Here is a 115,343-nt window from a genome sequence, read left to right as displayed (position 1 = left end):
TGATGTCCCAGTCCGCCTTACCGGAATAATACTGCTCCCTGGTGCGTCCATGGACAGCCACTGCAGCGACACCGCAGCTTTCCGCCATCTTTGCAAATTCCACCGCATTGACAGAAAGGTCGTTAAATCCTTTGCGGAATTTCACGGTCACAGGCTTTTTCACCGCTTTCACCATGGCTGTCAGCACTTTCTTCGCCTGCCCGGGGTTCTTCATCAGCGCGGATCCCTCGCCGTTGTTGACGATTTTCGGCACAGGACATCCCATGTTCACGTCAATGTAATCATAGGGTCCTTCCTCCAGCCTGGCCGCAATCTCCGCCATAATATCCGGTTCTGAGCCAAAGAGCTGCACGGCGGCGGGGCGCTCGTCCGGGTCAATCTGCAGCAGCTCCCTGGTGTTTCGGTTGTTGTACAGAACCGCCTTTGCGCTGACCATCTCCGTCACCACGCAGCCCGCTCCCTGTTCCCGGCACAGCACACGGAAGGGCAGGTCCGTGACGCCCGCCATGGGCGCCAGTATTACATTATTCTCAAGAACTGTATTTCCAATCCTAAGTTTCATCTAATCTTCCCCGTCATCCTCTATATCTATGTCCTCTCCCAGGAAAAATGTCCTGTAATACAGTTCCAGCGCTTCCAGCATTTCCTTTTTTTCTTCCTGGTACTGCTTGATTTTAAGGACGCTTCCTATCTCGTCAAAGAGATAATCCGTTTCCTCTGAGGTTACCCTGAATTCCAGGTTTCCTTTTTCGTCAAATTCCATGGTCAGCACGCCGCCCACATCCTCTGTATAGAGCACACACATGATCTGGAGTTCGTCCCTTATGGACTGTGGCAGGGATTTGAAATCCTGGTTAAAATAATATTTTTGTTCATAGGAATTGGCTCCGCAGAGCACTGTCGTATCCTTCATCTCATCTCTCCACAAAAGTCCGCTGCCTGTGACAGGCGGCGGACTTTCCATTCTATCGTCGTTTATGTTCTCATCTACCGGATTAGCGGATCAGTATCTTGGCTATCTCATACTGCTCTTCCGGGATGTCCTTTGTCATATTCAGGGCTTCCTGGATATCGAAATCCACAAACTCACCGTGCTTATAGGCCACCAGACGGTTGCTCTTGCCTACGGCCAGAAGCTCTGCCGCCTTGGCGCCCATGATGGAGGCATATACCCTGTCCTTACAGGTAGGCGTTCCGCCGCGCTGCATGTGGCCCAGGATGGTGGCTCTTGTCTCAATGCCTGTGGCAGCCTCAATGCGCTTTGCCATGGAACCGGAATGGCCGATTCCCTCCGCGTTGATGATAATGTTGTGTTTCTTGCCCCGTCTGCGGTTGTCGATAATCCGGTTAATCAGAGCCTGCTCATTGCCGTCATAGCGCTCCGGGAGAAGGATATCCTCCGCGCCGTTTCCAATGCCGCACCACAGCGCGATGTATCCGGCGTTGCGCCCCATAACCTCCACGATGCTGCACCGCTCATGGGATGTGGATGTATCGCGAATCTTATCAATTGCTTCCATGGCCGTGTTGACAGCCGTGTCAAAACCAATGGTATAATCGGTACAGGCAATATCCAGGTCAATGGTTCCCGGAAGGCCGATTGTATTGATGCCCAGGGCAGACAGCTTTCCCGCGCCCCGGAAGGAACCGTCTCCTCCGATGACCACCATTCCGTCAATGCCATGCTTGCGGCAGATGTCAGCGCCCTTCTGCTGGCCTTCCGCTGTGGTGAACTCCTTACATCTTGCCGTGTAAAGGATGGTGCCGCCGCGGTTGATGATGTCAGACACGCTGGTGGACTCCATGTCCACGATTTCCTCTTCCAGCAGGCCTGCGTATCCACGCATGATACCCTTTACCTTAAGGCCCTTATTGATAGCAGTCCTTACAACCGCGCGAATAGCTGCGTTCATTCCCGGCGCATCGCCTCCGCTGGTAAGTACTCCAATGGTTTTCACTGCCTTTGCCATAGCAATTTACCTCCTTGTATTAAGCACATCCATTACTTCTGTGCTGACGTCGCTCTCAATCATTCATTCTCTCATCTATATCCAACGCTATTCTAATTCATTTTCCCCAGCTTTTCAAGACCTTTTTCTACGACTTTGACATTTTTTTCACCAAGTCCTTTTCCCAGCTCTTCCAAAAGCCCTGGCGTGACCTGTACATTCCAGTTGGCCGGAAGGACTTTCTTGGCCCTCTCCTTCTGGAGATAAATGACCACCCGGTCCTTTCCCTCGCAGGACCGCAGAGATGTCAGAAGGCGCTGCTCCCCGGCTTGATACGTCTCCATATCCGGGAACTGGAGCCACAGCTCCTTGGGTACACTGTCAAAGGGAATCACCTGCTCGCACACCAGCTTTCCCACCGGATCGTCTCCGATGGACACTCTTCCCCTGATGAACAGCTTGGAATCCTCGGTAAAAAGGTCCCGGTTGGCCTCGTAATCCCTTGGGAACACTATGACCTCCACCGGTCCCAGAAGGTCTTCCAGCGTTATGAAGGCCATGAGCTGGTTGGTCCTGGTGGTCTTTACGGTCTTGCCTGCCACCAGTCCGCCGATGACAGCCCTGGAGCCGTCCTCCACCCCTGCCTCGTCCGTCTCCTCGTCCACGATGAACTGGGCGGAGGTGGCTGTTATGTTCCTCCTCCATGTATCCTCATAGTCATCCAGGGGATGGCCGCTGATGTAGACTCCCAGTATTTCCTTCTCAAAGGCAAGAAGCTCATCCTTTGAGTATTCCCCCACATCCGGAAATGTAATCTGGAATTCGTTTCTGTCTTCCTCACCCGCAATGTCGAAAAGGCTTAACTGTCCCTCAAACATGGATTTTTTCTCCCTGGCCTTCTCCTCCAGCATGGTGGGCGCCACTGCCATCTTCTGCCGTCTGGTTCCGGGCAGGGTATCCAGAGCGCCTGACTTGATGAAATTTTCCAGTGTTCTCTTGTTCACTTCCTTCATGCTCATGCGCCCCACGAAATCCTCCATGGAACGGAAGGGACCGTTTCTCTCCCTCTCTGCCAGGATTACCTCTGTCACAGGTTTGCCCACGCTCTTGATGGCGGACAGGCCGTAACGGATAGCGTCCCCTGACACGGAGAAGCCGCTCTCGCCCTCGTTGATATCCGGCGGCAGCACCGGAATGCCCATCATGCGGCGGCAGGTCAGCACATACTCTGAAAATTTACTTACATTGTCCATAACCGATGTCATGAGGGCCGCCATAAACTCCCTGGGGTAATAGTATTTCAGATAGGCTGTCTGGTAAGACACCACCGCGTAAGCCGCTGCGTGGGACTTGTTGAAAGCGTATTTTGCAAAGTCAATCATCTCATCGTAGATGTGGTTTGCCGTCTTCTCGTCAATGCCGTTGTTCACACAGCCCTTAACCCCTTCCGACTGGTTGCCGTAGACAAAGTTCTGGCGTTCCTTCTCCATGACCGACGTTTTCTTCTTGCTCATGGCACGGCGCACCAGGTCGCTTCGTCCCATAGTATATCCGGCCAAATCACGCACAATCTGCATCACCTGCTCCTGGTACACGATACAGCCATAGGTAGGGCTTAATATGGGCTCCAGCTGGGGGCAGTCATAGGTGATGGAAGCCCTGTCGTTCTTTCCCTTCAGATATTTGGGTATAAAATCCATGGGGCCCGGACGGTACAGGGAGATACCTGCTATGATATCCTCCAGGTTCTCCGCCTTAAGCTCCTTCATGAAGCTCTTCATCCCCGCGCTTTCCAGCTGGAACACGCCCTCGGTCCTGCCTGTTCCGATGGATTCAAGCACCTTCTTATCGTCAAAATCAATGTGGTCAATGTCAATGGTTATGCAGTAGTCCTTTTCAGCCAGCCGCACCGCGTTCTGGATAACCGTCAGGGTCCGCAGCCCCAGAAAATCCATTTTGAGAAGTCCCAGCTCCTCGATGGTTGTCATGGTAAACTGGGTGGTGATGGTGCCGTCAGAGGCCCTGGACAGAGGCACAAACTCGTCAATGGACCGGCTGCCAATCACCACTCCGGCCGCATGCATGGAGGTATGCCTGGGCAGTCCCTCCAGACGCCTGGACATGTCGATGAGATAATGGACCTGTTCATCCTCATTGTATGCCTTCTTAAGATCCGGATTCATGGTCAGAGCCTTATCCAGCGTCATCCCCAGATCCCCCGGGATCATCTTGGCAATGGTGTCGCACAGGGAATAGGGCAAATCCAGCACACGCCCCACATCGCGGACAACACCCTTAGCAGCCAGGGTACCGAAGGTGACAATCTGCACCACCTGGTCCTTGCCGTATTTGCGCACCACGTAGTCAATTACCTCCTGGCGCCGCTCATAACAAAAGTCAATATCAATATCAGGCATGGACACGCGCTCCGGGTTCAGGAAACGCTCAAAGAGAAGATTATAACGCACCGGATCAATATTGGTGATTCCCAGTGTGTAGCTTACAATGCTTCCGGCAGCGGAACCCCGCCCAGGCCCCACGATAATGTCCTGGGAACGGGCATAGTTGATAAAATCCCACACTATCAGGAAATAATCCACGTATCCCATGGAGCGGATAACATCCAGCTCATAGTCCAGCCGGCTGCTCAGTGTGCCGTCATCATCCGGGTAACGGGTCTTAAAGCCCTCACGGCACAGATGGTTTAAGTAGCTCCAGGAGTCAAAGCCCTCAGGCACCTCATATTTCGGAAGCTTGGTGACCCCGAACTCAATCTCCACATTGCAGCGTTCCGCTATCATATGGGTATTTTCAATGGCCTCAGGCGCATAGGGGAACAGGGCCCGCATTTCCTCCTCGGACTTACAGTAGTACTGGCCCCCTTCGTAGCGCATCCTGTCCTCATCCGCCACCTTCTTGCCGGTCTGGATGCACAGAAGGATATCATGGGCCTTCTCATCCTCGGCATAGGTGTAATGGATATCGTTGGTGGCCACCAGCTTAAGGCCCGTATCCCTGCTCATGCGCATAAGGCCCTGGTTTACCAGCCTCTGGTCCGGCAGCCCGTGGTCCTGAAGCTCCAGGAAGAAGTTGTCCTTTCCGAATATGTCCACATACCTTTCGGATGCCCTGACCGCCTCCTCATACATTCCTCTGGTCAGGCAGCGCTGCACCTCCCCTGCCAGACAGGCGCTGAGGGCAATGATTCCCTCGCGGTAGGTCCGCAGCACCTCATAGTCCACTCTGGGTTTATAGTAAAATCCGTCCACAAACCCCTTGGACACAATTTTCATCAGGTTTTCATAACCCTTGTTGTTCTCTGCCAGCAGCACCAGGTGATAATACCGGTCCTCGCCGCTTACCGTTTCCCTGTCAAAGCGGGAGCCCGGGGCCACATAGACCTCACATCCCAGTATGGGCTTAATGCCGGCCTCCCTGGCAGCTTTATAAAAATCAATGACTCCATACATCACACCATGGTCCGTGACAGCCATGCTGTCCATGCCAAGCTCCTTTGCCCTGGCTGTCAGCTCCTTGATTTTACAGGAACCATCCAGAAGGCTGTATTCCGTATGGACGTGCAAATGGGTAAATGCCATTCCCTATTCTCTCCTTATCCTTGCGGTATCATTCGAGTAACAGTTTATCATAAATCCGGATAAAAGAAAAGAGAACCAGGCAAGTCCTGCCTGATTCCCATTATCTATCTCTCCAAACAAACGGACCGGTAGTTACTGGTTTTTCAGATACTTCTCAATTTCAGTTACAGCTGCTTCCTCATCCTTTCCGTCGGCTTCCACCAAAATGGATTCGCCTGCGGTCAGACAGAGAGTCATCATTCCCATGATGCTCTTGGCATTCACACGCTTTGCCTCTGCTTCCAGGTAAATCGCGCTTTCGTACTGACTGGCTACCTGCACGAGCATTGCTGCCGGTCTCGCCTCAAGTCCTGATGCCAATTCAACTGTAATCAATTTCTTTACCATAATAATCCTCCTCATTCCTTTGAATGGTGCACAGCCCCTGATACGTTCCAATGGTCATGTTCCAATCTGGCCGCATCCCGGCTGCCATTCAGGTGCCCGTACTGATTCGTACTTGATAAAACTATTGCAAACTTGATGTATTACGGTCTGGATACTGCTGCCGCAGTTCCTCAGCCACAAGGCTTAATTTCCTCAAACGGTGGTTCACGCCCGATTTACCCACAGGCGGTTCCAGGGCCTCCCCCAATTCCTTTAAGGTCGCCTCCGGCCGTTCCAGCCGTATACGGGCCATCTCCTGAAGGCTCTCAGGCAGACCCGAAAGACCGGCAGCAGACTGGATGAAACGGATGTCCTCTATCTGTTTTACCGCAGCTGACACGGTCTTATTGATATTGGCAGTCTCGCAGTTGACCTGGCGGTTTACGCTGCCCCTCATCTCCTTGACAATGCGGATATTCTCCAGCTCCATAAGGGATACCGGAGCCTCCATCACGTTAAGGATGTCCACAATCTGACTGCCCTCCTTGATATAGACCACATAGTACTTTTTCCTCGGCACTATCTTGGCCTCGATATCAAAGGTAGCAATGATGTTTTTAAGCTGTTCCGCCTTCGGCTCGGTGGGACACACGATTTCAAAGTGGTAGAACTTCTCCGGGGCGCTGATGGAACCGGCCGCCAGGAAGGCGCCACGTATGAAAGCCCGTCTGCAGCAGGCATTCTGAAGAACTACATTCCGAATCAGGGAAAGGTTTTCACCAATTTCACCCTGGGAATTAATAAGCTTCACTGCCTGCAGGACCTTGAGGGCTTCCTCATGTTCTCTGACTGCTACGATGTATGTCCTGCTCCGCACGTGATTCATTCCACTGCGAATCGAGACATCCGTTCTTATATTAAATGTTTTTTTCAATAATGTAAAGTACTTTCTTGCAACTGCCACATTTTCCGTATGGATTTCAATCCAAAAACGGTCTGAGGCCGATATCTTTACCCTGCCGCACAGACTCAGGATAGCTGCTGTTTCTGCTATCTGGCAGTGGCGAGCCCCGGGCATCTGCCTGGACAGCTCGTCTTTTACGTTGGAAGAAAATGACATGTCCGCTACTTCCTTTTATTGTCTTTGTCGATGTCCCTGTGTTCTATTTTGATGCCGTATTCGGCCTTGGCGGTCAGGTGGCCGCAAAGGGCCCTGGCAACCGTCACGGAGCGGTGCTTGCCTCCGGTGCATCCCACCGCCACCACCAGCTGGTTCTTTCCTTCATTGATATAATTAGGCAGGAGGAAATCCATCATATCATAGAGCTTGTCCAAAAACTGCGCGCAGGTGCCTCCCTGCATCACATAATCCCGGACAGACTGATCCTCCCCTGTCAGCTGGCGCAGTTCCTCCACATAGTAGGGATTAGGCAGAAAACGCACGTCGAAAACCAGGTCCGCATCCTCCGGAATCCCATACTTAAAGCCAAAGGAGAGGACTGTGACGAACATGTTGCAGTACTCCTGGTGTTTGAGGAATATTTTCTCCAGTTCCTGCCGCAGCTCCCTGGTAAGAAGCTTGCTGGTGTCAATGATGAAATCCGCATCTTTCTTGAGAAAGGCCAGCTTGACCCTCTCCTTTTCAATTCCTTTGTCCAGCCTGCCTGTCCCGGCCAGGGGATGGCTGCGGCGGGTTTCCTTGTACCGCTTAATCAGGACCCCGTCATTGGCATCCAGGAACAGAATCTGGTAATCCATCCCCAGTTCCTTCCATCCCCTGAAAATAGCATCCAGCTGGCTCAGTTCCTCGCCGCTGCGGATGTCTATGCCCAGGGCGGCCTGGCTGATGTCACTGCCGGCCGCTGCCAGCTGGGCAAATTTATCCACCAGAGATATGGGCAGGTTATCCACACAGTAAAAGCCCAAATCCTCCAGCATTTTCAGTGCAATTGTCTTGCCTGCCCCGGACATTCCGGTTACAATCACAAGCTTCATCCATCCTCCTCAGTTACGTAAGATTAGCATTTCAAATCAGAATTCCCCCCAGCGCTTCACTTCCATCTCAAGCTCCACGCCGGATTGTTCCATCACCGTCTTTCTGATATGACCACAAAGGGCCATGACATCGGACGCAGTGGCGTTTCCGCCGTTGATCACAAAACCGCAGTGCTTCTCCGATACCCTGGCACCGCCCATGCCGTATCCCCTGAGACCGGCATCCTCTATGAGCCTGCCAGCAAAATATCCCTGAGGACGTTTAAAGGTGCTGCCTGCGCTGGGATATTCCAAAGGCTGTTTCTCCCTCCGTCTGGCCGCCAGTTCCTTCATCCGGGCCTCAATGGCCGCCCGGTCCCCCGGTTCCAGCTGAAAGGATGCCTCCAGAACCGTATATCCCCTGTCGGGGATACAGCTGGTGCGGTATCCCAGTTTCAGTTCATCCCGGGAAAGCTCCAGCACCTCTCCCTCATTTGTCATGACCCTGGCTGATTTGAGGATATTCTTTATCTCAGATCCATAGGCCCCCGCGTTCATCACCAGGGCACCGCCGACGCTGCCGGGTATGCCTGCGGCAAATTCCATACCGGTCAGACCGTGTTCCAGGGCCACGCGGGCCACACGGGCCAGCAGTTCACCTGCCCCCGCACGTATAAGGTTTCCCTCTGCCCCGGCATAGCACCAGTTTCCTTCCATCGCAATGACCACGCCCTCGATTCCCCTGTCGCTGACCAGGAGATTGCTGCCATTTCCCAGCACTCTCCAGGAAATACCGTGTTCTCTGCACAGGCAGATAACCTTTCCCAGCTCCTCTTCATTGCCGGGGCACACATAGGCTTCAGCCGGCCCCCCGATGCGGAAGGTGGTGTGGCTGCTCATGGGTTCCATGAAACGGCACGCCGCCCCTTCTGATACAAGCACCTCTTTCAACATATGTTCCAGATTCAAAATACATTCCTCGCTTAAGACTTAATTTTCCTGGCCCTTTCCAAGATTGGCCTGTACCCGGTTGTAAAGCTCCTGGGCTGCATTGTAGCCCATCTTCTTCTGGCGGTAGTTGACAGCCGCGGACTCCACGATAATGGCCAGATTACGTCCCGGACGGATGGGGATGGTGTGGCAGACCACCTGGTTGCCCAAAAATTCCGTGTACTGGTCTTCCAGGCCCAATCTGTCGTACTCCTTATCCTTGCTCCAGTCCTCCAGCTTGATGACCATGTCAATGGACTGGGTATCCTTAACGCTCTCCACACCGAACAGGGTCTTTACATCGATGATACCGATGCCGCGCAGTTCGATAAAATGCTTGGTGATGTCAGGAGCGCTTCCAATCAGGGTGTCATCGCTGACCCGGCGTATCTCCACCACGTCATCCGTCACCAGACGGTGTCCCCGCTTAATCAGTTCCAGGGCAGCCTCGCTCTTGCCGATGCCGCTCTCGCCCATAATCAGCACGCCCTCGCCGAATACGTCAATCAGAACGCCGTGGATACTGATACAGGGAGCCAGCTTCACGTTAAGCCAGCGGATGATTTCTGCCATCAGGGCAGAGGTGGTCTTATCAGACACAAGGCAGGGAACGCCATAGTAATTACAGAATTCCAAAAGGTCTTCATCCGGCTCCTGGTCGCGGCTGAACACCAGACAGGGAATCTGGCTGGATGTGAGCTTATCGTACATCCGGCGCTTCTGCTCCTGGTCCATGGTATTAATATATGCCTGCTCTACGTATCCGATGATTTGAACCCGCTCCCTGTCAAAATGGTCAAAGAAACCCGTGAGCTGCAGGGCCGGACGGTTCACGTCCGGATGGGTCAGCACAATCTTGTCCGTGTCAATCTCCGGCGTGGTGTTTTTAAGCTTCATTTTTACGATTAATTCCGATATAGTTACTCCATGCATGATAATACCCCCTTGACCTGGTTTTACTTCTCGTTTAACTTCTATCATACTATCATAATTTGATTCGGTTGTCATGTATTTTTATCATTGTGTTTCCAGATTCTGGGGAGCCATTTCAATCCCGTCATCCGGGTTTGTGGCGGCCCCGGTTTCAGTCCCGTCCGGCCGCGGATGGAAGTAGCGGTACACGGATTCGGCCGACCTGCGGTTCATCTGGGGCGTCTGCTCCAGGTCTTCCACTGAGGCGCTCCTCACCGCCTCTATATCCTTAAAGCGGCGCATGAGGGCCTTTCTCCTGGCCGGCCCGATACCGGGAATATCGTCCAGTATGGATTTTACCTGGCCCTTTCCCCTGAGGCTTCTGTGGTATTCGATGGCAAAACGGTGCGCCTCATCCTGAATCCTGGTGATGAGCCTGAACCCTTCGGAGTGCCGGTCAATGGGCACCTCCACATTGTTATAATAGAGTCCCCTGGTTCTGTGATTATTATCCTTCACCATACCGCACACCGGAATGGAAAGCCCCAGCTTGCCAAGGACTTCCAGGGCTATATTCACCTGGCCCCTGCCGCCGTCCATCATGATAAGGTCAGGAAATCTGGTAAAACTTCCCAGGCTCAAATCGGCTCCCTTTTCCTTCAGTTCCTCCGTTTCCCTCATGCCATGGGAAAACCTGCGTGTCAGCACCTCTTCCATGGACGCGTAGTCGTTGGGGCCCCGGACCGTCTTGATGCGGAATTTTCTGTAATCGCTGCGCTTGGGCCTGCCGTCCTCGTATACCACCATGGAGCCCACAGACTCCACTCCGCTGGTGTTGGAGATATCATATGCCTCCATGCGCCGGATTCCTCCAATGCCAATGAGCTCTCCAATCTGGTTCATTGCCCCGATGGTGCGAAGCTCCTCTTTCTTAATCCGCTCCTTATCCTGGGACAGCACCAGAGCGGCATTCCTGGCCGCCAGCTCCACCAGACGTTCCTTCTCTCCCTTTTTTGGAACCACCAGCCTTACCTTCTGCCCCCGTTTGGCGGACAGCCACTGGCTGATGACCTCCTCATCCCCCAGGGGGTGCTGGAGCCACAGTTCCCTTGGAATAAAAGGAGTGCCCGCATAAAACTGCTTTACAAAGCTGTCCAGAATCTCGCCCTCATTTTCCGCCGTTGCAGCCGATATATGGAAATGGTCCCTGCCGATCAGTTTGCCCTCGCGGATAAAGAACACCTGTACCACCGCGTCCCTCTCATCCCTGGCCATAGCCAAGATATCCCGGTCCTCCATGCCGCTGCTGGTTATCTTCTGCTTCTGCGCCACCTGCTTCACGCTGTTTAACAGCTCCCGGTACTCAATGGCCCGCTCAAACTCCAGGCTGTCGGAGGCCGTCTGCATCTTTTCCTGGAGACTCTTTATGAGAGGGTCGTATCTGCCGTTTAAAAAGTCCAGGGCCTGACTGAAGTTGGACTGGTATTCCTCCCTGGAAATATATCCCTGGCAGGGGGCGTCACACTGCTTGATATGGTAATTGAGACATGGACGCTCCTTTCCCGTATCCTTTGGCAGGTTCCGGCTGCAGGTCCTGATGCGGTATAATTTGTGTATCAAATCCAGCGTATCCTTCACGGCCCCCGCGCTGGTATAGGGGCCAAAGTAACGGCTCCTGCCGTCCTTCTTCATATCCCTGGCAAACAAAAGGCGCGGAAAATCCTCCCCCATGGTTGCCTTGATATAGGGATAGCTTTTGTCATCCTTTAACATGGTGTTGTACCGCGGCCTGTGCTCCTTAATCAGGTTGCACTCCAGCACCAGGGCTTCCAGCTCGGAATCCGTCAGGATATATTCAAACCACGCAATGTGGGACACCATCTGTTCAATTTTAGCCGTCTTATTCCTGCTGCTCTGAAAATACTGCCTGACCCGGTTCTTAAGACTGATGGCCTTGCCCACGTATATGATCTCATCTCTGTCATTGTGCATAAGATAAACCCCCGGACTGGCCGGGAGTTTCTTCAGTTCTTCCTCTAAATCGAACAATGCCTGTCACCATCCTTTTCATATGGCTTTATGTTCCGCCGTTTTACCGGGCGGTGCTTTACCGGGCTATTCGCTCGTCCTCTTTTGCCGCTTCCTCCGGAGTCAGCAGCCCGCCGTAGTGATAGCTGACACCTGCATCCCAGAGAATCCACTGGTCATAGCCGGCATCGTAGACAGCCTGAATCTGCTGCCTCACCTGTTCGTCGCCATATCTAATATAATGTTCCAGATAGGACGCCGTAAAGTCCTGAAGCCACGGCCTTACCACTGCCTGAGGCGTGTCATCCTTCGCGGATGCGGCCAGAAGCTCCCTGGAACCATTCAATGCATTTAATATTGTATCATAAGGCTGGGTATCTGGATACTCTATTCCAAAATTTCCCGGCCCATAGTGGGATGGATAAATCATGGGACATATATAATCCAGATGCTCCGCCATGTCCTCGTATTCCTGGCCTACGGCAGCCGCGTCCTCTTCGCTGCGCATGATGGCGCCGAATACGTCAGCCGACACAAAGAGTCCTTCCTTTGCCAGCTCATCATACGCATAGCTTATGAATTCCGTAATTGCCTGGGTCTTATTACGCCCCTGGGTATCCCCATCGTCAAACACAACGTCATTCATGGTCCTGTCCACGGCAAATCGGATGTAATCGAACTGAATTTCGTCAAATCCCACCTCGCCTGCCTTTTTCCCCACCTCGACCAGATAATCCCAGACTTCCTTCTTATAGGGATTTACCCATGCGAGGCCCTTATTATCCCGGTAAATTTTGTCATCCGCCACATGAAGGCTCCATTCGGGCTTCTGTTCCGCAAGATAGGGGTCCCTGAAGGCCACCACCCTGGCTATGGTATAGATTCCGTGCTCCTTAAGCTTTGCCATAAGAGCCGGCATGTCCCGGATAAAAACATGGCAGGCCCCTATCTCATTTACCGTAGGGGAATCCATGGCATAGGTAATCCTTCCTTGGTCGTCCTTTACATCAATGACCACTGCATTGAGCTCCGTCCTGTCGAGCTCCTCAATGATTTTATCCATCATATCGCCGGTTCCGGCCACATAGGCGGACACATAGATACCCTTAACCTTTACCGGGTTCCTGGGGGGATATGAGGAAATGGTAATGACCTCCGAATCAACCGCCTCCGCCTCCTGGGTCTCCTGCCCGGACTGTGCCTCTGCTTCCTCAGGCCGCGCGGCTTCCTTCTGGGACCTGGTTATCTCCTTTGCCGGTTCATACCGGGAACATCCTGTCAATGCAAGAATTAATATGCCTGCTGCTATCCACCTTTTCATACGTAACCTCTGTCTTTCCCAATTATCTTATGATTCCTGGAAATTCCCATTTCCATTCTTAATCTATATCAAAAAGGCAAATGCCTGTAAGTTCAGTGAATCAGACATAAACATCCGTTCGTTCCCACTATAATACCATATTCTTCCTGTTTTGTATATAAAATATGACTTTTTTGTTACAATTTCATTAATTTCTCCCACTTCTTGTAAATACCAATGTCTGCCTTCAGCTGCACAGAACGCCCGGGCAACGGCTGTATGCCATTGTCCGGGCGTGCGCCGGGCCGGCCTGGGGCCGGAACCCATATTTTTATAAACCCATAATCCTCTAAATCCATGTTTTATAAATCAAATATGATTATGCCTCTGCCAGGTGTTTCTGAAGGGCAGCTCTTACAGCACCCCTGCCTGCTGTCATTTCAGCGAAAATGCTCTCCACATATTCGCCCAGCCCTGCCTCATACAGGTCCACTCCGAATATCTTGGCATCGCTTAAAATAGGCTGAAGCACCTCGTGTACATTACAAGGCTCCCCTACCCTCACACCCTGCAGCTTCTCAGCCAGGCCCTCATACATTGGGTCAGGGCTCACGGTGAAGGTATTGCCCTCATCGTCTACCCCTAACAGGTAACGGCACCAGCCTGCCTGAACCATAGGTATGAACTTAAGGGACTTCACATCCAGCTCAGGCCTTGCCATATACTCCTTGATGGTTTCACCGAAACGGATGGACAGCTTCTGGGAGGTATCGCATGCAATTCTCTGGGGCGTATCAGGCATAAATGGATTGGGAACTCGAATCTGTAATACCTCGTCAATAAATTTCTTAGGAGAAAGTATGCCGGGATCCGTAACCACAGGAAGTCCTTCTTTATAACCGATTATTTCCACCAGCTTCACCAGGTCTGCATCCTTCATCTCCTCGCTGATCTTGGTGTAGCCCAGGAGACAGCCGTATACGGCCAGGGTGGTGTGAAGGGGGTTCAGGCAGGTGCACACCTTCATGCGCTCCACCTTTTCAACGGTATCCCTGGCGGTAAACATGACGCCTGCCTTTTCAAGCAGGGGACGTCCGTTGGGGAATGCGTCCTCAATAACCAGATACTCAGCCTCCTCTGCATTTACAAAAGGAGCCACATATGTGTTCTTGCTGGTGACAATGCTCTCTGTATCTGTGAAGCCGGCCTCCTCCAGCATTTTCTTTACGCTGTCATCCGGACGTGGGGTGATTTTGTCAATCATGCTCCAGGGGAAGGAAACATGAGCCGGATTCTCAATATACGCCAGGAATCCCTTGTCAGCCTTGCCGTTCTCTGTCCATGCCTTTGCATAAGCGTCCACAGCCGCGTACAGCTTATCGCCGTTGTGGGAACAGTTATCCATGCTTACCAGCGCCAGCGGGGCCGCCCCATGGGTATATCTCCAGTAACACAGGGCTGCCAGCTTGCCGATATAACTGTCTGCCTGTTCCGGGCCAGCCTCAAAGTCAGCCTTTACGTCCGGGCGGAAGGAACCGTCTGCCGAAGTGATGCTGTAACCTTTTTCCGTAATCGTGAAGCTGACCATCTGCAGCGTCTTGCTGGCAAAGATATCCTTTAAACGGTTCCAGTCGGCCTCATCATGGCGGTCCACGGTCAGGGATTGTGCAAGGCTTCCAATCACGGTCTTTTCAATGGTACCGTTGGCCTTCAGTGTGACCAGGAGGCTTAAGTCATCCTGAGGCCTGTATGCCTTCTTGATGATTTCATAGTCATAACCTTCCGCCACAATGATGCCGGTCTTTTCAACACCATCGTTCAGCAGCTTCTGCTGACACGCTGCCGGAAATGCGCGGAAGATATTGCCTGCTCCGAAATGCACCCACTGCGGACACTCCCTGGTAGCTGCCTTCATCGCTTCCCTGTCAAATTTTGGAAGTTCTATTCCTGCTGCTTCCCACTCTTCCTTATTCCTCAGTTCACTGTCTAATAAATGCATAACCTTTCCCTCCTGTGCTCGTTGATTTCATGATTTAATATTACCACCCCGCGGGCGAATAATCCATATCCCTTTTTGTTTAATACATTGCAAAACTTGCTGTCAGCATCCCTGTGATTTGTTAAAAACAATGGAGCCTGCTTTTATTGCAATAAAAAAGACCAGCAACCGTGCCGGTCTCTCCTCATAACTGCTGAACTTCAAAAAATACTGCTTCGTCACTGCATCACCGCTGATACTGTATCACCGCTGATACATTGGAATTCTCTGTCCGGTCGAACAATTCATCCCCGTCAGCCGCCATTGCGTTCACCAAAATCAGCATTGCTGCCAGCATGGCCCATGCAAAGCCGCCCAGTACCTTCCTGACTTTCATTCTACTCTGCCTCCTGGATTCATAAGCCTGATAACTGAAGATTACACGCTTAGTTTCACTCCGTTATCCCATTATACAAACTTTTATGAAAAAAGCAAGTCCTTTTCCCCTTACACTGTCTTACATTTTCCTTAAAAGCCCTGTATTTCAACGGACTTTCCTGTTTTAGAATTTTTTTCCATAAGGGGGAAATACTCTGATTCCAGCGTTCTTTAGATAGATTCTAAGGAAAATGCAGGGCAATGGGGCAATGGATTCTGTCCGCCTGACATACGTCCGTTCCCTCTCCCCTTACGGCTAAAATAAAATTTTTCACCTTTTTTGTAGGCAAATTCTGTATATCCGGAAAATGAGCCATTTTTTTGGTAAACTAAAATTACCTTATTTTTCTATTTATATAATATACACGTAAGAAAAGAGGATACACCGTGATTACATATGAACCTTTTTGGAACACGCTCAAGAATTCTGATGAATCCACCTACACCTTAATCTATAATCATAACCTGTCAAGCTCCACCATAGACAGGCTCCGGAAGAACAAGCCCTTAAGCACCACGACGCTCAATGACCTCTGCCGCATCCTGGACTGCGACATCAATGACATCATATCCTATAAACGTTCTGAAAACGACCAGTTTTTATAGAAGTCAGCAACTGTTATCAGGAGGCAGACGGGCGGATCGGCCGCCGTACCAACGGTTATAAGGCCCGGGCCGGGCGCCGGGCTGTCTAAGCTATGAAATTGGCGAGGAGGAATCCGGCGTTGCAGCCTGGATTAAGCGGTGGGAAAGCGAGGAAGGCCTTGAAATAGGGCGGCCGCAATCCCGCTGGCTTTAGCCCACATCATTTTCGGAGGCAAGCCCACGCCTGAAAAAATACCTTATTACACAACAGGGCTGGCCAGCTCCTTGCCCTTCTTGAAATTTATAAATTCCTCAGGGGACAAAAAAACCTCGCTGTATCCCAGTTCATGGCACAATCTGGCGGCTCCGGGCTGCTCCAGATATGCCTGCTCCAGCATATTCTTCTGTCCAAATACAGCCCTGGTATCCCCGTCCAGAAGTACATTCCCCTTTGCAAATACAATAGCCCGCTCAAACGTTTCCGCCACAAAATCCATATCATGGAGAATGGAAATAACAATTTTGTGTTCCCTGTTAAGCGCCTTCATAATGGCCTTAATCCTCTCCTTGCCCATATAATCCTGGGCAATAGTGGGTTCATCAAATATGACCGCATCCGTGTCCATGGCTATAATTGCTGCAATGGATACCATTTTTCTGTCGGAGAGTCCCAGGTCATAGGGATTTACCTTTTCGGTTCCCTCCAGTCCCACCATGGCTAACGCCTTTTGGGCTGATGCTTCCGCGGCCTGTCTGTCCATGCCAATCTGCAGGGGCCCGAACATCACCTCATCCATTACCGTATTCTTAAATATCTGGTCATTGGGATTCTGAAACACCAGTCCAATGTCCTTTGCCAACTGAGCTGCCGTAAAACCCGACAGGTCCTGGCCATTAAACAGAATGTTCCCCTGTGTAGGCCGCAAAAGTCCCTTTAACAGTTTAACAAAGGTAGTCTTTCCAGCCCCATTCTGCCCGATGATGGCAGTAGGGCGCTCGTCAATAACAAGATTGATTCCTTTTAGGATTTCTTCCTTTTCCGTATATGAAAAATGCAGCCCCTTTATGTCAATCTGGTTCATACCGTCCCCTCCTGTCCGTATGTAAGAAGCGCGCCTGCCTCTTCCAGGGTAACCGGATATTGGCCCTTCTCTTTTGTCTTTATTCCAAGTTCCCGGCATATCCTTGTATAGGAAGGCGCGATTACACCATGTTCCTTTAAATCATTCCTGGAAAATATAGCTCCGGGTGCATCAAAATCCACCAGTTTTCCGTCATCCAGCAGCATGACCCGATCGCTGTAGGCTGCAATTTTCTCCATCTTGTGTTCTGCCATAATGATAGTGATTCCCTGCCGGCTCAGTCTCTGAACCGCTCGGAACACCTCCTCGCTTCCCTGCGGGTCCAGCTGCGAGGTTGGTTCATCCAATATGATAACCTCAGGCTCCATGGCAATGATGCTGGCAATGGCCATCCTCTGCATCTGTCCCCCCGAAAGGTCAAAGGGCGCCCTGTCTTTAAACCGGACAATATCCAGTTCCTCAAGGCTTCTGTCAATGCGCCGTATCATCTCATCCCTTGGTATGCCGAAATTCTCCAGACCAAATGCAATTTCCTCATAGACAGTCAGTTTGGAACCCGTCACCTGGTTAAATGGATTCTGGAACACGATTCCCACCTTCCGGCATAAGTCATCCACCTCCACATGCCTGACCTCGATGTCATCCACAAAGACCTTCCCTCCGTATGCACCCCTATAAAAGTTGGGAACCAGTCCTGTGAGGGCCTGGCAAAAAGTACTCTTACCCGAGCCATTCCTTCCTATAATACCTATGAACTCACCCGCATGGATTTCACAATTGATTCCGTCCAGGGCAAGGCGGTCTGTGTGGGGATACCTGTATTTCAGATTTGTTACTTTTATCTCAGCCATGTCATAATCCTCCAACCAATTGCTCCCACAATACCAAGAATCAGAAATCCCTGAATCACCTTGTCCAGTGTGGTCGTATGCTGTTCATTAAGAAATGTCTTCCTGTTTTTTGCATTAAATCCACGCACCTCAAGCGCAATGGCCCGCTCCTTTGTATCTATAAAAGAGCTCATAATAACTGGTGAAATCAGAGGAAGAAATGCCTTCATCCTCACCAGAAGGTTCCCCTCTGTTTCCATTCCCCTGCTTTTCTGGGCATCCGTAATGGTTGCCATTTTTTCCGTCATCTGCGGAATCAATTGGAACAAGGAAATAAACACATATCCAAATCTGGGCGAAAATCCTCTGCGCACAAAGTTCTCAATCATGTCGGACGGTTTGGTGCAAAGTACCAGTACGCAGAAGCAAAGGATGATATTAAACACATTAATGGCGATATCCAGAGCAAACATAAGACCTTCTTTATAGAAGGTAAGCCCCCAGATGCCAAAGAGCGCTGTTTCGTTCCCAGCCCGGAACAATCCCTGAATCAGCAGCACGGTGAGTACCACAAAACCAGACACACCTAAGATAGGTATGGTTTTTCGGATTACACCGGAACCAAACAGCAGCAATGCGCTTAAGAGGATGAATCCCGTGCTGGCCATATGATTCCCCATGAAAATCGGGATGAAAACAGCGGACAGAACATACAGAATCTTGCTTTCAGGCGAAAGCCTGTTTAAAAAAGAGTTCTTTTCCTCATATAAACTTATACTTTTCATTCATCTTCTCCTTAGTCCAGACTTTCTATTTTGCTGTTGCTCTGATACAGGGACAGAATGCTTTTTGGAAATCCTCTATAGAGTCCCGCCACCAGCAAAAGCACCACGATTTTGTCCGGAAGGTCCACCACGATTTCATCCGCCGTGGATGCAATCCAGGCTGGAAGCCCCTGAGACAAGGCTCCTGCATATACAATGTCTCCCCACAGATTACCTGTTGTTCCTCCCCAAAACATCATGTTCAGGGGGGTGGATACGATAACAGCAGCCAGGCCTGCCAGAACACCGGTTAAGATAGTCCCCCTCAGGTTTTTCATCCGACCATAATACGACATCAGTCCCACCACAATTCCAAGGGCCGCCTGTGAAAGGGCATATACTGTAGATATGGGGTCCATGGTAAGGCCATATATCAGATTGTTGGCAGCTCCTGCAATCGCCCCCACAACCGGACCGGCAAGACAGGCTGCAAGGCAGGTTCCAATGGAGTCCAGCCAAAGCGGCAGTTTCAATACGCCGGCAAACAGCTTACCGATATAATTAATCCCCACTGCAGCAGGTATCAGTACCAGCGCGGCCGTATTAAATTTCAGGGACCAGGGGCTGTTATAATTTTTTTCTTTCATCTTCCCGCCTCCTGTTCACGGACTTTTTCTTCCATGCGCACAATCGTTTCCAGGGCCAGAAGGATTTCATTCTTTTCTCCCTCTGCCGCCTGGTAAATGCCCTCCACGTATCCATTGATTTCCTCCTCAAGATTCCCCTCGAACAGGCTGACCGTATTCAGGACGGACGCTGTCTTGACGCCTCTTAACGCGCCTATGGTGAACAGCGCCGCAGTCTCCATATCCGCACCTAATATTCCTTTTTCATGCCAGTAGGCGTCAATCTCATCCTCCCGGTCCGTATAAAAGCTGTCATGGCTTCTGCATTTACCTATACGAAAGGGAAAATGGAATGTTTTCGCTGTCTCAACCATGCACATAAGAAGCTCCGTATCAGGCACCGCCGGATACTGCTCCTCTACATAGGATCTGGAAGCGCCGTCATCCCGGACAGCCCCATGAATCAGAAGCAGGTCTCCCATATGTATATCCTTCTGCAAAGCGCCGCAGCTTCCAATCCGTATCATATTTTTTACGCCTATGTGATGCAGTTCCTCCACCGCGATTCCCGTGGACGCCCCGCCCATTCCCGTGGAAACGGCCATGACCCGGACCCCCTTATAGATACCGCTGACGCTTTTATGCTCCCTGTTAAATGCAATCTCCTTAACATCCTCCAGAAATCCCTTAATCCGTTCTACCCTTGCAGGGTCTCCGGGAAGGATTGCGTAGGCTGCGCCATCCTGCCTGCTGCATCTGATATGCGGCTGTAAACTATCCATACTGTTCCTCCTAATTTCTTTCTCTGTTCAGGGCATCGTAATCCTTTATGGCAATATTCCCCTTATTCAGTTCAATAAGGCCCTGTTCCTTCAGTTGTTTTAAAATGCGATTCACACTTCGCTGGGTCACTGCCATCTTCTGGCTCAGTATTTCAGATGAGACCACGAAGCGCAGTTTACCGTCTGTTCCCGCATTGCCTACCAGGTACTGGCAGATTCTCTGCTTCAGCGTATAAAGGGTGTTCTGCCCCATATTCGCACACATCCGGTAAGAATTGCTGCACAGGGTCCGAATCATATATTCATTGAAGTTATTGTCCATGCGAATCCATTTGACAAAATAGGTCCGGTCCAGCTCCAGCATGGTCACATCACCCCTGGCCTCCACACGGCTTATATAGCCAACCTGGGAAAACAGTTCCAACTCTCCTATGTAATCCCCTTTTGTGTAGGTACACAAAAGATACTTCTTACCGTGTTCAGATTCCACATAGATATCCGCATAGCCAGAGGCTACAATATAAAATGTATTGTATATCTCACCCTGTTTCAGCACGAACCGGCTATCCTTGTATTTCCTTACTTTAAAATTCCGCAGGATCTCATAAGGACACTGCCGCAGAAGCTGGAACAGCACTTTATCTTTTTCCACAAGTTCCAGTAACTTCAATAAATTTTCATCCATTTTTGTATTCCTTTCGGCCGGTCATGGAATTATTATATATGAAAAGCAGGAATAAAGTATAGGATTTATGTCTCCTAACTCCTTCTTCCTGCCAGTCTTTTTATAAATGCAGATGCAATCATTGGACAAATGTCCTTTTGCATTTTCCCTTATTCATATATAAAACCATTCAGTCCATAGACAATCCCATTTCCGGAACAATCTCCTTCCATCCGCATGCCCGGGTGGGAACCATATACCCTTGTGGTAAAGACCTCCCGGCCTTCGTTTACAAATATTTCCAGCGAAGTGGTGTCTGAAAAAATATGCAAATCCGTAAGCCTCTCCAGCGGGACGCTCCGTCTGGTCCTGCCGCTTCCGCAGGTTCCCATATCCAGGGTCAGCAAACCATTTTCATAGGATAACGTCACATCTCCCCTGACAGTCAGGCACATGTCATGACAGGTCACAAAGGATATGCGTCCTTCAAACACAAGCCCTGGCTCCACGCCCTTGTCAAGTTCCTCAAAATCGTAATCCCTTCTGTCCCTGCGAAGCTCCCTCATCTCCTCCAGAGGCTGCTGCAAAAGGCGTCCTTCCCTCATATGGAGCTGCCGCGGCATGGTAAGGGCATGCTGCCATCCGGCGTTCACCGTCGGATTGGTGTAATCCGCATCCGGAATCCCCATCCAGCCTATGAGAATGCGCCGCCCCTTTTCATCCAGAAAGGTCTGAGGCGCATAGAAGTCAAATCCCCTGTCCACCATTCCAGGCAGCTGGGATTTCAGCTTGCAGGTATTTTCCCTGAAATCATAGTCCAGGCAGAAAACCGTACACTGATGCACATTCTGATACTCTGTTCCCATTGGCTTCACGCCCTGAGGGCAGCAGACCAGACAGAGCTGTCCGTCCAGGCAGAACAAATCCGGGCATTCCCACATATAGCCAAAGGTTTTGTCCGTAGTGATTCTATTAAAATACCCCCATTTTTTTAAATCCATTGACCGGTACAGGAGGACCATTCCCTTGCTGTGCACATCCCTTGCCCCCAGTACCATATAATAAAACTCCCCTTCTTTATACACTTTAGGGTCCCTTATGTGGCAGCTCATGTCATCCGGATAATCTCCGTGATTCATCACCAGTTCCTTGGCAGAAAAATGATACCCATCCTGGCTGGTAAAATGAATGGTGTTGCTCACCCGGCCGCCCATGATATAATCGTAATCATCCCGGTCAAACAGCTTCACATTGCCTGTGTAAAAATAGTGGATGGTTTTGTCCTCCACATAAGCTGAACCGGAATATACGCCATGGGCGTCCATGTCCTGATCCGGAAAAAGCACCGGCTCCTCCTGTTTATAATGGATGAAATCCCGGGTGGTATAGTGACCCCAGAGCTTAATCTCCCCTGTAGGCTCAAAGGGTGTATACTGATAATAAATATGGTACAGTCCCTGAAACTGGCAGAGGCCATTGGGGTCGTTCAGCCAGCCGGTTTCAGGCATCAGGTGGTAGGCCAGACGGCTGTCATCCGCCTTGACCATTTCCCTGTACTCCCTGTTTTCCCGGTACCATGCCTCATAGTCCTCCCTTCGGACCTTTTCATATTTTTTCAAGCTGCTTCCTCCTTACCGTCACCATGTGTTTACGCTGTCTTCATAGCCTCTGCCACCGCCATGCTTATTCTGTCTTCACTGCCTTTACCGCCACATTTTTGGCATCTGCCTGTTCACCAGGATATACGGTCACATCCAGATTTCCTCCCTCAGGCAGAATCATCATAGTCTGCGGATTCATTCCCTTTTCCCGAATCAGATCCAGGTCAGCGGCAATAAGCTTATCGCCCTTCTTCACCTTATCACCCTGGGACACAAATGCCTCAAACCCCTGCCCGTCCAGCTGTACCGTATTGATTCCGATATGGATGAGCACCTCCACACCTGTCTCAGATGTGATTCCCACCGCATGCTTTGTGGGAAACAGCAGGCTTATGGTACCGTCGCACGGCGCACATACCATGCCCTCCGCGGGATTGATGGCCACGCCGCTCCCCAGGGCCTTGGATGCAAACACCTCATCTGCGGACTGCCCCACATCCAGGATCTGGCCTTTCATGGGAACGTAAAGCTGGGTGACGATTTCCCGTGGCATTTCCATTTCCGAAGCCTCTTCTATTTCCCCGGCCCTGCTTCCCGTCCTTTTCTCCGTTCCGTCCTGCTGGTCAAGAGCAAACCTTTTCCAGAACACCATGGTAAGGGCAAAGGAAACGCCCATGGACAAAATGATTCCAATGGCAAAATTCATATAGTGGTCAGGCTTCATGGAGATAAAGCCCGGAAGTCCTGCTGCGCCCAATGCCTGCGCCAGTGTCTTGGTGGCCGCCAGATAGGCGCTTCCTGCCGCCGAACCAGCCATGGCTGCGTAAAATGGATACTTCAGTTTCAGTGTCACACCGAACATGGCTGGTTCCGTAATTCCCAACAGGGCAGAAATGCCGGACGCGGAGCAGATGGATTTCATCTTGTCATTCTTTGTCATGAGAAGCACTGCCAGGACCGCGGCGCCCTGGGCCACATTATTCATGCTTGCAGTTGAAAAAATGAAGCTGCCGCCTGTATGGGCGCTGTCAGCCAGCAGCTGTGTCTCAATGGCAATAAAGCTGTGGTGCATGCCGGTCATGGTAATAGGAGCGTATGCAAATCCAAAGAGAGCTCCGCCCACAGGCCCCAATGTATTGTACAGCCATGTGATGCCTGCGGCCAGCAGATTACCGGCTTCCCGCAGCACAGGTCCCACAAAGATAAAGGTCAGGAAAGAGGTCACCAGGATGGATAAAAGGGGTGTTGTCAGGTTATCCAGCCAGGATGGCGTTACCTTACGAAGCCGTTTTTCAATATTGGCAAGAATCCATGAAACAGCCAGAACAGGAAGGACTGTTCCCTGATATCCGATGGCGGCTATCTGAAAACCAAAGATGTCCCAAACAGGAGGCTGTGCCAGTCCAATCTGATATGCGTTCAGCAAATCGGGATGAACCATAATCATGCCCATGGCCGCGCCTAAAAACGCATTTCCTCCAAACTTCCTGGTTGCGCTGAAGCCGATGAGTACCGGCAGAAAGGTAAAGGGCGCGTTTGCAAAGGTATTGATGGCCGAAGCCAGCCCCTGCCACATGGGGTACAGCGCAATAATGGACCGCCCGTTTATAAGCGGTGAAGTCAGCAGGTTGTTAAGGCCCATGAGAAGACCGCCTGCCACAATGGCGGGAATGATTGGCACGAAAATGTCACTGAGCATTTTAATGAAACGCTGGACCACATTTCCCTTTCCCTCTTCTTTTTCCTCCGGCTTTTCCTCCAATGTTCCCAGCTGTTTCTGCACTTCATCGCAGACCATGTTCACAATACCGGAACCAAATATAATCTGGAACTGGGATTGTGTGAGAAACACTCCTTTTACCCCCTCCAGGTCGCTGATTGCCTCTTCGTTCCGCAGCCCGTTGTCCCTGAGCTGAAAACGAAGCCTGGTGGCACAATGGGTAACTGACTTAATGTTGTCTTTTCCGCCTACATACTTGATGACCAGACTTGCCGTCTTTGCATAATCCATCATATTCCCTTCCCCTCTTCTTACTATGTTTTCCTTCAATGTTTTGGCATCGGTTCCACACTTATATAATAGGGCATTCAATCTATAAAGTCAATATTTTATTGGTACCGATTCCATTTTTATACGTAGAATAATCCCCCTGAAATTTGTTCACTTTTCACATATCTCCATCATTTTCACCCTGAACACCAGAAAATCCCTTTATTTCTTAACGCTTCCGCCTTCAATTATCCTGTAATCCACTATCTGTTTCTTTGGCACCGGTTCCCGATGTATCATCTTAAGAATGGTTTCAGCTCCCAGATAGCCCAAACCATAGGAATCAAAACGCAGGGTGGTCAGCTCAGGCTTTAACAGGGTGCTTTCGTCATATCCGCCAAATCCTGCCACGGAAACATCCTCGGGAATCCTCAGCCCTCTCTCCCCCAAAACATGGTACGCGCCAAAAGCCAGGCGGTCCGTGGCACATATGATTGCGTCTACCGGGCCCTGATCCAGAATTTCCTCAGCCATACAAATTCCGCTGGCATAGCTGTAATCGCCGGTGGCCGTGACCACATTCTTAACGCCGCACTCTTTCAGGCCGTCCATCACGCCCTGCTTACGGTTGAGCCCCACCGCCACATCAAGGCCGGACACTCCCATGTATCCAACCCGCGCCGGAGCAGCCCTTCCCACACGGACTCCCATGGCCTTTCCCGCCCCGTAGTCATCGTGGACAATGGATATTCCCCCGTCATATTCCTGGGCCGCCACGACCACGGGCACAGGACTTTCCTGTATCAGGTTTCTGTGCGCCTCTGTTATGGTAATGGCGCTCAGTATGATGCCGTCCACCTTCAGCGTAATCAGTCTTTGGATATTCTTAAGCTCCAGGTCCACGCTGTGGTCCGAGTCCTTAATCAGCGTTTCATACCCCTGCTCCCTCAGGTAGCGCCCGATGCTGGTCACCACCCGGCTGGACACCTTGGAATTAAGGGTGGGAAGGACCACTCCAATCACATTGCTTTCCTTGGCCTTTAACCTGGCAAATGTATTGGGCTCATAATTATACTCCCTTATGATTTCCTGAATTCTTTCCCTGGTGGATTCCTTTACACTGCCTCCATTAAAATATCTGGACACCGTACTCTTGGTAACCCCTGCCATATTTGCAATATCATCCATGGTAATCTTTCTTGATGACATATCCATCCCTTCACTTTCATTCGCTGTGCGTTGGTTTGCTGTATGCTCAATAACCGTGTGGCCGGCTGCGCATCGTATGCCGGCTGTACGTGGGATACAACAGACGCAGACTCCCAGTATGCCCTGTAAAACAGGCATGTTGACAGCTGCGTCCGCCTCCCTGCTATCTCTTATTCATTAGTATATCAAAACCTCGGCATTCTGTCCTCCATTATTGTAAAATTACCGCGGCCTGTTTTCATACCAATCCTTTAGATAATCTGACTTCCGAAGGGCATCAAAGCCAGTTTGGCCAGCTTGAACTGCTGTAACCCAAAAGGTATGCCCACGATAGTAATGCAAAGCAGTACCCCGATGATAGCTGACTCAATGGCCAGGGGCAAACCGGAAACCAGCAGCCAGATAATATTAAGGAGCAGGGAGCCCGCTCCCCCGCCGTAGACCACTTCCTTTCCAAAGGGAAAGAAACTCAGGCCCGCAAATTTAAAGCATTGTAGCCCTACCGGTATACCTATGATAGTTATGCACCACAGGCAGCCTGTCAGCAGCCAGGACAGGCCGCTTATACATCCGCCGAATATAAACCATAATACATTTCCAAGACATCCCATATATCTTACCTCCCTTCCCGCTCTGCTTCCAGTGTCTGCCTCATCTCCTGGAGCCGTTTCCGAATACAGCCTACCTGCCGTCTGGCTTCCCTGACCTGATTCAGGGCATCCCCTATTTTGGACTGCACCATCCAGTCAGCTATGACTCCGTCAAAGAAGTAATCGGCAAAAGTCAGAAAGCTTCCCACATCCATCTTTAAATCCCCGGTCAGATTTACATCCAGCAATTCTTTCTTTAACCTGCGCAGATGTCCCCTTGCCTCATTCATGGCTGCCTGGGCTTCATCCATCCGGTTATGCTTAAACATGGTACTAAAGAATCCTCCGCCCAGCATATCCCAGATTCCCCAGCTGCTTGCCTTCTGCAGCTGTTCTTCCGCCTTTTGCAGGCTCATGGATGCCATATCCGCTGCCATCAATGCCTCATTGATTTCCTGTTGTCTGCTTTTTCTCTCCATCCTGTTCTCCTTTCTGCGATAAACAATACCTTGCTGTTGTGCGAGGCAGGTATTACCGCCAGCTTTGCATCAGAGAAAAAAAGACCTTTATGGTGGCTGGCTCCCTGCCACAATAAAAGTCTTGCACATTTCATTTTATACGGGTGCCCCTGGCACCGAGATGACGATTTAAAATCCACCTTCCGGTGGTTCGCTACTCCCTTTTATTGGAACTGATTATATCATGCTGTATATTGAATGTCAAATACGATAAGTTGAAGAATCTATTACATTTTTCTGGCAAAACAGAATTCTGAACATTTTATGAAACGAATGGTAAAGTAATTTATTATAATGAACCAAAAAACCGAACTCCCATGAAAGAGTCCGGTTTTTGACTGATACAATGGAGCATACGGGATTCGAACCCGTGACCTCCACACTGCCAGTGTGGCGCGCTCCCAGCTGCGCTAATGCCCCAGCACTCGTAGATAATACCATAAATCCAGACGAAAATCAAGTACTATTTTTCCAATTATTCATACTTTTTGAAAATAGAGAGATTCGTAAATAAAAAGTCAACTTTCTCCCTTTTATTCCTTAAGGAATTTTATTCTTAATTTAGCTCCTGCTCAAACTTTTGTCACAATTTCCTTGTATACTCTTTTTCATAACAAGGAATTACTCCTTTTGATATAGATTTCTCTCATACTTAGCCGGCACGATTCCTTCGTGCCGGCTCCTCTCATATTCAGGCGCCCTCTATTTTCCTGCCTGTTTTACCCGAAACACCCAAAAGATACTTTATTCACCTTATTATCCCCTCGTTATTGACATTTTCACACATTCCTACCGACAGCATATTATACGTTAGAAGCCAGACAAGCTTCTATATAAATCAGAAAAGGATGTGTATTTATATGGCTTATCCAAAAGTTCATATCGTCAACTCAACTAATTTCAGCGTAAAGGGAAAAGTGAAGTACGCCTCTGCCTTTTGTTCTGATGACAATTATGAGATAGCTCCATGGGAAAGCTGGACCGCCGGCAGCCGCGGAGTCTGCCTCCTTACAGAAGTATCCGCCACTGTCCACACTCCGGGCCATGATACCAAGGCAACTCCCTATGAATCCTCAGGAACATCCTACAGTCAGTTTGCCGTACTTCAAACAGAACCCGGAAAATTCACGATGACCCGTATCGTGACCTAACCCAAATGCCAGTGCGGCTTATGCCGTGCTGGCATCTGATATTCTGCCGCATCAAGCTTGCCGTACCTGATATCTCCATCCATCGGTATCCTGTCTTCAGCGCCATTCCATCTGCCATCAATAACAGTAGCTGTGATATCTGGTCCTCAGATATTCTCCCTTGCCCTGTCTGCCGCCTGACTGCCAGACCACATTTCCCGGCAGGATGCTTCCATTTTCCAGAAGCCACTTCGCATTGGCCCAATTGCTTGCTGTGGGTTCACGATAGTAATTCCCGTCCCTGGTGCAGGAATACTGCCCCGGTGCAAATACCACGCCTTTGATGGTGTTGGGAAACTGGCCGTGATTCACCCTGTTTAATACCACGGAACCTACCAGCAGCTGCTCATCATCCGGACAGTTCTGTGCCTCACCACAGATTACATGAGCCAGTATATAAAGGTCCTCTTCCGAATAGGAAGGACGCCGTATCTCAATACCGGAGAGACATTTTGTTTCTATATATGCATGTCCGGCCTCTGTTGTTATCATTGACCAATCGCCGTATTCGCCCAAAACCTCAAAGGAGGTATTCAAAAATGCCTGGTCCAAAACCACTGCCTCTGTGCTGGGCTCCTGATAAATATTGATTCCATCCTGGTTAGCAAACTTAATTGTCTTATGGGCCGCGTCCTGAAGAGCGGTTTTGAATCCACTCACCACGCTTTTTGCGGCGAGCACCATATCTGTCCCGTTTTCTTCTGCCTGCACGGTCATTGGCACTGCCAGTGATATGGTCAGGGCCATGGCTCCCAATATAACGATTCGTTTCATATCTACTCCTTAAAATGTTTGAACTGCCTGGGCAGGATACTCGCCACCTGCCCATGGTATTTGTTCTCTATTATATTCTGTCCCAAAATTAGCAATCCAAACATATTTAAGGTAATTAATGGCAAAAAAAAGCCGCCACAAAGTGACGGCCCAAATGCTCATCCGTTCTTAAGAAATCATATTCACGGGTCTGCAACCTTTCTTTTATTTGTCCTAAGGTCATGCAATTCTCCTTTTTCAGTATCATTTATGCCATTATAGCAGGACTGGTGAATGAAAGCAAACCAATTAGGGGCTGTGGACAAAAGATAGGTACAGATAAATGCAGACAGATGTGAAATAATGAAAATGTGATCATGACTAAAAGTGAAACGAGTACCCGCACCTGCACTCAATCTCTCCTGTATTGTAAATCTCGCCTTTCAAGCGCTTTATATGCGCCTTCCTTCCACATAGGGGACATACAAAATCCGCCTCCCCATATCCGTCGGTACCCTGCAATGCCTGCAGGGACGCCCTTATGAAGCAATATAGATTTTCAATGGTCATCTCCTGTTCCAGGTTGACCCCGCAACAATCTTCCATTTGTATACCTCCTGCCTTTTTTTATCATGATGCCGGGTATTGCTTGATTCAAATTCTCCTCTGTGGCAGGTCCCGGTCTGGGGCGGATTACCATATCCGGTGTATGCCTCCAAAAGCCAGTCCTTTGAGATACCCTCTTTGAAAATACCACTATGAAAATGCCTGCCGCAAACCTGACGGCAACAGTATACGCTCCTTTGAAAAATCCAGGAAGGATACGCTGTAAAATCCATCCTCTTCCTCGTCCGCGGCCTGGGCCTTATGCCAGATATCCAGCGCTTTTTGAACCGTTATCTCCACATCATGGTAATAATAGAGGTTAGCGCTGGTATGGGCCACAACGTCCGCAATCAAAAGCCTGGCATCCTGGTTCTCAAATAAAACTTCATTCAGATTGTCCTTTGTGATTTTCATATGGCTGCCTCCTGTATTTTATAGATTCTGTTTAACGGTTGCTGTTTAACGGTTTTCCCATCTTAGGTCCCCGGCAAAGAACATATGTTCTTTTATGTTTTCATAATACCACAAACGTACGTTTGTGTCAAGACAGAAAACAGCTCCCGGCACTTACAGACAGTAACCTGCAGGCAGTCATAAATCATGGCAATACGCGTCCCCTTTTCCTGCTGACATACAGGAATGTCCCGGTTAAACCATGAATCACTCATACATGGCCAACCTTGCACATATATTGTAAAAACATATCATATGAGGCTTTTATGCAAACCATAACCCAGCATATCCTGACAGACCAGATGGATTACCAGAATTCCGTTGTACTCAACTGCCAGATCCGTTACCCGCAATTTAATAATGCTTCCTGCAATCAGGAAGCTCTTCAGACCATAAACCAATATTATGTCACACAGGCAAGCGAAAAAGGACGGTACTGCCGGACTGTATTGTATCCCCAGGCAGCCGAAGAGGCAAATTACAGCCGTGACCGCAGCTTTCCATTTTTTCCGTATGAATTCAATGTAAGCTACGTGGTAACTTATAGCCGGGACTGTATTTTCAGTCTCTTTTCGGAACAGTATACCTTTACAGGCGGAGCTCACGGCTCCACGCTGCGGACATCTGAGACCTGGGATGCCGAATCCGGCAGACAAATGACGCTAAATGACTTTTATTCGGATAATCCTTCTTATATCCATGATATCCAGAATTGGATCCAGCTTGAGATTGCGGAGAGACTGAAAGCCAATCCCGGTACCTATTTTGACAATTATCCCCAGCTCCTGCGCAATTCCTTCCATCCGGAAAATTTTTATATGACGCCAGAGGGAATTGTCATTTATTACCAGCAGTATGATATTGCCCCTTATTCCAGCGGCATACCGGAATTCCTGCTGCCTTTTGACGCAAATGTATCTGAATCCTGAGTATCTGAATCCTGACAGCCAAACGAGCGTTTCCGGCCTTCCGGCAGCCTCCCGGAGGCCATAGCAGGGAAGCCATGGCAGTTCCTTCTGCCCGTTGCCTAACCCGGTCTGTGATGCTATAATTACATGGCAGAGGGACGGACACGTCCCCAAATCACAATACAGGAGGAACTGCCATGAATTTCACATATAATCCAAATCAGATTGCCCTTTACGATGAACAGGACAAACTGCTGGCTGAAGTAACATTTCCAGATACTGCGGATGGCGCCGTAGATATTGACCACACCTTTGTGGATGATTCCCTTCAGGGTCAGGGAATCGCGGGCAAACTGATGGAAGCCCTGGCAGGGCATCTGCGTGCCCAGGGCAAGAAGGCTGTTTTGACCTGTTCCTATGCCGTCAGATGGTTTGAAAAGCATCCGGAGTATCATGATTTAATCAAATAGTCTCTGAGCTATAAAACAGCCACTCATGGATGCGGCACTGTAAAACAGGATCTGTTAATTCCGGGAAACGGCACAGCTTCGGCTCTGCCGTTTTTCTCTGTCCGCCTCAGAAAAGAACATATCAGCGGGCCTGGCAAAGGTTCCAAACTCACCGTACAGCGCCTGACAGATGACCAGAGGTTCTCCTGTCCTGTATCATTATCCTGTGTCCATTTCTATATAAACCATGTGATTCCCAAAGCTTATCTCTCCTTACCGGAGCCTCTTGTCAAATCATAGCTTTCACCTATCATCCTTTTGATATCCTTATCCGGAACGCTTCCATCCAGAACCACCGTATTCCAGTGCTTCTTATTCAGATGGTACCCTGGCCGTACGCCGGAATAGGCATTGCGCCAAAATTCAATCCACTCAGGCGCGCATTTCAGGTTAATGCAGACCTGTTCCTCCCGCCGGTATATCCAGGCAAATACCCGCTTATTGCCCCGGTGACGTATGACAGTCCATTCGTGATCCCGGAAGGGATAGTCTTCATATACATCTTTATAGGTAAGACAATATGTAATCAAATCTTTCTTTGTCTTCATTCGTTCTCACTCCTTTATCAATCAGACTATGGCCGTATTCATTCTCCGCTTTATATATGCATAAACAGACAGCACATTCAGTCTCATATTCCTAGATTATATCAGATTTATTTCTATGAAACAAAACATGGAGCGTGCCGACGGAGTGTAACCTCCATCTTCACGCTTCATACCGCGGCTTTAGCTTAATACCACCTCACCATGGGCAGTTCATTGTTCACGCCCTTGCTCACCAGTATCTGATGAAGGTCAATGACCCCATTGTGGAATGCAGCTGCGCAGGAGCACAAATACAAATCCCACATGCGGACGAATTCCTCGTCGAACATGTCCTTTATCTCCTTTTCATGTTCCTTGAAATTCTTTTCCCAGCACAGCAATGTTTTGTTGTAATGGTTTCTCAGATTCTCCACATCCAAAATATGGAAGTCATGTTCTGCCATCAGGGATATGATTTCCCTGAGGCTGGGAATGACACCGCCCGGAAATATATATTTTTTAATCCAGGGATCTCCTGCGTGTTCCTTCTGGCTGCTGATGAAATGGAGAAGGAATACGCCGCCCGGATTCAACACCTTGTCCATGCAGTCCATGAACCTGCCGTAATTTTCTCTGCCGACGTGCTCCACCATGCCCACGCTGACCACACGGTCAAATTTCATGCCGCCTTTCGGCAAATCCCTGTAATCCATGAGCTGAACGTCCAGAAGGTGTTCCAGTCCTTCCTCCTCTATGCGCTTTTTAAAACCGTCATACTGCTCCGTACTCAGGGTGATGCCGGTTCCTTTGACTCCGTATTCCCTGGCCGCCCTGATTAACAGAAATCCCCAGCCGCAGCCCACATCCAGAAGGCTCATGCCCTCTTTAAGCGCCAGCTTCTTCAGAATATAATCCGTTTTATTCATCTGGGCCTCATAGAGGGTATCCTTTTCCGACTTAAAATATCCGCAGGAATAGTTCATGGTCTCGTCCAGCCACAGCTTATAAAAATCATTGCCGATATCATAGTGGGAGGACACCTCCATCTTCTGGTTTTTCCTGGAATTCGAGGGATAAAGGAGCTTCCTCAGATGCAGGCGGTTGACAGAAAATCGGTCCATCTGCCCCAGGAAATGGTCCAGGGCCTCATACAAATTCCCCTCCACCTCCAGTTTGCCCTTCATATAGGCCTCCCCCAATGCCAGGGAGGTGCTGTCCATCAGCTTCTTCACCGGTATAGTTTCCCTGATGTCAACGGCAAACATGGGATTGCCATGGCCTACCCGGTCTTCGTGGTCCTTCCATTTTACCAGAAAGGGATAATCCGTAAATCGGTTCAGAAATTGAACCATTGCCTTCTCTTCTAACATACTGGTATCACACATCCTTTCTTCCAGTATTATCCCCTTCTGGAAACAGAATATTCAATCGAGTAGGAGGAAGGCGATTATTTCGCCTTCCGACCTCTCACACCACCGTACGTACCGTTCGGTATACGGCGGTTCAATCAACTTAACATGTAACAGCCTTTTCGGCGTAGTAGTCTTCCATGGATACAAGACCAAACTTAGCTAGTCTCTCTTTACTGATACAAATGTGGAGATTCCAGCTTCTGCACACTCTGGCATATCCTTTGGCATATGAAATGCCATGTGCCGCATTTGGCGGCAGACCAAGTTTGATAAGATTCTTTTCCCTGTTCTTTGGCGTTTTCCAGTGTTTCCATATGCACATGCGCAGTCGATACCGAATCTGTCCGTCCATTTTTGCGCACAGCCTTTTCATGCTTCCGATTTTGAAATAATTTATCCACCCTCGGATAAGCCGGTTGAGTTTCCCAATTTTATAACCATTGCCCACTCCCCAGCTCCTGCTTGTATATTTCTTCATCTGCGCCTTGAACTTTGCTGCCGCTTTCGGGTGTGGTCTGGCTTTGTACCCTTTGGCAAATGAGTCATAGTAAAATCCAAACCCCAGATACTTAATGCCCTTTGGTTTATCAACCCTGCTCTTTTCCGCGTTCACTTTCAGTCCAAGCTTTTCCTCTATAAACCGAGCCACGCTCTTCATTACCCGCTCTGCCGCCTGTCTGCTCCCGACCATTATAATAAGGTCATCTGCATACCGGACGAAATCCAGCCTCCTTGCTTCCAGTTCTTTGTCCAGCTCATTTAACATGATATTTGCTAACAGCGGCGAGATATTTCCACCCTGCGGTGTGCCGACTACCGTATCTTCATACTCATCATCAATCATTACGCCGCTGACCAGAATCTTTCTTACCACCGATATGACATCTCCGTCCTTTATTGTCCGTCCGAAAATCGTCATCAGCTTGTCATGGTCTACTGTGTCAAAGAATTTCGCTAGGTCGATATCCACTATCCAGTTGTGTCCGTCATTCATCATTTCCAATGCTTTAAGGACTGCCTGCTGTGCACACCGCTTGGGTCTGAATCCATAGCTGTGGTCGTGAAACTGCTCCTCAAATATCGGGGTAAGCACCTGTGCCACCGCCTGCTGTACAAAGCGGTCTACTGCTGTTGGCACTCCAAGATTTCTTGTACCACCATCGGGTTTGGGTATCTCCACCCTGCGGACTGGCTTCGGCTTATACTTCCTCGTCCGCAACTGTTCCTTAATGTTTTCGCCGTTTTCCGAAAGATATGCGCCAAGTTCTTCAACGGTCATCCCGTCCACGCCTGCCGCTCCTTTATTCCTTACGACTTGCAGATACGCCGCATTTAGATTATCCCTGCTTAATATCTGCTCCATGAGACTGCTTGTGTCCATGCGTTGTTTCCTTTCTGCCCCTTTTGCCTTTGCCGCCTTTGAAGTCATCGACAGGCGTATGCTCCGGCTACGAAGTGGAACGTACTTCAACTGATTGATTGTTCAGCCCTTCGCTCCGTCCCCATTACAGGAACTTCCTCACTACTATGGCTTCTGCTGACTTCTCACAATTCGTTGTTACTACGGCTAATGAGACCGCCTGTGAGACCTCCCCAGTTAAGGTGCGTGTTCTTTTCCTCCATGTACCTGCCGCATTTACTCGTACTTCCGGCAACCTTTTGGACTTCAGTGCCTTTTGCCACCTTATCCGTATTTCCGAGCCTTATATGCGGTTCCTGTCCGTCAGGTCAGAGGTTTGCTTACAGCTTCTTTCAGATTCCGTCTCACGGCGGACACCCTTGCTGTTCGGCTATGTGCTTCGTTGTTGCCTACGCGCACTTGGGACTTTCACCCATTAGAAAACGCCCATGCTGGGCAAACAAAACCCCGGAGAGCCTAAGCCCTCCGGGGTCTGTCATTCATAAAATATTTAAAATCTGACCAAAGATTAGTCGTTGCCGTACAGTGCAACCAGCTTCTCTAAGTAAGCGTAACGCTCCTTAGCCTCTGCCTCGTTACGTGCAAACAGCTCGGCTGCTCTCTCAGGATTCTTCATAGCCAGGGACATGTAACGAACCTCGCCCTTTAAGAAGTCCTGATATGTCTCAAGCTTAGGAGCCTTGGAATCCAGGGTGAACTTCTTCTCAGCTGCCGGGTTGTAGCGGAAGTTGTTCCAGTAGCCGCACTCTACAGCCAGCTTCTCCTCTGTCTGAGCCTTGTCCATGCCCTTCTTGATACCATGGTTGATACATGGAGCGTATGCAATAATCAGAGATGGTCCCGGATAAGCCTCTGCCTCGGCAATTGCCTTAACAGTCTGAGCCATATCAGCGCCCATACAAATCTGTGCAACGTACACATAACCATAGCTCATGGCAATGCTGGCCAGGTCTTTCTTCTTAACGTCCTTACCGCCTGCAGCGAACTGTGCAACAGCACCTGTCTTGGTAGCCTTGGAGGACTGGCCGCCTGTATTGGAGTAAACCTCAGTATCGTATACCATGATGTTGATGTCCTTACCGGATGCCAGTACGTGGTCTACGCCGCCGAAACCGATATCGTAAGCCCATCCGTCACCGCCGAATACCCACTGGGACTTCTTAGCCAGGAAATCTTTATTCTTAACAATGTCTCTGCAGACATCGCAGTCAACGCCGTCCAGAGCTGCAACCAGCTTATCGGCAGCAGTGCCGTTCAGAGCGCCGATGCCAAATGTATCGAGCCATTCCTTGCAGGCTGCCTTCATCTCGTCAGTAGCCTTCTCGTTAGCCATTACGCTCTCAACCTTAGCCTTTAAGCCGTCTCTGATTGCGTTCTGAGCCAGTAACATACCGTAACCAAACTCAGCGTTATCCTCAAACAGGGAGTTGTCCCATGCAGGACCCTGTCCCTTGGCATTTACGGTGTAAGGTGTGGATGGTGAGGAGTTGCCCCAGATAGAAGAGCATCCTGTTGCGTTGGCAATGTACATCCTGTCACCAAACAGCTGGGTGATTAGTTTTGCGTAAGGAGTCTCGCCGCATCCTGCGCAAGCGCCGGAGAATTCAAGCAGAGGCTGTCTGAACTGGCTGCCCTTAACGGTGTTCTCTTTGAACTTAGCCAGAACTTCTTCCTTGATAGGCAGGGACTGGCCAAAGTCAAAGATGGCCTGCTGGCCAAGGTTAGCCTCAAGGCTTTCCATAACCAGAGCCTTGTTGCCCTTCATGCCTGGGCATACATTTGCACAGGAACCGCATCCCGTACAATCCAGTGCGGAGATGGTTATGGCAAACTTGTAGCCGGCCATACCTGTCATATCCTTCATCTTCATGTCCGCAGGTGCCTTAGCAGCCTCGTCAGCGGTCATGGCAACCGGACGGATTACAGCGTGAGGACATACATACGCACAGAAGTTACACTGGATACAGTTGTCCGGATTCCATACAGGAACCTTAACAGCGATGCCGCGCTTCTCATATGCGGAGGTACCGGATGGTGTGGAACCATCTGCGTATTCTGTAAATGCGGATACGGGCAGGGAGTTACCTTCCTGAGCGCTTACCTTTGTCTGAATGTTGTTGACGAAGTCAACTACATCCTTTCTTCCCTGGGTTACAACTGCATAGTCAAGACCTTCGTCTTCACAGTTCTTCCAGCTCTCCGGAACCTCTACCTTGTGCATGCCCTTAGCGCCTGCGTCGATAGCTGCCCAGTTCTTCTGAACAACGTCCTCGCCCTTGCGGCCGTAGGTTGCCTTTGCAGCAGCCTTCATCAGCTCATTTGCCTTCTCAGCAGGAATGATGCCGGTCAGCTCGAAGAACGCGGACTGAAGGATGGTGTTGATACGTGTTGGGCCCATGCCTGTCTCAATACCAATCTTTACACCGTCGATGGTGTAGAAGTTGATGTTGTGGTCAGCGATGAACTTCTTAACCTGTCCTGGAAGATGCTTCTCAAGACCTTCCATATCCCATGGGCAGTTTAACAGGAATGTACCGCCGTCAACCAGCTCCTGAACCATGTTGTACTTGCGTACATATGCGGGATTGTGGCAGGCAACGAAGTTAGCTGTACGGATTAAATAGGTAGACTTGATTGGGCTGTGTCCGAAACGCAGGTGGGACATGGTAACGCCGCCTGACTTCTTGGAGTCATAATCAAAGTATGCCTGTGCATACATGTCTGTATTGTCACCGATGATCTTGATGGAGTTCTTGTTTGCACCAACCGTACCGTCAGCGCCCAGCCCCCAGAACTTACAGTTTGTGGTTCCCTCAGGAGTGGTAACCAAAGGAGCTCCAATCTCTAAGGACAGGTTTGTAACGTCATCCACGATACCTACGGTAAATGGGGACTTGGTTGTATTCCCGTAAACTGCCACGATCTGAGCAGGTGTGGTATCCTTGGAACCTAAGCCGTAACGTCCGGTTAAAACCTTAACCTGGTCAAACTTGCTTCCCTTAAGGGCGGCAACAACATCCAGGTACAGAGGCTCGCCGATGGCGCCCGGCTCTTTTGTTCTGTCTAATACGGAGATAACCTTAACAGTATCAGGAATGGCGTCAATCAGGGCCTGTACGCAGAATGGTCTGTACAGACGAACCTTAACAACACCAACCTTCTGTCCCTGCTTCATCATGTAGTCGATGGTCTCCTCAATGGTGTCATTGACAGAACCCATGGAGATGATGATGTGCTCGGCATCAGCAGCGCCGTAGTAGTTGAACAGCTTATAGTCAGTACCAATCTTGGCATTAACCTTGTCCATATATTCCTGAACGATTGCAGGAAGGGCATCATAGTACGGGTTGCAGGCTTCTCTTGCCTGGAAGAAGATATCCGGGTTCTGAGCGGAGCCTCTCTGGCATGGATGATTTGGATTCAGTGCATGCTTGCGGAAAGCATCTACAGCGTCCATGTCAACCATTTCCTTAAGATCCTCATAATCCCAGGTTTCAATTTTCTGAATCTCATGGGATGTACGGAAACCGTCGAAGAAGTTGATGAATGGAACCTTGCCCTTGATGGATGCCATATGTGCAACAACAGTCAGGTCCATTACTTCCTGTACACTGGACTCGCACAGCATGGCGCATCCGGTCTGACGGCACGCGTAAACGTCGGAATGGTCACCGAAAATAGATAATGCATGGCTAGCAAGAGCACGTGCGGATACGTTGAATACGCCTGGCAGCTGCTCGCCCGCGATTTTATAAAGATTAGGGATCATCAGTAACAGACCCTGTGACGCTGTGTAGGTGGTGGTCAGAGCACCTGCTGCCAGAGAACCATGTACAGCACCTGCTGCACCAGCCTCAGACTGCATCTCTGTAATCTGTACTTCACGACCGAAGATATTGGTTCTTCCGTCTGTTGCCCATTCGTCTGTGGCTTCAGCCATAGGTGAGGATGGGGTAATCGGATAGATAGCCGCTACATCAGTAAATGCATATGACGCATGTGCTGCTGCATGGTTACCATCCATGGTTTTCATTTTTCTTGCCATTTTGATTTCCTCCTACAAATAGTGAATATGTAATGGTATACATGTGAGTCTGCCCTGGATCCGGGCATGTATAAACATGCTTCAACCCTATGCAGACTGACCTGTCTACTATTATAGCAATTATTTAACAAATTGCAAATGCTTAATCGAAATTACGCCAAAAAATACAATGTCAAATTTTAAAAATGTATAAAATGCAGCAAAAAAAAGAGAAACCAATGATTCGGGTTTCTCTTTTTCTGTCTGCTTTTTTATTCCGGTTTCAGCGGTGCAATCACCGGATTATCCCCGCCCGGTCCGGCTGCCCCGTTCTCAGACGGCTGTGGTACCTGGGAGGGATTTGGCGCCGTCCCAGGCGCTGTGGTGGGCGCTGCCGGCTGGGTCACTGTGCCGGGTCCATTCTCCTGTGAACCGTTCCCGGAAGGTATGGAGGTTGCCTCATCACCCGGAATATAGCCGTCCGGCATTCCGTCAATGATTGGCGGTGTTGTCTCTGTGGAAAGGGTAGTCTCCTCAGGCGCCAGCACCACGCCGGTGGTGTTGCGGCGGATAACAGGGGCATGGCCTTTGTATGTGGTCTTATGGTCCTGTTCCCTGGAAATTTCCTTTCCGTCTTTATATACCACCTTGTAGGTAATCCATCTGCTTCCCTTGCTGCCTGCGCTCTTCTGAATCTCCACACCCGGCTCAAGGGTCTGGTCCTCCTCATAAGCAGGCGCCGGCGGATCCAGTTCCTCCACTTTCTCGGATACCAAATCCAGCTTGGTTCCCTCCTCCAGAATGGGAATTCCATAAATGGAAACCGTCATCTTCTGGTCCGCGTAGCTGGCCTTGATGCCGATGGATGTGCTGGAGGTGTTCTTGAAGCGGAAATCCGGCTGTTCCCAGCTCACCGTTGCATCCTGGCCCGGCGTGATATAGTTGGGCTCAAATGTATGGGAGCGTCTGAAGGTAATGCTCTCCTCCCCCAGACCTGACCTGTATACTGCATTGTACAGGGTGGTGGATACCTGGCATACGCCTCCGCCGATTTCCTGTACTACCTCTCCGTTGTTATAGGCGGCTGCTCCCTGGTAGCCCTTTGCTTCTGTCCTCTGTCCCACCACTGCGTTAAAGGAGAATTCCTCTCCCGGATGCACAACCGTACCGTTCAGCGCCTCCGCAGACAGCCTGATGTTGGTGTTTCGGGCCTTATTGGCTGTGGTCTTTGTGGTGAAGGTGCTTATGGTCTTATATTTTTCCTTGGCAGCCGCGGCGCTGATATCCGGCGCCGTCTCACTTCCCGTGGCTGTGATGGAAGCGTCGAACTTCTTATCCTTCAGGGCCTTCAGTATGTCTGCCGCCAGCTTCTCCTGGTCAATGGCAAAACCATGTTCTTCCCCTGCAAACACAAAAGTGCCCTTTTCCTTGTCGTAGCTGTCAATGGAACCGTTTTTGGCCTTTTTATTCCACTTGGCGGCACAGCTTTCCGCCTCCTTGGCAGCCGCCTCCTCCAGTCCGTCCATGCTCAGAGTATAACTCTCGGCCGGCTCCTGGCTGTAGATTTCCTCCAGCAGCGCATCCACCTTTTCCGCCGCTAAATTCGTCACATTATATGTATCTCCGTCATAGGTGACCGTCATGCTCCAGGGATATTCCTTCAGGATCGCATTTCTGGCCTGGTTCTTGGACATGCCGGTGATGGCGATTCCATCCACCTTGACTTCCTTCATCATCTCTGTCCCGGTTGTCTCTTCCGTGCTGTCTACCGGTTCGCTTCCCCCGGCGCCCTTAAACTTCATGGCCAGTGATATGCACGCAATAAGGATAATAAGGATAACTCCGGCTATGGCAATCTTCTTATAATCCGGCCCCTTCTTTCTCCTGTGAGGGCTGTTGCGCCTGGCTGTCTGGGCCGCGTTCATCCTGCCGGCCTGTCCTCCTGAACGGTAGGAATAGGAACTCCTTGAACCGCTGCCCGACGAACTGCTTCTGCCTGTATTTCTGGACGCTGCGCGTCCCGTGCCTTTATCTGACCCCCTGCCGCGGCTTCTGCCTGCTGAGGAGCTTCTTCTGTTCTGATTGTTCTCTAACTGATTCATTCTATTCACCTGTCATCTCTGCCTATAAATTTATTCACAGATTGTAGTATAACATACTTTATGTAAAATGGAACCGTCTTTTTTGTTTTTTTCAGCCCAATTTTACTTATTGTGAATTTCATGTTACTATATATAAAGTAAGTATTATTAAATTATTAAAAATCAATTACAAGCCTTTTCGAGGTTTTTACATCTTATAATTTGGAGGTCGCATCATGTCTTACGTTGATTTACACGTCCACTCAAATGCATCCGATGGCACCCTGTCACCTGAACAGGTGGTGCATCTGGCCCATGAGGCCGGACTTTCAGCCATCGCGCTTACAGACCACGATACCACGGCCGGAGTTGACGTGGCCATGGAGGCCGGAACAAAGCTGGGGCTGGAGGTGGTGCCCGGCATCGAGGTGTCCAGCAGCTTTAAGGACCACGAAATTCATATACTTGGACTTTTCGTGGACACGGATTCCCCCTCTCTGCAGGCCGCGCTGAAGGAATTCCGCCAGCACAGAGACCAGCGCAACCAGGAGATGCTGAAACGCTTTGATGCCCACGGCATCCACCTTACCGCCGAAGAACTGTGCGCCGGGAATCCCGACACGGTCATCACCAGGGCACATGTGGCAAGAGCCCTTCTGGCAAAGGGTCTGGGGCCTGATTTGGACCATATTTTCAAGAAATATCTGAAGTACGGAGGCACATACTGCCCGCCCAAGGAATTTCTGCCCCCGGAGGCAGTCATGGAAGCGCTCTTAGACAGCCATGCCTTTGTGGCCCTGGCCCATCCCCTCCAGTATAAGCTGGGGGACAGGGACACGCAGGAGCTCATCGCCTATCTGGCCGGCCTGGGCATGAAAGGCCTGGAGGTATATCACTCCTCCCACAACCGCCTGGAAAGCGCCAAGCTCCAGGAAATGGCTGCGCGCCACCATCTTCTCCCCACAGGCGGCTCCGATTTTCACGGCAGCAATAAACCAGATATTTCCATAGGGACAGGACGGGGCGGCCTGCGGGTCTCCTCCCTGCTGTTAGATGCGATAAAAAACACCCTTTAATCCCTTTTTTTTTATGAAAGTTCATAATTGCCCTTCCCCTTTCGTTCTGCTATAATCATATATGTTAAAAAATTAACCAGCCTTTTCCATTTCGGGAAAAAGCTTACAAACACAGGAGGATATGCCATGAAGATTCAGAATATCACAGACGTAGAAAAGTTTTTCTCTGTCATTGACCAGTGCAAGGGAACCGTGGAGCTTGTATCTCCGGAAGGCGACCGCATCAATCTGAAATCCAAATTAGCCCAGTATCTGTCTATGGCCACCATCTTCTCCAACGGATATATCAAGGAATTAGACCTGGTTGCTCATGAGAAGGAAGACATCGAGCGTTTAATCAAATATATGTATCAGGGAGAATAAGCCTAAGAGAATAAGCCCCAAACAGGCAGGAATACAGGCAAAGGCAAAGCCCGGAACCATTTGACAGGTTCCGGGCCGTTTTATTATTCCAAGTCTTTATTCCTGATGCTCCTGGTCCCCATTTTCCTCACTGACCGCCACGCATACAGGCTCACAGGCAGACTCTCCCCTGCCCTTTCTTCTTAAACGGGCATTGACTCCATCCCTTAAAAGCGCGTACAGAACGGAACACAGCGGAATGAATATGAGCATTCCCACAATTCCCATCATGCTTCCGCCCACGGTTACGGCCACCAGCACCCATATGGATGGGAGTCCCACGGAATTCCCCACCACATAGGGGTATATCAGGTTTCCTTCAATCTGCTGCAATACAAAGAAGGTAATCGTAAAAACCAGGGCATCCATGGGATTTACCATGAGCATCAGGAACACGCCCACTGCCAGTCCCACAAACGCGCCGAATATGGGTATCAGAGCCGTAAATGCAATCAGCACCCCAATCAGCAGCGCATAGGGCAGACGGATGACGGTCAGCGCCACAAAAAACATGGTTCCCAGGATCACGGCCTCCACGCACTGTCCTGTAAGGAAATTGGAGAAGGTGCGTTCCGTAAGGGCCATGATATCCAGTATCCGCCCTACAGCCGGTTCCGGCAGAAATGCCGCCAGCACCTTCTTCATCTGCCGCCCCAGCGTCTCCTTCTGCAGAAGAATATAAATGGCAAAGATAAATCCTATCAGGAATGAGGACACGCCGCTGACAATGGAAACAGCTGCCGAAAAGGTGGTGTTCAGCATGGTTCCCGCCCCGCTCTTTAAAAACGCGACCATGTTCTGAAACACTTCCTGCCAGTCCACTTCCATCTGGTTCATATATTCCAGTATCTGGGGATTGCTGGCAAAGACGCGTTCCGCCTCATCGCGTACCCCCGCAAAAAACACAGGGATACTGCTTTGAAGATTCAAAAAAGTCTTTACCAGCTGAGGCGCCACCACAAAGATGACCAAAAACAGGCCCCCTGTAACCAGGAGGATGGTCACCACCAGGCTGACAGGCCGTCTCAGCCTGCTGCCCTCTCCAAACACGGGCAAATGCCTCTCGATATTGCGCATGGGTACGTTCAGTATGAAGGCAATGGCCGCCCCCAGAATAAAGGGCCAGACAATGTGCATCAGTCCGGCCGCCACATCCACCAGACGTCTGTAATTGATTCCCGCAACCACAACCACCACGGTAAAGACAATAAGTCCTCTGATTTTTTTTATTGTATCGCTATTTAATTCCATCATACCATCCTTTATCATTCTGTCTCTTCCCGGAAGGCTGCCTCAATGGCTTCCCGTCCCGCCCGGAAGGTCCCCTGGGCCATGAGGCTGCTGCCCCCGCCCCTGCCGCTCAGGCGGCTGTTCAGGGCTTTGCTGAGAGCGCGCATGTCCATCCGGCTGCTGCCCAGGGCATAGTGATATTCGCCGTCCCTGTCATTTCTGGAACACACGGCAGCCACCCCGGCCCTGTTCTCTTCATAGAGAAGGGTGGCATACTGGCGGACCTGAACAGGTGTTAAATCCTCCTCAAATACAATGAGGGGGTCTGTGCTTTCCGGGAACTGTCCTGCCTTCAGGGCCACCAGGCTGCTTCCCAGCTTTCCAATCAGGAAATCCCTGTCCTGGCAATCATTTTTAAGCTTTTCCACTGCGTCCGGCACCTGGATGAGCTTGGCTGACAGCAGGTTGGATATCCTGATTTCATCCTTCAGCCTGTCCCTGTAATCCAACAGGGCCCTGCGGCCGCACAGCATGGACAGGCGGACGCCGCCCTTGTAATGAATCATGCTTCTTATCTTAATAATGCCCACTTCTCCGGTGTTTTCTACATGTGTGCCGCAGCAAGCGCACACATCCCCTCCAGGCACCTCCACAATACGTACCAGACCGGACAGTTCCTTTTTGCTTCTGTACTCCATGGTCCTGAGTTCTTCCTCAGTGGGATAAAGAACCTTCACAGGGACATTGGCATAGACCAGCTGGTTGGCCTCGTCCTCCAGCCGGTCCAGATCCTCCGGCTCAATGACGCCGTTAAAGTCCACCGTCACCTCCTCGGTCCCCATGTGAAAGCCCACATTATCGTAACCAAAGTGTCTGTGCACCAGACCGGACAAAATATGCTCCCCGGTGTGCAGCTGCATGTTGTCATACCGCCTCTGCCAGTCTATGATTCCCTCTGCCAGCGTCCCCTCCTCTATGGGCTGCGCCAGTTCATGGATCACCTTCTCCCCCCTCTCATGGACGGACAGCACGGGAATCCCGTTTAAAGTTCCTGTATCATAGGGCTGTCCTCCTCCTTCCGGATAAAAACCAGTCTGGTTCAGGATCACCAGCCAGGTTCCCTTCCCGCTTTCCTCACAGTGTTCCACCGTGCACATAAACGATTTTACATAGGGTGTCTGGTAATATAATCTGCTTTTGTCCATTCTCAAAGCCTCTTTTCCTTTTCATCTGCCGGACCATGTTTTTCCTATCTTTGTCAGAAAACGGTCCGCGCAGTATCATGCCTGCCGACATTATACTATATATCCCTGCCTTGTACCAACAAAAATTTACTAAATTTTATCAAATTGTGGAAACATGAGCAAGCAGGGCTTCATATGATACAGTGTAATTAAACTTTATATGGAGGAATTAACATGAGTGATGTAGCAGCAACAAACTGCAGTTGTGACTGTGGATGCGGATGTGGAACAGGAGGCAGCGGATGCGGATGCAATATCATCTGGCTTATCCTGATTCTGTGCTGCTGTGGCGGCGGTGGCTTCGGACATAACGACTGCGGTGGCGGTTGTGGCTGTGGGTGCGGCTGTGGAGGAGGATGCGGAGATATTATCTGGCTCATCTTAATCCTGTGCTGCTGTGGCGGCGGTGGCGGTGGCTTCTGCTGCTAATTTCCACCTCTAAGAAATCCTTCACCAAAGAATCGAAGGAACAGGGAGTGCTTCACCACTCCCTGTTTTTTCTTGCGGGGAAGCCGGGCTTACTTGCCGGCCTCACCTGTCTCCCGGGGCGAAAAAGGGCTTTTCGTACCCCGGTTCTTACCCCCATACCCCTTTCTTCCCTGTCTCTGTTTTAAGCATTCCTCATCTATTTCATATACTGCATTTCCATCTATAATCAAACGGCTGTACATGGATTTCACTCTCCTTCCATACTTATAATATATGCAGTGTCCAGGCTTTGGCTCATTGTGCCGGAAAATAAGTGGCATGCAACAGGCTCCTCCTGCATAAATTGGAAGCAAAGAAAGAAAAGGCTGGTGGAAATACATGAATCCATCTGATGACTATAAACTAACCGACCTGGACTATCTCATAGGCGACCACCATCTGCAAATGATCAAGGCCTCCCTCCCCTACCTGGGCGTTCCCGAACAAAAGGCCATCTCCCTGTTTGTCAAAGCTCAGGAACTGAGAAAAACAATGGAGCTTTTTGAGACTGAGGAGGTAGCATCCATGGGCATCTGCTCCCTGGACCGTCCCCAGGGCAAAGGCTCCCTGCGCGACCTGCTGAAGGCCATACGTCCATATGGGAATCCCATGGAGCAGGATATAATTGACATGGCCGAAACCCTGATGGAAGGCCAGACTCCCATGGAGCAGCTGCGCAGGTTCCTGACGCCGGAGCAGCAATCCCGTTTTGAGACCATGGAAATGATATTCACTGCCATGCAGGCCATGGCCTGATACGGCCAATCACTGAACCCCATTACAGAAAGGACTACATAATTATGGATAACAGCTGGAAACAGGACCCCAGGCTCAAGGCCATGAACAAAGATAAACTGGCCATGCTCACTGAATTTGCGGAGCGGATCGAACATTCAGACAAAAACAACCTGATGGAGGTATTCATGACCATTAACATGGAAGCCAGGCAAAAGGGCGTACAGTTTAACGACAGGGAGACAGACCTTCTGGTCAACATCCTCAGTTCCAGGATGCCTCCCTCTGAGAAAAAGAAAATTGATTTATTAAAAATGCTTTCCAAAAAAATGGCAGGGCCGCGCTGATGGCGCCCCTGCCTCTGCCTTATGGAATCATTTTAACGTGAGTCATTTTACCCTGAATCATTTTAACCGTTCCAAATCCGGCGCAATCACAATCTTAGTGCGCTCTGTGGCTGACTGTACCAGCTCCTTTGCCCTTTCCTGGGGCAGGCGGATACAGCCCGCGGAGCCATTATCCCTGGATGCGGTAAAACAGTGAAGAAAGATGGCAGATCCCTTTCCGGGCTCACATGCCTCATTATAATTCAATGCCAGGGCATAATTATAGTATGGGGAGGCAGACGCCATGTTCTCTGCGGAATTCCAGTTCTTTGCAACCTGTGATGTATTGACCAGCTTGTTATAATAGGGACTGGCTGAATCATCCACCCAGTAATCGCCTTTTGCGATCTTATGGTAGGGCAGGATGCTGCCCGGATTTTCCCTGAGCCCAAAGGCCATGGTAAATCCATATGTACCGGAAGGCGTGCTGCCGTCTCCTTCTGCCTTCTGGTCCGTAATGCCGTTTCTGCCTACGATGCCGGCCTCCTTCCAGGCCATCTCCCATGCTTCCCCTGACTTCTTATAATAATATACATCCGCGCCGCAGCCGCCGGTGCCCACTACCACCACCAGCTGGTCCGCATCCTTTGCTCCTTCCAGATTCTGGGGCTGTATGATTCCGTTCTCCACTGCCGCTCCCTTTTCCTCAGGCTCTGCTTCCGAAACAGCCATTACTCCCGGCCCCTGCTCCTTAGGGTCAGGGGCTGTACCCGCGCCTGTGCTGCCGGCAGCCATGGCCGTAAGACTTCCCGCTGCCATCATGACGCCTGTCAGAACCAGCGCCGCCGCTGCCCTGCCTAATACTCTTCTTTCATGTCTCATCGCCGTCACCTCAATATCGTGTTTTGTCCATTTCCTATTATAACCTGCAATAACAGGAAATGTTATTTCTTTTTTCTTACATTTCCCGGAATGGAAACAGCCGGGAACTCCTGCGTAAAAATGCCTGCCCAGCCCATGTGTTACCGGCTGCGCAGGCATTTTGTCATCCCGCGGATATGCGGAATCTGATTTATTTACACACAATATTGATAATCTTTCCCGGCACGTAAATTTCCTTCACCACATTGCCGGTCATCTTCTCCTTCACCGCTTCCCTGCCCGCGGCAATGGCATCTTCCTTGGAACTGTCCGCACTGATGCTGATGACGGCGCGTGTCTTTCCGTTAATCTGGACAGCCACTTCGATCTCATCGTCCTTCATGGCCTCCTCATCGCATTCCGGCCACTGTGCATGGAATACGCTGTCGGTACCGCCTAACTGCTGCCACAGCTCCTCTCCGATATGTGGGGCAAAGGGTGCCAGAAGTATCACGAAGGTCTTAAGGGTCTCCTTATCAATTCCGCCTTCCTTCCTGGCCAGCTCTATCAGTTTATTGTTATACTCCATGAAACCGGAAATCACGGTGTTGAGGCTGAACTGGTTAAAGCGGTATTCAATGTCATATACCAGCTTATGACGCAGCTTTATCATTTCCTTGGACGCCTTCACATCCTTATCCTTGTTGTCCATCACCAGGTTCCAGAAACGGTTCAGGAAGCGGGATACGCCCTCGATGCCCCGGTCATCCCACTCCGCATCCAGCTCCGGCGGTCCCACGAACAGCTCGTAAAGCCTTAAGGAATCGCAGCCGTAATCCCTCACCAAATCGTCGGGAGAAACCACATTTCCCTTGGATTTGCTCATTTTAATGCCGTTCTTGCCGGTAATCATACCCTGGTTAAACAGCTTCTTGAAAGGCTCGTCAAAGTCAATGGCGCCGATATCGCACAGGAACTTGGTGTAGAAACGTGAATACAGCAGATGAAGCACCGCGTGTTCCACGCCGCCGATATACATATCCACCGGAAGATACTTGTCTGCCTTTTCCCTGGATACCAGATCTTCCTTGTTGTGGCTGTCCACATAGCGCAGGAAGTACCAGGAGGAACCAGCCCACTGGGGCATGGTATTTGTCTCTCTCTTGGCGGGAGCGCCGCAGACAGGACAGGTGGTGTTGACCCATTCGTCAATGGCGGCCAGAGGTGACTCGCCGGTTCCTGTGGGCTGGTAGCTATCCACCTCGGGAAGCTTTAACGGCAGCTGGTCCTCAGGCACAGGCACGCAGCCGCACTTGGGGCAATGGATGATGGGGATAGGCTCGCCCCAGTAACGCTGGCGTGAGAATACCCAGTCCCTCAGCTTATAGTTGACCGTCTTATGGCCAAAGCCCTTTTCCTCAATCATGTAAGGCGCTTCCTTTTTAAGGACAGCAGACTCTAAGCCGTTCCAATCCCCGGAATTAATCATGATGCCGTTTGCCTCTGTATATGCCTCAGTCATGTTCTCGATTTCCTTGCCGTCCTTTGCGATTACCTGTACAATAGGCAGGCCGAACTTCCTGGCAAACTCAAAGTCCCTGTCATCGTGGGCAGGCACGCACATGATGGCGCCCGTACCGTAATCAGCCAGCACATAATCAGACAGCCAGATAGGTGTCTTTGCGCCGTTTAGAGGATTGATTGCATAGCTTCCGGTAAACACGCCGGTCTTTTCCTTTGCCTGCATACGGTCTACATTGGAACGCATGGATGAATCGAAAATGTACTTCTCCACTGCTTCCCTTGTCTCATCGGTTGCCAGGCTCTTAGCCAGAGCATGCTCCGGAGCCAGTACCATGAAGGTGGCTCCGTAAAGGGTGTCCGGCCTGGTGGTGTATACGGTAATCTTCTCCTCACGCCCGTCAATGGGGAAATCCACCTCCGCGCCGTATGACTTGCCGATCCAGTCAGTCTGCATCTTCTTGACCTTCTCAGGCCAGTCAAGCTTATCCAGGTCATTTAACAGGCGCTCTGCGTAAGCAGTAATCTTAAGCATCCACTGGCGCAGATTCTTCTTGGTAACCGTGGTGCCGCAGCGCTCGCAGCATCCGTTGACCACTTCCTCGTTTGCCAGTCCGGTCTTACAGGAAGGACACCAGTTAATGGGGAATTCCTTCTCATAGGCCAGCCCCTTTTTGAACATCTGGACAAAAATCCACTGGGTCCATTTATAGAAATCCGGGTCCGTGGTGTTCACTTCCATATCCCAGTCATAAATTGCCGCAATCTGTTTGATCTGGCGCTTGATATTCCTGATGTTTGCCTCCGTGGACTTAGCCGGATGAACGCCCATCTTGATAGCGTAGTTCTCAGCAGGAAGGCCGAAGGCATCCCACCCCATGGGATGAATGACATACTTGCCCTTTAAAAGCTGATACCTGCTCCAGACATCGGAAATCACATATCCTCTCCAGTGTCCTACGTGAAGGCCGCTGCCTGAGGGGTATGGGAACATATCCAGACAGTAATACTTTTCCTTCCTGCCATCATTCACATTGATGGGCTTCTCTTCCCAGTTCTCACGCCACTTTTTCTCAATGGCGCTGTGGTTGTACTGTGTTGCCATAATCTCATTCCTCCATTGGTTATCTAAGGGGATGATTCCCCTTTATCCAGACAGCATACCGCCTCCCCGTGGTTTTTGTGAAATATAAAAGCCCTGCGCCTCTACTGCTAGAGACGCAAGGCTGAAAATCCCCGCGCGGTACCACTCTGGTTCATGCTGTCTGACGCATGCGCTTAATCCTCTTATAACGGTAAGGTCTCCGTCCTGTCCTACTGGCTCCCGGTCCCCGTTTCCGGTGGTCCTTCCTCGTTGGGGCAGGCTACTCCAGGGCCAGTTCAACAACCATCCGTCACCGGCTCTCACCAGCCGCCGGCTCTCTGCATCCATCCGGTTGTCTACTCTTCCCTATCTGCGTATTTGCACTGATTCTTAATTTAACATATTTCCCAAACAGTGTCAACTGTTACCCGACAAAAAATCCCCTGCCCCTGCCGCTGTCTCTGACCAGGCTGCCTTATAAGCTGTCTTGGAGCGCTTTGTCTCCCCGGACCGTCTCACCGGCCTGGCTGCTCTGGCCCATCTTGCCGGCGTCTCATGGCGCGAGGGCTTTGCCGGTCCCAGGGTCCTGGATTCAATGAATTTCTTAACATAATTCTAACGGTCCCTTCTCTTGCCTTTCCGTTTGTCCTTATGTTAAGCTAAATTATATATGTTAACATAAATAACGGACAACAGGAGGTAATTTATTGAATCAGAAGCTAAAAGAAAAAATCACAGAATCCTTATCATCTGTGCTGCCCGTTACCTGCATTGTATTAATCCTCGGGATCACCATCACCCCCATTCCCCTGGACCCGCTGATGCTGTTTCTGGCGGGGGCAGCCTTCCTTATTATAGGGATGGGATTCTTCACCCTGGGAGTGGATATGGCCATGATGCCCATTGGAGAAAAGGTAGGCGCGCAGCTGGCCAGGGCAACGAAGCTTCCGGTCATCGTCATCGCATGTATCATCATAGGCGCCATGGTAACAGTGGCCGAACCGGACCTGCAGGTCCTGGCCAGACAGACACCGGCAGTACCTGACATGGTGCTCATCCTCACGGTAGCCGCAGGAGTCGGTTTTTTCCTGGCACTGGCATTCCTTCGCTCCCTCTTCGGCTGGAGCCTTTCCCACATCCTCCTGGTCTGCTACATCATTCTCTTCATCCTGGCCTTCTATATTCCAGGTGATTTTCTTGCTGTAGCCTTTGATTCCGGCGGTGTGACAACAGGACCTATTACGGTTCCCTTCATCATGGCCCTGGGCGTGGGACTTTCTTCCATCGGTCAGGGAAAAAACGCGGACAGCGACAGCTTTGGGCTGGTATCCCTTTGTTCCATCGGACCCATCCTCTCCGTCATGATACTGGGACTTCTGTTCCAGTCATCTTCCGGCTCCTATGAGCCCATGACCATTCCCAGCATCAGCAATTCCCAGGACCTTTGGCTGGCATTCCAGAGTGAACTCCCCCACTATGCTGCGGAAGTATTCACAGCCCTGTTCCCCATCCTGGCATTTTTCCTGCTCTTTCAGATATTTTTCCTGAATATGCGCAAACGCCAGGTGGTGAAGATTCTGGTTGGAATGCTGTATTCCTACATCGGGCTGACGCTGTTCCTTACAGGTGTAAATGTGGGCTTCATGCCCGCCGGAAGCTATCTGGGAAAACAGATGGCATCCCTTCCCTACCGCTGGATTCTGGTGCCCGTAGCCATGCTCATCGGTTATTACATCGTCAAGGCAGAGCCTGCCGTACAGGTGCTGAACAAGCAGGTGGCGGACGTGACCGGAGGAAGCATATCCGAAAAGACCATGATGACCGGACTTTCCATCGGTATGGCCCTGTCATTGGGCCTTTCCCTGTTCCGGGTCATCACAGGACTGCCTCTCATGGCCTTTCTGCTGCCAGGTTATGCCCTGGCTCTGGGGCTTTCCTTTGTGGTACCCCCGGTCTTTACCTCCATTGCATTTGACTCAGGAGGAGTCGCATCCGGCCCCATGACAGCCACCTTTCTTCTTCCGCTGTGCATGGGCGCCTGCGAGGCCCTGGGCGGCAATATCCTGACTGACGCCTTTGGCATCGTGGCCATGGTAGCCATGACTCCTCTCATCATCATCCAGCTTATCGGACTGTCCTATGAGCTGAAAACCCGCAGGGAGAAAGCTGTTTCCAGACATCCTGTGGTGGATATGAACCAGGAATTCATTAATTTAGAGGAGGAGCCTTATGAGCCATAAAAGCATACAACTGGCAGCCGCCATCGTAAACAGGGGAGCCGGAAACAGGGCGGCTTCCATATTCCATACATACAACCATGAAATACTGCTGGCAGTCAGGGGACACGGCACAGCCAGCTCGGCTGTCATGGACTGTCTGGGACTGGATGAGCCTGAGAAGGACCTGGTTCTGGGCCTTTCAAACAAATCGGACGCGGACCGCCTGCTCCATGCCCTTGGCCGGGAAATGGAATTTTACAAGCCGGGACACGGCATAGCCTTCACTCTGTCCCTTTCAGGCATCAGTCTCGCTGCCATGGACATTTTAAGCCGGCATGAAGACCAGACCGCCCCAAACAGCCACACCGCAGAACACAAGGAGGATATTTCCATGACAAATTCCCATTCCTATGAATTAATTGCTTCCGTCATCCACACCGACCTGTCCGCGCCGGTTATGGAGGCCGCCAGAAAGGCCGGCTGTCAGGGCGGCACTCTGATAAAGGCCAGGGAAATAGGTACCGATGCCGGCAAAAAGCTGTTCGGCATGACCCTTTCCCAGGAAAAAGCCATACTGCTGATCCTGACCCCTGCGGACTTAAGGATCCCCATACTAAAGGCCATATGCGAAACCGTAATGAAGGAAACCGGAGAACATGCAGTGGCAATTTCCCTGCCCGTGGATGCAGTGGAGGGACTGGCCGGCTGATGATGGCAGAAAAAACCGCTTTCTTTTTAGGATGAATCCTTTATAATAAATATTATCAAAGGAAAGCAGGTGCATCGCAATGTACATTGGTGATTTACATATCCACTCCCGCTACTCCAGGGCCACCAGCAAGGAGCTTACGCCGGAGCATCTGGACTTATGGGCGGGAAAAAAGGGAATTAACATTGTAGGTACGGGAGACTTCACCCATCCGGCCTGGAGGGCGGAGCTGGCTGAAAAGCTGGAGCCCGCCGAGCCGGGTCTTTACATGCTTAAAAAGGAATATTCCTTACAGCGCCCGGCCATACTGGGCCAGAGCAGCCCACGTTTTGTTATCAGCGGGGAAATCAGCTCCATATACAAGAAAAACGGCCGTGTGCGCAAGGTACACAGCCTTATCCTTCTGCCCGGCCTGGAAGCGGCCGAAATCCTTTCCAGGCGGCTGGAGGCCATCGGCAACATACATTCGGACGGACGCCCCATCCTGGGATTGGACTGTCACGACCTTTTGGCCATAACACTGGAGGCATGCCCGGATGCCATCTATGTTCCGGCCCACATCTGGACTCCGCATTTTTCACTGTTCGGGGCTTTTTCCGGTTTTGATACCATTGAAGAGTGCTATGAGGAGCTGACTCCCCAGATTCATGCCCTGGAGACAGGACTGTCTTCTGATCCGGCCATGAACCGGAGACTGTCAGCCCTTGATTCCTTTCAGCTCATCTCCAACTCTGACGCCCACTCTCCAGCCAAACTGGGCAGGGAGGCCAGCCTTTTTGACATCCCCATGTCCTATGCAGGGCTCTACGGCGCCATTCAGAGGGGCGAGGGCCTTAGGGGGACCATTGAATTCTTTCCTGAAGAGGGCAAATATCATTTTGACGGCCACCGGAAATGCCATCTCTGCCTCAGTCCCTCCCAGGCCAGAAAATACAACGGCATATGTCCTGTCTGCGGCAGAAAACTGACCACAGGCGTACTTCACCGGATTGAACAGCTGGCCGACCGGGACGAAGATTTCCTGCTGCCCCAGGGACGTCCATTTGAAAATCTGGTGCCCCTGGGCGAGGTCATTGCCTCCTCCGTGGGGTCCTCCCCCTCCAGCGTAAAGGTTTCCAGGCAGTATGAGCACCTGCTGGAGGAACTGGGCAATGAATTTTATATTCTGCGCCAGGCCCCGCTGGAGGACATCAGCCATGTGGCCGGAGCCCTGACAGCCGAAGGCATACGCCATCTCAGGGACGGCAAGGTCCAGTGGAGGCCCGGCTACGACGGCGAGTACGGGACCATGTGTCTGTTCCAGTCAGCAGAGCTTAACAATGTGGAGGGGCAGCTGTGCATGACGTTTGATACAGAGGAAGAGGACCTATCGGCCTATACAGCGTTATCCGGCAAAGCTGCCGGTTCCGGCAGCACATCTGGCCCATCGGCCCCCCACGGCACACCCGCCTCCCGCGAAACAGCCGTCTCAAATATCCCGACTGTTTCCATGCCTTCCTCTGCCCTGAACCAGGACCAGCAGCAGGCCGTGGAGTCCGTGTTTCCGGTAACAGCCGTCATAGCCGGTCCGGGTACAGGAAAAACAAAGACACTGGTTTCGCGTATTGAATACCTTATTGGGAATCGGGGCGTAAAACCTTCTGAGATTACAGCCGTCACCTTTACAAACAAGGCCGCGAAAGAGCTGACCCAGAGAATCCGCCAGGCGCTGCCCGGCAAGCGCAGCCTGAACCAGATGCAGGTCGGGACCTTCCACTCCCTCTGCTACCGGCTGTTAGCCCAGTCCGGAATAGAGCTGTCCCTGGCAGACCAGGGCCAGGCGGAAGAATGCGCCGGGGAAACCATAGCAGCCCTGGAACTTGCCTGCACGGTCAGGCAGTTTCTCACTGCCGTCTCTCTGCACAAGGCAGGGCTGTCCGCCCTTAAAGGCATCGAAGCCCAAATGGCCGATGGCTCCGCCGGGGAAACCGGCTTTACCCTGACACCGGAATCGGCAGCCCGGTACCAGCAGGCGCTGGACAGCAGGAAGCTTATGGACTTCGACGACCTTCTTCTCAACATGCTGCGCCTTCTCCGGCAGGAGCAGAGAGCAGAATACAGAAAGCAGCATTTTTCCTATCTGCTGGTAGATGAATTCCAGGACATCAACCCGGTCCAGTACCAGCTCATCAAGGCATGGAATAAAGGCGGACGGGAACTCTTTGTCATCGGTGACCCGGATCAGTCCATCTACGGCTTCCGGGGCTCTGACAGCCGGTGCTTCGACCGGTTGGAACAGGATTTTCCGGGAACCAGCGTCATACGGCTTACCGCCGGCTACCGCTCCACCCCGGAGATACTCTCCGCCTCCCTTTTTCTCATCTCCCGCAATCCGGGCGGTGAGCGCAGGCTTGCGGCCGTCCGTCCACATGGCGATCCGGTGCGTCTGGTGACGGCGGAAACCAGTCTGTCTGAGTCCATCTTTATTGCCAAGGAAATCAACCGCATAATCGGCGGCATCGACATGCTGGATGCCCACAGCCAGGCTCCCGGCCTGCGGGATACTGCCAGGAGCTTTTCCGACATTGCCGTCCTCTACCGCACCAATCATCAGGCCCGCCTGCTGGAGCAATGCCTGCAAAAGGAGGGAATCCCTTACGTGGTAGCAGGAAGGGAGGATTATCTGGATCATCCGGCTGTCCAGGGTACCATCTCCTTTTTCGGAGCCCTGCTTAGACAGTCCGGGATAGATGGGGACACGCTGGAGCTCTGCAGAAAGCGCATTTCCCCTTCCGCTGATTACAGAGGCCTGGAGGAACGGTTCCTGCCAAGACTAAAAAAAGACAAGCCCTGGAAGCTTTTGGAGAACTGGATTTCATGCCTGGGACTGGGTGCAGACAAGTCCATGGACACCTTTGTCTGCATGTCCTATTTTCACAAGACCATGGAGGATATGCTGAACACACTGGCCTTTGGACAGGCCCACGACCTGAAGCGAAGCGGCCAGGACTCCCGCCCCTCCGATGCAGTGACGCTCATGACCTTTCATGCCTCAAAGGGCCTGGAATTCCCGGTTGTCTTTCTCTATGGCTTAAAGCAGGGAATCCTTCCCCTTAAAACAGGAAAGGGACCTATGGATCCGTATGAGGAACGCCGTCTTATGTATGTGGGCATGACAAGGGCCAGAGACGAATTAATTCTCACCACCTCAGAGGAACCCTCCCCGTTCTTAGAGGAGCTTCCCAAAGATGCCTGCCGCGATGAAAAGGCCCAGGCACCCGGCAGCGGGATGAAGCAGCTGAGCCTCTTTGACTTCATGTAAGCTTTTGAGTACCGGGACGCCGGCTTTTCACTTCAATGCCAAAAGACCTGACGCATGCCACACAGATGGCTGCATCAGGTCTTTTCACATATTCACATATATCAGGAAACCGGAATGGCAATACCGGGCATCCTATCTCTCTGGCATAGGCACATAATCCATATTGTCGCCTACATACTTGGTTGCCGGACGCATAATGCGGCCGTCATACAACTTATTCTCAATATTATGGGCCACCCAGCCCACAACGCGGCTGCACACAAACAGAGGTGTATATAAATCCCTTGGAATCCGCAGCATACCATATGCAAACCCGCTGTAGAAATCCACATTGGTTGGAAGGGCCTTACCCTTGATTTCCTCCATTACCTCCTTGGCAATGCGCTCGAAACGGATGTAGAAGTCCAGCTCCCTGGTATGCTTCTGCTCCTTGGCCACCTCCATACAGCAGGCCTTCAAGACCTCCGCACGGGGATCGGACACCGTGTAAACAGCATGGCCGAAGCCGTATACAAGGCCGGAACGGTCATAGAGCTCTCCTGCCATCAGCTTCTCTACGGACTGGCGGATTTTCTTATCGTCCGCATCATAGCCGCCTGTTTCAGCCAGCACGGCGTCCATCATCTCCGCCACCTTGATATTGGCGCCGCCGTGGCGCGGTCCTTTAAGAGAACCGATGCCGCCGCATACCGTGGAATAGATGTCAGTGCCGGTGGAGGCAATCACCACATTGGTAAAGGTGGAGTTGTTGCCGCCGCCGTGGTCCGCATGAAGCATGAGTATGGTATCCAGCAGATTTGCTTCCTTGGACGTGAATTTCTGGTCCTTTCTCAAAAGGCTTAAGAAATTCTCGGCAATGGAATATTCCGGATTTGCATAATGAATGAACAGGCTTTCCCTGTCATAATAATGCACCTTGCTCTGATACGCGTAGCAGGCAATGGAGGGAAGCTTTGCCAAAAGATTGACGCCCTTGACCAGTGTCTGGTATACGTCCGTATTATCCGGGTCATCATCGTAATTATACAGGGTAAGGACCGCGTCCTGAAGCTTATTCATCAGATTCTTACCAGGAAAGCGCAGCAGGTTCATTTCCACGAAATCATCCGGAATGGTGTAGCAGTGCCTCACCACATTGCAGAACTTCTCCAGTTCGGCTTTCTTCGGCAGATATCCAAACAGCAATAGGAAACAGGTTTCCTCATATCCGAAATGGCTCTCCTTCTTTCCCTTTACCAGGTCCAGTACATCCACACCGCGGTAGAGCAGCCGTCCGGGAATAGCCTTGATTCCTCCGTCTGCCTCCTCATATCCCACAACGTCGGCCACCCTGGTAAGGCCTATCCGCACTCCGGTTCCGTCCTCATTCCTGAGGCCCTTCTTTACATTGTACTCTTTATACCATTTGTTAGGAATATCCGTATAATTCTGCGACTTCCCATAGAACTGTGCAAGAAAACTTTCCTTAACCATGCGCCCATACTCCTTTCCCAAATATCCCCATCAGTGTCTGCCCCTGTTATAGTTAATCAGACAGCCGGCCTTTACAATATCCCGCTCCTCTGCCGTCATATCCGCAATATATAAATCCAGGGTTCTTATGCTGCTCCCCTCTTTTCCCAGCACATAAGCCTTAATATCCTTTAAATTCCCGTCCAGGGCTTTCCTTACGCCCGGAACATAAATATAATCTCCTACCTCAAAGCAGGGAGCCTCCTCCATCTGGAAAGGAACCATGCCCCAGTTCATCACATTGGAACGGTAACGCTTGGTGGCGTACTCTTTACAGATATTGGCCAGGCCGCCGATCACTCTCTGGCAGCTGGCTGCCTGCTCCCTGGCAGATCCGTCGCCGGGTTTTACAGCATAAATCATGCTGCCCACTTCCGTGTCCTGAACCGTTACATTCTCATTGCCTTCAATGCCGCGTATGGCGTCAAAGAGCTTCTCCAAAGCAGGCTCCAGCTCCAGTTCTTTTGCCGCGCCATCCCTAATCCTGGCCTTTTCCAGCTTATCCACTTCCTTGGCTCTTCCCACGTACTCAGGATCTCTTCTGGATAAGGTGAATTCTGCCAGGCCCAGCGGATTGGACCGATAGGATGAGGTTTCGCCGGAGGGAATCAGCTCATCGGTGGTGGTCACAGGGTCCATGATTTTAGAACATACCTTCAGGAGAATGTTGTCAGCCAGAGGGCTCATCTCCGGCCAGTCCTTGATATTCGGTCCATAGACCAGCTCCCTTTCCCCGTCGCCTTTGTTGTATCCCATGTATACCCGGTTTTTATAGGAAATGCCGTCAAATTCATACTCAGGCACATTGCCCCAGCCCTCCATCTCCCACGCGGAGGTAAGCTTTCCTCCGTTGGCTGCCGTAGCTGCAATGGAACGCGCATCCATCAGGGCAACCGCTGCCATCTGGCCGCTGCCCGGTTTGGAACCTTCCCTGTTGGGGAAATTTCTGGTGGTATGGCGGATGCTCAGACCGTTGTTGCAGGGAGTATCGCCCGCGCCGAAACAGGGGCCGCAGAACGCAGTCCGTATGATGGCGCCTGCGTCCATCAGGTCGGACACAGCCCCCTTCTTTACCAGGTCCGCAAAGACAGGCTGTGAAGACGGATAAACCGCCAGGGAGAACTCGTCGCAGCCGCAGTTCTTTCCCTTTAATACACGGGCAGCTTCCATCACGTTGGAATAGGTGCCGCCCGCACAGCCTGCAATGACTGCCTGCTGTACCATAAGCTGTCCTCCCTGAATCTTATCCCTCAAGGTGAAGGATGCCTTGCCGCCCGATACCTTGGCTGCTTCTGCCTCCACCATGCCCAGTATGTCGTTCAGGCTGGCCTTCAGCTCGTCAATCTCATATGTATTGCTGGGGTGGAAGGGAAGGGCAATCATGGGCTTTACCGTGGACAGGTCCACGTATACGCAGCCGTCATAGTACGCCATATCCGCAGGAGCCAGTTCCTTATAATCCTCCTCCCTGTGATGCCTGGCCAGATATGCCTTCGTATCATCGTCCGTCTTCCATATAGATGAAAGGCAGGTGGTCTCCGTGGTCATGACATCCACGCCATTGCGGTAATCTGTCGTCATGGAAGCCACGCCCGGTCCCACGAACTCCATTACTTTATTCTTTACATATCCGCTTTTAAACACGGCTCCGATGATAGCCAGGGCTATATCCTGGGGGCCGGTTCCCGGCTGCGGCGCGCCGTCCAGATAAACGGCTATGACGCCCGGATACGCCACATCATATGTATCCTTAAGCAGCTGCTTTACCAGCTCACCGCCGCCTTCACCTATGGCCATGGTTCCCAATGCCCCGTAACGTGTGTGGCTGTCGGAACCAAGTATCATTCTGCCGCATCCGGCCATCATCTCCCTCATGTACTGATGAATGACCGCAATATGTGGAGGAACATAGATGCCCCCGTATTTCTTCGCCGCGGACAGACCGAACATGTGGTCATCCTCATTGATGGTCCCGCCTACCGCGCAAAGGGTATTGTGGCAATTTGTCAATACATAAGGAATCGGGAACTTTTCCATGCCGGAAGCCTTGGCTGTCTGTACAATACCCACGAAGGTGATGTCATGGGATGCCATGCTGTCAAACCGCAGCTTGAGATGTTCCATGTCACCGGATGTGTTGTGGGCCTCCAGAATGGAGTAGGCAATGGTCCCTTTCCTGGCAGATGCCTGGTCCGCGTCCTTGCCGGTCAGTTTCTTTACCTTTCCGCTCTCTGATTCCGGTACGATTTCAGTGCCGTTAACCAGATAAATACCGCTGTCATACAATGATACCATTTCATTACCTCCTGGTGTCTGATTTTATGAAAAAGGGCTCGGCTTGGATTTCCGCCTGCCCCCTTACATTCGTTGGTTATTACTATAAAACAAAATATTCGATTTGTCCAGTATTTTTATTGTGGTCACCACAACTTTTGCATTGTAAATCATATTGACTCTGACATGTCCATTGCTGTCACATGCTAATACTTTATCATACGAAAGCGCCGGTGTAAATCACCAATTTAATATAAACAAGCCGCAGCATATGACAAAATAGACAATCATCCCCACATTCAGAAATGCCGTCTTGAATGCTCTTCCCTTTCTCAGAGGCCATTGTCCCGGCCGGAAGGTAATCTGGCGCCGGTACATGATGATAAGGATAATGGCCGCAATGAGGCAGGCCAGCATGAAAAAGAAATATGCCAGTATCATGACAGAGGAAAACGCGGTCACCAGCCATCCCATGTCAATTCCCAGAATAGATTCAATCTGCCGTATAATCCACGGCCCCTCTGCCAGCCCCTGGGCGCCCTTTGACAGTTCCACGGTGATGACGCCGCCCAACAGGTTAAACAGCATATGGAACCCAATGGTGTATCCCACCTTCCCTGTCTTTGCGTACACGTAGGCCCAAAGAATTCCAATGCCAAAGGCATAAAAAAACTGGGAAAAATTGCCGTGGGCCATGCCGAACATAATGCCCGACATGATGATGGCTGCTTTCTGTCCATATCCCAGCAGCCGGTCCATGACCAGCTTTCTGAAAAAAAGCTCCTCCACCACAGGAGCCATGATGACCGTCGTCAGCAGATTGACCCACAGGCTGGAATTTCTGATAAGCTGGTCCAATAAAACGGAGTCAGGTCCCGATGGCTGTAAAATCCCTGCCAGCCTGCCCAGAATATTTCCTGCCAGCCCGATTCCCACTGCAATGACAAAAAAGGACGCAAATTTCCAGAATCCCCACTGCTCCTTCTGGGGCGAACCGCACTTCGGCACAAGCTGGAGCAGTCCTGCCGCCGCCGGAAAGGCCACCAGGTACATGGGCAGGGACGACATAAGCATACGCCCCGTAAATCCGTAAAAATCAATGAAATCGCCCAGCAGGGAATTAAGCAGCCCCACCAGGACCATGACCGTCATCTGGGCAGCCAGGGTAATCAGCATAAAGGCCGCTGCCGCCAGCCCCACATGTGAGAACTGCTTCCTCTGGCGCCGCTCCATGGCAGCTGCCTGCTCCGGGTCCGGCTCCCAGGCCGTTCCCCTGTTTTCATATTCATATATCATAGGCCATATCCAGTCTCCTTCATCAGATCTTATACAGTGCGGCTCCTGTTCTATGTGTCACACCGCACTGTATGGTAACTGCCAAAAGACAGTTCTTTTTAGTGTTGCAATTGCAACAAAAAAGTATTATGATAATAAATATCATACCATAAAAGATAGCAGGGTAAAAGAAACATGACAGAATATTTTCAGAAAAACCTATTTAAAGACATTTCCATTGACGAGTATAAAAAACTGCTCTCCTGCCTGGACGGAAGGACAAAACAGTTTAAGGCAGGCGAGACCATATGCGATTACGATGAGGGCTTTCATGAAATCGGCATTATAGGCAAAGGCACTGCCTCCGTTGTCCGCTATGAATACAACGGAGCCAGAACCATCCTGGAGCGCCTGGGCCCCCAGGACATCTTCGGCCATCTGCTGTCCTACAAGGGCAGCGAACATGCCGGTATCAGCGTTGTCTGCGACAGCCCCTGTGACATTCTCTTCATCCACTATGCCACCATCGGCTCTCCCTGCACCAAGTCCTGCGCCCACCACCACCAGCTGACCCAGAATCTGCTGGACCTGATTTCGGAGCGGGCCTTAAACTTAAGCCGCAGGGTGGAGGTCCTGTCTCAGCGCACCATCCGCGAGAAGCTCATATGCTACTTCATGCAGCTGGCCGCCCAGGCCAAAGCCTCCTCCTTCAGTCTCCCCTTTACCATGGTGGACCTGGCCGATTACCTTTCCATTGACCGCAGCGCCATGACAAGGGAACTGAAACGCATGAAGGAGGAGGGACTGATTGAGATGGACAAGCGCTGTGTCCGCTTATTCCTTTAGCCTGTCCTCAAACTGCCGGGCGCTCATAGGGCGCCCAAAATAATATCCTTGTATATATTCCATTCCCAGTTCCCTTACAGCCTCATATTCCTCTTTTGTCTCCACTCCCTCCAGGCATACCTTCCTGCCCACATCATGGCACAGGTCGGTGATGGATCGGATAAAGGTGGCATTAAAGGGCTCTGAGGTAATCCCCTTCACAAATCTTCTGTCTATCTTCACCACATCCACGGGGATGCTTTTCAATGAAAACAGAGACGAATATCCCACTCCGAAATCATCCATGGCAATTTTTACCCCAAGCTCCTTCATCTGTGCGATCAGGCGGAGGGTGTCCTCCTCTGCCTTTGCCAGATATGTCTCGGTCAGTTCCATGATGAGCCTGGATGGATCCAGGCTGTTTTCCTCCAGAGCCGTCCTGAGGAAGGAGATAAAGTCCCCCTGGGAAAGCTGGATATAGGACAGATTCACACTAATCTGGAAATCCGGCCTTGACCGGCGCCACTCCAGGCATTGGGCCATGCCATGGCTCAGTATCCACTGTCCAAAAGGTACGATTAAACCGCTCTGCTCCATCAAAGGTATGAACTCTCCGGGAGAGACATCCCCATACTTGCCGCAGTGCCATCTGGCCAGGGCCTCCGCTCCGCAGAGCCTGCCCGACAAAGTGTCTGCCTGGGGCTGGTAATGGATGGAGAACCCCGCAAATCCGCGCTCCACGCTCTCACGCAAAAGCTCCATCAGCTCCAGCCGCCGCTCCCTGTCGGCCAGAATATTCCTGGAAAACACGGTCATCCGGTTCTTTCCCATGATTTTGGAGTATTCCAGGGAGTAGTTGGCCCTCTTAAAGAGCTCCAGATAATTGCCCCCGTCCTCCGGATAAGCAGCATATCCCGCCGACAGGGTACAGAAGTATTTCTTTCCTCCGTATTCCTGCTGTTTGCAGAAGTTCTGCTGCAGCTTGTCAAATAGATGGGCCGCCTCTTTTGCGTCTCCGCCCAGGAGGAGGATGCCGAATTCATCCCCATCCAGCCGGTAGAGCATGGCATTGGGCGGAAGCATGGATGCCACCTTCTGGGCCGTAATCCGCAGGACCTCGTCCCCGAAAGACCGGTCATACAGAGCATTGATATTTTTAAAGGAATCCATGTCCAGCACCATAAGGCCGATGGTGTCCATGCATTTGCGGTCTGCCAGGTATTTCTTTATATTTTCCTCAAATTCATATTTGTTGTAAAGGCCGGTCATATGGTCAATCTGGTTCTTTTTGCCCAGATTGCTGATCATGCCGGCAAACAGCTTAGGCTGCCCGTCCTTATCCCTGAGCATCTTTCCCCTGCACCGCAGCCATGTCCACTCCCCTCTCACGTTCCTGGCCCGGTACTCTATGTTGTGATACTCTTCTCTTCCGTCTGCTATACTCTGATTGCTCTCCAGAAAATAGGCCTCATCATGGGGATGAATCAGCTGCCCCCAAAATGCGGCTGCCTCCCTGACCACCTGGCCCGGCAGGCCGAATTCCTCCACCATGGCCTGGGGATAACAAAATACCCCGGTCTTCATATTTCCCACAAAGATATAGTCGTCCGTGCTGGCAGACAGCGCTTCATAGAGGCTTCCGCCGTCATAATAAAAGGGGGCATCCCCGTCCTCATGTTTCTCCCCAAGCCTGCGCTTGGCACGCTCTATGTGATATCCTCTCTTCTGTATATACATCTGCTCGTCTGCCCGGGATATGATGTCCTCCACCGAGCCCATATCCCCAGGACAGACCTCTGCGATTCCATAGCTGAAGGAGACGTCATATTCCTGGAGCTGGCGTTTCCGTTCCTGTCCTGCCCTGGTCAAGAGACGCTTCATGCTTTCGTCTGCCGCTTTCATGTCCCGCCCATAAAATACCATGACGAACTCATCACCGCTGAGACGGTACATGAAGTCCAGCCTTCCAAGGCACTCCTTGGCTATGGCTGCCACGTACTGAAGAAGCCTGTCCCCCTCGCTGTGTCCATACCGGTCATTGACCGATTTCAGCTCGTTGATATCATACAGTACCACGGTCACCACCTGGTTCTCACGGCTCCCCTGCTCCAGGGCCCGCATAAGGCGTTCACTGCCTCCCCGGCGGTTTAGCATGCGTGTCAGCTCATCGGTGCGGGCCGTCTCCGAAATCTTGTCATATTCCGTCATGTCCACGGAATTCTGAATGTGGTATATCTTCCCCCTCCACTGAATCAGGCTGTCATAATTCCTGTATTTTTTGCCGGTCACAGAATTGGTCTCGCGCCAGACACAGATTTTATTGCCCTCCATCTGTTCCATCTGCCTGATTTTACAGTAAGGGCACCGTTCCTTCATATCCTTTTGCAGCACCTGCCAACAGACACAGCCTTCCGGCCTTGTAAGCCCGAAGGTTTCCTTCATGGTTTTATTCATATAAAGGATTTCATCCGTTTCTACATCCGTTATATAGAAATTGGTGTCCATTTGGTCCAAAACAGCTGCCAGGAATGTATCCTTAAATGAGTTTTGCTGTTCTTCCATCTCAAAAAATCCTCTTTACTATATTTGAAAGCTCTCTCTTTATTGTAAACTCTTTCCAGATTATGTACAAGGGGAAAATCAAATAAAAAGGCGCCTATTCCCGGGTTTTATCCGGGAAGAGGCGCCAGCGCACATCTTATTCTTCAACAACAGAGAACATATCTTTTCCGACTCCGCAGATAGGACATACCCAATCATCCGGAATATCCTCAAATGCGGTTCCCGGCTCGATTCCGCCGTCCGGATCGCCTGCCTCAGGGTCATATATCCATCCACATGGATCACATACATATTTTTTCATTATCATTTCCTCCTTAATTATCATATCATTTATCTTTGTTTTGAATCATTTCCTTTGATGTCATTACTATATCATAAGTATTCCTGTTTTTCTGTGATATTTGCAACATTAAAATGACTTTTTGATATAATATTTAATTTGCCACATATTCCGGAAAACATGCATGGAAAAACAGCTGCCCAAACTTACTCCGGGCAGCTGTGGCATTTACTTTTATTCGCCGTCCTTGGCTGCAGCCCTTGCTTCTATCTCACGTTTCTGTACATCGCCGGGAGCCTGCTCATAGCGGCTGAATTCATAGGAATAATCGCCCAGGCCGCCTGTCATGGAGCGTAGGTCCGTATTATATCCAAAGAGCTCAGACATAGGAATATCCGCCTCAATGACCTGCTTTCCGTTGTGATTGGAATTCATGCCCAGCACGCGTCCTCTTCTGCGGTTTAAATCGCCCATGACGTCGCCTGTAAACTTATCCGGAACAGTAACCTTAAGGGAGGCAATGGGTTCAAGGAGTACTGGATTTGCTTCCATGAAGCCCTGCTTAAATGCAAGAATGGTGGCCATCTTAAATGCCATCTCCGAGGAATCCACCGGGTGATAGGAGCCATCCAGAAGAGTGGCCTTTAAGCCCACAACCGGATAACCCGCCAGCGGTCCCTTTAATACGCATTCCTGCAGTCCCTTCTCAACAGCCGGGAAGTAGTTCCTGGGTACGGAACCGCCGAATATCTTTTCCTCAAATACGTACGGTGTCTCCAAATCGCCGGATGGCTCAAACTCCATAATGACATCGCCATACTGTCCGTGTCCGCCGGATTGTTTCTTATGCTTGCCCTGAACCTTTACTTTCTTGCGCAGGGTCTCGCGGAATGCAAACTTAGGCGGGCTTAAGGTCACGTCAACCTTATAGCGGCTCTGCAGCTTGCTGATTACCACATCCAACTGCTGATCGCCTATGCCGTATAACAGGGCCTGACGGTTCTCAGCGTCGTTGACAACCTTAAGGGTTAAGTCTTCCTCCATCATCTTAGCCAGAGCCGTGGATACCTTGTCATCCTCACCCTTGTTCGCAGCCTTATATGCCATGTATGTGTATGGTGTGGAGGTCTGCGGCTTATGGTATACAATGGGTGCCGTGCGCACAGCCATGGTATCGCCGGTCTGGGTCACGGTCAGCTTTGCAACGGCTCCGATGTCGCCTGCCCTCAGCTCCTGCACCTCAATCTGGTCCTTGCCCCGCAGGATATAGAGCTTGCCAATCTTTTCCTCCGTATCCTTATTTACATTATACACAATCGTATCGCCTTTAAGGGTACCTGTACAAATCTTCATCAGTGAATACTTGCCGATGAATGGGTCCACGATGGTCTTGAACACTCTGGCGGACAGGGACACATCGTCGTTGTATTTGGCGGTAAAGCGCTCGCCTGTGGAAACATCCACGCCGATACACTCAAAATGATCAGGTGACGGGAAGTATTTGTCAATGGCCTGCAGCAGAACCTTAAAGCCCTGGCAGTTAATGCCGGAACCCATCATGACAGGAACGATGTCCCCTTCAATAACATGGGTCCTCAGAGCGGTGGAAATCTCTTCCTGGGTAAACTCTTCTCCAAGGAAATAACGCTCCATATATTCTTCACTGGTCTCGGCAACGGCTTCAATGAGGGCATCCCTGGCAATGGTCAGGTTTTTCTGGACATAATCCGGAATCTCACACTCTTCATAATCACTTAAATTAGTGAAACGGCGTCCGCCCATCTTTACCACATTGACGAAACCTACGAACTTTTCATTCTCACGGATTGGCAGCTGGAACGGAGCAATCTTACGTCCGAACTTTGTCTCCAGCTTAACCACAAGCTCACGATAGCTGGCATGGTCATCGTCCATATTAGTGACGAAAATCAGCCTGGGCAGGTTGTACTTCTCGCACATCTCCCATGCCCTCTCTGTACCAGGCTCAATACCTGCCTTACAGTTGACAACGATAATGGCCGCATCGGCAACACTGATTGCCTCCTCAACCTCTCCTACAAAATCAAAAAATCCCGGCGTATCCAGAAGGTTAATCTTAATTGGCCCGTCCTCTCCCTCATATTCCAGCGGAATCAGGGTGGTGGAGATAGAAAACTGTCTCTTGATTTCTTCCTTGTCATAATCGCTGATGGTGTTTCCGTCCGGCACCTTGCCCATACGTTTTGTAACACCAGTCAGCAGCGCCAATGCTTCCGCAACTGTTGTCTTACCAGCGCCTCCATGTCCAAGTAATACAACGTTGCGGATTTGTTCAGTTCCATATACGTTCATAAACTTCCCTCCTGTTCATTAAATTTAAGCCTATGCGTATATTTTACTAAATTTTTCAGAATTTTTCAAGCATTTTATATGATTTGCACAACATTCTTTTGAGGTTGCATGTCCAGCCGCGGGCAACAACGTAAAATCAAGGCAAAATGGTCGCATAGCGTTTCATCTTATCCATACCTTTGCCTGTTGTCATTCTCTTTAAATATGCTGTTATCTTTCCAGGCTTCTGGATTAATTTCTACCTTTAAATCGCGCTTCAAGAAATCTCCATTGCTCCTGTCTTTCTTCATGTTCATATAGGAATTGCTCAATAGGACAAATTATATTATCATCCTTGGATGATTTTATTAGAGGAATTATTTCTTCGTAGGCAGATTTAACTCCTTCTTCCTTTAATAACCTCAATCCACCTTCAGACACTTTTACCGCATGGCATTCTCTGATTGGTATCTGTCCTGCCATAATTCCCATCGCAATACCTGCTTGACTGGCATATAGAATCATATCCTTTGACTCAGAAAATTTGTTCTTAAAGTATGCGCGATACATCCCTGAGACCGGACTTTTGTCTGTCTCCCAAATGATATTGTCCGAGTCATCAGTCAGAATAGCTAATGCTGTTTTGGCCAGCACTTTCTGGAATAAATCATCTCTCATTATGACACCTGCTCTCAATTTTACAGCCTGTCAGCCGCTTCCTTGATTCTCTTTAACCCCTCCATGACTACTGCTCTGGGCGCTGCAAAGTTGAATCGCATAAATCCAGTTCCTTCCTTTTCTCCAAAGGTAGTCCCATCGTTTAATAATACTCTGGCATCTTTAAACATAAAGTCCTTTAGTTCTTTCTGTGTCTTGAAACCAAGTCCGCGACAATCCATCCAAATCATAAAGGTTGCCTCTGGATTAATTGCTTGAATTTTAGGGATATTCTCATTTATGTATGTAACTGCCTGGTTCTTTGTCTCATTTAGGTAAGCGACGCACTGGTCTGCATAGTCATCACCGTGATTGTAACATGCCATCAATGCTACATTTCCAAATATATTTCGTCCCATACCTTTTTTATAAGTCTGTTGGTTCATCATTCTGCGGTAAATCTCTTTGTTATGTGTAAACCACGCAGCTGTGCGGAAACCAGCCACGTTAAATGTTTTAGCAGGATTGATAAAAGTTACAGAATGATTGGCGAACTCCTCAGAGATACCGCAAAACGGAACGAATTTATGCCCGTCAAAAATAATGTCAGCATGGATCTCATCAACTCCAATCATTACATTGTTTCGTATACATAATTCTCCCATCCTTACCAGTTCTTCCTTAGTAAAGCATCTACCAGTTGGGTTCTGGGGATTACAGATAAAAAGAATTTTCACTTTAGGGTCTGCTAATTTTCTTTCCAAATCCCCAAAGTTGATTTCATACCGTCCCTCTACCAGGTCCATCTCATTATAAATCAGTTGACGTCCGTTATTTTTCACCAAATCGTGGAAAGGCGGATAAACCGGCGTCTGTAAAAGTATTTTATCACCAATACTTGAGAATTCTTCTGTAAACCATATCATAGCCGGTATTACACAAGGGGAAAAATCAATATATTCTGGATTCAGTACTGTATTATGTCTTACTTTGTACCACCTGGCAATACTTTTTTCAAAATCAGAATCAATATATGGATAGCCGTAATGATTCATCTTTACACGCTCCATCAGTGCCTCTGTCACCTCTACCGGGCTTGGGAAATCTGTATCTGCTATCCAGAATGGAAGTACATCTTCTGGGCAAAGTGAAGGATCGTATTTCTTTGCATCAGTTCCTCTTCTCTCTACGCCTTTATCAAAATCATATATTGTTTTACTCATAGTGGACTCTCCTTTTCTTCTTTGAATAATAACATATTTTCATGTATTTTAGACAACTGAGTATGATACAACCAGATTACATATATACATTACAACTGCGGGAATAGAACATCTTTTTACAATATCCATAATATCCAGTTCAGCCATACCTGATATGGCAATTACAACACCTGCAACGGGTGACATACAGCGTCCGATACCAGATGATAACTGCATCGGAAGAGCGATTGTAGCAGTGGATACTCCCATCTGAGCTGTCACATCCGGTACTAGCGGACCAAAAGCATACCATGAAGCATTACCTGAACCAAGAAGCATGCCTGCAAAGAATGTTATCATTGACATTAATGCCATGGTAATAATGGGAGCACTCTTAACAGCCGCTAAAGTGTTGCTTATGATTGTAATGCCACCTAACATTTTGATGGCTTCAGCAAATACAGCCGCACCAATCAGGATACTCACAACATTTGCAAATGAATTTCCCATTGCTTTCATCACAACACTAAAATCACTCGTTACTTCTTTTCTATCTCTTCGTCTTACTAATTCCAGAATAAATACGAAAAACAGTCCAAGCAAGTTTGCTGTAACCACATCAAGATTAATGGATGGTATAAAACTGAATACTGTAATCAAAACCAGGGGTACAATGGGAAGTATTGCATAGTACGCAGGACAGCTGACGTCATGAGGCATATCCGCCTTTGAAACGGAAATCCCATCTGATACATCCTTCTTATCCATATGTCTCAGATATATAGGTAGAAAGACCGCACAGATTATAATAAGTATAGATGCGGTTTTCCCTTGATAAGTAAGGAAATAATCCATCATAGGCATACCAACTACATTCTCTGCCGCAAATATTGCGCTTGAATCATTTGGTCCCCAGTCAACAAAGCCACACATTATCATTACAGTAGCGGCACTTAGTTTACTTATTCCCAAGGATGTAAGTATAGGGAAGGCAATGGCCATCAAAAGCATAGCCAGGCCAGCATGACTTGTAATGACCATTTTCAGTAATGTACCAATAACAAAAAGCATGCTTAAAACAATATATGGATTTTTGATTTTTGATAATGGTTTAGTTGCAAGATATGCTAGTTTTGTGGATGCCCCTATGTGTGACATGTAAACAGCATATCCAGTTACCATCATCAAAGTCAGTCCAACACCGGATGCATTAGATTTAAATGCGTTGGCTGCATAAGCGAACACATCTATGACAGCATTACCAGTCGTTTTATCATCCATTATTGAATTGCCGCCAATGATTGCGAATATTAGCAGGATTACCATGCCTGATACCAGGAATACAAATACTGAATTATACTTTTTAATCACCAATGTTGCAACTATGACTATGTACAGCAGCGTTATCATCACAGCTATAGCATTATTCATTTTATCTCTCCTGTCTTTTAGTTTCCCAAACCACCGCGGTACCGGGTTGTTTAAATCAGATATACAAAACCAAACTATTTTGTTTATATTCTTAACCTATAGTTTAGTATGTATACCTTATGTTTAGATTCTAAACTAATTATAATTTGTTGTCAATACCATTTATACACTTTGTCTATATGCACGAATATTGCATTTATTTTTTGTACAATATATCCAAAACTATTCAGTATCATCTAATTAGACTATTTCTGATACAGCAAAGGAGCCACAACATTTGTTGTGACTCCTCAATCGTCTTAACGAATATATATTATATGGATATTTTACTATTTACTTATCTCTTTTTTGCCTTTTTTCTTGCGTTTCTGTTATCTTGAACCTTGCGTCTTATATCCAACCATGCTTCAAGTACGCTGAAAGTGGTATTTATCTCATCCTCAGAAAAATGTTCCCTAACAATATCCATAGACTCTCCAAATCCTATCTCATCATATTTGCGGTGGGCTTCATTCAGTTCCTTTCCCTTTTCAGTTAAGAACAGGTGAAATCGATTGTCATTTTCAGAGTCCACTTCCCTGTATATTAAGCCTTTACTTTCCACTTTTTTCAGGATTTGAGAAACTGCCCCCTTGGTCTTTCCATAATCTCTTGCCAGTTCAGTTACTGTAATTCCATGATGATCAGCAATATGCTTTAACGTGTGTACCTCTACTGAAGTATAGGCTTCGCCTGTTCCATAATCATGAGGCACTTTTGTAGAGATATAAAAATTCGAAACCTGATGTAGTATATCTACTGCTTCTACGTCATTATATGATTTCTTCATCTTCTTATCCATAATATACTCCTAGTTTTGATATACACCGTATTCGTCATTAACAATTTGTTAAAGTATACTATATTTAGATATCAAAGACAAGTTTTTATTCCATTTGTTTCGGATTTTACGCCGCTATGGCCTCCTCAGCAACCATAACAAGAGTAAGCTTATAGAGATGCTGTCAAGGAGGATTGTGAGATTTGGACTTTAACTTTTCATCTTTACTTCTATTATTACAAGGTCTGCCCGGCCAGGATGCTGGTGGGGACGATAATCCGCTTGTATTCAACTGGCTTGCGCTCCATCTGCCGGAGGAGCAGATCACAGGCGTTGCGGGCAATCTCTCCGATATTCTGCTGGATGGAGGTAATATTCAAAATCGTCCGGCTTGCCACGGATACTCCGTCATAACCGATAATTCGGACCTCCTCAGGCACCCGGATGCCCAGTTCGGCCAAGGCCAGATATGCCCCCAAGGCTCTCCAGTCGCTGATAGCGAAGACCCCGTCAAACTCATAGTCAGTGCTGATCAGGTAGCGGATGGCTTGCTTGCTTTCGTCTAAAACCTCCCGGACCCTGGGCGTGCGGATGATTCGGTCCTCTCCCAACTCGATCCCGTGCCTGCGGTACTCCCCCCGGAAGCTCTCAAACCGCTCCCGCATCCGGTGGGAGATCAGGTTGCTCCCCAGCAGGATGGGCTTACGGCTTCCTTTCCGATAGAGCTCCTGGGCGGCCAGGACGCCGGACACGCGCTGGTCGCTCTGGACCTGGCAGATACCGGCGGTCTGCTCGGGGGGATCGGTGCAGTCGATCCACACATGGGGCAGACGGGGGTCCAGGATATTCCGGACGGCGAGATAACCGCAGGTGACGAGGATCACGCCGCAGACATTGCAGTCGTAGATGGTCCGCAGGATATCCGGCAGGGCCTCCTTCCGGTAGCCCAGGCTGGCGCTGATGGTCTGGATGCCAAGCTCCGCCAGGGTGTCGTGGAGCTGAATCAGCAGAGCCCGGTAATAGTCGTTGATTTGGGTGTCGACCACGACGCCCACTTTTTTTATCCCGGCGGCGGAGGGAGACGGCGGACGGTATCCGCTCTCCTCCAGCGCCGACAGCACCATCTGCCGGGTGGTCTCCGCCACTTTGGGGTCGCTGTTCAGCACCCGTGACACCGTGGCCGTGGAAACACCGCACCACTGGGCGATCATCTGGATGGACACGTCTTTTCTCTGGGCCATAAACTCGCCTCCTTGTCTTCTCTATCATACCACAGCAGGGCCGGAATGTAAATTTACAATGCGTAGCAAAAATATACAATTTGCCTCTGTCAAAATTGTATACCTCTCCAAAGTTCTGAGAATCCTAAAAAAACGCTTGCAATTTCCGTGATGTTAATTTACAATCTATATTGTAAAATTTCATTTATAAAAAGTAAATTTACATTCTGGAGAGGAGATATTCACATGGCAAAAAACTACGCAAATATTGCGAAGGAAGTCCTCCGGCTGGTGGGCGGGGACAAAAATGTATCCCACTTTGAACACTGCTCCACCCGCCTGCGGTTTTCCATCGTGGACCCCGGCAAAGTGGATCAGGCTGGACTGAAAAAGGTCCCCGGGGTCATGGGGGTCGTGGGCAGCGGCAATCAGTGTCAGGTGGTCATCGGCAACGATGTCATCGAGGTCTACGACGAGGTCCTTAAGCTGGGCACCTTTACCGGCGGGACTCCGGCCCCTGTCGCCCAGGGAAAGCGGGATATCGGCGCCACTGTTCTGGACCTCATGGTGGGTATCTTCCAGCCGTTGGTTCCCGCCATCGCGGGCGGCGGTATCCTGAAGGCGTTCCTGTCCCTGTTTGCCCTGGTCGGGATCATGGACAGCAAAGGCGTCCTGTATCAGGTTCTGATCAACGTGGCGGACGCGCCCCTGTACTTCCTGCCTGTGCTGGTGGCCGTCACCATGTCCAGCAAGATTAACTGCAACCGGCTGATCGCGGTGGCCACCGTGGGCGCTCTGGTGCTTCCCAAAACCGCGGCTCTGCTGGCTTCCGATCCTGCGCCCACCCTGTTTGGCCTCACCCTCCAGAACGTGAACTACGCCTATCAAGTGTTCCCGGCCATTCTGGCGGTGACCGCGCTGTACTTTGTGGAAAAGTACGTCACCAAGATCACGCCCAAGCCCATTCGGGTGTTCTTTGTCCCCATGGTGTGCTTCATCATCGTGTTCCCCCTGACCCTGCTGGTCCTGGGCCCCATCGGCCTAACCATCGGCAAGGGGCTGACCACGGTCATGCTCACCCTGTATAAGTATGTCGGCTGGCTGGCTGTGGGCCTGGTGGCCGCCGTCCTGCCCCTGCTGATCTCCATCGGCGCACACAAGGCGTTTATCCCCTATGTGGTCGCCTCCCTGGGCGACCCGAGCCTGGGCTACGAAATTCTTTACAACGGCGCTTCGCTGGCGCATAATATCTCCGAGAGCGGCGCTTCCCTGGCCGTCGCCCTCAAGACAAAAGACCCGGAGCTGCGCTCCACCGCCTTTTCCTGCGGCGTGTCCGCCCTTTTCGGCGTCACCGAGCCGGCAATTTACTCCATCACCATACAGCGCAAAAAGGTCCTCTACGGCGTGATGGTGGGCAGCTTCATCAGCGGTTCCTTCATCGGCCTGATGGCGGTCAAGGCGTTTGTGGCCATGGGCCCCGGTCTGGCCGGTATGGCCATGTTCGTGGACCCTGAAAATACGATGAACATCGTCTGGGCCTTCGCCGGTTTTGGGATCGCGCTGGTATCCTCCTTTATCGCGACGCTTTTCCTGTACAAGGACGAGGCAAAGGCGGAGGCTGCCCCAGCCGGGCAGCTCTCCGGCGAGCTCTCCGCACAGTCCTCCGAGCCGGAGGACGACACGGTGAAGCCCGGCTCTCTGGTAAGCCCTCTCCAGGGCACCGTGGTGCGGCTGGAGGACGTGAAAGATGAGGTGTTCTCCACCGGCGTCCTGGGTCAGGGCGCGGCCGTGCGGCCCGCGAAGGGCGAACTCTATGCCCCGGTGAACGGCACCGTCACCATGATCCCCGACAGCAAGCACTCGATCTCGCTTGTGGACGCCTGCGGCGCCGAGATTCTGATGCACATCGGCATGGATACCGTGCAGCTGGGCGGCAAGCACTTTGAGCCCCAGGTCAAGGTGGGCGACAGGGTCCGCAAAGGCCAGCTCCTGATCAAATTTGACATGGACGCCATCCGCGCCGCCGGTTATGATCTGACCACACCCGTGGTGGTTACCAACTCGGATGAGCTGGAGGTCACGACCCTGGCCCAGGGCGATATCGAGGCCGGAACCGAACTTTTGAAATGGGAGTGATATAAAATGAGTTTTCCGAAGGGTTTTCTCTGGGGCGGCGCCGTTGCCGCCAATCAGATCGAGGGCGCGTGGAATGAGGACGGCAAGGGCTGGAGCGTGGAGGATGTGGTCACCTTCAAGCCCAAAGTGGACGTAAAGGACTACAAGGCCAACGTCCACACCTCCCTGGAGGGCGTCAAGGCAGCTATGGCGGACCCCGACCCCACCTATTACGCCAAGCGCCGGGGCATCGACTTTTACCACCACTACAAGGAGGACCTGGCCCTCTTTGCCGAGATGGGCTTCAAGGTGTTCCGCCTGTCCATCGCCTGGTCCCGCCTCTTCCCCACCGGGGAGGAGACGGAGCCTAACGAGAAGGGGATCGCCTTCTACGAGGACGTCCTCCGGGAGATGAACCGCCTGGGCATCGAGCCGCTGGTGACCCTGTCCCACTATGAGATGCCCCTGGAGCTGGCGCTGAAGTACAACGGCTGGGCGGACCGGCGGGTGATCGGGCTGTTTGTGCGGTTCTGCGAGGTCTGCTTCCGGCGGTTCGGCAAATACGTCAAATACTGGCTGAACTTCAACGAGATCGACAGCCTGATCCGCCACAGCTTCACCACCGCCGGGATCATCCCGGAGCTGTGCGGGGAGCGGGGAGAGCTGGCCTGCTGCTACCAGGCCGCGCACAACCAGTTCGTGGCCGGAGCCATGGTAACCAAGCTGCTGCGGGAGCTGGTCCCCGGCGCGCAGATGGGCCTGATGCTCACCAAGCTCACCACCTACCCCCACACCTGCGCCCCAGAGGATGTGGCCGCCACCCAGAAGAAAAATCTGGAGAATTTCTTCTACGCCGATGTACAGGTGTTCGGAGAGTACCCCCGGTTGATCCTCCGTGACCTGGAAAAGCGGGGGCTCACGCCGGAGATGGAGCCGGGCGACCTGGAGCTGATCCGGGCGCACACGGTGGACTTTGTCTCCTTCAGCTACTACAACTCCTCCACCGAGTCGGTGGACCCCAACGTGGAGCGCGTACCGGGCAATACCATCCTGGGCGTGAAAAACCCCTACCTTCCCTCCTCTGAGTGGGGCTGGCAGATCGACCCGGTGGGCCTGCGGATCTCCCTGATTGAGCTGTATGACCGCTACCGCAAGCCCCTCTTCGTGGTGGAGAACGGTCTGGGGATGCGGGACACGGTGGAGCCGGACGGCTCCATCCACGACCCCTACCGGGTGGACTATTTCCGCGCCCACTTCCGGGAGATGGAAAAGGCCATCGACGCCGGTGTGGAGCTGATGGGCTACACCAGTTGGGCGCCCATCGACCTGGTCAGCGCCAACACCAACCAGATGAGCAAGCGGTACGGCTTCATCTACGTGGACCAGGACGACCTGGGCCAAGGCACGCTGGAGCGCAGGCGCAAAGACAGCTTCTATTGGTATCAGAAGGTCATTGCCACCAACGGCGAGAACATGGATTGATTTCCATTCATTTTATCAACCAGAAAGGAAGTATTCTTATGAAACAGTTCACCTACACCATCACTGACCCCGTAGGCATCCACGCCCGCCCCGCCGGGGTGCTTGCCAAGCAGGCCAAAGCCTTGGACAGCACCGTCACCATCGCCAAGGCCGATGGCAAGTCCGCCGCCGCGACCAAGCTCATGGCTTTGATGGGCCTGGGCATCAAGCAGGGCGATACCGTTACCGTAACCGTTGAGGGCGGCAATGAGGAAACCAACGCCGCTGCTATGGAGAAGTTCTTCAAGGATAACCTGTAAGCGCCGCACAAAAGGGGCGTCTGCCTTGCGGCAGACGCCCCTAATCATGTTTCTCTGTTATTTGCACGGAGAATACCAAAAAATATTGTAGGAGGAAATCACCATGATTTTGATTCAGGGAAAAGGCGTTTCCAAAGGTGTCGTCCAGGGACCTATCTACTTCTTCCAGCGCGCGTCGGCGGCGGTGTCCAACGCTGTGGCCGGCGATTTGGAGGAGGAGAAGCGGCGTCTGGAGGAAGCGAAAGAAAAGTCCATGGAGCAGCTTAACGCCCTCGCGGACAAGGCCCGGGAGGAGGCCGGTGAGGATGCCGCCATGCTTTTCGAGACCCACGCCATGTTTGTGGAAGACGAGGACTTCTGCGACTGCATGAACGCCGCGCTGGAGGAGCAAAACTGCTCCGCCGAGCGGGCGGTGGAGATCGCCGGGGAGCAGTTTGCCGCGATGCTCGCCGCCATGGACGACGCCTATATGCAGGCCCGGGCCGCCGACATCAAGGACGTGTCCCGGCGTATTTTGAACAACCTGATGGGTGTGACTGAGGGTGGTATCGACTCCGACGAGCCGGTAATTTTGGCCGCAGACGATCTGGCCCCCTCCGAGACGCTGCAATTGGACAAGAGCAAAATTCTCGGCTTCATTACCCAGGGCGGCTCCGGCAACAGCCACACCGCGATCCTGGCCCGCACCATGGGCATCCCCGCCATCTGCGGCCTGGGTGACTCCTTGAAACAGGATATGGCCGGGCGTGTGGCGTACATCGACGGTGAGACGGGCAAAGTCGCCATCGACCCCGACGAGATCACCCTCTCTGCGTTCCAGGCTAAGATGGAAAAGCAGCGGGAAATGAAAGAGCTGATGGAAACCATGAAGGGCCAGGAGGATGTGACACTGGACGGGCGTCACATGATGGTCTACTGCAACATCGGCTCCCCGGAGGACGTAGCGGCGGTCAAGTCCAACGACGGTCAGGGCATCGGCCTGTTCCGCTCCGAGTTCCTGTATCTCGCCACCTCCGACTACCCCACCGAGGAGGAGCAGTTCAAGGCGTACAAGGACGTGGCCGCCGCCATGGACGGCAAGCGGGTGGTCATCCGCACGTTGGACATCGGCGCGGATAAGCAGGTGGACTACTTCGAGATGCAGAAGGAAGAAAACCCCGCCCTGGGCGTGCGGGCCATCCGCATTTGCCTCAACCGTCCTGAGGTGTTCCGCACCCAGCTGCGCGCCCTTTACCGCGCCTCCGCCTACGGCAAGGTCGCTATCATGTTCCCCATGATCACCTCCGTGTGGGAGGTCCGGGAGTGCAAGCGGGCCTGCCAGAAGGTCATGGCCGAGCTGGACGCCGAGGGCATCCCCTACCGCAAGGACACCGAGATCGGCATCATGATCGAGACCCCGGCCTCCGTGTTCGTGGCCGAGGAGCTAGCCCGCGAGGTGGACTTCTTCTCCGTGGGCACCAACGACCTGACCCAGTACACCCTGGCCTGTGACCGTCAGGCCAACGACCTGGGCAAGTTCTTCGACCCCCACCACCCCGCCGTGCTGCGGGCGCTGAAGATGGCCACCGACGCCGCCCACAAGGCGGGCATCTGGATCGGTATCTGCGGTGAGCTGGGTGCCGATCTCTCCCTGCTGGAGACCTTCCTGGCCATCGGTATCGACGAGCTGTCCGTGTCACCCTCCTCTGTGCTGCCCCTGCGGGCTGAGATACGCAAGTCCATTGCCAAGACCTGTACCTTGGAGAAGCTGGAATGCTAAACAGAAAAGATACCACGAAATCAGCGGAAGAGGCGGGGTAAAAGGTAACGGGCAAGCAATGGGGCTGTGAAGAAATAGAGTAGATGGACTCTATTTCCCACAGCCCTCCCACTTTTTGATCCAGAAGTCTGTTACTTTCCTAAAAAAGCATATACCTCCCCCTTACCCCCACAGAAAGCGGGCCCTTCTTTTTTATGCCGCAACAGCAGCCCTTTTCTTTTTATTCCTGAATTTATAGAGATTATGGCCTATTGATACCAAATATATTTCCAGACTCACTCGGTTTAGCTTTCTTCTTACCACACGTTTGTACCATCGGTCATACTTTATGATTCCAAACGTCCCTTCCGCTTGTATCGAACGGTTCATCCGCAGCAGCGCTCCCTGGATACTTTCCAGGTTTTCGACTACTTCCTGGTGCATACAGCTCAGCTCCCGGTTCATACACACCATACGGTTCTTATCTGTCTTTTTACATTGTTCCTTATAAGGACATCCTCCACAGTCCTCACATGTATAGTACTCTTCCTGGCGTCCATATCGGTTCCCTTTTACTGCTTTCCTGTATGCAAAATGGAACTTCTTTCCCCATGGGCACATCAGGGTCCCATCCGGGCCCGGCTTAAAGTTCACCGCACGAAACGGGTTCTCATGATATTCTTTATCTTTTGTCTCTTTTTTGTACATCGGAAATTTCATGTACTTTTCCATCCCGTGTTCCTGACAATAAATATAATTGTTGTACGAGCCGTATCCCGCATCTGCTACCGGATATTTCGGGTAAAACCCATACAGTTCCCTAAATTTCTCCATCAACGGCACAAAGCAGTCCATATCCGAGCGGTACTGCTTCACGTCGATGACCGCTATATATTCATCCGCCACCCCGATCTGAATGTTATATGCCGGGAGCAGCTGGTCGTTTCCCATGTAGTCCTTTTTCATCCTCATAAACGTGGCATCATGGTCCGTTTTGGAATAGCTGTTGCGTTCTGGACCGCAGATCCGGATCTTTTTCACATATTCTTTCAGCTTTTGTGTGTATTCTTTCAGCTTCTCGTAATATCTCTGCTCCCTGGTCTTTCGGTGTCCCCTGCCGTGGACAAACGCTTTTTCGTCGATCCGGCACTGAAAAGCGTATCGTCCAAGAATCATCTCCAGACCTTGCGGAGTATATTCCGTGTTCGTCTCAACCTTCAGCCCGGTATAGGCCAGATCCTCATTGATCTGACCCAACAGCTGTGTGATCTTTGCAAACAGCCGGTATCTGGATTTTTCCGTTGCTTTTTTCCATACCCAGCTGTATTTATTCGCATTTGCCTCAAATTTTGAGCCGTCTATATAGAGATGTTCCAGATCCACGGCGTCTTTTTTTCGGATATACTCCATAACGGCACGGAAAATATCTTCAGCCTTTCCGTTGATTTCATCATTTATAAAGTGTCCGAAGGAGCGGTAACCGGGTGTTTCGTAATCCATCAGGTACATGTAACGGATATTGGTTCTGCACCGGTCCTCCAATTCCCTTAAACTTGCGTATCCCGTGTCCATAAAGCCGAATAAGATTGTTTTAAGCATGTTGACCCGATTATATCTCGGCCTGCCATAGCGGTATAATGGTTCAGGCCTGAGATACTGTTCTATTCCGATCTCCTCCATGATCTGGTCAAATACCAATACCGGATCGCAGATATCCAGACTATCTGCAAGAAATACTGGAAATCTTCCCTGCTTTGGACTATAATAAGACATGGTATTGTTTTTCATGACAGATAAATTATATCTTGTTGGTGGCTGACGCCCCCAAGCCCCCGTAAGGACCGGCGTAAATGCGCCGGTCCTTTTAAGCCGCCTTCGGCGTCTGCCGTTACCTGCCGGAAGCGGGGAAATCATTATCTTGCCCCCTGCTGGCGGTCACGATTTTTCTCCGTTTCTGTCACACCTAAAATTCGCTCCACATTGTTTTTGGCAGTGAGCAGTTCTAACATTTTTTCTCGTGCCTGCTTGTACTCTGGATACCGCTTTTTGTTCTCCACCTTCAACATGGCATACTCCTGTTTTAGCGATTGCATGGGCGGCAGTTTCTTCAAACCGAGGGAATCAAAGTATTGTTTGGCCGCTTGACAGGCCGTGATTTCACTGCTATGCTGTTCGTAAAATTTCTCCCTTTTCCTGCCCGTCAATTTCCGATACTGTGCGTAAATCTCCCATGTCTTACCGTAAGCGCCGATGTGCTTTTGCAGTTCGGAGATGTCCTTCATTCTTGCGCTGGCGGCTTTCGTCCGGTCAGCTAAATCGTTGAAATTCTGAACCGCCGCATCACAGGCTTTCTCCAATTCTCCAAGGTCGGTCAGATTGTTTTCTTGCAAGTACATGACCGTTTTTGCCATCTCTTTGAGATTGAAAATTTTCGCCCACCGCTCGAATCCGGGAGAGTTGGCCTGCTGCATTTTCGATTGAATATCAATCAGCAAATTAGGCTTGGACTTCACCGCCGCCTTTGCCCTTGGAGTGACAATCCGTTTGCCGGAAATGCGCTCCATAATCGCCGTTTCAGAGTAATCCACGCCGAGGGAATCACAGCGGAGAAACCTCTTGCCATTGGAAATTTTGAACGCAAGGTGTTTGCCCTGTTTTACCTCCACGCCCGCCGCTTTCATGGCGGCGAGGAAGCTGTCAAAATCCTTGCAGCCTTGACCGAGGGCGGTGTCAATCAGGACCTCCAACTGTCCCCTAATGGTAGGCGCTTTATCCTCACCTAACCATGTGCCGTAGCTGCCCCGGCTGGGCTTCGGCTCCGAGATCACCGACAGACCATTTTCCAGGCACAGCATATCGGAGATTTTACGAATTGCAAATGAGGACCGCCAGAAGTTTCGGAATTTTCGAGTGCAGTCTATGGCAGTCGAGTTGAACACGATATGAGAATGAATGTGGTGTTTGTCAACGTGGGTGCAGACGATGAAAGCGTGTTTCCCCTTGGTCAGCGACATAGCGAGATCATAGCCGATCTTGTTTGCCAGTTCCGGTGTGATCTCCCCCGGCTTGAAGGACTGCCGCATGTGGTAGGCGATCACATCATTGTCCTTCCGTTCCCTGCCGGTAATGGCAGCATACTGCCGTTTGGAAAATAAAAACTCCTGGTCAGCAATAGACGGGTTACACTGGTAGGCCGTGACCAAATCGCCGCCGTTGGTTTTCTCTGGATTCTCTACATAGGCCGTCACCCGGCCCAGGGCCTCGGCCACGGTTCGGCCCATGCCGCTGTGCAGCGGCATCAATCGTGTTGTTGCCATTTTCTAAACCTCCCGCAAAAAGAAAAAGGTGGTGAACGAAAAATCTTCGCCCACCACCAAACCGCTATTTGATTTTCGATAACTGCTCCAATATGCTGCCGAACAGGCCGCTGACCTCTGTCAGCTTGCCGCAGATTTCGTCCACCTCGTCAGGATAGACACCGCCGCCGGAGTTGACCCGGCGGGCGATCTGGTTCACATTGTTGGACGTGTACCGCAGGAGCTTTGTGCACTCGTCCAGCTCTTTGATTTGCAGTTGGACAATGTAGCCGTCAATACACAGCTTCCGAATATAGGCGCTCATATTGTGAACGCCCATCAACGCCATCCTCTGTTCGATTAAGCTCCGTTCCTCGTCTGTAACTTTGAAATAGATACCGCTGGTCTTCTCTTTTGCCATAATCCCCCTTATCTCCGCTTCTGCCATACGAGGTCATAGCCGAGAGCGTCAGCCAGCTCGACCGCTTCCTTATAGCGCAAGGATTCACGGCGCAGCTTGTCGGAGAGGTTCGGGACGCTGGGACTCCATCCGTATTGCTCCGTTAGCTTTTCCACTAACTCGCTCATGGTGAAGCCCTCCCGGACAATATAGGCTTTGATTTCGTTCCTGATATTCATAAAAACTCTCATTCCTTTCGCTTCGCTTAGGCACAAAACAGTTATGAAATAGCAAGTTTGTGCTTCCACTATTTTATTTTTGATGTTAAACTCTCCTCAGACAGATACACTACAGAGCACGGAGGAGGAAGTAGAATCGGTTCCTCCATTTGGGATCAAGTCCGCATAAAAACATGTGTCGGCTGTCTTCTCAAGCACAAACCAGTGACGCCTTGAGCTCGTAACCTAATCATTGTCAAAGCAATTCCTTAGGTCTTTCTTTGCTGGACAGCCAGTCAATGTCTGTCTATTTTACTTAGGAGGGCTGTTTTATGTTATCTATCAAACACTTTGTCTGCTGTGGCATGGACGTTCACAAGAAATTTGTTGTCGCTACCATTGCTCTGACAGACTACAGGGGCGTTACTTCTTATGTTAAAAAGCGGTTCGCCACCTTCAATTCCGATCTTAATTCTTTGAAAAAATGGCTTCTTTCTTTCAATTGCACTGAGATCTGCCTCGAATCCACTGGTAAATACTGGATTCCAATTTTTAATATCCTGGAGGATTCCTGTCACGTTGTCGTTGCTAACCCCAAGTATGTCAGGGCTATCAAAGGACAGAAAACCGATGACAAAGACTCCGCCTGGATTGCGGATCTGTTTAAATTTGATATTGTTCCTTCCAGTTATATCCCCTGTAAGGAAATTCGCATGCTTCGGGAATTGTTCCGATACCGGCAGAAACTGATTGGCCACCGCAGCAGTGAGAAAAACCGGTTACAGAATGCTCTTACGGTTTCCAACATTGCCCTTGCATCCGTCCTCTCAGATACCTTTGGAAAATCAGCGACCGCCATCGTTGACTATATCCTGACCTGTGAGGTATTTGACCCCGAATACTGTAAATCCCTGCTTCTTAAAAAAGCAAAGGACAAGGCAGATGATGTTGTAACCTCCATAATCGGTTATGAACTGCGCCGTGACCAATCCGTTAAGATTAAGGTCTGCAGAAAGCATTTCGATGAAATCAATGAGTGCGTCTCCACTCTCGAAGAAACGATTTCCGACCTGGCTAAACCTTACCATAAATTTATCGAATTGGCTACTACAATTCCTGGAATTACAGAGCAGTCTGCCACCTTTATCATTGCTGAAATCGGGGTGGATATGGCGGTATTCAAATCCTCAAAACGTTTGTGCTCCTGGGCTGGGCTGGCTCCTGAAAATAACGAAAGTGCCGGTAAAAAGAAGAGCGTCCATGTTTCAAGAGCCGGGGTGTACTTAAAGCCTCTGCTGGTTCAGTGTGCAAATGCTGCCATCAAGAGTAAAAACCCTTACTTCAGATACAAATATGACCGTATAAAAAAACGTCGTGGTCATAAACGGGCAATCATTGCCATTGCACGCATGGTGTTGACTTGCATTTACCACATGTTCCAAAAGCAGGAGGTATTTAATCCTGCCGATACGGATTATTCCGCTATTCCTGAAGAAATGTACCGGAAATTTCAGGAACAGTATGACAGAAATGCCATCAAACGTTTAGAGAAACGAGGCTATATGATTACTCCTCCTGCTATGGCCTGATACCCTTTATTCCATAGGATCCTTTGGGGCGGCAGTTTACTGGTGCTCTTGTTAAGTTACGATTTTTTTTGATTTTTTCTTTCAACCTATTGTACTCCTTTCTAAATTGTGTTCGCCCTCCGGCGTAGGAATAGAAAACGCTCCCAGCAAACCGGGCAGGTCGTTCACCATGCCCAGGTCACAGGAGCGCACATCGAATTTCAGCGTTTAGCGTAAAGTCATGCGAAATGGTGAATACCAGCAGGGGAAGACGTATTGCGTTCGCCGCTTGGCGTTGCGTGTTTCCACGAAAAAGCGTTATGCTGATACTGTTTTGTTCGCTGATTTCACATAGATTGAAATTTAGGGCGAAAAAAGGGGTGGTCCGCAGACCGCCCCTTTTTGCAGCATATTCAACCCTGGGCCTCTGCCGCCCGCTTTTTCTTCTCACGGGAACGCCTGGAATATTCCCGCTGTTTCTCCCGAATCTTCCGTCGCCGCTCCTGTTCCTCCAATTCCTCCGGCGTAGGTTCCGGGAGCGGCACATCGAATTTTCCGATAAACTTCAGGTAAATATCAACTTCCTGCATCCGTTCGCCATTGAACCTGTCCGGCGCGTGGACAACGATCTTGTCCACGAACTCCAAAATCATCGGCGTGGTCAGCACAGAGAAGTCAGCGTACCGCTTGACCAAATCCAAAAACTGACCGGCCCGGTCTGTATCGGCGGCGAACGCATCAAGCGCAGCCTGTTCCCGTTCAATTGCCGCATCCAATTCTTCCTGCTCACGCTCATACCCATCCGACAGCAGCTTGAATCGCTTCTCTGTCAGACTGCCCGTGGCGAAGGATTCATAGAGCTTTTGAATCAGCCCATCCAGCTCAGAGGAACGCTTGCGGTCCCGGTTCAGCTTGCGTTTCAGTTCCTTTGCGGCGTTTTCCTGCCGAAGCTGGGAGGCGGCGCGAATCTTTTCCATAAACCCTTTTTCATCAGAGATAGCGTAGGTACTGACTGTCCTGATAGTGTCAAGCAGCAACGCCCGAACTGCTTTCGTAGAGATATAGTGACTGCAACACTTTTGTTCTGACTGTTTTGCGGTCAGCATATAGGTGGCGCAATTATAATTATCGCCAGCATAAAGACCGCTTTCCGGGTCAGGCTTCCAGCCCTCCCTTAATGCCCTGCCGCCCCGCTTATGATTATACATCCTGGCTCCACAGTCGGCGCAGAACATCAGCCCAGTCAGGGGATTGGCCTCGCCCGTGGTGTCCGTCCGGCGTACCGTCTGCCGTACTCGTTGGGCCAGCTTCCACGTCTCCGGGTCAACAATGGCCTCGTGGGTATTCTCAAAAATCAGCCATTCCTCCGGCGGACGCTTAATCATCTTCTTGTCTTTGTAAGAGGGCTTATAGGCTCGGAAGTTAACCGTGTGGCCCATATATTCCGGCTTGGCAAGCATATCCCGAATCGTGGCATCCGTCCAGTCATAGGGGCGGGACATATCCGTTTTGCTCTGGCACGTTCCCCGCCCCCGTTGGGCAAGATAGTAAGAGGGACGCTCCACCTTATCTTCCATCAGGATTCTGGCAATCGCAAGAGGGCCTTTTCCCTCCGCACTCAAATGGAAAATGCGGCGCACAACGTCCGCTGCTTCATCGTCCACCAGCCAGTGGTGCTTTTCATCCGGGTCCTTCTTGAACCCATAGGGAATCGTGTTGGTGACAGGCTTGCCGGACTTACCCCGTATCTGATACTGTGCTTTTTGCTTGCGGCTGCAATCGCGCACGTACCACTCGCTCATAATGTTGATGAACGGGGCAAACTCCCCCGTACTCTGGTCCTCGCTGTCCACACCATTAGAGATAGCAATGAACCGAACGCCATGCTGTCTGAAAAGAACCTCGGTATAGAAGCCCGTTTGCAGATAGTCACGCCCGACACGGCTCATATCCTTGGCGATCACACAGCCGATTTTCCCGGCCTCAATGTCCGCAACAAGCTGTTTCCAACTGGGCCGCTCAAAGTTAGCCCCGCTCCATCCGTCATCCGTGTAATGGGAAATATTAGTAAATCCTCGCTGGGCGGCATAGCTTTCAAGCATGGCCTTTTGATTCACGATTGAGTTACTATCCCCAATTTGCTCATCGTCACGGCTAAGGCGCTCGTATAATGCCGTAATCTTCTCCGTCTCCAACCGCTTCTCGTTCATGTTGAACTCCCTTCAAGCGGCTGGCTCGTTTGTGGTATCCCTATTGTACCACAGTCAGCAACCTTTGTCACGGCTCCGCGCCGAAATGAACTACCCCGCAGCAAGCTGCGGGGTATCGAAGGTTGCAACCTCTACATATAATCCCATATGCTATACTGCTTTGTTTTCTCTACGTTTTTATAGATTGTTTTATAATTTTTTTCCTGTCCCTGTTCTTTCACATATCTACTTATGATTTGCTCATTCCCATGTTCACTCACCGTTGCTACGTAATAGCCATCTGTCCAGAATTCTCCTCCCCACAATTTTTTCTTCACTTGTGGACATTTCGCGAACACCTCCCGGGCTATGATGCTCTTCACTATTTGGATGATTTTTTTTGGACTATATGCAGGCACTGACTGGATAAGAAAATGTATATGGTCTTTATCTGTACCTACTTCCAAAAATCTTATTTCATACCTTTCCTGAATTCCCTCACACGTTTCTTTGATTACCCTATCTACATCTTCATCTATTACTACTCTTCTATATTTTGCTGGACATACGAAATGATACATGAGTACTGATACATTGTGTGACTTGCGTATTGTTTCACTCATCACACAATTTCTCCTTTCCTTTTTCCTCTAGTATAGGCGTTTGCGAAACGCCAGAACCCATATAAATACGGGATTCTTTTTCTTACAAAATAAAACAACTCCTCACTGGTTTATGGTAAAATAGAATTGTCCAGAAACTATCTACCAATCCACCAAGAAAGGAGTTGTACCTATATGATAACATACAAACAGCTTTCTTTGGCAGATATTTTTACCGATTGCCAAAATAAATTTGATAACGATAAATATGAGTTCCTTTCTTTGCTTGATGAAACCATCAACCTCGATGAAATTGTCCCGACGTCTTTTGTTTCCCATTTCCACGCCGCCACCGGCAGACCTAGAAAGCACCTTCTTTATCCAATGCTCAAGGCTCTGTTATTACAGCTTATTTTCTCGATTCCTACTACTTCCCTCCTGATTGTATTTTTGAAATACTCTCAGGAATTACGGGATTTCTGTGGCTTTGATGTTGTTCCTGACGCGTCTAAATTCACACGCTTCAAACAGGATTTCTTATTGGACTTACAATCGATGTTTGACAGGCTGGTTGACCTGACCGAACCGATATGCCAACGGATTGATAAGGAAAAAGCATCTATGCTTCTCTTTGATACCTCCGGTATTGAAGCATGGGTAACAGAAAATAATCCCAAATACGCCAACCGTATCATCAAACAGCTAAAATCTTTAAAAAAAGCGAACGGGCTGGATGATTCCTTTGACCCTTATAAAGCCGCCTATGGTTCCATGCCGCCTCATGCTGCCGCTAATCCTGCGATTCAGCAGATGTACATTAACGGGCATTTCTGTTATGCCTTTAAATTCGGCATCGTTACAAACGGGCTGGGTATCGTCAGACATATTTCCTTTTACAACAAAGATTTTCTCGTATCCCATCCTGAGATCATCGTGGAAAAGAAATCTGACTCTCCGGATGAGGACAAAAGCCTTGCAGATTCCAAAGCGCTAATCCCGACTCTGAAGGATTTCTTCCGGAAACATCCGCTTATCAACCCCAAAACGTTTCTGGGGGATGCCGCTTTCGATTCCATCGAGATTTATAAATACCTACTGCAGGAAACATCCTTTGAAAAAGCGTATATTCCCCTGAAAAACAAACTCAAAATCGAAGGAGTCGATTACACCGTAAATGCTGATGGCATTCCCTGTTGCCCGCATGATGCTTCACTCCCAATGAAACGGGAAGGAAGTAAATCTCATTTGCGCTGTGGTCTTCCAACCATGAAATTTGTCTGTCCCAAAATGAAATGGGAACGAGACAACATTACAAAGAAAACCAAACGCGTATGCCATTGTGACAACCCGTGTACAGCATCTTCCTGCGGAAGAATGATCTACATCTATCCGGAACAGAACCTCCGTGCTTATCCAGGGACTATCCGCGGCACATCAGAATGGGACTCCACATATAAAATCCGGGTGAATGTAGAAAAATCCATTAACCACTTTAAGGACAGCTTTTGTGTTGCCGGGCGTAAAACACAGAATGAGAAAACACTCCATGCGGATTTGCTCCTTGCCGGAATTGCCCAGCTGATTACCGTAATGGTTGCGGATAAAATCCATAAACATCAATATATCCGCAGCTTGAAACCTTTGATCGCATAAGTATCCGTGGTTCATATTCCTTTACTGTCAGATACCCGTATCTGTTTTATTTTCGCACCCGAAAATCCTGTTTTTTACACACACCTCCCGAAAATCCGGCTATGCCAGATTTTTGTCTTGTTGGAATCAAGATTTCCTACTTGTTTCGCAATTACCTATTCCTCTAGTATATCACTTCCTCCATGTCTTGAAAAAGTTTGTTACGCAGCAAGCTGCGGGGAATTAAACCCTCTTTTTGATTAAATGCAGAATTTTGTCGTTCATGGTTTCCTGGGCGGTATCGCTGAAATGGACACGCACCTTGTAGGTGGTAGACCCGATACGCCGGTAGAGAATGGCGGTGTTCTCCGCTGCTGGTTGAATTGTAGCTATATTTTGCCTTCCTTTCTTGCGGTAGGCCGCAACCCGTGATATGATGTTGGTGGACTTGTCCAGGCAGCAGAAAACCAGCCTCCGGCTGCATAATGTCGTTTGCAGTCGAAAACTGGCTTGATTGTGCCTATGTACTTTTGTCGTGAAAGGACGATGGTTTTCACAGCACCCAAAGCATCCCCTCACTAATAGGAGAAAAACCGGGGGCAAAGCGGAACCATTTTCAAAAAGAATTTGAAAATTTCTTGGAGCGGCCCAGTTTGTTCGCCCATCTCTATTATACGGTCAAGTTGGCCATGACCGCAAAAATATGGCGATAATGCAAGATTTGACCGTCACCCTCGAAAAAATTGCAAAAATGCAAGATTGGATAGTTACCAACGTGACCGACATTTTGTCGGCCACGTTGTTGACAAATTGTCCGTTTGCGTCTTTGGCCTGCGTCATTGTGCCGCTGACCAGAACCAGGACGAAAAATTTTCGTTCTGATTGGTGGCGGTCAAAATGTTCGGCACCAGCAGAAGGAGGTAGCGGCACATTTCGCCGCCACCTCCCAGGAAGATCAAGATTGCAAAATGCAAACTTGGTCCCTGGTACAACGTGGCGGACATTTTTTCCACGATGTTGCCAAAATCAGAAGTGCATTTTGCATTTCTGATTTTCAAAGGCGCATTTTGCGCCTTTGAACCGCCGCAGTAACGTGAAGTGCAAAATGCACCTCACGTCAAGCGGGTTCGAGCGTCAGGCTGACGCTCGAAGCTGTGTGTTATTGCTATCACCCCTCCCATAGCGCTCTCATTCACCACAAACGAGCAAGCCGCTATGTTGTATTAGGTGAAATCTCATATTCACCCTTTACAACATACATCTTTATACCAATTTGCGGAACCTGATTGCTGAATAACAGGGCACAAAGGATTCTCATATTTCAAATGTGATGATAATACGTTGTCGTATTTTTCATCTTCGCTTAAAAGTGTAAAAGTTTAAAGTAATAAAGTATTGACATTTCAGACAGAGTCGCTTACACTATTACTGCATATGAATCATTCTGAAGAATACATACTATGGTCCATACAATCTGTATATTTATAAATTTGCATAAGGAGTACTGAATTATGATTATCATTATGAAACCCAATGCTTCTGATGAAGCGGTGAAAAAGGTAACAAACCTGATTGAATCCAAGGGGCTCACAGCCCATCTGTCCAAGGGTTCCCAGGTTACTATTGTAGGTGTGGTAGGCGACAAGACCAAGCTTTTGGACACCAACATCGAAATCAGCGAAGGCGTTGACAAGGTAGTGGCTGTCACGGAATCTTATAAACTGGTCAATAAAAAATTCCATCCTGAGGATTCCGTGATTCCGGTTGGCAACACCCACATCGGTCCCGGCACCATGACGGTGATGGCCGGTCCCTGCGCCATTGAATCCCTGGACCAGCTTTTGGAGACCGCTTACGCGGTGAAAAAGGCGGGAGCCACCTTCCTGCGCGGCGGTGCCTACAAACCCCGCACATCCCCCTACTCCTTCCAGGGGCTAGAGGAGGAGGGGCTTAAATACATGAAGGCTGCCAGAGAAGCCACGGGCCTCAATGTAATCTGCGAAGTCACCAGCGCCCATGCCATTGAGTCCGCTGTGAAGTATGTTGACATGCTGCAGATTGGCGCCAGAAACATGCAGAACTTTGAACTGTTAAAGGAGGCTGGCAAATCCGGCACTCCCGTATTGTTAAAACGCGGCTTGTGTGCTACCATTGACGAATGGCTCAATGCTGCCGAGTACATCATTTCCGAGGGCAACCCCAATATTGTGCTGTGTGAGCGCGGCATCCGCACATACGAAACTTCCACCAGGAACACCCTGGATATCAGCGCTGTTCCGGTCATCCGCCAGAAGAGCCACCTTCCCATCATCGTGGATCCCAGCCACGCCACAGGTGTCAGAGCCTATGTGGAACCCCTGGCAAAGGCAGCCATTGCAGTCGGAGCGGACGGCCTTATGATTGAAGTCCACCCCTGTCCTGCCAAGGCACTGTCCGATGGTCCCCAGTCTCTGACCTTTGATGCCTTTGAGCAGCTGATGAAGGACCTGGCTCCTTACGCAGAGCTGTCAGGCCGGACCTTTAAGGCACAGTAACAGAACTTTACGGCACTCTCACTTCAGGGAGTGCTTTTACATATGCCCGATGCGCGTCCCCGGCCGTTACGGCATCCGCTTTTAATATCTTAAATACGGCGCATCCGGTTCCCGCATTTACAGGAGGAGATACCAATATGGAAAAAATAACCATGACCGATTCCACCATCGCATTCATCGGACTGGGGCTTATAGGCGGCTCCATTGCCCGGGCTATCAGAAAAACACGGCCGGATATCCGCATCATGGCTTACATGCGTTCCCGCTCCCGTCTGGAGCAGGCCCGGCAGGAAGGAATCGTGGATGTGATTCTGGATGGAATTGATGAGAACCTGCGTGAATGCGACCTTATATTCCTCTGCACCCCGGTGGAATACAACGCGGGCTATCTCTCCGCCATACGGCCCTACCTGAAGCAGGGCGCCCTGATTACAGACGTGGGAAGCACAAAATGCGGCATCCATGAGGAAATCAGACGCCAGGGCCTGGAATACTGCTTTGTGGGCGGCCATCCCATGGCTGGCTCGGAAAAGACCGGCTATGAGAACTCTACGGACCATCTCCTGGAAAATGCCTACTACATCGTCACTCCTCCTGAGGGAAAGAACAGTTCCCACCCGCAGGCTTTAAGCCCCAATGCAGAACGCATCATGGCGGTGGCAAAAGCCATCGGCGCCATTCCCCTTGTTCTGGATTACAGGGAACACGACAAGGTGGTGGCTGCCATCAGCCATCTCCCCCATCTGGTGGCTTCCAGCCTTGTGAATCTGATTAAGGACCACGACACAGCAGACGGCACCATGAAGCAGGTGGCAGCAGGCGGTTTTAAGGATATCACCCGAATTGCCTCTTCCTCCCCTGAGATGTGGGAACAGATATGCATGACCAATGTGGAGCCAATATCGGACATACTGGAAGCATACATCGCATCTTTAAACAAGGTGCTGGAGGAAATCAGAGAACATAAGGGACAGGATATCTACAGGCTGTTTGAGACCTCCCGTGATTACCGCAATTCCATTACAGACAAGGCCAAGGGATCCGTGGAACCGTCCTATGAGTTCACCGTGGATGTAAACGATGAGGTGGGCGCCATTTCCACCATATCCGTCATCCTGGCCGCCAAAGGCATCAGCATTAAGAATATCGGTATCAACAACAACCGCGAACGTGGTGAGGGGGCACTGAAAATCGCCTTCTATGACGAGGCTTCCATGGAAGCCGCATGGCAGAGGCTGGACAAATACAAATACGAGATGTTTAGCATGTAATCCGGAGAGAAAGGTCAGGTAACAGATTATGGAATTGAAAAGAGCATCCCATTTAAAGGGAGAAATCAGGGTCCCCGGAGATAAATCCATCTCCCACCGGGCCGTCATGTTCGGCTCCATTGCAGAAGGGCTTACGGAGATACACAATTTCCTCCAGGGAGCGGACTGCCTGTCTACCATTGCATGTTTTGAGAAGATGGGCATTGATATAGAAAATAAGGGCGGACAGGTGCTGGTCCACGGCCGCGGACTGCACGGACTGAAAGCACCCCGGGAAATCCTGGACTGCGGAAACAGCGGCACTACCACACGTCTCATATCCGGAATCCTCTGCGCCCAGGAATTTGACGTAACTCTCACAGGTGACGAATCCATCTGTAAGCGGCCCATGAAGCGTATTATGGACCCCCTTACCATGATGGGCGCCCATATTACCAGCATAAAAGGCAATGGCTGTGCTCCCCTGTTCATCAAGGGAGGCCCGGTCCACGGCATCCACTATGACTCCAGGGTAGCTTCCGCCCAGGTGAAATCCGCCATTATGCTGGCTGGTTTATATGCAGACAGCCCCACCAGCATAACCGAACCGTATGTGTCCAGAAATCATTCTGAGCTGATGCTGCGGCTCTTTGGCGCCCAGGTATCCACCGAAGGAACCACGGCAGTCATAAAGCCTGCCAGTGAACTCCATGGCAATCAGGTCATGGTTCCGGGAGATATTTCTTCTGCCGCCTATTTCATCGCCGGAGGCCTTATGGTGCCCGGCTCGGAAGTTCTGATACGCAATGTGGGCATCAACCCTACCAGGGACGGTATCCTGCGTGTATGCCGTGATATGGGAGCGCACATTGAACTGCTGAATGTAAGCGGAGGAACAGGAGAGCAAACAGCCGATATCCTTGTACGCCACGGCAGCCTTCATGGAACCGTCATAGGCGGCGCCGTCATACCTACCCTGATTGACGAGCTTCCTGTCATCGCATCCATGGCCTGTCTAGCAGAGGGTGAGACCATAATCCGGGATGCCGGAGAGTTAAAGGTAAAAGAGTCCAACCGGATTGCGGTCATGGTCCAGGGACTGACTGCCATGGGCGCTGACGTGACCGAGACAGAGGATGGAATGATTATCCGGGGCGGCGCTCCTCTCCACGGAGCTGTCATCGACAGCCGCAAAGACCACCGTATTGCCATGACATTTGCTGTCACTGCGCTGTGTGCGGATGGCATCACAGAGATAAAGGACGCTGACTGTGTCAATATATCCTATCCCGGCTTTTACAGCGATTTAAAGAGGCTGGCGCAGGGTTAAGCTGAAACCGCATCCGCTCCGGCTCATTCTGGGGATGGATGCGGTTTTGTTTTGATGATACGGTACTGCGCGCTGTCCGCTGACTCCTGTCATTTTGCCAATTCACAGAGCTTTGCGCTGTGGTCCGCCACCACGATTTTAAGGAGCTTGATATCGTTCTCCATGGCAGTTTGCTTCTGCTCTGACTCCTGATACCGCCTGGCGGCAGGTACATAGTTCTCAGCCAGAAGCTGGATATTGGGTATCAGCTGGTTTTCAATGATTTTGGATGTCCGTTCCTGCTGCTTCCTGATATCTTCGATGTCCGCCTCTACACGGCCCATCCTGTCTGTCAGCGAGAGGACCTGTTCCTTCAGGATGGTGATGTCAGCACGGATTGGAGCCAGTTTTTCATCCAGCTTCCGCTCCAGTTTTTCATCCAGCTTTTGTTCCAGTTTTTCGTCCAGCTTCTGTTCCAGTTTTTCATCCAGTTTCTGTTCCAGCTTCTGTTCCAGCTTTTCCTCCAGTTTCTGTTCCAGCTTCTGCTCCAGCTTTTCCTCCAGTTTCTGTTCCAGCTTTTCCTCCAGCTTTTCATCCAGTTTCCTATCCAGCTTTTCCTCCAGCTTTTCATCCAGTTTCCTATCCAGCTTTTCCTCCAGCTTTTCCTCCAGCTTTTCCTCCAGCTTTTCCTCCAGCTTTTCCTCCAGCTTTTCCTCCAGCTTTTCCTCCAGCTTTTCCTCCAGCTTTTCATCCAGTTTCCTATCCAGCTTTTGTTCCAGCTTTTCCTCTAACTTTTCTTCCAGCGTTTGCTCCATCGCCAGTTTTAGCTTTATCTCCAGCCTCTGCTCTGACTGTATCAGTTTCTGTTCCAGTTTTTTCTCCAGCTTATCATCCATCATACCGGATATAGCCAACAATAAATCTTGATTATTCAACAATTCCACTCCTCCCTCTTTCTTTTTATTATAATCATTTTTCGAGGCCGATTCAATATGTATCTCTGTTTCCGGCCTCACTGGTTTCGCTGCCGGATCGTCGCCATTGGCTTGTTCTTATGGGCATCACCTGTCCTTCCTGTGTATTCCCTGTGTCTTTTCTGTGTGATTCCAAATATGAGTTTGATGTGATTTCAGCAGCCGAAAGGGCCGGACGGAATAAGATTCCTAAACTGTATCTTAGGATGCAGCAGATTGCCGGAATACCTGAATTATCCAGCAGAAGTAAATTCACTTTAGCAAAAAAGGAAACCCGTGTCAAGACCCAATGTCATTAAGTTAAGATGGCAAGAACCAGGCTCTCTATATTAGAAATGGTAGATAAAAAGAATAGAATTCTTGAAGGCAGATGCAAATCTGCCTTTTCTGTGTTACCTGCAAATAGAAAAAAGGCAAAAGAAATAAATCTTTAACCTTTTTTCAAAACCTACCCCAGCGCTACATCCAGTATCATCATCACCACAAACCCAACGGCAAATCCAATGGTTGCCACATTGGAATGCTCTCCTTCGCCTGACTCCGGAATCAGTTCCTCCACTACCACGTAAATCATGGCGCCTGCCGCAAAGGACAGGAAGTATGGAAGAACCGGGCCTAAAAACTCAGCCAGCACCAGCATAAGGACAGCGCCTATGGGCTCCACCACGCCTGAAAGCGTGCCGTAAATAAACGCCTTCCCCTTCCCGGCCGCTTCCTTAAGAGGCAGGGATATGATGGCTCCCTCCGGGAAATTCTGTATGGCAATACCCACGGACAGGGCCAGCGCGCCCGCCAGGGTGATCGTCCCGTTCTGTGACAGAAGCCCTGCAAACGCAACGCCCACTGCCATTCCCTCCGGTATGTTGTGAAGGGTCACCGCCAGCACCAGCATGGTACTCTTTTTCCAGCTGCTCTTCGGTCCTTCCGGCTGCTCTGTATCAATGTGCAGATGAGGTATTATCTCATCCAACAGAAGCAGGAAACCAATTCCCAAAATAAAACCCACGGAAGCAGGGATGAATGCCAGCTTGCCCATGTGCCCGCTCATGTCCATGGACGGAATCAAAAGGGACCAGACAGAAGCCGCTACCATTACACCTGACGCAAATCCCAGAAATGCCTTCTGGACGCTGGGCTTCAATGCGTCTTTCAGAAAGAACACACAGGCTGCCCCTGCCGTGGTCCCGATAAAGGGAATCATGATTCCCGCAAATATACCGCTCATCTCAATACACCTCTGTCATCTCCTGAGCCCCGGCCCTCTCTTCTACAGGAATCCTTTGAGCTTCAGATAGTCTTTTATCAGTTGAATCATCTGGTCATAATCAATCCGGCTGGCATTGATGGGAAGATCATAATTTTCCATATCCATCCACTCCCTGCCGGTAAAGTAGCGGTGATACTCCGTCCTCTCCTTATCAATCCGTCTCATCCTGCGGAGAGCTTCCGCCTCATCCACCTTATCCACGTCCATGACCCTGCGGATTCTGGTGACCGTATCCGCATACACAAAGACGCGCACCAGATTATCCATCTGGTCCTGAAGCACATAGTTGCCGCAGCGGCCTACGATAATACATGTCTCAGAGGCTGCCAGCCCGCGGATGACCGATGACTGGAAACGGAACAGGTTCTCCGGCGAAGTAATGTTTGGGCCGTCCTTATCCGGTTCTGTCAGCTCCGGCTTCATGCTGGTCACTATACGGTACAGCAGATTGTTTCCTGCCCTTTCATCAGCCAGCCTGAAGTACTGCTCCCCTATGGCGCTGGTCTCAGAGGTCATCTTAAGTATCTCTTCATCGTAGAAATGAATGCCCAGCTCCTCGGCCAGGCGTTTGCCTGTCAGGCGGCCGCCGCTTCCGTACTGGCGTTCAATGGTAATTACAAAATGCTTGTCATTCATATTGAGTATCCCCCTTATTCCTAATCCACAGCCGTGCCCATGACAGGGCCGTGGTCGCTTTCACGTCTATACAATGTCTATGTGGCACATCCCCATGGCGCTGAGGGCATTGTGATGGCTTTGAGGCGTTACCCCCGCGCAGCAGGCCCCATCCACCTGTATGGATGTATCAGGAACCGCTGCCTTGAGCAGCATGGCGTTGGATATAACGCAGATATCCGTGCACAGGCCCACCAGCTCCACAAAATCATACTGTCCCCCGGCTGCGTAATCCGCCAGTTCCCTGCTTCCAAAGGTATGCTTCTCAAAACGGGTCCCTGAAATTCCCCTGAGCTCCGGTATCAGTTCCCAGCCCGGCGTTCCCTTGACGCAATGGACCACCGGAAGCTTTCTCCCTTCCATGGTATCCATATAATCGTCAAAATGGGTGTCCAGGGTAAATACCACCTCGTCTCCTGCATCCTGGTACGCCTTTATCTTATCCAGCACATGAGGGACAATGGCCTGGGCCTCAGGACTGCCCAAAGCTCCATCCACAAAATCCTTCTGCATATCCACCACCACAAGTAACCGGCTCATAGAACTTTCCTCCTTGTTGCGAACACGTTTTATTGTAAACACCTTTGTTTGGAACCCAAAATGTTCCTTTCCACACCTACAGTCTACCACATTTCATCAACCAATAAAAGTTCTTTTACACTTTTGTGCGACATTACATGACTTTATATGAATTTTCAAAACACTCTTGACAAATTCATTTTATTGTATTAAGATACGGATTAATAAAATAAACCGTAGAGAAAGAGGAGTAAGCTATCAAAGCTTTAACACAGAGAGCCGCAGGCGGTGGGATTGCGGTATAGGGCTGGCAGCTGAATGGACTTTTGAGGGCGGTCTTGAAGGATTGTATCATCTGTAGGGACCGACGGATTCCGCAACCGTTATACATGCGGCGCATATGTTGGTATGTGTAAAGTGGACTTTTTAGTCAATTTGAGTGGCACCGCGGATTTCATTCGTCTCAATCGTAGCATAAGCTATGATTGGGACTTTTTTATTCCGGCTTTATTCAAACAGCACCCCGTCAGAAAGTCCCTTATCCAACGACATTTTTTATCATCCAAATATAGTTTAAAAACAGGAGGAAACAAGATTATGAAAAAAACAATTGCAATGCTATTAACCGCGGCTTTAAGCGCATCCCTCTTATCAGGCTGCGTCTCCACTGCCCAGAACACCACCGCAGCCCAGTCCGCTGAAGCCTCGTCCGCTGATACATCCTCAGCCGACGGTTCATCCGCTGACAAGACCGGTGAGTCCACGGCAGAATCTTCTGCTGACAGCGCTTCCTACACCATCGGAGTGGGACAGTTTGCAGAGCATGGTTCTCTGGACAACTGCCGCGAAGGCTTCATGGCCGGCCTGGCAGAGGAAGGCATCGAGGAGGGCGTGAACCTGACCGTGCTTTATGATAATTCCCAGGCTGACGGCGGTACGGCCAGCCAGATTGCAACCAATTTCATCGGAAAGGGCGTGGACCTGATGTGCGGCATCGCAACTCCCATGGCGCAGGCAGAGTACGGCGTGGCTAAGAAGTCAGACATTCCTGTTATTTTCACTGCTGTAACCGACCCCGTAGCCGCAGAGCTGGCCAATGCGGACGGCACTCCGGTAGGCGAGGTTACGGGCACCAGCGATAAACTTCCCGTGGAGGCTCAGCTCAAGATGATCCGTGAGGTTCTTCCGGAAGCAAAAAATATCGGCATCATGTACACCACCAGCGAAGTGAATTCTGAATCCGCCATTGCCGAGTACAAGGAGCTGGCTCCCCAGTATGGTTTTGAAATCGTGGACACAGGCATCTCCTCTTCCGCTGATATCGCCCTGGCTGCCGACACCCTTATAAACAAGGTGGACTGCATCACCAACCTGACCGACAATACGGTAGTTGCCTCCCTTCCCGTTATCCTGGATAAGGCTGCCGCCAAGAATATCCCTGTATTCGGCAGTGAGATTGAGCAGGTGAAGATTGGATGCCTGGCTGCCATGGGGCTGGACTATATCGAACTGGGCAGGCAGACAGGAAAGATGGCCGCACAGGTACTGCGCGGCAAGAAAAAAGCCAGTGAAATGAATTACGAAACCATAAAGGAAGCCGCCTTCTACGGCAATACACGGGTGGCCGGGAATCTGGGCATCACACTGCCGGAAGATTTGACCAAAAATGCAACTGAGCTGTTCACTGAGATTGCCCAGTAAAGCTCTATCATTATTATCTGGAGGAACATCATGACAACGATTATTTTAGGTATCTTTGAAGAAGGCCTGGTGTACGCCATCATGGCCCTGGGCGTATACATCACATACCGTATTCTGGATTTTCCGGATCTGTCCGTGGACGGGACCTTCCCTCTGGGAGCCGCCTTTACCGCTACCGGCATAGCCGGAGGTTTCATCCATCCGACTGCGGCCCTCCCCCTCTCCTTTCTTTTGGGAGCCGTGGCGGGCTGTGTCACCGGACTTATCCATGTCAAGCTGAAGGTACGGGACCTGCTGTCGGGAATCATTGTCATGACCGCCCTCTACTCCATTAACTTAAGGGTTGCGGGCAAGTCCAACCTGCCCATTTTCAGCAAAGATACGATTTTCAGCAATCCATGGCTGGAGCGCACCATCCCCCAGGCCCTTAAGCCCTATACAGTGACCATCATCCTTCTGGCAATCGTCCTTATCTGCAAGCTGCTCCTGGACGCTTACCTGAAAACCCGGTCCGGCTATCTTCTCAGGGCTGTGGGCGACAATGATCTGCTGGTCACCTCCCTGGCCAAGGATAAGGGCATGGTGAAAATTATCGGCCTGGCCATTGCCAATGGATTTGCAGCCCTGGCCGGCAGCGTGTACTGCCAGCAGAAGGGATTCTTTGAGATTTCCACCGGCACAGGCACGATTGTCATCGGCCTGGCCAATGTCATCATAGGCACTCAGCTGTTCAAACGGTTCGGCTTCGTGAAGTCCACCACGGCTGTTATCATAGGTTCCATCATCTACAAGGCATGCGTATCCCTGGCCCTGCTCTTAGGCGACTTAAGGCTTACCTTTGGAAGCATTACTGTCTCCTTCCCTGTGACGGCCTCGGACTTAAAGCTGATTACATCCATTTTATTCCTCATCATCCTGGTGGTAAGCTCCTCCAGGGGAAAGAAGGTAAAGAGCCATGCTTGAGCTGAAGCACATCAATAAATACTACAATGCCGGTACAGTCAATGAAATGTGCCTGTTTGAGGACTTCAACCTGACCATAAGGGACCATCAGTTTGTGTCCGTGGTTGGAAGCAACGGCTCCGGCAAAACCTCACTTTTAAACATTATCTGCGGCAGTATTCCCCTGGATGAGGGACGGATCATAATCGGCGGAAAGGACATCACCCGGATTCCTGAATACAAGCGCCAGCGCCGCATCGGACGGGTTTATCAGAATCCGGCCATGGGCACCTGCCCTACCATGACCATACTGGAAAACATGTCTCTGGCAGACAACAAGGGAAAGGCCTTTAACCTCAGGCCGGGAACCAACCGGCAGAGACTGGAATATTACCGTGAATCCCTCCGTTCCCTTGGACTGGGACTGGAGGATAAGATGGATGTGAAGGTGGGAGTCCTTTCCGGCGGCCAGCGCCAGGCCATGGCCCTTCTCATGTCCACCATGACTCCCATTGAGTTTCTTATTTTAGATGAGCACACAGCTGCCCTGGACCCCAAGACTGCCGAGACCATCATGGAGCTGACCGGAAAGATTGTAAAAGAAAAAAAACTGACCACCATCATGGTCACCCACAACCTGCGCTACGCAGTGGAATACGGGGACCGTCTCCTGATGATGCACCAGGGCCGCGCCGTGGTAGACAAAGAAGACGAGGAAAAGCAGGCGATCTGCATTGACGACATTCTGGAAAAGTTCAATGAAATCAGTATCGAGTGCGGCAATTAAACTTAAAAATCAGACGGAAAGAGGACCCGGAAACCGCTGTCCCGCAGCCGTGTATTTATGTCTGAACTGCATATCATATCCGGGGACGGCCAGCTGCGGTGGATTCATATATGCGGCGAACTCCTTAAAGCGGAGCAGGAACTTCCCTGCCTCCGCTGTATTTTCCACAATGTAACAGATGTCAGGGACAGGCAGGAAGACGGATAAGGCATCGGCGCCGGACAACGCGGTCAGCTTCAGCATCGGAGTCAGCTTTTATCCTGACCATGGAAGGAATTTTTCCTTTCTCTTTGAAAAGGCTGACGAAGTCATGTACCATGCCAAACGAAGAGGCAAAAACCAATATCACATATATAAGGAAGATGCACCAGAGACATAAGATTCCCGGCTGGGACGGGAATGGAGATTATAACGGCGCAATATAAAAGGGCTGATGTCCGGCTAAGAACTTATGCCGGGCATCAGCCCTTCTCCTGTCCTGTAAAATTCCCTGACGGGATTTTAATTATTCTGCAAATAACATAATCTTGGAGGCCGTGTTCTCATCATCTGACCAGACCACACATTTCTTTCCCTGCGTCAGGTCATCCAGAGTCACGATGTTCCTGGTGAGATACGGGAAGATATTGCAGTCCTCCGCCAGTGTGAACTCGGCTCCGTCCGCGGCTGTCAGCACGGATTTGGATGTGGCCGCATCTGTAACCATGGACTTGACTTCCACATAGTCAGGCGCCTTGGCGTCTGCCGGAAGGTTTGTGAAAATCATGACGGCATTGGTCATAGGCGGAAGGCTCATAGTCATGGCCGGCCCTATGTAGGCGTAAATGGTATCTCCGTCCTTCACATCCTCCAGAGCTACCGGGAGACCTGTCATGGCGTCCAGGATATAGGTCATATCGTCAGCCACATTCAATATGATCTCGCCGCTGGTACTCATGCCGGACTGATTGTCAATGGAAAGCCTTCCGTCCTCCATCTTTGTCACAGGTCCGTAAATCCGGATGGACTGGGGAATCTCAGGCTGGCTCTCTTCCATACTCTCAATGGCTCCGGTAACTGATTCCACTACCGTGGTGTCATTCATGGTGGTCTCTTCCTTATTCGCTTCTGCTGTCACGGAGCTATCGGCCGTTGTCTCGGCGTTGACACCTGCCGAGCATCCGGCTGCTCCCAGGGCTATGGCTGCACAAATTCCCACTGCATATAAATGATATTTTCTCAACATTATCTTCTCCTTTTCATCTGCCTGCCGGAAGCCATGGGCCTGCCGGAAGGCACCTGTTATGTCTGTATGAGAAGTATATATCATTTACTGTCCATATCCAATAAAGTATTTCTTAAGAATTCTGAATTTAGAATGAACCTTATGACAAATGTTACAAAATGTTTTACACAAATACGGTTTATCTTTACCGGGCCATCTCGCTCTGAGGTCCCGCCTGGTTATGGGCGCGGATAATAGTCTGGATTTCCTCCAGGTTGGAAGATGGCAGATCTCCGGGGATGGTGTTCTTTACAGCAGCCGTAGCATTGCCGAAAGCAACTGCCTTGGCACAGTCGCCGCCTGTACTGAGCAGCCCGTAAAGAGCTCCGGATATATAGGCGTCGCCGCTGCCAATCCGGTCCACCACCTCAATATCCCGATACGGCTCTTCCTCATAGTACTCATCCTTTGCAGCATCGTATATCACAGAGCCAAAGGTGTGGCGTTTGGGGCTGTGGACGATTCTCTGGGTGGAGGCTACGATGGAGATGGGGAATTCCTCGGTAAAGCTCTTCATCATCTCCCTGGCCGTCCCCGTCTTTAAGAAGGTAAGCCTGGCGGTGTCCTCGGAACAGAAAAAAATGTCCACATAGGGAAGGATTCTCAGGATACATTCCCTGGCCTGGTCCCCTGTCCACAGATTCCCCCTGAAGTTAACATCAAAGGATACCAGGGTGCCTGCTGCCTTAAACCGCTTAATCATCTCTATGGTGGTCTCGCGTATATCCCCGTTTAAGGCCAGGGTAATGCCTGTGGTGTGGAAACACTTGGAAGCCGTGTACACCTCCTCCGGTATCTCGTCAATATCCAGGGAGAAAAAAGAACTGTGGTTGCGGTCATAAATCACTTTGGGCTTTCTGGGATAAGCGCCGTTTTCATAATAGTAAATGCCAACCCTGGCTGCGGAGGACTGGTCATACATAAAGAAGTCGTCGCTGACCCCGAAGGAACGAATCTTTCCTTTCATAAAGCTTCCTATATCATGGGCCGGAAGCTTGGATATAACGCCTGTGTGAAGTCCCAGAAGGGCCGCTCCCACTGCCACGTTTAACTCTGCCCCGCCCACCTGCTTGACAAAGGTGTCGCCTCTGGACAGACGCTCGTTATCTGGGGGTGACAGCCTGAGAAGCACCTGTCCCAAGGTAAGAAGGTCAAAATTCCTGCCGTTTGTCTCTACCATATCATATCTCCTTGTCATATAAGAAACGGCTAATACCTCTGAAAAGGATTAGCCGTCTCTGATTTCTGATTGTCAATATCCTGATTTATCTCTGAACACGGCCTGAACCGTCGCCGCCGGCCAGATTCTCAACATCTGCCCTGGTTACCAGGTTGAAGTCGCCGGGAATGGTGTGCTTTAATGCTGAAGCAGCTACTGCATACTCCAGGGCTGCCTTCATATCCTTGCCATCCACCAGACCGCAGATTAAACCTGCCGCGAAGGAGTCGCCGCCGCCTACACGGTCAACGATAGGTGTGATGTGGTACTTTCTGGAATGGTAGAACTCGCGTGTCTTTCCATCCATGATGCAGGCAGACCAGCCGTTGTCGGAAGCGCTGTGGCTCTCCCGCAGGGAGCTGATGATATACTTAAAGCCGAACTTATCAGCCATCTGGTTGAAAATGTCAACGTATCCTGCCAGCTCCAGCTCGCCGGAGGTAACATCGGTGTTGCCCGGCTTGAAGCCCAGAACCTTCTCTGCATCTTCTTCATTGCCGATGCAGACATCAACGTACTGCATCAGGTTGGTCATGACCTTCTGAGCCTTCTCAGAGGACCACAGTTTCTTGCGGAAGTTTAAGTCAACGGACACGGTTACATTGTGTGCCTTGGCTGCCTTTAATGCTGCCTCGGTGAGCTCAATGGCCGCATCGCTGACAGCCGGTGTGATTCCGGTAAAGTGGAACCAGTCAGCATCTGCAAAAATCTCATCAAAGTTGAACTGATCCGCTGTCGCTGTGGAGATGGAGCTGTGAGCACGGTCATAGACCACGTTGGAAGCTCTCATGGCAGAGCCTGTCTCCAGGAAGTAGATGCCCAGTCTCTCGCCGCTTCTGGCAATGTGCTTTGTACCTACATTGTACTTTCTCAGTGCGGCCACTGCGCACTCGCCAATGGGGTTAGCCGGAACCGCGGTAATGAATTCAGCCTCATGACCGTAGTTTGCAAGTGAAACTGCCACGTTTGCCTCGCCGCCGCCGTAATTGATGTCGAACTCGTCTGCCTGGATGAACTTCTCATTGTTTGGGGTGGATAATCTTAACATGATTTCGCCCATGGTAACAATCTTTGCCATTGTATAATTCTCCTTTAATCTCTTCTTAATGATATTTGGAATAATTCTTATATACGGTAAAATCTATGCCCTTGCCGCTGCAACAGCTGCCACGAACTCCTGTGCCTTAGCTGTAACGGCTGCAAAGTCGCCTGTCTTGGCACCCTTTGTCAGGCTGCTTCCTGTTCCCACTGCGTAAGCGCCGGCCTTGATCCACTTGTCAACATTATCCACGTCTACGCCGCCGGACGGCATGAACTCGCCCTGTGGAAGGGGTCCCTTAAAGGAGCTGATAGCTGCAGGTCCCACGATGTTGCCCGGGAAAATCTTGATAATGTCACAGCCGGCTTCCATAGCGGTGATGGCCTCGGTTGGAGTCATAACGCCTGGCAGCATGGGCACTCTGTAACGGTTGCACAGACGGATGGTGTCCACGTTAAGGCCCGGGCTTACGATGTAGTTGGCTCCGGCCAGGATGCAGGCCCTTGCAGTCTCAGGATCCAGTACGGTGCCGGCGCCGATTACAATCTTGTCATTGCCTTTATACTTTTCAGCCATCAGTTTGATGAAGCCAACCGGATCTCCGTCATCCATGGTCATGGTAAGCTCGATGAAGTTGATGCCGCCTGCGATGATGGCGTCAACTACCTTCTCGCCCTGCTCATAGTTCTTTGCGCGAACAACAGCAACCAGACAGTCTTCTTTCATTCTTGCTAAAACTTGTTCTTTCTTCATCTTCATTCTCCTTCTCTTTAAATTCGCATATGCGAATCAATTTCATAATTACGATTTGTATATTTAAATTCTAATCGCTGTCACATGATTTGTCAACAGCAAAACAGGTAAAAATGTAAGTTTATTTTCCTATACATGTCTGATGTATCCCAGCAGACGTGACAGCTGGGCTCCCTTATCGCTTACCAGGCGTCCCAGGGCATCATAATCCTCTGTGGGTTTATACAGGCTGGAGACACTGATGGCTCCCATCACATTACCATCCTGCCCAAATACGGGAGCTCCTACACATTCCATGTGTTCTTCCAGTTCCCTGGCGTCAAAGGCGTATCCCTTTTCCCGCACAGACTCAAGCTCCCTCTCAAATTCTTCCCTGGTGCATATGGTTCTATCCGTGTGCTTCTTAAAACTGATGCGGGACAATACGCCGTCCCGGTCCTCATCCTCCGTGTAGGCCATAATCGCCTTGCCAAGTGATGTGCAGTAAATGGGGTTCTTCGTTCCAACAGTCGCCGTGGTGATGATGGGATTCTCCGGCTCAAACTTGCAAATATACACAATGGAATCATCCGAACGTATCCCGAAGAACACGGTCTTCCCCACCTCTTTGGAAAATGCCTTGAGCACCGGGTCAATGGTACTGATAAAGTCCAGGTTATTTGTATAGTTAATTCCAATCCGGTAGGCTGTCAGGCCGATGGTATATCTCTGCTTCTGCTCCCTTGCCACATGAATCATGCCGGTCTGTACCAGAGTGGTCACGATATCGTAGGCGCTGGTCTTAGGCATGTCCAGCTTTGCGCATATCTCATCCAGGGTAATGCCGTCCGGCTTTTTCGACACCAATTTCAGTATCTCTACGGTGCGCAGCGTGGTTCTGTTTAGTTTCATGGACACCTCCTGCTTAATCATTCGCATATACAAATTTTATCCGTATATACGATATCCAATATCCAGTATACCTCAGACAGGCAGGAGATGCAAGAAGAAATTACAAGAATTGCCGCCATAAAAACCGTTTTTTCCCTACAGCGTCACTCCCTGTTTAAAAATGGCCATGTCATGAAATCCGGCTTCCTCTGATTTGACCTTCCTTCCGGATGCAACAGCCAGGACGTAATCCAGCAGCTCCTTTGCCAGTTCCTCCTTTGTCATGTCCTCCACCATACGGCCCGCGTTAAAGTCTATCCAGTTGTCCTTATGGCCTGCCAGCCTGGAGTTGCTGGATATTTTAACCGTAGGCACCGGGGATGCAAAGGGGGTTCCCCTTCCCGTGGTAAAGAGCACCATATGGGCGCCGGACACAGCCAGGGCCGTGGAGGCCACCAGGTCATTGCCGGGGGCGCTTAACAGGTTCAGGCCCTTCACCTTCACCGGCTCGCCGTACTCCAGCACACCTCTTACAAGGGCGCTTCCCGACTTCTGGGTACACCCCAAGGATTTGTCCTCCAGGGTGGAGATGCCTCCCTTTTTATTGCCCGGGGACGGGTTCTCGTAGATGGTCTGGTTGTGGCTGGTAAAATAGTTCTTGAAATGATTGATCAGGTCCACGGTCTTGTCAAACAGCTCCGGGGTGGCACAGCGGTTCATGAGAAGTGTCTCCGCCCCGAACATCTCAGGCACCTCCGTAAGGATAGTGGTTCCGCCCTTGCTCACCAGCAAATCGGAAAACGCGCCCACCACCGGGTTGGCCGTGATACCGGACAGTCCGTCGGATCCGCCGCACTTCATGCCGATGACCAGCTCACTGGCATCTATCTTCTCCCTGGAAAATGCGCCCGCATAGGCAGCCAGCTCCTTAAGAAGCCCCATGGCGGTCTCCATCTCATCCTCCACATCCTGGCACTGAAGGAACTTCACGCGGTCCTCGTCGTACGCTCCGATGTAGTCCATGAGTACGGGAATGTTACTGTTCTCACACCCCAATCCCAGCACCAGCACGCCTCCCGCGTTGGGGTGATGAATCATGTCCGCCAGTACCTTTCTGGTATTCTCCTGGTCATCCCCCATCTGGGAACATCCGTAAGGGTGGGGAAATGCAATCACGTCCTCCACATTTCCAACCGCCAGTGACTTTGCCTGGTTCTCAAGGGCCTTGGCAATGGAATTCACACAGCCTACCGTGGGGATGATCCATATCTCGTTGCGGATTCCCGCCTTGCCGTCCGGCCTGCGGTATCCCTCAAAATACACGTGCTCTGTGGGAGCCACATCATTTTCCTGGGGAACATAATCATAGGTAAGCACATCGCCCAGTGCAGTCCTCACATTGTGCACATGGACCCATGCCCCTGCATCGATATCCTCCTTTGCGTATCCAATCCTGAAGCCGTACTTCACCACTTCCTCTCCGGCCTTTATGGGCCTTAAGGCAAACTTGTGTCCCTGGGGTATGTCCTCTAAAAGGCTGACCTTTGCTCCTGCCACATCCAGAGCCCCGCCCATTGCCAGGGGACGCAGCGCAACCGCCACATTGTCATTTTCATGAATTTTTACAATATCCTGCATGGCCATTCATTCTCCTATCATCTTTGTTTTCTTTGATTTTGTGTGCCTGTCTCTTGTGTGCTGTTTCGTGACTTATTCTTGTAAGTGCTTACAATTATTCTACTCATTTTCAGGCCAGAAGTCAATAAAAAAATAGAAAAGTATTGCATTATCCATAGGGAATATGTATAATATACTTAGCTTGTAAGCGCTTTCAGAATGTGAGGTTAGTTTATGAATATATATGATGTTTCCGAGCATGCAGGGGTGTCCATCGCCACTGTGTCCAGGGTACTTAACGGCAATCCCAATGTCAGTGAAAAGACAAGAGAAAAGGTCTTGAAAGTTATGGACGAGTTGGGTTATACTCCTAATGTGTTCGCCAGGGGCCTGGGGTTAAATACCATGCGGACCATCGGAATCATGTGTTCCGATTCGTCCGATCCGTATCTGGCAGGCGCCATATACTACCTGGAACGCGGACTGCGTTCCCACGGCTATGACGCCATTCTCTGCTGCACTGGCTATGACCTGGATGCCAAACAGAAGTATTTTGATTTGCTGCGTTCCAAGCGGGTGGATGCCATCATACTGGCCGGTTCCAAATTCGTGGAGATGCGGGCCAAGGATAATGCCTATATCATCGAGGCTGCTTCCGACCTTCCCATTATGCTGGTCAACGGCTTCCTGGAAGGTGAGAATATATACAGCACTGTCTGCGACGATCACGCAGCGGTGTACAGTGCTGTCAGCCAGCTGCTCTCCTCCGGACGCAGGCGTATCCTGTATGTATACACCAGCTACTCCTACAGCGGGGTCAATAAGCTGGCGGGATACAAAGACGCCCTCAAGGCAAAGGGCATCACGCCTTCCGATGAACTCATCCGCCAGTGTCCCAAGGACATAGAGGCTGCCAGGGAGCTGCTGCTGTCCCTTCACAGGGAAGGATTGGAATTCGACGCGGTCATCACCTCCGACGATTCACTGGCCGTGGGCGCTGTAAAGTATGCCCATATAGCAGGTATCTCCATTCCCCACGGGCTGAGCATTATCGGCTATAACAATTCTCTGCTGGCCCGGTGTACGGATCCGGAGATTACATCCATTGACAGTAAGGTGGAAGCGCTCTGCACCACCACTATCAACACTCTAATGGGGGTTTTCAGCGGCGTGAATGTGCCCAGCAGGACCACAATCGCTTCTGATTTAATAAAAAGGAAAACCACAAATTTTTAATTCTTAAGGAGGAATATCACACATGAAACAATTTATGGACAAGGATTTCTTATTATCAACTGATATGGCAAAGACGCTGTATCATGATTTTGCAGAGAATATGCCGATACTTGACTATCACTGCCACATCAATCCTCAGGAAATCTATGAGGACCGCAAGTTTGACACCATCACACAGGTATGGCTGGGCGGCGACCATTACAAATGGCGCCAGATGCGTTCCAACGGCGTGGACGAGAAGTATGTAACCGGCGACAGCACGGACAGGGAGAAGTTCCAGGCCTGGGCAGAGACCATGCCAAAGCTCATCGGCAACCCCCTTTACCACTGGAGCCATCTGGAGCTGAGGAAGTACTTCGGATACCAGGGCTATTTAAACGGCGATACTGCTGAGGAGGTATGGAACCTGTGCAACTCCAAGCTCCAGGAGGACTCCATGACGGTCCGCAACCTGATCAGACAGTCAGGCGTGACTCTTATCTGCACCACTGACGACCCGGTAGATTCCCTGGAATGGCATAAGAAGATTGCGGAGGACGACACCTTTGATGTACAGGTACTTCCGGCATGGAGACCGGACAAGGCCATGAACGTTGAGAAGCCGGCCTTTGGCGCTTACATGGCACAGCTTTCCCAGGTCAGCGGCGTTCAGATTACTGATTTTGCATCCTTAAAAGAGGCGCTCAGGAAGCGTATGGCATTCTTTGCGTCCATGGGATGCTGTGTATCCGACCATGCTCTGGAGTATGTGATGTATGTACCTGCCGCTGACTCTGAGGTGGATGCCATCCTTGCCAAAGGCTTAAAGGGCGAGGCAGTAACAAAGGAAGAAGAGCTGAAGTTCAAGACAGCCTTCATGCTGTTTGTGGCCCGGGAATACAATGCCATGGAATGGATTATGCAGATTCACTACGGCTGCAAGAGGGACAACAACGGCTACATGTTCGAGAAGCTGGGCGCTGATACCGGATTTGACTGTATTAACAACTACGCCCCCAGCGCGCAGATGGCTGATTTCTTAAATGCCCTGAGCACCAATAATGAGATTCCAAAGACCATCCTGTACTCCCTGAATCCAAATGATAATGCTTCCATCGGAACCATCATCGGCTGCTTCCAGGAGAAATTCCCGGGCAAAATTCAGCAGGGATCCGCATGGTGGTTCAATGACCACAAGACCGGCATGACCGAGCAGATGACATCCCTGGCCAACTTAGGATGCCTGGGCAACTTTATCGGCATGCTTACAGACTCCAGAAGCTTCCTGTCCTACACCAGACACGAGTACTTCCGCCGCATACTCTGCAGCCTTGTTGGCGGCTGGGTCGATAACGGCGAGTATCCGGCAGACATGAAGGCCCTGGAGGAAATCGTAAAGGGAATCTGCTACAACAACGCTGTGAAGTATTTTGGATTTAAGCTGGATGAAGTGAAGTAAACTGAAACGGCATAAGGGGACTGCCCGATTCCATGGGCAATCCCCTGTTTTGATCGATTGCGCTCACGTTCACACCGGTGAGGCAGATTTTCCCCTTCTCGCAAACTGCAGGAAGGCGGTTACCAGCCCGCTTATGCACAGCATTGCGTAAAAGCTGATTCCCCTGCTTAAGAGCATCACGGAAAAGCTCTGGCCTGTCCCCAGAAGGGTGCGGTACAGCGCAAGAAAACTCCCCTCTGAAGCCCCCACGGAACCGGGAAGGGGTACCGCGGTGACCGCCAGGCTCAAAATAGCCTGAAGGGCCAGGACATCTTTTATTTGGACGGACAGGCCCAGAGCCCGGCAGGCCCAGTAAGGAACCAGATACAGGGCAGTCAGCTGAACGGCACTATGGATGAACATTCTGACCGCCGCCAGGGGATACTGTCTCAGATAGGATCCTCCCCTGCTGTACTCATCAATCAGGCCCTCCACCCTCTGCACTGCGCGTTTCCTGTTCTTAATGATTCCGGCCCTGCTCAGTGCGCCTGCAATCCACAGCATTGTTTTTTCCGCCAAAAGACCATTGAGGATGATTAACAGGATAAGGCCGGAACAGAATCCATTTACCAATATTCCAAAAACCAGGAGCAGCCGTATGACTCTGCCCTGGCCCATGACAAAGGGCAGATTAGCCCCAACCATAACACACCCGTAAACCAGCACCGTCATCTGATACACCGCGGCCGTGGCCAGCAGGGAAAATGAACTGTGGGCTGCCCCAAAGCCGTCCCTGACCATATAGTAAAGCTGCATGGGCTGCCCTCCCGTGGCTGAGGGGGTGATGGCACTGAAGTAAAAATCCGTGAACGCATAGGAAAGAGAGCGCCAGTAAGGTACTTTTTTCCCGAAGGTCCGCATCAAAAGCCGGATATTAGCCGCCTCACAGTTGACGAACAGAAACATGCAGGCAAACCCCATGGATACGAACCTGATATCCGCCCTCACGAAGGTACTGCCCAGGGTCTGGGCGGAATTACCGCTCAACAGCACATAGAATGTGAACCAGGCCAGCAAAGCCACCAGACAGAGCCCAATGGACATCTCCTTCCAGTTCATCTTTTTCTGTTTCATCCCAGTTTCCCCCTTTCCTGTCTGTTTCTTATCAGTTTCCTGTTTAATTCCTGTTTTAGCTGTGTCTATTATACCGTCCAATTCTTAAAAACTTATGATTAATTTCTGAATGTTTTTGTATTTTTTATCATGTCCCTATGGGTAAAAATCGAGTAGGAGGCGGTGATTAACCGCCGTCCTCTCACAGCACCGTACGTACGGTTCTCGTATACGGCGCTTTCAATAGTTGGTGTGCAGAGACTGATAGGCTGCGGCTAAGTCATAAAAGCCCCAGTTTATCAGTCTTTCTTTACTTAATGCCCAGTTGACCGCCTTGTTTCCGGCATTGAACCAGTATCCCTTGCGGTCGTAGGCTATTGTTGCCGCATAATGGCTGTCTACTCCCAGTCCTATGAGTTTCCTCATTCTGGTTTTGGGCAGTTTCCACTGTTTCCAGATACACATCCGTATCCGGCGGTACAACCATCCATTCAGGCTTTCGATGTTTTTCTTCATGTCCGCTATCCCATAGTAGTTCAGCCATCCTCTCATGTAGACTTTTATCTTTTCCTTGGTTCGGATGATACTCCCGCACCTGCTCCGGGAAGTAAGCCTGCGCAGTTTCTCCTTGGCTTTCTTCCATGACGTTCCATGGACACGGATATAGGTCCCTGTTCCGTTCTTCCCAAAACAAAAACCAAGGAACTTAAAATTTTGGATTGCGAACACACTGACCGTTCGGCTCTTTTCCCGATTCACTCTCAGTTTCAGCCTTGCCTCCAGATATTTCGTGCTGGATTCCAGCAGTCGTTCTGCCGCCCGTTCGCTCTTTGCCAGCAGTACGATGTCGTCTGCATAGCGGATACACGGTACGCCCCGTCTGTGGAACTCCCAGTCGAACTCATTCAGATACGCGTTTGCTAAGAGTGGGGATAGATTTCCTCCCTGCGGGGAGCCTTCCTTCGTTTCTGTCACAACACCGTTTTCCATCACTCCACTTTTCAGGTACCGCTTCACCATCTGCACCACTCTTTCGTCTTTTACTTGTTTCCTCAACAGGTTCAGCAGTATCGTATGGTTCAGCGTATCAAAGTATTTCGATAAGTCGAGAACTACTGCCCTCGTGTATCCCTGTTCGATATACTCCTTTATCCTGAGAATGGCGTCTTTTGCTCCTCGTCCCGGACGATAGCCGAAGCTGTCTTTCGAGAACAATGGTTCGTAGATTGGCATGAGCTGTTGAAGCATTGCCTGCTGGATGATACGGTCTATTACGGTGGGGATACCAAGCTTTCGTATCCCTCCCTCCGGCTTCGGAATCTCCACACGCCTGACTGGAGATGGGGTATACTTCCCCTTCCTGATTCTCTCTACCAGTTCATAGTTATTCTCCCTCAGCCATGGTAACGCCGCTTCAATGGTCATTCCATCCACTCCCGGCGCTCCCTTGTTTGCCTTCACTCTTTTGTAAGCCCTGTTCAGATTTTCCTTGTTCAGTATCTTACTTAAGATGTCTGGCTCTGCACTGTCTCTTTCCTTCCATATCCGGTTGAATGAGCGGTGCGCTCTCACATACCCTTTGCGTTCCGCGCTATCTCTTTGCGAGCAGCTTTCTCTGTTTTCTGTACCCATCTGCCCATTCCTCCTTTCCCTGTCGTACTAAAGACTCCTATTGATTCGGTCCTTCACTGAAAACAGCTACTATGACCTCTGCTGACTTCTGTACGCTCAGCATTACCTCTCGGCAATGGTTACTCCTTTCAGAGCATTCCGTACAGACCTCCCTGGGTACCACACGTTTCTTTCCCTCCATCTATCTGCCGCATTTACTGTACACGATTCCGTGTAGCTATCGGGCTTCATCTTGTGTTGCAGACTTACCCTCATGTACAGCCTTCTATACGGTTTCTGTCCGTCAGACCAGAGGTTTGCCCATGGGTTCGTTCCCCACATCCGGCTTCCTTCAGATTTGCAGTCACCTGCAACACCCTTGCCTTCGGCTATATCCTTCCCGCTACCAGGTGGATTCAGGACTTTCACCCGTTAGAAACGTGCGCCGCCAGGCGCACGACAAAAAAAGCCCGCCGCACAATCGGAATTCATCTCCTTTTGTGCAGCGGTCCTCCCGATGTTGTCCAGCCTGTCCATCCTCTATTTGAGGCGCACCACATCTTCTCCCCATGTCGATGCTTGCCCTGGCTTCCTCAAATTTGATGTCGGTAAAACGATAATACCCATTACCGATGATATGGGCCAGCGTACCGTTATCCAGTAACAGTAAAGGATCCGCACCCTTAAAACGAAAAAAGATTACATGATTCTATCCCATAATCTTCTCTTTTCTTAATATTAAAAAATGTATGCGAGCAGGACGATAAGCCGGGTTATGTCGTTGGATGGCCATCTATCTAGGACTGCCGTCGCCGGCAGCCTCAAGCAACCTACCCGGAAGCTGACGGGCAGCCATATGCTTCCTGTTCGGTCTTGCTTCGAGTGGGGTTTACATGTGCCCCGCCTGTTACCAGACGGGCGGTAGTCTCTTACACTGCCCTTCCACCCTTACCTCCCAGGCCGCAGCCTAAAAGGCGGTACATTTCTGTTGCACTGTCCCTGGAGTCGCCTCCGCCAGACGTTATCTGGCACCCTGCCCTGTGAAGCCCGGACTTTCCTCTCCCGCGGCCTTGCGGTATCGCGGCAGCGGCCACCTGTCCTACTCACAACGTGTATTAGTCTATCACAGAATCGCGGGTTTGTCCAGAGAAACCCTGGCGCTTTTCCCTGTATTCCGACGGCGGACAGCCTGTATATTTCTTAAAAGCAGTGCTGAAATAGGGAATGTTGCTGTAACCGGTCATCATGGCAATCTCATAAATCTTGCGGTTGGGATCGCGCATCAGCTCCTTGGCCTTTTCCATGCGCAGCTTTAAAAGGTAATCTGTAAAGGTCACCCCGGTCTCACTCTTAAAGGATGTGCTGAACCTGGCGCTGCTGAGTCCCGCGGCAGCGGCCGTGTCCTCCAGGGACAGGGCAGGACTGCTGTAGTTTTCTTCCATATAGGCAAGAGCCTTCACCACCGGCCTGGAATATGCGCCGGATTTCTGGCTGCCGGCATACTCGCAGATACGCTTCAGGTTTTCCCCCAGCACGCCGATGGCCTTTCCAATGGTCTCGCACCCAATCAGCTTCTTATATTCCTCCACCGGATTCTCAAACACCAGTTCCGCGCATATTCCCGCGTCTCCAAGCTCCTTAAGGACCGTGCTGTAAAGGCTGCTGACCATAAACTGCATATAGATATAGGAATCCATCCCGGCCTGCTTAAGCAGCGCCTCCAGCTCTCCCATGCGCTTTTCCAGAAGCTTGACATTGCCGCTTTTCACCGGGGTGATAAGGTCAATGTCCAGTATGGGCGACGGGTCGCTTTCCTTTCCCTCCCCCTTGATATCCTGAAAACGCAGATTCTGGTTGTCGCCTTTTATATATTTTAATTTAAGGGCTTCATGGGCCTCCTGGTAACACTGGTCCAGCAGCCGGATGCCCCACAGCACATTGCTCTGCGCGCAGGTCAGGCTCTGCCCCTGTTCTGAGAACAGCTGCCTGGTATGGCTTACAAAGAGGCTTGCCCGCATTTCCACCGTCATCCTGGTGGGAGAAATGACCGCAATCTCACAGCGATTCTCCCTCTGCATCAGCACATAGGCCCCCTGTTCCCTCATATGGCCGGCGGCCGCTGCCATGAGGCGGCCGCTGTCCGGGGATTCAAAGATAAGGACCATACAGTGGTCATGCTCCATCTCCTTTAACGGGCCGCTGTCGCTCACCTCGTACATCAGAAGCTTGCGCAGCAAATCCTCTCTGTCCTCAAAGGAGTCTTTTCTGGCCTCGTCGAACCGCTTGACGCAGTCCGAAGCCAAATGGGTCAGCTCATCCATGTTAATGGGTTTGGTCAGATAGTCCTGAACTCCCAGTTTAAGGGCCCTTCTGGCATATTCAAAATCATCATAACCGCTGAACACAATGGCCATGAGTTCCGGATTCTGCTTTTTCCCCTCCTCTATGAGCTGCAGTCCGTCTACATGAGGCATACGTATGTCTGTCATGAGAAGTTCCGGTCTCTGTTCCTTTAAGAGCGCCAGACCTTCCTTTCCGTTTCCGGCTGTTCCCACCAGTTCTATCCCCAGGGACGCCCAGTCGATAACGCTGCGCAGCCCCCGTAAAATAATTTCATCGTCATCACAGATAATCGCTCTCATCGGATGTCTCCCCCTTTTTTCCAATCCGCAGGGTCACCACGGTTCCCTCTCCCATAGCGGACTCTATGGTCACCCCATACCTCCTGCCATATACAATTTTAATCTTGTCGTTCACATTGCGCACCCCATAACCAGTGCCCTGCTGATCCGAGGATATGGTATCCAGTTCCCGGTTCAGGCGGCTGCATGCGTCCTTATCCATCCCCATACCTGTATCCTGTACCTGCAGAAGGACATCCCCTCCCTGCGGAAAGATATGGATATAAATATACCCCTTCTCCTCCATGGGCTTGATTCCGTGATAGATGGCATTCTCCACCGCTGGCTGTAATATGAGTTTTGGGGTCCTGCATGACAAAATGGCCGGATCCACATTGATGTCATAGTCAAATTTCTCCTGATAACGCCGGTGCTGGATGCTCAGATAGCTTTTTATGTGCTTTACCTCTTCCTCTATGGTAATGATATCCCGTCCCTTGCTGAGACTTATCTTGAAAAAGTCTGTCAGAGCGGTCAGCATCTCAATGCTCTCCTCCACCTGCCGCATCCTCAGAGACCAGATGATGGAGTCCAGGGTATTGTACAGGAAATGGGGATTAATCTGGGCCTGCAGGGCTTTTAACTCCTCTCTGCGAAGCTTCTCCTGTTCCCGGTAAATGGTGTCAATGAGGTTCCTCATCTCTCCTGTCATATGATTAAAGGAATCATACAGCACCCCTATTTCATCCCTGCGCTCCGTTTTAACCGATGTTTCCAGATTGCCGGCACACACCTGTTCCATTGACTTTACCAGGGTGAACAAGGGCCTGGTAACGGACTCAGCCACTATTTCGGACAGTATCATGGATATGACCACTGCCAGC

The 115,343-nt window shown here is 50.5% G+C and carries 100 protein-coding genes, 1 tRNA gene, 1 other RNA gene, 1 pseudogene and 2 other annotated features (2 of these 105 running past the window's edge); of the genes and pseudogenes, 29 read left to right on the top strand and 74 right to left on the bottom strand.

The features are described 5' to 3' along the window. The 14 genes from dusB to LA360_RS01460 form a co-directional block, all read right to left on the bottom strand. A protein-coding gene (gene dusB / locus LA360_RS01525; protein WP_022202830.1) for a tRNA dihydrouridine synthase DusB crosses the window boundary here: on the bottom strand, positions 1-562 show its 5' portion. Its footprint begins 404 nt before the window's first position; the window shows 562 of its 966 coding nt (coding positions 1-562); it begins with the start codon at positions 560-562; the stop codon falls past the left edge of the window. Then, a complete protein-coding gene (locus tag LA360_RS01520; RefSeq protein WP_002587783.1) occupies positions 563-913 on the bottom strand; it encodes a DUF6145 family protein in 351 nt (116 codons plus the stop codon). It abuts the gene before it with no gap. An 82-nt stretch (positions 914-995) separates the two neighbouring features. Continuing rightward, positions 996-1,970 carry a 6-phosphofructokinase gene (pfkA, locus tag LA360_RS01515; RefSeq protein WP_112483136.1) on the bottom strand — a complete coding sequence of 325 codons (975 nt, stop codon included), beginning with the start codon at positions 1,968-1,970 and terminating at the stop codon, positions 996-998. A gap of 92 nt (positions 1,971-2,062) precedes the next feature. Continuing rightward, entirely contained in the window at positions 2,063-5,548 is a 3,486-nt protein-coding gene (locus LA360_RS01510) for a DNA polymerase III subunit alpha (protein WP_057572540.1), read from the bottom strand. Between the two features lie 132 nt (positions 5,549-5,680). Beyond that, on the bottom strand, positions 5,681-5,935 hold the full coding sequence (locus LA360_RS01505) for an HPr family phosphocarrier protein (protein ID WP_002564619.1): 255 nt from the start codon (positions 5,933-5,935) through the stop codon (positions 5,681-5,683). A gap of 121 nt (positions 5,936-6,056) precedes the next feature. Beyond that, positions 6,057-7,034 carry a DNA-binding protein WhiA gene (whiA, locus tag LA360_RS01500; protein ID WP_022200393.1) on the bottom strand — a complete coding sequence of 326 codons (978 nt, stop codon included), beginning with the start codon at positions 7,032-7,034 and terminating at the stop codon, positions 6,057-6,059. Between the two features lie 5 nt (positions 7,035-7,039). Beyond that, the gene (gene rapZ, locus LA360_RS01495; RefSeq protein WP_022200394.1) at positions 7,040-7,909 is read right to left on the bottom strand and encodes an RNase adapter RapZ; all 870 of its coding nucleotides are present in this window, start codon (positions 7,907-7,909) and stop codon (positions 7,040-7,042) included. Positions 7,910-7,945: 36 nt separating this feature from the next. Then, a complete protein-coding gene (gene murB / locus LA360_RS01490; RefSeq protein WP_057572541.1) occupies positions 7,946-8,857 on the bottom strand; it encodes a UDP-N-acetylmuramate dehydrogenase in 912 nt (303 codons plus the stop codon). A 21-nt stretch (positions 8,858-8,878) separates the two neighbouring features. Then, positions 8,879-9,811 carry an HPr(Ser) kinase/phosphatase gene (hprK, locus tag LA360_RS01485; protein ID WP_022200396.1) on the bottom strand — a complete coding sequence of 311 codons (933 nt, stop codon included), beginning with the start codon at positions 9,809-9,811 and terminating at the stop codon, positions 8,879-8,881. A gap of 84 nt (positions 9,812-9,895) precedes the next feature. Next, entirely contained in the window at positions 9,896-11,839 is a 1,944-nt protein-coding gene (gene uvrC, locus LA360_RS01480) for an excinuclease ABC subunit UvrC (protein WP_022200397.1), read from the bottom strand. 58 nt (positions 11,840-11,897) lie between these two features. Further along, positions 11,898-13,139, bottom strand: coding sequence for a putative glycoside hydrolase (locus LA360_RS01475; RefSeq protein ID WP_022200398.1), 1,242 nt, complete (start codon positions 13,137-13,139; stop codon positions 11,898-11,900). A 176-nt stretch (positions 13,140-13,315) separates the two neighbouring features. After that, on the bottom strand, positions 13,316-13,477 hold the full coding sequence (locus LA360_RS01470; protein WP_160116374.1) for a hypothetical protein: 162 nt from the start codon (positions 13,475-13,477) through the stop codon (positions 13,316-13,318). A 20-nt stretch (positions 13,478-13,497) separates the two neighbouring features. Continuing rightward, positions 13,498-15,117 (bottom strand): mannitol dehydrogenase family protein, encoded by a 1,620-nt coding sequence (locus LA360_RS01465; RefSeq protein ID WP_022200399.1) that lies wholly within the window; start codon positions 15,115-15,117, stop codon positions 13,498-13,500. 226 nt (positions 15,118-15,343) lie between these two features. After that, positions 15,344-15,493, bottom strand: coding sequence for a hypothetical protein (locus LA360_RS01460; RefSeq protein WP_022200400.1), 150 nt, complete (start codon positions 15,491-15,493; stop codon positions 15,344-15,346). Between the two features lie 428 nt (positions 15,494-15,921). Between LA360_RS01460 and LA360_RS01455 the strand changes: the two genes are divergently transcribed. Then, a complete protein-coding gene (locus tag LA360_RS01455; protein WP_002587772.1) occupies positions 15,922-16,140 on the top strand; it encodes a helix-turn-helix domain-containing protein in 219 nt (72 codons plus the stop codon). A 239-nt stretch (positions 16,141-16,379) separates the two neighbouring features. Here the strand turns inward: LA360_RS01455 and LA360_RS01450 are convergent, their stop codons facing one another. The 12 genes from LA360_RS01450 to LA360_RS01395 form a co-directional block, all read right to left on the bottom strand. Then, a complete protein-coding gene (locus tag LA360_RS01450) occupies positions 16,380-17,201 on the bottom strand; it encodes an energy-coupling factor ABC transporter ATP-binding protein (RefSeq protein ID WP_022200401.1) in 822 nt (273 codons plus the stop codon). Continuing rightward, positions 17,198-18,052 (bottom strand): energy-coupling factor ABC transporter ATP-binding protein, encoded by an 855-nt coding sequence (locus tag LA360_RS01445; RefSeq protein ID WP_002587770.1) that lies wholly within the window; start codon positions 18,050-18,052, stop codon positions 17,198-17,200. Before LA360_RS01445 ends, LA360_RS01450 begins: the two co-directional genes overlap by 4 nt. Beyond that, a complete protein-coding gene (locus LA360_RS01440) occupies positions 18,040-18,816 on the bottom strand; it encodes an energy-coupling factor transporter transmembrane component T family protein (protein WP_022200403.1) in 777 nt (258 codons plus the stop codon). Before LA360_RS01440 ends, LA360_RS01445 begins: the two co-directional genes overlap by 13 nt. A gap of 11 nt (positions 18,817-18,827) precedes the next feature. Continuing rightward, the gene (locus tag LA360_RS01435; protein ID WP_002594650.1) at positions 18,828-19,442 is read right to left on the bottom strand and encodes an ECF transporter S component; all 615 of its coding nucleotides are present in this window, start codon (positions 19,440-19,442) and stop codon (positions 18,828-18,830) included. After that, positions 19,439-20,203 carry a nucleoside phosphorylase gene (locus LA360_RS01430; RefSeq protein WP_057572543.1) on the bottom strand — a complete coding sequence of 255 codons (765 nt, stop codon included), beginning with the start codon at positions 20,201-20,203 and terminating at the stop codon, positions 19,439-19,441. Before LA360_RS01430 ends, LA360_RS01435 begins: the two co-directional genes overlap by 4 nt. 10 nt (positions 20,204-20,213) lie before the next feature. Then, entirely contained in the window at positions 20,214-20,873 is a 660-nt protein-coding gene (locus LA360_RS01425; protein WP_225537260.1) for a Crp/Fnr family transcriptional regulator, read from the bottom strand. Between the two features lie 164 nt (positions 20,874-21,037). Next, a complete protein-coding gene (locus LA360_RS01420; protein WP_057572544.1) occupies positions 21,038-22,486 on the bottom strand; it encodes a glycoside hydrolase family 32 protein in 1,449 nt (482 codons plus the stop codon). A gap of 64 nt (positions 22,487-22,550) precedes the next feature. Continuing rightward, positions 22,551-24,482, bottom strand: a complete 1,932-nt coding sequence (locus tag LA360_RS01415) for a sucrose-specific PTS transporter subunit IIBC (RefSeq protein ID WP_081031231.1) — start codon at positions 24,480-24,482, stop codon at positions 22,551-22,553. A 198-nt stretch (positions 24,483-24,680) separates the two neighbouring features. Further along, positions 24,681-25,667 (bottom strand): LacI family DNA-binding transcriptional regulator, encoded by a 987-nt coding sequence (locus tag LA360_RS01410; protein WP_057572546.1) that lies wholly within the window; start codon positions 25,665-25,667, stop codon positions 24,681-24,683. A 251-nt stretch (positions 25,668-25,918) separates the two neighbouring features. Then, a complete protein-coding gene (locus LA360_RS01405) occupies positions 25,919-26,278 on the bottom strand; it encodes a YccF domain-containing protein (RefSeq protein WP_022200409.1) in 360 nt (119 codons plus the stop codon). A 5-nt stretch (positions 26,279-26,283) separates the two neighbouring features. Further along, entirely contained in the window at positions 26,284-26,736 is a 453-nt protein-coding gene (locus tag LA360_RS01400) for a hypothetical protein (protein ID WP_002587761.1), read from the bottom strand. A gap of 386 nt (positions 26,737-27,122) precedes the next feature. After that, positions 27,123-27,195, bottom strand: a tRNA-Ala gene (locus LA360_RS01395). Positions 27,196-27,635: 440 nt separating this feature from the next. Here LA360_RS01395 and LA360_RS01390 point away from each other — a divergent pair. Further along, positions 27,636-27,926, top strand: a complete 291-nt coding sequence (locus LA360_RS01390) for a hypothetical protein (RefSeq protein ID WP_022200411.1) — start codon at positions 27,636-27,638, stop codon at positions 27,924-27,926. Between the two features lie 117 nt (positions 27,927-28,043). On the opposite strand, the gene LA360_RS01385 is transcribed toward LA360_RS01390, so the two are convergent. From LA360_RS01385 to LA360_RS01375, 3 genes are all read right to left on the bottom strand, one after another. Then, positions 28,044-28,739 (bottom strand): cell wall hydrolase, encoded by a 696-nt coding sequence (locus LA360_RS01385; protein WP_022200412.1) that lies wholly within the window; start codon positions 28,737-28,739, stop codon positions 28,044-28,046. A 360-nt stretch (positions 28,740-29,099) separates the two neighbouring features. After that, positions 29,100-29,324 (bottom strand): hypothetical protein, encoded by a 225-nt coding sequence (locus tag LA360_RS01380; protein WP_002587743.1) that lies wholly within the window; start codon positions 29,322-29,324, stop codon positions 29,100-29,102. Positions 29,325-29,474: 150 nt separating this feature from the next. Then, positions 29,475-29,738 carry a hypothetical protein gene (locus tag LA360_RS01375; RefSeq protein WP_002587742.1) on the bottom strand — a complete coding sequence of 88 codons (264 nt, stop codon included), beginning with the start codon at positions 29,736-29,738 and terminating at the stop codon, positions 29,475-29,477. A 305-nt stretch (positions 29,739-30,043) separates the two neighbouring features. Here LA360_RS01375 and LA360_RS01370 point away from each other — a divergent pair, with 305 nt between their 5' ends. Continuing rightward, positions 30,044-30,706, top strand: coding sequence for a DUF3298 and DUF4163 domain-containing protein (locus tag LA360_RS01370; RefSeq protein ID WP_022200350.1), 663 nt, complete (start codon positions 30,044-30,046; stop codon positions 30,704-30,706). A 176-nt stretch (positions 30,707-30,882) separates the two neighbouring features. Continuing rightward, positions 30,883-31,155 carry a GNAT family N-acetyltransferase gene (locus LA360_RS01365; RefSeq protein ID WP_022200351.1) on the top strand — a complete coding sequence of 91 codons (273 nt, stop codon included), beginning with the start codon at positions 30,883-30,885 and terminating at the stop codon, positions 31,153-31,155. A gap of 54 nt (positions 31,156-31,209) precedes the next feature. On the opposite strand, the gene LA360_RS31010 is transcribed toward LA360_RS01365, so the two are convergent. The 6 genes from LA360_RS31010 to LA360_RS01335 all read right to left on the bottom strand — a co-directional run bounded on the left by LA360_RS31010 (position 31,210) and on the right by LA360_RS01335 (position 40,679). After that, a complete protein-coding gene (locus LA360_RS31010) occupies positions 31,210-31,332 on the bottom strand; it encodes a DUF1653 domain-containing protein (protein WP_081031285.1) in 123 nt (40 codons plus the stop codon). 65 nt (positions 31,333-31,397) lie between these two features. Further along, positions 31,398-31,742: an MmcQ/YjbR family DNA-binding protein gene (locus tag LA360_RS01355; RefSeq protein WP_022200352.1), complete on the bottom strand. Its 345-nt coding sequence runs from the start codon at positions 31,740-31,742 to the stop codon at positions 31,398-31,400. A gap of 185 nt (positions 31,743-31,927) precedes the next feature. Then, positions 31,928-33,091 carry a cyclopropane-fatty-acyl-phospholipid synthase family protein gene (locus LA360_RS01350; RefSeq protein ID WP_330378607.1) on the bottom strand — a complete coding sequence of 388 codons (1,164 nt, stop codon included), beginning with the start codon at positions 33,089-33,091 and terminating at the stop codon, positions 31,928-31,930. Between the two features lie 142 nt (positions 33,092-33,233). Continuing rightward, positions 33,234-34,514, bottom strand: a complete 1,281-nt coding sequence (gene ltrA / locus LA360_RS01345; protein ID WP_002578445.1) for a group II intron reverse transcriptase/maturase — start codon at positions 34,512-34,514, stop codon at positions 33,234-33,236. A gap of 547 nt (positions 34,515-35,061) precedes the next feature. Next, complete coding sequence (nifJ, locus tag LA360_RS01340) at positions 35,062-38,598, bottom strand: pyruvate:ferredoxin (flavodoxin) oxidoreductase (protein ID WP_022200354.1); 3,537 nt, start codon at positions 38,596-38,598, stop codon at positions 35,062-35,064. A gap of 251 nt (positions 38,599-38,849) precedes the next feature. Continuing rightward, positions 38,850-40,679 (bottom strand): VanW family protein, encoded by a 1,830-nt coding sequence (locus LA360_RS01335; protein WP_022200355.1) that lies wholly within the window; start codon positions 40,677-40,679, stop codon positions 38,850-38,852. A 215-nt stretch (positions 40,680-40,894) separates the two neighbouring features. Between LA360_RS01335 and LA360_RS01330 the strand changes: the two genes are divergently transcribed. Then, the gene (locus tag LA360_RS01330; RefSeq protein ID WP_022200356.1) at positions 40,895-41,734 is read left to right on the top strand and encodes a PHP domain-containing protein; all 840 of its coding nucleotides are present in this window, start codon (positions 40,895-40,897) and stop codon (positions 41,732-41,734) included. 126 nt (positions 41,735-41,860) lie between these two features. Then, positions 41,861-42,097, top strand: coding sequence for a hypothetical protein (locus LA360_RS01325; protein ID WP_002587734.1), 237 nt, complete (start codon positions 41,861-41,863; stop codon positions 42,095-42,097). Positions 42,098-42,193: 96 nt separating this feature from the next. Here the strand turns inward: LA360_RS01325 and LA360_RS01320 are convergent, their stop codons facing one another. Beyond that, positions 42,194-43,387 (bottom strand): AI-2E family transporter, encoded by a 1,194-nt coding sequence (locus tag LA360_RS01320; protein ID WP_022200357.1) that lies wholly within the window; start codon positions 43,385-43,387, stop codon positions 42,194-42,196. A 14-nt stretch (positions 43,388-43,401) separates the two neighbouring features. Continuing rightward, positions 43,402-44,571, bottom strand: coding sequence for an alanyl-tRNA editing protein (locus tag LA360_RS01315; RefSeq protein ID WP_057572601.1), 1,170 nt, complete (start codon positions 44,569-44,571; stop codon positions 43,402-43,404). Between the two features lie 213 nt (positions 44,572-44,784). Between LA360_RS01315 and LA360_RS01310 the strand changes: the two genes are divergently transcribed. After that, a complete protein-coding gene (locus tag LA360_RS01310; protein ID WP_002589210.1) occupies positions 44,785-45,039 on the top strand; it encodes a hypothetical protein in 255 nt (84 codons plus the stop codon). Between the two features lie 89 nt (positions 45,040-45,128). On the opposite strand, the gene LA360_RS01305 is transcribed toward LA360_RS01310, so the two are convergent. Continuing rightward, positions 45,129-45,281, bottom strand: coding sequence for a hypothetical protein (locus LA360_RS01305; protein WP_170321120.1), 153 nt, complete (start codon positions 45,279-45,281; stop codon positions 45,129-45,131). A gap of 136 nt (positions 45,282-45,417) precedes the next feature. Here LA360_RS01305 and LA360_RS01300 point away from each other — a divergent pair, with 136 nt between their 5' ends. Together LA360_RS01300 and LA360_RS01295 are read left to right on the top strand one after the other, a co-directional pair. Beyond that, complete coding sequence (locus LA360_RS01300; RefSeq protein WP_002587730.1) at positions 45,418-45,834, top strand: hypothetical protein; 417 nt, start codon at positions 45,418-45,420, stop codon at positions 45,832-45,834. 44 nt (positions 45,835-45,878) lie between these two features. After that, positions 45,879-46,160: a hypothetical protein gene (locus tag LA360_RS01295; protein ID WP_022200360.1), complete on the top strand. Its 282-nt coding sequence runs from the start codon at positions 45,879-45,881 to the stop codon at positions 46,158-46,160. A 57-nt stretch (positions 46,161-46,217) separates the two neighbouring features. Here LA360_RS01295 and LA360_RS01290 read toward each other — a convergent pair whose 3' ends face one another. Further along, positions 46,218-47,021 carry a L,D-transpeptidase family protein gene (locus LA360_RS01290; protein ID WP_057572603.1) on the bottom strand — a complete coding sequence of 268 codons (804 nt, stop codon included), beginning with the start codon at positions 47,019-47,021 and terminating at the stop codon, positions 46,218-46,220. Between the two features lie 190 nt (positions 47,022-47,211). Continuing rightward, entirely contained in the window at positions 47,212-49,626 is a 2,415-nt protein-coding gene (leuS, locus tag LA360_RS01285) for a leucine--tRNA ligase (RefSeq protein WP_057572600.1), read from the bottom strand. 106 nt (positions 49,627-49,732) lie between these two features. Beyond that, positions 49,733-49,987: a binding site (T-box leader), on the bottom strand. A 325-nt stretch (positions 49,988-50,312) separates the two neighbouring features. Here leuS and LA360_RS01280 point away from each other — a divergent pair. The 3 genes from LA360_RS01280 to LA360_RS01270 all read left to right on the top strand — a co-directional run bounded on the left by LA360_RS01280 (position 50,313) and on the right by LA360_RS01270 (position 55,834). After that, positions 50,313-51,845, top strand: coding sequence for a DUF1538 domain-containing protein (locus LA360_RS01280; RefSeq protein WP_057572598.1), 1,533 nt, complete (start codon positions 50,313-50,315; stop codon positions 51,843-51,845). Further along, the gene (locus LA360_RS01275; protein WP_022200364.1) at positions 51,835-52,533 is read left to right on the top strand and encodes a hypothetical protein; all 699 of its coding nucleotides are present in this window, start codon (positions 51,835-51,837) and stop codon (positions 52,531-52,533) included. Before LA360_RS01280 ends, LA360_RS01275 begins: the two co-directional genes overlap by 11 nt. A gap of 79 nt (positions 52,534-52,612) precedes the next feature. Beyond that, positions 52,613-55,834, top strand: coding sequence for a UvrD-helicase domain-containing protein (locus LA360_RS01270; RefSeq protein WP_022200365.1), 3,222 nt, complete (start codon positions 52,613-52,615; stop codon positions 55,832-55,834). 132 nt (positions 55,835-55,966) lie between these two features. Here the strand turns inward: LA360_RS01270 and LA360_RS01265 are convergent, their stop codons facing one another. From LA360_RS01265 to LA360_RS01255, 3 genes are all read right to left on the bottom strand, one after another. Then, positions 55,967-57,307: a citrate synthase gene (locus tag LA360_RS01265; protein ID WP_022200366.1), complete on the bottom strand. Its 1,341-nt coding sequence runs from the start codon at positions 57,305-57,307 to the stop codon at positions 55,967-55,969. Between the two features lie 30 nt (positions 57,308-57,337). Further along, positions 57,338-59,641 (bottom strand): hydratase, encoded by a 2,304-nt coding sequence (locus LA360_RS01260; RefSeq protein WP_057572597.1) that lies wholly within the window; start codon positions 59,639-59,641, stop codon positions 57,338-57,340. 219 nt (positions 59,642-59,860) lie between these two features. Continuing rightward, positions 59,861-60,916: a CPBP family intramembrane glutamic endopeptidase gene (locus tag LA360_RS01255; protein WP_022200368.1), complete on the bottom strand. Its 1,056-nt coding sequence runs from the start codon at positions 60,914-60,916 to the stop codon at positions 59,861-59,863. 174 nt (positions 60,917-61,090) lie between these two features. Between LA360_RS01255 and LA360_RS01250 the strand changes: the two genes are divergently transcribed. Next, positions 61,091-61,741, top strand: a complete 651-nt coding sequence (locus tag LA360_RS01250) for a Crp/Fnr family transcriptional regulator (RefSeq protein ID WP_022200369.1) — start codon at positions 61,091-61,093, stop codon at positions 61,739-61,741. On the opposite strand, the gene LA360_RS01245 is transcribed toward LA360_RS01250, so the two are convergent. The 8 genes from LA360_RS01245 to LA360_RS01210 all read right to left on the bottom strand — a co-directional run bounded on the left by LA360_RS01245 (position 61,730) and on the right by LA360_RS01210 (position 72,193). Continuing rightward, on the bottom strand, positions 61,730-64,282 hold the full coding sequence (locus tag LA360_RS01245) for a bifunctional diguanylate cyclase/phosphodiesterase (RefSeq protein ID WP_022200370.1): 2,553 nt from the start codon (positions 64,280-64,282) through the stop codon (positions 61,730-61,732). The genes LA360_RS01250 and LA360_RS01245 overlap by 12 nt on opposite strands. A 136-nt stretch (positions 64,283-64,418) precedes the next feature. Next, entirely contained in the window at positions 64,419-64,583 is a 165-nt protein-coding gene (rd, locus tag LA360_RS01240) for a rubredoxin (protein ID WP_002574973.1), read from the bottom strand. Between the two features lie 213 nt (positions 64,584-64,796). Continuing rightward, the gene (locus LA360_RS01235; RefSeq protein WP_022200371.1) at positions 64,797-66,893 is read right to left on the bottom strand and encodes an elongation factor G; all 2,097 of its coding nucleotides are present in this window, start codon (positions 66,891-66,893) and stop codon (positions 64,797-64,799) included. A 231-nt stretch (positions 66,894-67,124) separates the two neighbouring features. Then, positions 67,125-67,550, bottom strand: a complete 426-nt coding sequence (locus LA360_RS01230) for a DUF1893 domain-containing protein (protein WP_022200372.1) — start codon at positions 67,548-67,550, stop codon at positions 67,125-67,127. A gap of 20 nt (positions 67,551-67,570) precedes the next feature. Continuing rightward, positions 67,571-68,752 (bottom strand): MalY/PatB family protein, encoded by a 1,182-nt coding sequence (locus tag LA360_RS01225; RefSeq protein WP_022200373.1) that lies wholly within the window; start codon positions 68,750-68,752, stop codon positions 67,571-67,573. A 48-nt stretch (positions 68,753-68,800) separates the two neighbouring features. Then, positions 68,801-70,162 (bottom strand): C4-dicarboxylate transporter DcuC, encoded by a 1,362-nt coding sequence (gene dcuC, locus LA360_RS01220; protein ID WP_022200374.1) that lies wholly within the window; start codon positions 70,160-70,162, stop codon positions 68,801-68,803. Positions 70,163-70,499: 337 nt separating this feature from the next. Next, entirely contained in the window at positions 70,500-71,003 is a 504-nt protein-coding gene (locus LA360_RS01215; RefSeq protein WP_022200375.1) for a MarR family winged helix-turn-helix transcriptional regulator, read from the bottom strand. A 215-nt stretch (positions 71,004-71,218) separates the two neighbouring features. Beyond that, a complete protein-coding gene (locus tag LA360_RS01210; RefSeq protein WP_225537720.1) occupies positions 71,219-72,193 on the bottom strand; it encodes a LacI family DNA-binding transcriptional regulator in 975 nt (324 codons plus the stop codon). A gap of 255 nt (positions 72,194-72,448) precedes the next feature. Between LA360_RS01210 and LA360_RS01205 the strand changes: the two genes are divergently transcribed. The 4 genes from LA360_RS01205 (at position 72,449) to ptsP (ending at position 77,857) form a co-directional block, all read left to right on the top strand. Then, positions 72,449-74,338 (top strand): beta-glucoside-specific PTS transporter subunit IIABC, encoded by a 1,890-nt coding sequence (locus LA360_RS01205; protein WP_057573114.1) that lies wholly within the window; start codon positions 72,449-72,451, stop codon positions 74,336-74,338. 6 nt (positions 74,339-74,344) lie between these two features. Beyond that, entirely contained in the window at positions 74,345-75,799 is a 1,455-nt protein-coding gene (locus tag LA360_RS01200) for a glycoside hydrolase family 1 protein (protein WP_022200379.1), read from the top strand. 38 nt (positions 75,800-75,837) lie between these two features. Beyond that, on the top strand, positions 75,838-76,098 hold the full coding sequence (locus LA360_RS01195; RefSeq protein ID WP_022200380.1) for an HPr family phosphocarrier protein: 261 nt from the start codon (positions 75,838-75,840) through the stop codon (positions 76,096-76,098). Between the two features lie 103 nt (positions 76,099-76,201). After that, positions 76,202-77,857, top strand: coding sequence for a phosphoenolpyruvate--protein phosphotransferase (ptsP, locus tag LA360_RS01190; protein WP_022200381.1), 1,656 nt, complete (start codon positions 76,202-76,204; stop codon positions 77,855-77,857). Between the two features lie 192 nt (positions 77,858-78,049). On the opposite strand, the gene LA360_RS01185 is transcribed toward ptsP, so the two are convergent. The 4 genes from LA360_RS01185 to LA360_RS01170 all read right to left on the bottom strand — a co-directional run bounded on the left by LA360_RS01185 (position 78,050) and on the right by LA360_RS01170 (position 81,771). Beyond that, positions 78,050-79,624, bottom strand: coding sequence for an IS1182 family transposase (locus LA360_RS01185; RefSeq protein ID WP_112483217.1), 1,575 nt, complete (start codon positions 79,622-79,624; stop codon positions 78,050-78,052). Between the two features lie 125 nt (positions 79,625-79,749). Further along, positions 79,750-81,153 (bottom strand): relaxase/mobilization nuclease domain-containing protein, encoded by a 1,404-nt coding sequence (locus LA360_RS01180; RefSeq protein ID WP_057573160.1) that lies wholly within the window; start codon positions 81,151-81,153, stop codon positions 79,750-79,752. A gap of 64 nt (positions 81,154-81,217) precedes the next feature. Further along, on the bottom strand, positions 81,218-81,553 hold the full coding sequence (locus LA360_RS01175) for a plasmid mobilization protein (protein WP_057573161.1): 336 nt from the start codon (positions 81,551-81,553) through the stop codon (positions 81,218-81,220). 8 nt (positions 81,554-81,561) lie between these two features. Further along, positions 81,562-81,771 (bottom strand): hypothetical protein, encoded by a 210-nt coding sequence (locus LA360_RS01170; protein WP_057573162.1) that lies wholly within the window; start codon positions 81,769-81,771, stop codon positions 81,562-81,564. A 311-nt stretch (positions 81,772-82,082) separates the two neighbouring features. On the opposite strand from LA360_RS01170, the gene LA360_RS01165 reads away from it, so the two are divergent. Next, positions 82,083-83,339, top strand: a complete 1,257-nt coding sequence (locus tag LA360_RS01165) for an IS110 family RNA-guided transposase (RefSeq protein ID WP_057572861.1) — start codon at positions 82,083-82,085, stop codon at positions 83,337-83,339. A gap of 392 nt (positions 83,340-83,731) precedes the next feature. Here LA360_RS01165 and LA360_RS01160 read toward each other — a convergent pair whose 3' ends face one another. Both LA360_RS01160 and tnpA read right to left on the bottom strand, forming a co-directional pair. Next, positions 83,732-85,528, bottom strand: coding sequence for a recombinase family protein (locus tag LA360_RS01160; RefSeq protein ID WP_057573163.1), 1,797 nt, complete (start codon positions 85,526-85,528; stop codon positions 83,732-83,734). 131 nt (positions 85,529-85,659) lie between these two features. After that, positions 85,660-86,130 carry an IS200/IS605 family transposase gene (tnpA, locus tag LA360_RS01155; RefSeq protein WP_057571327.1) on the bottom strand — a complete coding sequence of 157 codons (471 nt, stop codon included), beginning with the start codon at positions 86,128-86,130 and terminating at the stop codon, positions 85,660-85,662. A 174-nt stretch (positions 86,131-86,304) separates the two neighbouring features. Between tnpA and LA360_RS01150 the strand changes: the two are divergent. Beyond that, positions 86,305-87,691 (top strand): annotated as a pseudogene (locus LA360_RS01150) (transposase). 293 nt (positions 87,692-87,984) lie between these two features. Here LA360_RS01150 and LA360_RS31770 read toward each other — a convergent pair. Next, on the bottom strand, positions 87,985-88,320 hold the full coding sequence (locus LA360_RS31770) for a transposon-encoded TnpW family protein (protein ID WP_412221855.1): 336 nt from the start codon (positions 88,318-88,320) through the stop codon (positions 87,985-87,987). A gap of 257 nt (positions 88,321-88,577) precedes the next feature. After that, positions 88,578-88,799: a hypothetical protein gene (locus tag LA360_RS01140; protein ID WP_138262788.1), complete on the bottom strand. Its 222-nt coding sequence runs from the start codon at positions 88,797-88,799 to the stop codon at positions 88,578-88,580. A gap of 453 nt (positions 88,800-89,252) precedes the next feature. Between LA360_RS01140 and aroF the strand changes: the two genes are divergently transcribed. The 3 genes from aroF (at position 89,253) to aroA (ending at position 92,855) form a co-directional block, all read left to right on the top strand. After that, complete coding sequence (gene aroF, locus LA360_RS01135; RefSeq protein WP_022201710.1) at positions 89,253-90,275, top strand: 3-deoxy-7-phosphoheptulonate synthase; 1,023 nt, start codon at positions 89,253-89,255, stop codon at positions 90,273-90,275. 137 nt (positions 90,276-90,412) lie between these two features. Next, a complete protein-coding gene (locus tag LA360_RS01130) occupies positions 90,413-91,546 on the top strand; it encodes a prephenate dehydrogenase (RefSeq protein WP_022201711.1) in 1,134 nt (377 codons plus the stop codon). 28 nt (positions 91,547-91,574) lie between these two features. After that, entirely contained in the window at positions 91,575-92,855 is a 1,281-nt protein-coding gene (gene aroA, locus LA360_RS01125; protein ID WP_022201712.1) for a 3-phosphoshikimate 1-carboxyvinyltransferase, read from the top strand. An 89-nt stretch (positions 92,856-92,944) separates the two neighbouring features. Here aroA and LA360_RS01120 read toward each other — a convergent pair whose 3' ends face one another. The 4 genes from LA360_RS01120 to LA360_RS01105 form a co-directional block, all read right to left on the bottom strand. Beyond that, positions 92,945-93,778 carry a hypothetical protein gene (locus tag LA360_RS01120; RefSeq protein WP_225537258.1) on the bottom strand — a complete coding sequence of 278 codons (834 nt, stop codon included), beginning with the start codon at positions 93,776-93,778 and terminating at the stop codon, positions 92,945-92,947. Between the two features lie 478 nt (positions 93,779-94,256). Beyond that, complete coding sequence (locus LA360_RS01115; protein WP_022201714.1) at positions 94,257-95,033, bottom strand: ZIP family metal transporter; 777 nt, start codon at positions 95,031-95,033, stop codon at positions 94,257-94,259. A gap of 42 nt (positions 95,034-95,075) precedes the next feature. After that, the gene (locus tag LA360_RS01110) at positions 95,076-95,711 is read right to left on the bottom strand and encodes a cytidylate kinase-like family protein (RefSeq protein ID WP_022201715.1); all 636 of its coding nucleotides are present in this window, start codon (positions 95,709-95,711) and stop codon (positions 95,076-95,078) included. 66 nt (positions 95,712-95,777) lie between these two features. Then, positions 95,778-96,290 carry a cysteine hydrolase family protein gene (locus LA360_RS01105; protein ID WP_002587707.1) on the bottom strand — a complete coding sequence of 171 codons (513 nt, stop codon included), beginning with the start codon at positions 96,288-96,290 and terminating at the stop codon, positions 95,778-95,780. Positions 96,291-96,497: 207 nt separating this feature from the next. Beyond that, positions 96,498-96,738: a binding site (T-box leader), on the top strand. Positions 96,739-96,866: 128 nt separating this feature from the next. On the opposite strand from LA360_RS01105, the gene LA360_RS01100 reads away from it, so the two are divergent. From LA360_RS01100 to LA360_RS01080, 5 genes are read left to right on the top strand one after another with little or no spacing between them, the layout of a single operon-like run. Continuing rightward, positions 96,867-97,970: an ABC transporter substrate-binding protein gene (locus LA360_RS01100; RefSeq protein WP_112481864.1), complete on the top strand. Its 1,104-nt coding sequence runs from the start codon at positions 96,867-96,869 to the stop codon at positions 97,968-97,970. Positions 97,971-98,000: 30 nt separating this feature from the next. Then, complete coding sequence (locus LA360_RS01095) at positions 98,001-98,933, top strand: ABC transporter permease (protein ID WP_022201717.1); 933 nt, start codon at positions 98,001-98,003, stop codon at positions 98,931-98,933. Next, a complete protein-coding gene (locus tag LA360_RS01090; protein WP_002589207.1) occupies positions 98,926-99,699 on the top strand; it encodes an ABC transporter ATP-binding protein in 774 nt (257 codons plus the stop codon). Before LA360_RS01095 ends, LA360_RS01090 begins: the two co-directional genes overlap by 8 nt. A gap of 57 nt (positions 99,700-99,756) precedes the next feature. Then, the gene (locus LA360_RS01085) at positions 99,757-99,906 is read left to right on the top strand and encodes a hypothetical protein (protein WP_155521194.1); all 150 of its coding nucleotides are present in this window, start codon (positions 99,757-99,759) and stop codon (positions 99,904-99,906) included. Then, positions 99,878-100,078: a GGDEF domain-containing protein gene (locus LA360_RS01080; RefSeq protein WP_081031177.1), complete on the top strand. Its 201-nt coding sequence runs from the start codon at positions 99,878-99,880 to the stop codon at positions 100,076-100,078. The genes LA360_RS01085 and LA360_RS01080 overlap by 29 nt, the downstream gene beginning before the upstream one ends. Positions 100,079-100,204: 126 nt before the next feature. Here the strand turns inward: LA360_RS01080 and LA360_RS01075 are convergent, their stop codons facing one another. From LA360_RS01075 to LA360_RS01050, 6 genes are all read right to left on the bottom strand, one after another. Then, positions 100,205-100,924 carry a hypothetical protein gene (locus tag LA360_RS01075; RefSeq protein ID WP_022201719.1) on the bottom strand — a complete coding sequence of 240 codons (720 nt, stop codon included), beginning with the start codon at positions 100,922-100,924 and terminating at the stop codon, positions 100,205-100,207. Positions 100,925-101,108: 184 nt separating this feature from the next. Continuing rightward, on the bottom strand, positions 101,109-102,143 hold the full coding sequence (locus LA360_RS01070; protein ID WP_002587702.1) for a sugar kinase: 1,035 nt from the start codon (positions 102,141-102,143) through the stop codon (positions 101,109-101,111). Positions 102,144-102,228: 85 nt separating this feature from the next. Further along, positions 102,229-103,260, bottom strand: coding sequence for a sugar kinase (locus LA360_RS01065; RefSeq protein ID WP_002564686.1), 1,032 nt, complete (start codon positions 103,258-103,260; stop codon positions 102,229-102,231). Between the two features lie 63 nt (positions 103,261-103,323). Beyond that, entirely contained in the window at positions 103,324-103,974 is a 651-nt protein-coding gene (locus LA360_RS01060; RefSeq protein WP_002593416.1) for a bifunctional 2-keto-4-hydroxyglutarate aldolase/2-keto-3-deoxy-6-phosphogluconate aldolase, read from the bottom strand. 129 nt (positions 103,975-104,103) lie between these two features. Further along, positions 104,104-104,865, bottom strand: coding sequence for an IclR family transcriptional regulator (locus LA360_RS01055; protein ID WP_002587700.1), 762 nt, complete (start codon positions 104,863-104,865; stop codon positions 104,104-104,106). Positions 104,866-105,000: 135 nt separating this feature from the next. Continuing rightward, positions 105,001-106,488, bottom strand: a complete 1,488-nt coding sequence (locus LA360_RS01050; RefSeq protein ID WP_174517527.1) for a UxaA family hydrolase — start codon at positions 106,486-106,488, stop codon at positions 105,001-105,003. Positions 106,489-106,695: 207 nt separating this feature from the next. On the opposite strand from LA360_RS01050, the gene LA360_RS01045 reads away from it, so the two are divergent. After that, positions 106,696-107,697: a LacI family DNA-binding transcriptional regulator gene (locus LA360_RS01045; protein WP_022201720.1), complete on the top strand. Its 1,002-nt coding sequence runs from the start codon at positions 106,696-106,698 to the stop codon at positions 107,695-107,697. Between the two features lie 22 nt (positions 107,698-107,719). After that, positions 107,720-109,135: a glucuronate isomerase gene (uxaC, locus tag LA360_RS01040; RefSeq protein ID WP_022201721.1), complete on the top strand. Its 1,416-nt coding sequence runs from the start codon at positions 107,720-107,722 to the stop codon at positions 109,133-109,135. Positions 109,136-109,204: 69 nt separating this feature from the next. Here uxaC and LA360_RS01035 read toward each other — a convergent pair whose 3' ends face one another. The 5 genes from LA360_RS01035 to LA360_RS01015 all read right to left on the bottom strand — a co-directional run. Beyond that, positions 109,205-110,248 carry a lysylphosphatidylglycerol synthase transmembrane domain-containing protein gene (locus LA360_RS01035; RefSeq protein ID WP_022201722.1) on the bottom strand — a complete coding sequence of 348 codons (1,044 nt, stop codon included), beginning with the start codon at positions 110,246-110,248 and terminating at the stop codon, positions 109,205-109,207. A gap of 219 nt (positions 110,249-110,467) precedes the next feature. After that, positions 110,468-111,859 carry a group II intron reverse transcriptase/maturase gene (gene ltrA / locus LA360_RS01030; protein WP_089776622.1) on the bottom strand — a complete coding sequence of 464 codons (1,392 nt, stop codon included), beginning with the start codon at positions 111,857-111,859 and terminating at the stop codon, positions 110,468-110,470. Positions 111,860-112,586: 727 nt separating this feature from the next. Continuing rightward, positions 112,587-112,944, bottom strand: an RNA gene (gene rnpB, locus LA360_RS01025) — RNase P RNA component class A. 9 nt (positions 112,945-112,953) lie between these two features. Then, the gene (locus tag LA360_RS01020) at positions 112,954-114,480 is read right to left on the bottom strand and encodes a response regulator transcription factor (RefSeq protein WP_112481862.1); all 1,527 of its coding nucleotides are present in this window, start codon (positions 114,478-114,480) and stop codon (positions 112,954-112,956) included. Beyond that, positions 114,461-115,343: the 3' end of a cache domain-containing sensor histidine kinase gene (locus LA360_RS01015; protein WP_112481860.1), read on the bottom strand. Its footprint extends 980 nt past the window's final position; 883 of the gene's 1,863 nt are visible here — the last part of the coding sequence; its start codon lies off the right edge, out of view; its stop codon occupies positions 114,461-114,463. The genes LA360_RS01020 and LA360_RS01015 overlap by 20 nt, the downstream gene beginning before the upstream one ends.

Source organism: Enterocloster clostridioformis, from assembly GCF_020297485.1.
GTDB classification, from domain to species: domain Bacteria; phylum Bacillota; class Clostridia; order Lachnospirales; family Lachnospiraceae; genus Enterocloster; species Enterocloster clostridioformis.
This window is presented reverse-complemented; position numbering and strand designations above follow the sequence as displayed.

What these genes read in the sequence shown, in the direction of transcription:
- LA360_RS01520 (WP_002587783.1), bottom strand. Translation starts at nt 913, where the DNA reads ATGAAGGATACGACAGTGCTCTGCGGAGCCAATTCCTATGAACAAAAA.
- pfkA (WP_112483136.1), bottom strand. Translation starts at nt 1,970, where the DNA reads ATGGCAAAGGCAGTGAAAACCATTGGAGTACTTACCAGCGGAGGCGAT.
- LA360_RS01510 (WP_057572540.1), bottom strand. Translation starts at nt 5,548, where the DNA reads ATGGCATTTACCCATTTGCACGTCCATACGGAATACAGCCTTCTGGAT.
- LA360_RS01505 (WP_002564619.1), bottom strand. Translation starts at nt 5,935, where the DNA reads ATGGTAAAGAAATTGATTACAGTTGAATTGGCATCAGGACTTGAGGCG.
- whiA (WP_022200393.1), bottom strand. Translation starts at nt 7,034, where the DNA reads ATGTCATTTTCTTCCAACGTAAAAGACGAGCTGTCCAGGCAGATGCCC.
- rapZ (WP_022200394.1), bottom strand. Translation starts at nt 7,909, where the DNA reads ATGAAGCTTGTGATTGTAACCGGAATGTCCGGGGCAGGCAAGACAATT.
- hprK (WP_022200396.1), bottom strand. Translation starts at nt 9,811, where the DNA reads ATGCATGGAGTAACTATATCGGAATTAATCGTAAAAATGAAGCTTAAA.
- LA360_RS01475 (WP_022200398.1), bottom strand. Translation starts at nt 13,139, where the DNA reads ATGAAAAGGTGGATAGCAGCAGGCATATTAATTCTTGCATTGACAGGA.
- LA360_RS01470 (WP_160116374.1), bottom strand. Translation starts at nt 13,477, where the DNA reads ATGGATTTAGAGGATTATGGGTTTATAAAAATATGGGTTCCGGCCCCA.
- LA360_RS01465 (WP_022200399.1), bottom strand. Translation starts at nt 15,117, where the DNA reads ATGCATTTATTAGACAGTGAACTGAGGAATAAGGAAGAGTGGGAAGCA.
- LA360_RS01460 (WP_022200400.1), bottom strand. Translation starts at nt 15,493, where the DNA reads ATGAAAGTCAGGAAGGTACTGGGCGGCTTTGCATGGGCCATGCTGGCA.
- LA360_RS01450 (WP_022200401.1), bottom strand. Translation starts at nt 17,201, where the DNA reads ATGAACCAGATTGACATAAAGGGGCTGCATTTTTCATATACGGAAAAG.
- LA360_RS01445 (WP_002587770.1), bottom strand. Translation starts at nt 18,052, where the DNA reads ATGGCTGAGATAAAAGTAACAAATCTGAAATACAGGTATCCCCACACA.
- LA360_RS01440 (WP_022200403.1), bottom strand. Translation starts at nt 18,816, where the DNA reads ATGAAAAGTATAAGTTTATATGAGGAAAAGAACTCTTTTTTAAACAGG.
- LA360_RS01435 (WP_002594650.1), bottom strand. Translation starts at nt 19,442, where the DNA reads ATGAAAGAAAAAAATTATAACAGCCCCTGGTCCCTGAAATTTAATACG.
- LA360_RS01430 (WP_057572543.1), bottom strand. Translation starts at nt 20,203, where the DNA reads ATGGATAGTTTACAGCCGCATATCAGATGCAGCAGGCAGGATGGCGCA.
- LA360_RS01415 (WP_081031231.1), bottom strand. Translation starts at nt 24,482, where the DNA reads ATGATGGATTATGCAAAGACGGCAAGTCTGGTCATCAAGTATGTAGGC.
- LA360_RS01410 (WP_057572546.1), bottom strand. Translation starts at nt 25,667, where the DNA reads ATGTCATCAAGAAAGATTACCATGGATGATATTGCAAATATGGCAGGG.
- LA360_RS01405 (WP_022200409.1), bottom strand. Translation starts at nt 26,278, where the DNA reads ATGGGATGTCTTGGAAATGTATTATGGTTTATATTCGGCGGATGTATA.
- LA360_RS01400 (WP_002587761.1), bottom strand. Translation starts at nt 26,736, where the DNA reads ATGGAGAGAAAAAGCAGACAACAGGAAATCAATGAGGCATTGATGGCA.
- LA360_RS01390 (WP_022200411.1), top strand. Translation starts at nt 27,636, where the DNA reads ATGGCTTATCCAAAAGTTCATATCGTCAACTCAACTAATTTCAGCGTA.
- LA360_RS01385 (WP_022200412.1), bottom strand. Translation starts at nt 28,739, where the DNA reads ATGAAACGAATCGTTATATTGGGAGCCATGGCCCTGACCATATCACTG.
- LA360_RS01380 (WP_002587743.1), bottom strand. Translation starts at nt 29,324, where the DNA reads ATGGAAGATTGTTGCGGGGTCAACCTGGAACAGGAGATGACCATTGAA.
- LA360_RS01375 (WP_002587742.1), bottom strand. Translation starts at nt 29,738, where the DNA reads ATGAAAATCACAAAGGACAATCTGAATGAAGTTTTATTTGAGAACCAG.
- LA360_RS01370 (WP_022200350.1), top strand. Translation starts at nt 30,044, where the DNA reads ATGCAAACCATAACCCAGCATATCCTGACAGACCAGATGGATTACCAG.
- LA360_RS01365 (WP_022200351.1), top strand. Translation starts at nt 30,883, where the DNA reads ATGAATTTCACATATAATCCAAATCAGATTGCCCTTTACGATGAACAG.
- LA360_RS01355 (WP_022200352.1), bottom strand. Translation starts at nt 31,742, where the DNA reads ATGAAGACAAAGAAAGATTTGATTACATATTGTCTTACCTATAAAGAT.
- LA360_RS01350 (WP_330378607.1), bottom strand. Translation starts at nt 33,091, where the DNA reads ATGTTAGAAGAGAAGGCAATGGTTCAATTTCTGAACCGATTTACGGAT.
- ltrA (WP_002578445.1), bottom strand. Translation starts at nt 34,514, where the DNA reads ATGGACACAAGCAGTCTCATGGAGCAGATATTAAGCAGGGATAATCTA.
- nifJ (WP_022200354.1), bottom strand. Translation starts at nt 38,598, where the DNA reads ATGGCAAGAAAAATGAAAACCATGGATGGTAACCATGCAGCAGCACAT.
- LA360_RS01335 (WP_022200355.1), bottom strand. Translation starts at nt 40,679, where the DNA reads ATGAATCAGTTAGAGAACAATCAGAACAGAAGAAGCTCCTCAGCAGGC.
- LA360_RS01330 (WP_022200356.1), top strand. Translation starts at nt 40,895, where the DNA reads ATGTCTTACGTTGATTTACACGTCCACTCAAATGCATCCGATGGCACC.
- LA360_RS01325 (WP_002587734.1), top strand. Translation starts at nt 41,861, where the DNA reads ATGAAGATTCAGAATATCACAGACGTAGAAAAGTTTTTCTCTGTCATT.
- LA360_RS01320 (WP_022200357.1), bottom strand. Translation starts at nt 43,387, where the DNA reads ATGGAATTAAATAGCGATACAATAAAAAAAATCAGAGGACTTATTGTC.
- LA360_RS01315 (WP_057572601.1), bottom strand. Translation starts at nt 44,571, where the DNA reads ATGGACAAAAGCAGATTATATTACCAGACACCCTATGTAAAATCGTTT.
- LA360_RS01310 (WP_002589210.1), top strand. Translation starts at nt 44,785, where the DNA reads ATGAGTGATGTAGCAGCAACAAACTGCAGTTGTGACTGTGGATGCGGA.
- LA360_RS01305 (WP_170321120.1), bottom strand. Translation starts at nt 45,281, where the DNA reads ATGTACAGCCGTTTGATTATAGATGGAAATGCAGTATATGAAATAGAT.
- LA360_RS01300 (WP_002587730.1), top strand. Translation starts at nt 45,418, where the DNA reads ATGAATCCATCTGATGACTATAAACTAACCGACCTGGACTATCTCATA.
- LA360_RS01295 (WP_022200360.1), top strand. Translation starts at nt 45,879, where the DNA reads ATGGATAACAGCTGGAAACAGGACCCCAGGCTCAAGGCCATGAACAAA.
- LA360_RS01290 (WP_057572603.1), bottom strand. Translation starts at nt 47,021, where the DNA reads ATGAGACATGAAAGAAGAGTATTAGGCAGGGCAGCGGCGGCGCTGGTT.
- leuS (WP_057572600.1), bottom strand. Translation starts at nt 49,626, where the DNA reads ATGGCAACACAGTACAACCACAGCGCCATTGAGAAAAAGTGGCGTGAG.
- LA360_RS01275 (WP_022200364.1), top strand. Translation starts at nt 51,835, where the DNA reads ATGAGCCATAAAAGCATACAACTGGCAGCCGCCATCGTAAACAGGGGA.
- LA360_RS01270 (WP_022200365.1), top strand. Translation starts at nt 52,613, where the DNA reads ATGTACATTGGTGATTTACATATCCACTCCCGCTACTCCAGGGCCACC.
- LA360_RS01265 (WP_022200366.1), bottom strand. Translation starts at nt 57,307, where the DNA reads ATGGTTAAGGAAAGTTTTCTTGCACAGTTCTATGGGAAGTCGCAGAAT.
- LA360_RS01260 (WP_057572597.1), bottom strand. Translation starts at nt 59,641, where the DNA reads ATGGTATCATTGTATGACAGCGGTATTTATCTGGTTAACGGCACTGAA.
- LA360_RS01255 (WP_022200368.1), bottom strand. Translation starts at nt 60,916, where the DNA reads ATGATATATGAATATGAAAACAGGGGAACGGCCTGGGAGCCGGACCCG.
- LA360_RS01250 (WP_022200369.1), top strand. Translation starts at nt 61,091, where the DNA reads ATGACAGAATATTTTCAGAAAAACCTATTTAAAGACATTTCCATTGAC.
- LA360_RS01245 (WP_022200370.1), bottom strand. Translation starts at nt 64,282, where the DNA reads ATGGAAGAACAGCAAAACTCATTTAAGGATACATTCCTGGCAGCTGTT.
- rd (WP_002574973.1), bottom strand. Translation starts at nt 64,583, where the DNA reads ATGAAAAAATATGTATGTGATCCATGTGGATGGATATATGACCCTGAG.
- LA360_RS01235 (WP_022200371.1), bottom strand. Translation starts at nt 66,893, where the DNA reads ATGAACGTATATGGAACTGAACAAATCCGCAACGTTGTATTACTTGGA.
- LA360_RS01230 (WP_022200372.1), bottom strand. Translation starts at nt 67,550, where the DNA reads ATGAGAGATGATTTATTCCAGAAAGTGCTGGCCAAAACAGCATTAGCT.
- LA360_RS01225 (WP_022200373.1), bottom strand. Translation starts at nt 68,752, where the DNA reads ATGAGTAAAACAATATATGATTTTGATAAAGGCGTAGAGAGAAGAGGA.
- dcuC (WP_022200374.1), bottom strand. Translation starts at nt 70,162, where the DNA reads ATGAATAATGCTATAGCTGTGATGATAACGCTGCTGTACATAGTCATA.
- LA360_RS01215 (WP_022200375.1), bottom strand. Translation starts at nt 71,003, where the DNA reads ATGGATAAGAAGATGAAGAAATCATATAATGACGTAGAAGCAGTAGAT.
- LA360_RS01210 (WP_225537720.1), bottom strand. Translation starts at nt 72,193, where the DNA reads ATGATCGCCCAGTGGTGCGGTGTTTCCACGGCCACGGTGTCACGGGTG.
- LA360_RS01205 (WP_057573114.1), top strand. Translation starts at nt 72,449, where the DNA reads ATGGCAAAAAACTACGCAAATATTGCGAAGGAAGTCCTCCGGCTGGTG.
- LA360_RS01200 (WP_022200379.1), top strand. Translation starts at nt 74,345, where the DNA reads ATGAGTTTTCCGAAGGGTTTTCTCTGGGGCGGCGCCGTTGCCGCCAAT.
- LA360_RS01195 (WP_022200380.1), top strand. Translation starts at nt 75,838, where the DNA reads ATGAAACAGTTCACCTACACCATCACTGACCCCGTAGGCATCCACGCC.
- ptsP (WP_022200381.1), top strand. Translation starts at nt 76,202, where the DNA reads ATGATTTTGATTCAGGGAAAAGGCGTTTCCAAAGGTGTCGTCCAGGGA.
- LA360_RS01185 (WP_112483217.1), bottom strand. Translation starts at nt 79,624, where the DNA reads ATGAAAAACAATACCATGTCTTATTATAGTCCAAAGCAGGGAAGATTT.
- LA360_RS01180 (WP_057573160.1), bottom strand. Translation starts at nt 81,153, where the DNA reads ATGGCAACAACACGATTGATGCCGCTGCACAGCGGCATGGGCCGAACC.
- LA360_RS01175 (WP_057573161.1), bottom strand. Translation starts at nt 81,553, where the DNA reads ATGGCAAAAGAGAAGACCAGCGGTATCTATTTCAAAGTTACAGACGAG.
- LA360_RS01170 (WP_057573162.1), bottom strand. Translation starts at nt 81,771, where the DNA reads ATGAATATCAGGAACGAAATCAAAGCCTATATTGTCCGGGAGGGCTTC.
- LA360_RS01165 (WP_057572861.1), top strand. Translation starts at nt 82,083, where the DNA reads ATGTTATCTATCAAACACTTTGTCTGCTGTGGCATGGACGTTCACAAG.
- LA360_RS01160 (WP_057573163.1), bottom strand. Translation starts at nt 85,528, where the DNA reads ATGAACGAGAAGCGGTTGGAGACGGAGAAGATTACGGCATTATACGAG.
- tnpA (WP_057571327.1), bottom strand. Translation starts at nt 86,130, where the DNA reads ATGAGTGAAACAATACGCAAGTCACACAATGTATCAGTACTCATGTAT.
- aroF (WP_022201710.1), top strand. Translation starts at nt 89,253, where the DNA reads ATGATTATCATTATGAAACCCAATGCTTCTGATGAAGCGGTGAAAAAG.
- LA360_RS01130 (WP_022201711.1), top strand. Translation starts at nt 90,413, where the DNA reads ATGGAAAAAATAACCATGACCGATTCCACCATCGCATTCATCGGACTG.
- aroA (WP_022201712.1), top strand. Translation starts at nt 91,575, where the DNA reads ATGGAATTGAAAAGAGCATCCCATTTAAAGGGAGAAATCAGGGTCCCC.
- LA360_RS01115 (WP_022201714.1), bottom strand. Translation starts at nt 95,033, where the DNA reads ATGAGCGGTATATTTGCGGGAATCATGATTCCCTTTATCGGGACCACG.
- LA360_RS01110 (WP_022201715.1), bottom strand. Translation starts at nt 95,711, where the DNA reads ATGAATGACAAGCATTTTGTAATTACCATTGAACGCCAGTACGGAAGC.
- LA360_RS01105 (WP_002587707.1), bottom strand. Translation starts at nt 96,290, where the DNA reads ATGAGCCGGTTACTTGTGGTGGTGGATATGCAGAAGGATTTTGTGGAT.
- LA360_RS01100 (WP_112481864.1), top strand. Translation starts at nt 96,867, where the DNA reads ATGAAAAAAACAATTGCAATGCTATTAACCGCGGCTTTAAGCGCATCC.
- LA360_RS01095 (WP_022201717.1), top strand. Translation starts at nt 98,001, where the DNA reads ATGACAACGATTATTTTAGGTATCTTTGAAGAAGGCCTGGTGTACGCC.
- LA360_RS01090 (WP_002589207.1), top strand. Translation starts at nt 98,926, where the DNA reads ATGCTTGAGCTGAAGCACATCAATAAATACTACAATGCCGGTACAGTC.
- LA360_RS01085 (WP_155521194.1), top strand. Translation starts at nt 99,757, where the DNA reads ATGTCTGAACTGCATATCATATCCGGGGACGGCCAGCTGCGGTGGATT.
- LA360_RS01080 (WP_081031177.1), top strand. Translation starts at nt 99,878, where the DNA reads ATGTCAGGGACAGGCAGGAAGACGGATAAGGCATCGGCGCCGGACAAC.
- LA360_RS01075 (WP_022201719.1), bottom strand. Translation starts at nt 100,924, where the DNA reads ATGTTGAGAAAATATCATTTATATGCAGTGGGAATTTGTGCAGCCATA.
- LA360_RS01070 (WP_002587702.1), bottom strand. Translation starts at nt 102,143, where the DNA reads ATGGTAGAGACAAACGGCAGGAATTTTGACCTTCTTACCTTGGGACAG.
- LA360_RS01065 (WP_002564686.1), bottom strand. Translation starts at nt 103,260, where the DNA reads ATGGCAAAGATTGTTACCATGGGCGAAATCATGTTAAGATTATCCACC.
- LA360_RS01060 (WP_002593416.1), bottom strand. Translation starts at nt 103,974, where the DNA reads ATGAAGAAAGAACAAGTTTTAGCAAGAATGAAAGAAGACTGTCTGGTT.
- LA360_RS01055 (WP_002587700.1), bottom strand. Translation starts at nt 104,865, where the DNA reads ATGAAACTAAACAGAACCACGCTGCGCACCGTAGAGATACTGAAATTG.
- LA360_RS01050 (WP_174517527.1), bottom strand. Translation starts at nt 106,488, where the DNA reads ATGGCCATGCAGGATATTGTAAAAATTCATGAAAATGACAATGTGGCG.
- LA360_RS01045 (WP_022201720.1), top strand. Translation starts at nt 106,696, where the DNA reads ATGAATATATATGATGTTTCCGAGCATGCAGGGGTGTCCATCGCCACT.
- uxaC (WP_022201721.1), top strand. Translation starts at nt 107,720, where the DNA reads ATGAAACAATTTATGGACAAGGATTTCTTATTATCAACTGATATGGCA.
- LA360_RS01035 (WP_022201722.1), bottom strand. Translation starts at nt 110,248, where the DNA reads ATGAAACAGAAAAAGATGAACTGGAAGGAGATGTCCATTGGGCTCTGT.
- ltrA (WP_089776622.1), bottom strand. Translation starts at nt 111,859, where the DNA reads ATGGGTACAGAAAACAGAGAAAGCTGCTCGCAAAGAGATAGCGCGGAA.
- LA360_RS01020 (WP_112481862.1), bottom strand. Translation starts at nt 114,480, where the DNA reads ATGAGAGCGATTATCTGTGATGACGATGAAATTATTTTACGGGGGCTG.